We start from the raw sequence: 111,095 nt of genomic DNA on the forward strand, positions 1-111,095 counted from the left end.
TGGAACTGCATCTGGTCGGCCAGCTGCAATCCAACAAGGCGGCCGACGCCGTCGCCCTGTTCGACGTCATCCATGGCCTGGACCGCCCCTCGCTGCTGAACGCGCTGGCCAAGGCGATGGACGCGGCGGGCAAGCGCGTGCCCTGCTTCATTCAGGTCAATATCGGGGCGGAGGAGCAGAAGGGCGGCGCGCCTGTCGCCGATACGTCCGCGCTGATCGCCGCTGCGCGTGACGCCGACATCCCGATCCTGGGCCTGATGTGCGTCCCGCCCGCCGATATCGAGGCCGCGCCCTTCTTCGCCCTGCTCGCAAAAATAGCGCGGGAGGAGGGCCTACCGCGCCTGTCGATGGGCATGTCGGGCGATTATGAAACCGCCATCATGCTGGGCGCGACCGATATTCGCGTCGGCACCGCCCTGTTCGGACAAAGGCCCTCTCCCGCTCGCCCCGTTCCGGCGAGCGGGAGAGGGATGCTTAGAAACTCCCGCGCAAAGTGATGCCGTAGGTGCGCGGTTCGGCCAGATAGGCGGAGATCAGCTGGTTCGCCATCGGCGCGCCGGCCGCGAACTGGCCGGTGGTCGACGTCGCCGGGCTGCTCGACTGAAGCGGGCTGGAGAAGGCGACCTGGCTGTAATTCTGGTTGAAGATATTCTGGCCCCAGAATTCCACGGCCCAGCGCTGTTCCGGCCCGCGAATGCCGATGCGGGCATTGACCACCGCAAAACCGTCCTGCCGCTTTTCGGGGAACAGGTCCGACCCGGTGTTGAAGTCACTGGTCATGCGTCCATCGACATAGAAGAGCGCCGACAGGCCCGATGCGCCGATATCCGGCGTCCAGGCCATGCTGGCGGTCGTCACCATCTGGGGCGCATTGCTGTTGATCGATCCGGGCAACAGGAACAGCGCCGGGTCGAGCGGTACGCTGCCGTTGCCGCTGCCGACCAGCCGGTTGGCGAATTTGGCGCGGGCGTAGGTCGCGCCGCCGGACACGCGGAAATTGCGCGCCGGGCTGACGCTGGCTTCCAGTTCGATACCCTGGCTGATCAGGCCCGGCCCGACATCGCCGCTATCGCAGGTCCGCGCTGCGCTCAAAGCGCTGTCGCAACCATTGATGTTCTGCACGACGAAGCTGGTGCCGTTGAAGGTGTTCAGCTGGAAATTCTTGAACTCCTGCCGGAAGGCAGCGACGTTCACGCTCCATTTGGGCTGCACATATTTCAGGCCGATTTCGAAGCTGTCGACCTTTTCCGCGGCGAAGCGCAGGCTGGCCACGTCCGCATTGGTGCGCGGCGAGAAGACGGCAGGGACGGCATTAAGGCCGGTCGATCCCAGCTGGAACCGATCCAGATTATAGCCGCCCGCCTTATAGCCCTTCGAATAGCTGCCATAGAGCAGCAAGTCGTCGATCGGCTTCCACGACAATACCGCCGTGCCGGAAAATTCGCCGTCGCTGATCTTGTCGTTGAGGTCGAGCGCGTTGAGGCTGGTCGATCCGTTGCCCAGGCAGCCCAGTGTCAGGATGCCGCCGGCCAGCGTCGATGCGCTGCCCAGCGCGGCATTGGTGGCGATGCCGGGCAGGCCCGACGCCTGCAACGCCGCGCAGGTCGCGTTGTTATTGTTGAAATCGGCGGAGAAGCGCTTGCTTTCATGGGTGTAGCGCAGGCCCAACGTCAGATCGAGCCGATTGGTGATGTGGACGATATTATGGGTGAAGAGCGCCCAATTCTCACTCTTCTGCCGATAGAGCGATGCGACGTCGCCCGTGCCCGAAGGAATCGCCGCCAGCGCGCGCAGGCCGTTGCCCAGGCCCGTCGAGATCGCCCCGGCCTGCGCCGCGGCGATCGGCGCCGGCACGCCACGCGCGATCAGCGCGGCGGTCAGCCCGGCATTGAGGTTCGCCTGCGTCCCGGTGATCAGCGGTTGGGTAGCAAGGCCGCTACCGCAGGCCGCCAGCTGTTGTGCCGTGAAGTTGCTCGTCGCGCCCGCGCCCGCCATCAGGCGACAGGCCGCAAAGCGACCATAATCGGCACCGAAGCGGATATTGTCCTGCAATGTCAGCTTTTCGTTGGCGTAATAGCCGCCGACCAGCCAGTCGAGCTTGTCGTTGAAGGCCGACCCCTGCAACCGCAATTCCTGCGTGAAGGTCTTGAACTGGCGATAGGTGTTGGGATCGCGGTAGAGAAGGTCGGCGCGATTATAGTCATAATCGCCATAATCCTGCGATTTATAATCGCGATAGGCGGTGATGCTGGTCAGCTTCGCGCCGCCGAAATCATAGTTGATCTCGCCCGACACGCCCCAATCCTTGAGCTTGCTGACATAGTCTCGGCCCGGCGTCACATGCAGTTCCCGATCATAGGGATCGGCCGGGATCACGCTGCCCTGACCCGCCAAAATCGCAGCGATGCGGTTGAAGGGCGCGTCGGTATAGCCGCCGCCGGCCGCCGGCCGCCGCTCGCGCGCCTCGATATAGGCCGCGCCGCAGCAGCTTTCGTCACGATTGGTATAATCGCCGATCAGACGGATGGAGAGCGCGTCGTTCGGCTCGATCAGCGCCTGACCGCGCAGGAAATAGCGGTCGCGGTCGTTGGTGTCGCCGACCGTGTTGCCGGCGCCGTCGACCAGCTTGTAGAAGCCGTCCCGCTTGCTCCACACCCCGTCCAGCGACAGCGCGATGCCGTCGGCAATCGGCCCGGTGACGCGGCCCGACAGGCGCCAATAATCATAATTGCCGTAAGTGACCTCACCCTTGGCATGGAATGTCTGTTCGGGCGCCTTGCTGATGATGTTGATGAGGCCCGCCGACGCATTGCGGCCGAACAGCGTGCCCTGCGGTCCGCGCAGCACCTCCACCCGTTCGATCTCGCCCAGTTCGTTGAGGCCCGCGCCGGTGCGCGAACGATAGACGCCATCGATGAAGACCGCGACCGAGCTTTCGAGGCCCGGATTGTCGCCGACCGTGCCGATGCCGCGAATACGGGCCGACGCATTGGCTTCGGAGCCGGTGGAAGAGACGAGCAGCGACGGCGCCAGCTGGTTGAGCGTACGAATATCACTCGCGCCGCTATTCTGCATCGCCTGCGCGCCGACGGCCGACACCGCGATCGGCACATCCGACAGGGGGCTGGCCCGGCGCGTGGCCGTCACGATGATATTGGTGCCGCTATCGTCCACAACCGGTTGCGGCGCGGCCGCGTCCTGCGCCAGAGCGGCAGGGGCAAACATGCACAGCGCCAACGCACCTACGGTCGTTAGCAAGGGACTCTTATGTGTCATGATGTCGATCCTCTCCTGGCCCGCACGACTTTTCGCCGCGTCGGGGTTGGGGTGATTATGCTGCCACAGCAGGGACATGGCAAGAGTCGCGCGCTTTTCTGCGCTTTTTCTGCATCTGCGGAACAGGTGATGTGCTTGATGTTGCCAGATAGCAACAATAGCCAGGCCGATTTCCGTAGGGGAAGTTTACGATAAGGGAAAGCGCAGCAATCGATCCGCGACCGGCACCAACGCAGCCGCACCCGGCCCGACCGCCCGCCGAATCTCTCCATGGCCCGCATCCAGACCTCCCGTCAGCGCCCCCAGCGCAGGCAGGATCAGCTTGGTGGCCGATCCAACGAAACAGCGTCGCGACACATTTCTGCCACGCAGCGACAGACGCAGCTTGGGATGGAAATGGCCGGAAATTTCGGGGTGCGGATCGTCCGCCTCCGCCTCATGCCGCAACCATATCCCCTCGACCTGCGCTTGCCGAACCCGGCGTCCCCCCGGCATATCCCGAACAGCGACGTCATGATTGCCGGTAATCCAGATCCAGTCCAGCCTTTCCGTAAGGGAAAATAATCTTTCGCGTGCCAGCGAATCCAGCCGCGCCGCGCCGTCGGCATCATGGAAGCTGTCACCCAGCGACCATACCGCCTGCGCGCCGGTGCGTTCCACCAGCGTTTCGATCACGTCCAGTGTCGCCTGGCTGTCATGCGGGGGCAGGAACTGGCCGAAGCGCGCATACCAGCTCGCTTTTTCGAAATGCAGGTCGGCAACCAGCAAAGCCCGCTGCGCCGGCCAGTACAGCGCGGCCTCGGGCAGGGCCATGAAGGCCTGTCCTGCGAACGAAAGGGGAACCATCGCCTGCCTATGCGCCTGTCCGCCCCGGCTTTCAAGAGGCGGCGCAAAGCCCTATAGGCAGCCCATGTCCGCTGAACCGTCCACCTACACCGTCGCCGCCCTCTATTGCTTCACCCGCTTCGCCGATCCAGCGTCGATCGCAGCCGACCTGCGCGTGCGGTGCGCGGATCTGGATACATGCGGCACGCTGATATTGGCGGGGGAGGGGATCAACGGCACGGTCGCGGGCAGCGCAGATACGATCGCGGCGCTCATCGCGTATCTGCGCACCTTGCCGGGCTGTGCCGACATGGACGTCAAATATTCCCATGCGCACGACGCCCCCTTCGCCCGGATGAAGGTGAAGGTGAAGGCTGAAATCGTGACGCTGGGCGTGGGCGATCTCGACCCCGTCAACCAGGCTGGCACCCATCTGGACCCGGCCGACTGGAACGCCCTGATCGCCGATCCCGACACGGTCGTCATCGACACGCGCAACGCCTATGAAGTCGCGGTCGGCACGTTCGAGCGCGCGATCGACCCGGAAACCCGTTCCTTCCGCGAATTTCCCGACTGGTTCGATGCTTTCGCCGCCGACCTCAAGGCGCAGGGTCGCACGCCCAAGATCGCGATGTTCTGCACCGGCGGCATCAGATGCGAAAAATCGACCGCACTGGTGAAGGCGCGCGGCTTCGACGATGTCTATCACCTCAAGGGCGGCATATTGCGCTATCTGGAGGAAATGCCGGAAGCCGATAGCCGCTGGCAGGGTGACTGCTATGTCTTCGACGAGCGGGTGGCGGTGGGCCATGGCCTGAAAGTCGGCGATTACGCCACCTGCAAGGACTGCGGCCTGCCCTACCGGCAGGGCGCCGACCATGACTGCCCCGGCGATGCATCGGGCGCATGGCCGCATCGGGCCTGATTTTTAATCCCGTTCGTGCTGAGTAAGGGCTGAGCGAAGTCGAAGTCCTGTATCGAAGCATCCCCACCCCCTCCTTCGATACACCATTTCGACTTCGCTCAGTGGCTACTCAGGACGAACGGAAAGAGGCTCAAACCGGCTCTTCGACCAGCTCCGCTATCTCGAAGACATAGCTTTTCCAGCCGCGCATCTTCGCGCCGTCCCCGGCTGGCCCCTTGAGCTTTTTGGCCTCCGCCAGCGACCGCGTATGGCCCCAGAAAACCTCGGTCTTGCCATTGTCCAGTTGCGCCACGATTCGCCAATAATGGGTCAGCGGGTCCGCCGTCGGCCCGATCCGCTTCACATAGCCGTCCGGCATAGTGGCGGTCAGATAGCGCCTCTTCGCCCGCGCCATGCGAGTCAGGCCCGGTAGCGGTGCAGCCCCGCCCCATGCGCGCGCAGCCATTCGCGCGCCGGCCGGGGATCGGCACCATAGATGCGCTTATGTGCGGCGTGGAAGGCGGGGCTGTGATCCATATGCAGCAGATGGGCCAGTTCATGCGCCACCGTCGCCCGTCGCACCTCCGGCGGGGCCAGGATCAGCCGCCAGCTATAGCGGATCGCGCCCGAAGACGCGCAACTGCCCCAGCGGCTGCGCGTATCGCCCACGCCCACCGACGCGACGATCAGCCCATGGTCCTGCGCCATGGCGTGACTCTCCGTCTCCAGCACCGCGCGCGCCCGCGCCACCAGCCAGCGCTGCACACGCGCGCCTACCGATTCCGCCGCACCGCCCAGCAGCAACCGATCGCCCTCCAGCCTGCCAGTCTCCAGCCTAATCGTCCGTGTCGCGCCCTCCATCCACTGGACCGTCACCTCGCGCCCCTCCAACGGAAAGGTCGCGCCATGCTCCAGCAGCGTGATCGCCGGCTGCTTGGCCATCTGCGCGCGCACCCAGCCTTCATGATCCTGCGCCCAGCCGAGCGCCTTCTTCAGGTTGGCCCGCGCCGGCAACGACAGGCGCAGTGCCCCCCGCGCGCTGTCGATCGTCAGCCTGTACGCCCGTGCCCGTGCCGACCGGCGCACCAGCACCGGCATGGGCACCCCATCGATCAGGATCGCGGCGTCAGGATCAGACTTCGCGGTCGACAAGATGATTTTCCCAATCGCCGGCATCGGCCTCGCCAATCGTCCAGCCGCGTACCGACTGGCCGGCGCGATGCACCGCCTCCCGATCGCCGCAGACCAGATAATGCCAGTCGGGCAGGGGCAGGCCTTCGCCACGCAGGCGATAGGCACAGGTGCGCGGCAACCAGGCGATCTGCCGCACCTTGGCCGGGGTCAACCGCACGCAATCGGGCACGAATTTGCGCCGGTCCTTGTAATTGCTGCATTGCCCGCTGTGCCGATCGAGCAGGCGACAGGCGATATTGGTGGGATAGATGCGCCCCGTATCCTCATCCTGCGCCTTGTGCAGGCAGCATTTGCCGCAGCCGTCGCACAGCGCTTCCCATTCGGCCTTGTCGAGCTTGTCGAGGGGTTTTTCCCAGAAGTGCGTCACTTGATCCATTTGTCCAGGAAGGCGAGTATCTTGTCGGGCGCGCCTTCGTCCACTTGTCCCGTCGCGGGATCATCCACCGGCACCAGCGCCACCGGCTTGCCATCCCCATCGAACAGATAGGGCGTGCGACTATGGCTGACCAGATAGTCGGTCGTCGCGCCGCCGGCCGTCTCCGGATTGTAGATCACCACGAAATCCTTGGCGACCTTGGCGATCTGCTCCTTCGTGCCGGTGAGGCCGATCAGGCGCGGGTGGAAGGCGGCGACGTAGGTTTTCAGCACGGCCGGTGTATCGCGCTGCGGATCGACGCTGATCAGCATCGGCTGCACCTTGGCCGCCAGTGCCGGCTTTGCCTTTTCGAACTTCGCAAAGGCCTGCATGATCCGTTGCAGGTCGACCGGGCAGACGTCCGGGCAATAGGTATAGCCGAAATAGACCAGCCGATACTGACCCTTGAAATCGTCCCATTTGGTCGGCTTGCCATCCTGGTTGGTCAGGGTGAAGGGCGCACCTATGCGCGCGCCGGTCAATTCGCCCTGTTCGCTATCCCCGCTTGATGCATTGCCACCGGCCCCCATATTACAGGCAGCCAGCAGGGCAAGGAAGGGAAGTGCCAGGTAAGGCAGGGCGGCGATTGCGGCGTCTTTGTTCATGGCATGGCCAGCCATGCCCTGCTAGGACGTGATTTGCAATGCAACGGGGCGTATAATGAAGAGCAAGTTCCTTTCCGCTTTCCTGGGGTTGATCTCCATGGCGCTGCTGACGCCCGCTCCGGCGCAGGCCCAGTTTTCGGACAATTATAATTTCCTGAAGGCGGTGAAGGACAAGGATGGGCAGAAGGTCACCGACCTCATTCAGAAGCCCGGATCTACCGTCATCAACAGCCGCGACGTGTCCACCGGCGAAAATGCGCTCCACTTCATCGTCGCCCGGCGCGACGCCACCTGGCTGACCTTCCTCCTGTCGAAGGGCGCCAATCCCAACCTGACCGACAATGACGGCAACACGCCGCTGATGGACGCGGTGCAGGGCCGGTTCGAGGAAGGCGTGCGCAGCCTGCTCGCCTACAAGGCGCAGGTCGACAAGGTGAATGGCAGCGGCGAAACCCCGCTGATCCGCGCGGTACAGCTACGCGACATCGGCCTGGTCCGTGTGCTGGTGGCGCAGGGTGCCAATCCCGACAAGCGCGACACCATCGCCGGCATGTCCGCCCGCGACTATGCGCAGCGCGACGGCCGCACCCCCGGTTTGATCGAAGCGCTGGACGCCGCCAAGACGACGGCCAAGCCCGCCGGCACGGTGCAGGGTCCGGTATTCTAAAAACAAAGGCGGCGCCTGACGTCAGCGCCGCCCGGCCTTCACCTCTTCCTCGCTCCACCAGCGCAGATGATAGGCGACGCCGCTGCGTCTGATGCAGCTTTCCAGCGCGCTCGCCAGCCGATCGACCGTTTCACGCGCATCGACCCGGCCCATCCAGGTCCACAGGCGCGGCCTGGACGGGTGGATGAAGCAGAGATGCCCGTCGTCATGATCCGCCAGTGCGCCGCAACCAATCCATAGCGCGAAGTCGGGATTGTCCAACGCCACGCACCATCCCCAATCCTCGGCCACGACATTCTTGATGCGATAGCCCTGCGCGGGCAGACCGATCATCAGCTGTCGCGCCAGCAATTCGCCGCGCAATGCCGTAGCGGGCGGATCGCGTAACGCCCCGGATCGAAATTCCAGATGGGATCGCATCCCGCTCCCTACTATGTATCGCTGGCCCTACCAGCCGATCTCCGCAGCATGGTCCGGGTCGCTCAGCGCCGTCAACCGCCGTGCGGCGCGCCGGGCGAAGCGCAGCGTCTCCGCCTTGCGCCGCGCGGCCGCCAGCGGCTCGACCGGGGCAGGACGCACCAGTTCGGCATCATATTGGTCGGCGACGATCAGGCCGGTCCGTGTCGGCCACAGAGCCTCGCTTTCGAACAGGGTCAGGTCGAATCCCGCCGGCACCGCCCAATAATAGCGATCGCAATAGTCGAAATAGTCGGGCCACTTCATGTCGCCCAGCAAATCGGCCTTGCTGCACTTGATTTCCACGATGGTCAGCCGCCCGGCGCCATCGATCGCCATGATGTCCGCCCGGCGCCCGTTGGGCAGCGGCACTTCCAGGATACCGCTCATGTCATGGCGGAAGAAGAGGCGAAGCGTGCCACGCGCCACCGCCAGCGCTGTGCCATCGGTCAGGGGGGAACAGGCGTCGATCGGGGCGCTACTCATGGGGCTATCTTAGAACAAGTAGGGAACAAATGAAAAGGCCGATTCGGATGAACCGAACCGGCCTGAAAGTTTCGCCAACATGAATCAGGCGCGTCCTGCGCGCCTGATCCTCAACGATAGAAGATATGATTGTCGATCGACGCCAGACGGGCCTTGCCCCAACCCGGCGAAACGCGGCGAGCGTGGAAGAAGAGCGCGCCCTCCGCGCGGCTGTCCCAGCTATCGTTCGCCGCGATCTGGGCGATGGCGACGGCTTCGCGCCAGCTGCGGCTTTCGGTGCGAACGGGCGGAATGCCGCCACCGCGCACGAAGCTGAACTGGCTGGGCTGATACACGACGCCGCACAGGCTGTCGGCGAACCGGCCGGACTTGGCGCGGTTGATGATCACGCGCGCAACGGCCAGCTGGCCTTCCAGGCTTTCGCCCTTGGATTCGAAATAGACTGCACCGGCCAGGCACTTCATGTCGCCGTCCAGCTCCTCAGGTGCGCCTTGGGCGTCGACCAGAGCAGCGAGGCTGGTGGCCTGCGCATCGGTGTCAGTGGAAAATTCGGTAGTGGCCTTCTTGGCCGAATCCAGCGGCTGCGACACTTCGCGCGGCGTGGAAAAAACGACGGCAGACTGCGTGCCGGTCGAAACTGTAGCAGGGAAAGCCTGCGGAAGAGAAGTAACCGAAGCGACCGACTCACCGGCGATCGACATATCGGAAGCCGTGACCGCAGCGGCGGCGGACAGGGCAAAGGCTACCATCAGGGCAGCTTTCAGACGAAAACTCATTACGGCTCAAAATCATGCGGTTCTTGGCCGGAAACGTCGTTTTAACCATATTCTTTGACGTTCGGCCGCCCCCCGTCTGCGTGTTTACCGGCCCCGCCCCCCGTTGGGCGAACTCGGCAACCTGCGCGTTGGCGTCGGGGGCCTGTGCCGAAACCATGACGATGTGTCAACGATCAGCAGAGTGTTTCCACGGCAAACCGTTCCGCTTCCGGGATGTCGAGTTCAACGACCCACAGGTCGGGGTCCGACCTGCGCCGCCGCGCCAGATAGGCGTCCAGTGCCTCCGCCCCCTCTTCCAGGGTCGGACCACAGCGCATCAACGCATGACCCCCTTCAAAGTTCGAAACCCGCTCGAAAAGACCCGAAAACTGCCCCTTTTCAAGCGTCTGAACCAGAATCACGCCGCTGATCTCGTCGCCCTTGGCCATGATGGTCGCAAAGCCCCCGGCAGCCCCGACCCGGCGCCGGAGCGCCCCCACCAGCATGGCGCTGGTGAGCCGGGCGTCAGCGCTCATGGCCGGCCCCATAGCCCGGCAGCGAGGAGAGAGGGAATTGCGATCGCATGAAGGTGCCGGTGCCACGTCCGACCTCCTCGCCATCCGCGTCGATCAGACTCGCTTCGGCGACATAGACTCGGCGCTTGCCGCTGATCCAGCGACCTTCGGCGCGGATTCGGCCCGGACCGATCGGCCGGGTGAAAAGCAGGTTGAAGGCGGTGGTCAGCAGGAAGCGATCGCTGACCAGGCTGTTGGCGGCGTAGAAGGCCGCATCGTCCAGCATCTTGAAATAGACGGTGCCATGCACCGCGCCGGCGGCATGGAACTGGCTTTCATCGACGTCGAAATCGATCACCGACCGGCCCGGTTCGCTGATCGTCAATTCGGATCGGAACAACCGGTTGATCGGCGCGGAGCGATAGAGATTTTCCAGCGCGCGGAAATGCGCCGCCTCGCCACCGGGCGCATGTGGCCCTGCGTCAGGCCCACAATCAGGCAGCGTCACGCGCTCCGCCGCCCGCCAGCAGCGCATGCAGCGCCTCGGTCGACTGCGCCCCGCGCAGGCGGGCCACCTGGCCCTCGTCGCGCAGGTAACGCGACACGCGCGCCAGCGTCTTGAGATGCTCGGCGCCGCTGTCGACCGGCGACAGCAAGGCGAACACGACATCGACCGGGGCATCGTCCACCGCGTCGAACGGCACGGCCGGGTCGAGCAGCACGACCACGCCGCACATCTTGTCCAGACCCGCAATCTTGGCATGGGGAATGGCGACACCGCCGCCGAAACCGGTCGACCCCAGCCGCTCGCGTTCGAACAGGGCGTCGCCCACCTCGTCCGCATCCAGGTCGTAGGCGCAGGCGGCAAGGGTGGCGATCTTCTGGAAGAGCGCCTTCTTGCCGTTCGCCGATAGGCTCGTGGCGAGCGCATCGGCGGAAACGATGTCGTTGAAGTTAACCATGGTCAATCCGAAACGGCCGAGCCGCGCGGGCGAAATTTTCGCGCTTTTCCTCGGACTATGAAAGCCCGGCCCCATAAGCTGCCTGCACCATCAGGTCAACAGGCGGCCGGGGCCGGGCGAGGGCCGGAAAGGCGGAGCGGCGCGACCCAGCCGCTACGCCAGACCATAAGCGACAGGGCCGGGCCCCGTCGCCCCGGCCGGCGTCAACCGCGCGGTTCGACCCAACCAATGGTCCCGTCATGACGGCGATAGACCATATTATAGGCGGCCGTGCCGGCATTGAGGAACAACAGCGCATTGGTGTTGCGCAGGTCCAGCATCATCACCGCGTCCGACACGCTGGCTTCGGGAATATCGACCCGCGTTTCCGCCACGATCAGCGGCGCATCGGCGGCTTCCTCCTCTTCCTCGCCCTGGCCGGCGAAGATGGTGTAGCCCGCGCCATCGATATCATCGAGGCTGTAGCTGCTGGCCCGCTGCGCTTCGGCGGCGACCGCCTGGCTGTGGCGATCCTTCAGCCGGCGCATATAGCGCTTGAGCTGACGCTCGATCTTGGCCGCCGCCTGGTCGAAGGCGGGATGCGCCTCCTGCGCCTCTCCGGCACCCTTCAGGATCAGGCCGGTCATCACATGGCACACGATGTCGCAGTGGAAGGCTCCGTGCGGCGCCTTGCGAAAGGTCACCTGGGCGGAAAGCGTGCGGGAAAAATATTTCTCGGCCATCGCCTCCAGTCGTTCGGCGACATGCTCCTTGAGCGCCTCGCCCGTTTCGACCTGATGTCCGGAAACACGAATATCCATATGCCTTCTCCTTATTTTTGCCGGATGCTGGAAAGGCGATCCGGTGGGCATGGAGGGCATAGGCCAGTACGGTCTATGCCTCCTGGTGCCAGAGTGGCTCTTTCAGCGTCGCGACGAACGCTGCATGCCGCTCCAGCTCCGCCGCGCTGGCCGTGAAGACCCGCGCGGGACGAACAGGGCGAACCATGGCTGACGCCGTCAGTTCCGCCCCGACGATCTGTTTCGCTTCCTCCTGTGCCAGACCCAGGCCGATCTGACGGCCACCGGTCAATTCGATATAGAGTTGCGCCAGCAATTCCGCGTCGAGCAGCGCGCCATGTTTGACACGATGGCTGCGGTCGATGCCGTACCGGGTGCAAAGCGCGTCCAGGCTATGCTTGGCGCCCGGATGCAGCGTGCGCGCGATCGCGACGGTATCGATCATGCGATCCATCGATACGTCGGGCAGGCCGCACAATTTCAATTCGTGATTGAGGAATCCGAAGTCGAACCGCGCATTATGCGCGACCAGCGGGCTGTCCCCCAGAAATTCCAGCAATTCCGCCGCGCCCTTGGCAAAGACGGGATATTTGGCCAGAAAATCGGCCGACAGGCCATGCACATTATAGGCGGCGGCCGGCATGTCGCGCTCAGGATGATAATAAGCGTGGAAGGTCAGGCCGCTGGGCACGCGATTGATGAGTTCGATACAGCCGATCTCGACCAGCCTGTCGCCGGATGCCGGATCAAATCCTGTCGTTTCGGTATCGAAAATAATCTCGCGCATCGCCCTCTTCAATCGACTCTGTGGGCCAACCCTTATCCACCTGTCTTCGTGCCAAGGCAAGCGACCAGTCGGCGCACCTGTGCACGGGTATCGGTGAATGTCGTTCCCGTATGAATGATATAGTCCGCCCGGCGCCGTTTTTGCGCATCGGGAGTTTGCAGATGAACGATCTGGCGGAATTTCACCGCGCTCATGCCGGGCCGCGCCAGGACTCGCCGCCGTTGCTTCCAGGCCGGCGCGGAGACGACGATCACCCCGTCCAGCCGCTTCTGCGCACCGGTTTCGAACAGCAGGGGAATATCGAGCACCACGAACTTTCGCGACCGGTGGCGGCGCAAAAAGCGCGCGCGTGCCGCCTGCACCGCCGGATGGACGATCGCCTCCAGCGCCTTGCGCTCCTGGGGATGGCCGAACACAGCCGCGCCCAGCTTCGCCCGATCGACGCCCTTCGGCCCGGTCGTGCCGGGGAAGCGCGCCTCGATCGCCGGCAGCAAGGCGCCGCCCGGCCCCTGCAAGTGGTGGACCTCAGCATCCGCGTCGAACAGCGGCACGCCCTCTCGCCGCAGCATCGCCGCCACCGCCGACTTGCCCATGCCGATCGACCCGGTGAGGCCGTAGACCTTCATTCCTCGGCGGCAACCAACAGCGCGCGCAATTCCGCGTCCAGTTCGCGCGGCGCCTGCGCATCGAAGAAAATGTCGAAGGCCAATGCCGCCTGCCCGATCAGCATTTCCAGCCCATCGAGAGTCTTGAGGCCCCGCGCCCGTGCGGCCTTGAGCAGGCCCGTCTCCAGCGGCGCGTAGACGATATCATAGACGGTCGCGCTTTCCGGCAACGGCGTCAGGTCCAGATCCAGCAGCGGCTGGCCCACCATGCCGAGCGACGTCGAATTGACCAGCAGGTCGGCCGCCGGCAGCGCATCGCCCATGCCGATCACGCGCCCTTTGGTGCCGCCATGGTCCAGCAACGCCTGACCCCTGGCCGCATCGCGCGCCATGATCGTGATGTCCGGCACGCCCAGGCTGGTCAGCGCGAACAGGATCGCCCGCGCTGCGCCGCCGGTACCGATGATGACGGCGCTTTGCCCCTTCCACTTGTCGCGCAGCAACGGCTGAAGGAAGCCACCCGCATCGGTATTGGTGCCGATCAACGGCCCGCCCGTCTCGCTGGCGATGGTGTTGACCGCGCCGATCCGTTCGCGCACGCCGCCCGGATCGTCGACAAAGTCCAGCACCGCTATCTTGTGCGGAATGGTGACGTTGCAGCCCAGCCAGTCGGGATCGGACCGCCGCATCAGGAAATAGGCCGCCATCCCCTCCGGCGTCACATGGGTCTTCCTATATTCCGCCTCGATATCCAGCGCGTTCAGCCAGAAATTGTGAATCAGCGGGGATTTGCTGTGTTCGATCGGATCGCCGATGACTTCGGCATAAGGGAGGGCGTCGCTCATGCCGCCAAAACGCCGCGCACGCGCAGAAAGTCAAGCAGCGGCAACAAAGGCAGGCCCTGAATCGCGAACTGGCTGCCTTCGACCTTGCTGAAAATCTGCACGCCCGGACCTTCGATCCGGTAGCAGCCCACGCACCAGCGCAGCTCGTCCCAGTCCGCGTCCAAATAGGATTGGATGAAGCTGTCGGACAAAGGCCGCACCGTCATCCGCACCCGCTCGACATGGCGCCAGATCGGCTCGCCATTGAGGACGATCACCGCCGCGCTGTGCAGATGATGGACCCGGCCCGACAGCAGGCGCAATATCCGCTCCGCATCCGCCCGATCGACCGCCTTGTCGATCATCTCGCCCCGATCCTCGCCATCGGCGATGCTCCCCGCCAGACTCAGAGTCTGGTCGCATCCCAGCACCAGCGCGCCCGGCACACGGCGCGAGACTTTCAATGCCTTCAATTCCGCCAGCGCATCGGCCAGCGCGCGCGCATCCAGCCCGTCGGCACGCAGCGCATCCTTGGCCGCTTCCTCGTCCACACCCGGCGACAGCGCCTCGAACGGCACTTGCGCGGCGCTCAGCAACGCCCTGCGGCTCGCGCTTTGCGACGCCAGTACGATCATATCTCATGCCCTTCCGCCAGTTCGCGGTCGTTGAACAGGTTAATGATGGCGGCGGCCGCTTCCTCGATCGACCGGCGAGTCATGTCGATCACCGGCCAGCCATTGTCGGCGAACATGCGCCGGGCGAAGGCCAGTTCCTCCTGCACCTTCTCATTGTCGACATAGGCGGTTTCGGGCGCCTGATTGAGGGACAGCAGCCGGTTGCGGCGGATCTGGATCAACCGCTCCGGACTGACGGTCAGGCCAACGACTATCGGATGTTTCAGGCTGTAGAGGCTGCGCGGCGGCGGCGATTCCGGCACCAGCGGGATATTGGCGGTCTTGTACCCGCGATTGGCGAGGTAGATGGAGGTCGGCGTCTTGGACGCGCGCGACACGCCGGCCAGCAATATGTCCGCCTCTTCCCAATTTTCATGCCCCACGCCGTCATCATGGGCGATGGTGAACTGGATCGCCTCGATCCGGGCGAAATAGGCTTCATCGAGAATATGTTTGCGCCCCGGCCGGGTGCGGGTTTCCTGCCCCAATATGTTGGACAGGGCGTCGGCCACACTGTCGAGCGCGGCGACATGGGGCAGGCCCAGCGCGCGGCAGCGCGTCTCCAGCCGGCGGCGCAGCATGTGATTGGTGAGCGTGAACAGCACCAGCCCCGGATTGGCGCTGATCTCTTCCATGATCCGGTCCAGATGCACTTCGGATCGCACCATCGGCCAGAAATGGCGGATCGCCTCGACATTTTCGAACAGACCGATCGCCGCCTTGGCGATATTCTCCAGCGTTTCGCCGGTGGAGTCAGACAGAAGATGCAGGTGAATACGCGCCATGAGGACATCTCTGTTGGAGGGCTGTGGATAAAGCAAGGGATGAAATTGTGGATAAGTTTCGACCCTTTTCCCGTCCCCACTGACCGGAATCTTATCCACAAGCCCCCAACAGGCCCCTGATTCCATCCACAGCCTGTGGGTAACGGGGATACTGACTCTGACTCGGCACGCTTTCCGTGACTCTCCTGAGTCAACATGTTGGCAAAAGCGGGCACAGCGCATAAACCCCGCTGCCAACCGACCTACTATCTCCATCATCCCTTGAATCTAAATAATAAGAGAGAATGTGATGCGCGAAGACGCCCCGGTGAGCCTGACGGACAAGCCGCTCCTTGGCGTTCTGAAAGGCGACCGTCCCGCCGTGCCGCCCATGTGGCTGATGCGCCAGGCCGGCCGCTATTTGCCTGAATATCGGGCGCTGCGGGCGGACAAGGGCGGCTTCCTGGAACTGGTCTATGACAGCGCCGCCGCGGCCGAAGTCACGCTCCAGCCGCTCCGTCGCTTCGGCTTTGACGGCGCGATCCTCTTTTCAGACATTTTGATCGTGCCCTATGCGATGGGACAGGATCTCTGGTTCGAGGCCGGGGAAGGCCCGCGCCTGGCCCCGATCCTCGCCGAGACGGACCTGTCCGCGCTGACAGCCGATTACAGCCGCTTCGACGCGGTCTACGAGACGGTACGGCAGGTGAAGGCTGCCCTGGACCCCAGCGTCACCTTTCTGGGCTTTGCAGGCAGTCCCTGGACCGTCGCGACCTATATGGTGGCAGGGCAAGGCAGCAAGGATCATGGGCTGGCCCGCCGCATGGCCTATCAGCAGCCCGATCGCTTCGCCGCACTGATCGACGCGATCGTCGATGCGACCGTCATCTATCTGTGCGGCCAGATCAACGCCGGCGTGGAAGCGGTCCAACTGTTCGACAGCTGGGCCGGCAGCCTGTCCCCGCTGCAATTCGAGCGCTGGGTGATCGAACCCAACAAGCGGATCGTCGCGCAGATAAAGGCGCTCCATCCCGATATTCCGGTGATCGGCTTCCCCAAGGGCGCCGGCGCGAAACTGGCCGATTATGCGGCGCAGACCGGCGTGGATGCCGTGGGCGTCGACGAAACCATCGACCCCTATTGGGCCAATGAAGCGCTGCCCAAGGGGCTGCCGGTGCAGGGCAATCTCGATCCGCTGGCCCTGATCGCCGGCGGCCAGGCGGTCGAGGAGGCGGTCGATAGGATACGGGCTGCTTTCGCCGATCGGCCCCATATCATGAATCTTGGCCATGGCATTTTGCCCGACACGCCCATTGCACATGTCGAAGCGCTCATTAGCTATGTGCGTAGGGAAGGAGTCCGCGACTAATGGCCTATCTTGGTGCCGCCTATCTCTGGGTGAAGGCCGCCCATGTCATCTTCGTCATCTTCCTGATGGCGGGGCTGTTCATGATGCCGCGCTTCTTCGTCTATCATCAGGAAACCGTGCCTGGATCGCCGGAGGACAAGCGCTGGATCGAGCGGGAAGGGCGATTGCTCAAGATCATCCTCAACCCGTCGCTGCTTCTGGTCTGGCTGTTCGGCCTGATGCTGATGGTGGAGATCGGCGCCTGGAGCTTTGGCTGGTTCCACCTGAAACTGCTCTTCGTGCTGGGCCTGTCGGGCTATCATGGCTGGATCGCAGGCTATACGAAGAAGCTGGCGCGCGGCGAACGCCCGCTCAGCGACAAGCAGTTGCGCATGATGAACGAGATTCCGGGCGTGGCCGCCGCGGTCATCGTCATCGCGGTGATCGTGAAGCCCTTCTGATCCTATTGCCTGTCCTACATCGGGCATTTTCCGTAGGATTACCGCCTGCGACAGACGCACGAATAGTATCAGCGCAGCGTAATAAAATGTCCGAATTCGCGGGAAAAGTGCGAAGTTAAGCGCAATCGACCGCGATATTGTCAATCAGCCGCGTCTTGCCCAGCTTCGCCGCGCCGAGCAGCCGGGCCGGGCGGTCCAGCACCGACATCGGCTCCAGTGTCGCGGCATCGCACAGGGTGACATAGTCGATCGGGTCGAAGCCATGGGCCGCCAGCGTCGCGATCGCCTTGGCCAGCGCGCCTTCGACCGGTTCGCCCTTCTCCATCTGCCGCTTCGCTTCGCCCAGCGCGCGGGGCAGGGCCAGCGCCGCCTTGCGGTCTTCTTCGCTGAGATAGGCGTTGCGGGAGGAGAGGGCGAGGCCATCTTCGGCCCGCTGGGTCGGCAGGCCGACAATCTCTATGGCCAAATCAAGGTCCGCGACGAAGCGGCGGATCACCGCCAGCTGCTGATAATCCTTCTCGCCGAAAATCGCGACGTCGGGCTGCACCTGGTTGAACAGCTTGGTCACTACCGTCGCCACGCCATCGAAATGGCCCGGCCGTGCCGCGCCATCAAGGCCGTCGCTGATCCCCGACACGCGGATATTGGTGGCATAGCCGGCCGGGTACATGACATCGACGCTTGGCGCCCAGAGAATGTCGACGCCCGCCGCTTGCAACATCTGTGCGTCCTTGGCCTCTCGCCGCGGATAGGCGTCCAGATCCTCGTTCGGGCCGAACTGGCGGGGATTGACGAAGATCGACACGACCACATGCCGCCCATGGCGCCGGGCTTCCTCGACCAACGCCATATGCCCGTCATGCAAGGCACCCATTGTGGGCACCAGAACGACAGGCTTGCCGTCGCTTTTCAGCGTTTCGACGGCGGCACGAAGGGCGGGCAAGTCACGCAATATTTGCACGGAAGTCACGGCTCCGATAAGGGCAAAATCCTATGGCTGTCCTGCTAGGCTCGTGCCGGCGCGACCGTCAACACGCATTGCGACAATCAACGGGGTTTACTGGGGCCAATGGGCAATCCGCAGCCGCATCTTATCGTCTTCGCCAATGAAAAAGGCGGGACCGGCAAGTCGACCACGGCGGTGCATACCGCCATCGCCCTGTCAGCGCTCGGCCACAAGGTCGGCCTGATCGACCTCGATCCGCGTCAGCGCACCGTCACCCGTTACATGGAAAATCGCCAGGAAACGGCCAAGCGCCGCGGCATCGATCTGCCCATGCCGGCGTTCGACGTGTTCACCGGCGACAGCATCGCTGCGCTCGATGATCAGGTGATTTCGCTGGCGCTCGGTAACGACTATCTGGTCGTCGACACGCCCGGCCGCGACGATATCTATGCCCGCCATCTGGCGCCGCATGCCAACACGCTGGTCACGCCGATGAACGACAGTTTCGTCGATTTCGACCTGATCGGGCAGGTCGATCCGGAAACCTTCAAGGTGCGCAGCCCCTCCTTCTATTCCGAACTCATCTTCGACGCGCGCAAGGCGAGGGCGAAGGTGGATGGCGTCACTATCGATTGGGTGGTGCTGCGCAACCGCGTCCAGCATCATGACGCCCGCAACAAGAAGCGGGTCGGCGACGCGTTGATGGAACTCTCCCGCCGGGTCGGATTCCGCGTCATTCCGGGCCTTTCGGAGCGCGTCATCTTCCGCGAGCTGTTCCCGTCGGGCCTGACTTTGCTGGACAAGGGCCATCTGGGCGAACTGGGCGTCAGCCATATCGCCGCGCGGCAGGAACTGCGCGAAATGGTGTCGGGACTTGCGCTGCCGACGCTTGAGGGCACGGCGGCTCTGGACCTGCTCGGCGCCGCCTGATGGGCTTGCTGACGCTCCTGATCGCCACGCTCGCGATCTGGTTGATCTGGACGGGAAAGTTGCAACGCATGACGGCAAAGGATGGCATGGCCTTGGGCGCCGCGTTGGTAGGCGCTGTGCTGGCGGCCAAGGGAAAGCCGGTGATCGGTGCCCCGCTGCTGATCGGCGCGGCGCTCTTCTTCGCCAAGCAGGGCAATATGAAGGCCAAGGTGAAAGCCCGCAAACGGGCCACCCCGCCAATCCCACCGCGTGCCGATGATGTGGTCAAGGCCCGCGCCTTGCTGGGCCTGGCCCCCGACGCCGATGCAAAGGCGATCCGTGCCGCCCATCGCCGCCTGATCGCGTCGGTTCATCCCGACAAGGGCGGTACCGAAGCGCTGGCGGCACAGATCAACGCCGCGCGCGACCTGCTGCTCGCCGAGCAAAAGCAGCGGTGACGCATAAATTCCATCCGACCCTGTTGCGCGACTATGATCTGCGCGGCCGGGTAGGGGACACGCTGCACGAAGCCGATGCCTGGGCTTTGGGGCGCAGCTTCGGCACCATGATCGCGCGATCGGGCAGCCGGCGCATCGTAGTCGGCTGTGACGGGCGACTAAGCTCGCCGATGCTGGAATCGGCACTGGTCGAAGGCCTTGTCCAAACCGGAATCGATGTGCTGCGCATCGGCCTTGGCCCGACGCCGATGCTATATCATGCCGAAGCGACGGAGAATGTGAGCGGCGGCATCCAGATAACCGGCAGCCATAATCCCGGCGATCAGAATGGCTTCAAGCTGGTGAAGGCGCATGCGCCCTTTTTCGGGGCGGAGATTCAGGCCTTGGGCCTCATGGCGGCGGCGGGCGACTGGGACTCCAGTACGGGCCGGGTCGAGACGATCGCCATCATGGACGCTTATGCGGCGCGGCTGGTGCAGGGTTTCGATGGGCCTGCATGCCGCATCGGTTGGGACGCGGGCAATGGCGCCGCCGGTCCGGTGGTGGAAAAGCTGGCGCAATTGCTCCCCGGTGAGCATCATCTGCTCTTCACCGATGTAGACGGTCATTTTCCCAATCATCATCCCGATCCTTCCGGTGAGAAGAATCTGGCCGATCTGCGCGCGCTCGTCCGCGACAAGCAGCTCGATTTCGGTGTGGCTTTCGATGGCGATGGCGACCGGATCGGCGTGATCGACAGTCTGGGTCGCACATTGCCGGGGGACCAACTGCTCGGCCTGTTCGCGCAAGTCGTGCTGAAAACCCACCCAGGCGGCCGGATCGTGGGCGATGTAAAGTCCAGCCAGACCGTTTTCGACCGGATCGCGACGCTGGGGGGCCAGCCGGAGATGTGGAAGACCGGCCACAGCCATATCAAGTCCAGAATGAAGCAGATTGGCAGCCCATTGGGGGGCGAAACCACAGGTCATCTCTTCTTCGCCGACGATTATCCCGGCTATGACGATGGCCTTTATGCGGCCGTCCGCCTGATCCGCGCCGTCGGATCGCTGGGCCGCAGCGTTACCGGGCTGCATGACGCGATGCCTGCGACCGTCATTACGCCCGAATGGCGGTTCCCCGTATCGGAAACCCGCAAATTTGCGGTGATTGGGGAAATTCTGGATCGACTGACGGCGCAGGGTGCCGATATCTGCACTATTGACGGTGTACGGGTGCGTACAGCGCAAGGCTGGTGGCTGCTCCGGGCCTCCAATACGGAAGCTGCTCTGGTGGCACGCGCCGAATCGGCGAATCAGGCCGATCTGGATCAACTGGTGGCGGAAATGGACGCGCAGCTGGCCGAATCAGGCGTGGTCAGGCTCGCAACATCCTGAATCCCGGATTTTTTCGGCTATACTTTGGTCTAGTTTCCACCCTCGGATTGGATCCTTTCCCTTACGGAAAGCATCTGAGAAGACAACGATTGCAGAAAACGCAATCATGCTTGTCTGTTTCGCATTTGCGACAATCGTCGCTGCACCGCAAAAGGAACTCGCCTTTCAGGCATCCTCTCCTAAAACTTCAAGGCCGTCCTTCTGGGCGGCTTTTTTTTATCTTTTTTTCAAGACCCGCGACCGGGCCAAGCCGTAGCGTTTCCTTTCCGTAAACGTCAGGTTCGTGGTGCCCAATCGCATTTGGATCATTCTGCAACACTGGAAATTAACGACATCTTTGCTAAGCCCCCTGGCTCATAAGCCGGTTTCGCGCGTTGCAGGGGCGCCGATCGGCAGCAGAAGAGTCGCCACCTAGCAGAGGATTTCTCATGTCCCTTAGCCGCCATTTCAGCCGCGCCCTCCTCGTCACCGGGGTCATGGCCGCACCTTTTCCCGCCATGGCCGGCGGCTTCTATCTTCAGGAACAGTCGCCGATCGAAACCGGGCGAGCGCTGTCCGGCGGCGCCGCTGCGGGCGATGATCCTTCGACCATCTATTTCAATCCGGCCGCGATGACTCAGCTGTCGGGCATTCAGACCTCGATCGGCGGATCGGCGCTGATGGCCTCTGCCCACCAGACCAATCGCGGTTCGCGCCGCAGCATTCCGGGTGTCCCCGTGACCACGCCGATTGCCGGCAATGATGGCGGCAATCCGTTCGAAAGCGTCATCCCCATCCCCAGCTTCTACGCCAGCGCGCAGGTCAGCGACCGGCTTTGGGTTGGCCTCGGCGTCAACGCGCCCTTCGGCCTGAAGCTGGAATATGATGACGGTTTCTTCGGTCGCTATGACTCGCTCTATACCGACCTCAAAACCTATAATATCCAGCCTTCTGCGGCCTATAAGCTGACCGACAATCTGTCGATCGGCGGTGGCGTGGACGTCCAATATGTGAAGGCGACGCTGACCAACGCGCTGCCCCAGCTGTCGCCGCTTGTGACTACGGACGGCTTTGCCAGCCTGAAGGGCGACGACTGGTCGGTCGGCTGGAATGCCGGCATCTTCTACACCACCGGCGACACCAATTTCGGCGCCCATTATCGCTCCGGCATCAACCACAAGCTGGCCGGCACCCAGATCGTGTCTGGGCTGGTCGGGCCGATCGCGGCTGGCAATGGTTCATTTGCCGCCACCGCGCCGCTGGAGCTGCCCGACATCGTCACCGTGTCGATGATGCACAAGCTGACGCCACAACTGCGCGCGATGATCACCGGCAAATGGTATAATTGGTCGAAGTTCAAGGGTATCGCCGTCACCTCCGCCACCGGCACGACCAACAAGGAACTGGACTACAAGGACAGCTATTCGGTCAGCGTCGGCGGCGAATATGATGTCAGCCCGGCCTTCACCGTGCGTGCGGGCACCATGTTCGACCGTTCGCCCACCAATCCGCAGCATCTGACCACCCGCGTGCCCGATGGCGACCGCGTCTGGCTCACCGGCGGCGCGACCTGGAACATGTCGGATAACTTCGCGCTGAACGTGAGCTACGCCCACACCTTTGTGGAAAAGGCGAATATCATCCGCCCGGACAGCTATTTCCCGTCGCCCGCGACCGTCACCGCTACCACGCTGGCCCAAACCAGCGGCAATGCGGATCAGGTTGCGGCGTCCGCTACGCTCCGCTTCTAATCGGATCGGAAAATCCCTATAGGGGCTCCGTAGCTTACGGAGCCCCTTTTTCATGTCCGACCATAATCCCGGCCTGCGCCCCTGGCGCGACATTGCGCGGCGGCAGTCGCGCCAGATCATGGTCGGCAATGTCCCCGTCGGTGGCGATGCGCCGGTGACGGTGCAGACCATGACCAACACGCTGACTCATGACGTCAAGGCGACGATCGACCAGATCCGCCGTTGCGAGGAAGCGGGCGTCGACATCATCCGCGTCTCCTGCCCCGATGAAGAGTCCACCGCAGCGCTGAAGCAGATCGTCCGCGCCGTGCGTGTGCCGATCGTCGCCGACATCCATTTCCACTATAAGCGCGCTTTGGAAGCCGCCGATGCCGGTGCCGCCTGCCTGCGCATCAATCCGGGCAATATCGGGTCGGAAAAGCGGGTGAAGGAAGTGGTCGACGCGGCCAAGGCCAATGGCTGCTCAATCCGCATCGGCGTCAATGCGGGCTCCCTCGAAAAGGATCTGCTCGAAAAATATGGCGAGCCGTGCCCCGAAGCTTTGGTCGAATCCGCGCTCGACCATATCAAGCTGCTCCAGGACCAGGATTTCCACGAATATAAGGTCGCGGTGAAGGCCAGCGACGTCTTCCTGGCCGTCGCTGCCTATATGCAGCTGGCCGACGCGGTCGATTGTCCGCTCCATCTGGGCATTACAGAAGCGGGCGGCCTGATCGGTGGTACGGTGAAGAGCGCGATCGGTATCGGCAATCTGCTCTGGGCCGGGATCGGCGACACGATCCGCGTCTCCCTCTCCGCCGAACCGGAAGAGGAAGTGCGCGTCGGCTACGAAATATTGAAATCGCTGGGCATCCGCACCCGCGGCGTGAAGGTCATTTCCTGCCCCAGCTGCGCGCGGCAAGGTTTCGACGTCATCCGCACCGTGCAGGCGCTCGAAGAGCGACTCCAGCATATCAATACGCCGCTTTCGCTGTCCGTTCTGGGCTGCGTCGTCAACGGTCCCGGCGAAGCGCGCGAAACCGATATCGGCCTGACCGGCGGCGGCAATGGCAAGCATATGGTCTATCTGTCGGGCATCACCGATCACACGATTCAGGATGCCGGTATGGTCGATCATATCGTGAAGCTGGTCGAAGCCAAGGCGGCGGAGATCGAGGCGCAGAAGCTGGAGTCCGAAACCACCGACGCTGGCAAGGCGGACGGCAGCCAAGTCGAGGCAGCCGAATAAAGGCCCGGATCAGCCCGATGCCGCAAGATCAGGGTCGGTTCGCCATTCCCTTCCTCGTCTGTTGCGTCGGCGTGGCGCTCTTTTCCGTGATGGACGCGGCGATGAAGGGGCTGGGGCTGGCGATCGGCCTCTACAATGCCCTGTTCTGGCGCGCCTCGACCGGAACCGTGCTGGGCCTCGCCCTGATGCTGCTCACGCGCCAGCGCTGGCCGACGCGGGCAGTAGTGCGCATCCATCTGCTACGCGGGACGGTCGTGGCCTTCATGGCCTTGCTGTTCTTCTGGGCGATCCTGCGTCTGCCCTTGGCCGAGGCGATCGCCCTGTCCTTCATCGCGCCGCTCATCGCCCTCTATCTTGCCGCGCTGTTGCTCAAGGAACAGGTCGGGCGCCGCGCGATCGGCGCTTCGCTGCTGGGGCTGGTGGGCGTGGGGGTCATCCTGTCGGGTAAGGTGCAAGGACGTTATGAGCCCGATGCGCTGCTGGGCGTGCTGGCGGTTCTTGGTTCGGCGATCCTGTTCGCCTGGAACCTCATCATCCAGCGGCAACAGGCGCAGGTCGCCTCTCCGATAGAAGTCGCCTTCTTCCAGCATCTGGTCATGCTGGGCGTCTTCGCGACCGGTGCGCCATGGCTCGCCATCCTGCCGCCGCTCAAGGCGGTCCCGCTCGTCCTGCTCGCCGCGACGTTGGCTTTCACCTCGCTGGCCGCGCTCGCCTGGGCCTATGCGCGGGCGGAGGCGCAGCGGCTGATTCCGGTCGAATATAGCGCCTTCATCTGGGCGGCGATCGTGGGCTGGCTGGCCTTTGGCGAGCATGTGACGCTCAGCACTATGGCCGGCGCCTTGCTCATCGTGGTCGCCTGCCTTATCGCCGCGCGCTCGAAACGGGCCGATCTGGCTCATGTGGAGGCGAGCGCAGCATGAACATCCTCATCCGCGAGGCGGTGGCCGACGATATCGACACCATCCATGCCTTCATCCTGGCGCTGGCCGACTATGAACGGCTCGCCCATGAGGTGAAGGGGGATCGCGCGACGCTGGAGCGCCATTTGTTCGGCCCGCGCCCCATGGCCGAAGTGCTGATCGCGCAGCATGACGGTGCGGCGATCGGCTTTGCGCTCTTCTTCCACAATTTCTCGACCTTCGAAGCGCGGCCCGGCATCTATCTGGAGGATCTGTTTGTGCTGCCGGAGGCGCGCGGCTTGGGCGCGGGCAAGGCGCTGCTGGCGCGGCTCGCCCAATTGACCATCGAACGCGATTGCGCCCGGCTCGAATGGTCGGTGCTCGACTGGAACGAGCCGGCCATCGCCGTCTATCGCGCGATCGGCGCCAAGCCGATGGACGACTGGACGATACAGCGGCTGGACGGTGATGCGCTGGCGGGACTGGCTCAAAGCGCACAATAATGTCGTTCCCCGGCGAAGGCCGGGGTCTAGATCAATCGGTGGAACTGGACCCCGGCCTTCGCCGGGGAACATGGACCGGGCGATCTTGATATGTGCGGGACGAGCCGAAGGGCCGCGCCCTTGACGGGGACTCGCCGTCGGAGGCATTGTGCCGAAACGGAACACCAGAGCGTTCTGAAGTCGGCTGGAACAGTCGACGGCTCGCAGAACGCGGCAAACAATAGATATTTAAAGCATCATCCGAACCAATATAGTCGGATGATGCTGTAGGGGGACAACAGAGAATATGGCCGTCGGCCGCACCGTCAAACGCTCGCCGGAATGGCGCGAAATGCTCAAGCGCAGCCTCATTCGCAGCGGCGCGCTGATCGGCGCGATCACGCTCATGCTGGCGACGCTGTTCCTGGCACTGGCGCTGCTCAGCTATGCCCCCAGCGATCCGTCGATGAACACGGTTGCGGGTGATCATGTCGCCAATATCATGCAGGCGCCCGGTGCCTGGGCCGCAGATTTCCTGCTCTGGCTGCTGGGTGTGCCGGTCGCGCTGATCCTGCCGCTGATGGCCGTCACCGCCCGTCGCCTGTGGGGCGATCAGGATATGAGCGGGTGGAAGGCGCAGTTTGGCAAATGCCTGTTCGGCATCGTCCTGATCGGCATTGCGCTCGCCTTGTTTCAGGATGCGCCGCTGGTCGGCCTGCCGGCCGGCTGGGGCGGGGTGATCGGCCTGGTCGTGGCCAAGGGCACTGCCAGCCTGACCGCGCAGGCGCCGGCCGTCGCGCCCTGGATCAAGGGTCTTCTGGTCGTCGTCACGCTGATCGCGGGCCTTTTCGCCTGCTATCGCAGCCTGGCGCTGGAGAAGCCGATCATCGCGCTGCGCCGTCCTTCGCTGCCCAAACTCAATCTGCCGCGCCCGACGCTGGGCTTTGGTGGCACTGCCGCTGCGGCCGACGAAGACGAGTATGAGGATGACGAGCCGGCCGAACGGGTCATCGCCCCGCGCAAGCAGGTGTCGAACGAACCGAAACCGCCGATCACGATCCAGACGCCCAAGCCCGCGCCGGTACAGCGCACCATGGCGCCGGTCAGCCAGGACGATCTGTTCGGCCACAGCTCGCTGCCATCGCCCGATCTGCTCAATCCGATTCCCGCCAATCAGGGCGGCAAGATCGACAAGGCCGCGCTGGAGCGCAACGCTCGCCTGCTCGAATCCGTGCTGGACGACTTCCATGTGAAGGGCAACATCACCGAAGTGCGCCCCGGTCCGGTCGTGACCATGTACGAACTGGAACCCGCGCCGGGCATCAAGGCCAGCCGCGTGATCGCGCTGGCGGACGATATCGCCCGCAACATGTCGGCGCTGTCCGCCCGCGTCGCGACGATTCCGGGGCGCACCGTCATCGGCATCGAACTGCCCAATGCGAATCGTGAGGGCGTGTCCTTCCGCGAACTCATCACCAGCGAGCAATTCGCGCAGGAAGCGACCCTGCCGATCATCCTGGGCAAGAATATCTCGGGCGAACCGATCATCGCCGACCTGGCGCCGATGCCGCATCTGCTGATCGCGGGTACGACCGGTTCGGGTAAGTCGGTAGGCCTCAACGCCATGATCCTGTCGCTGCTCTATCGCATGACGCCGGACCAACTGCGCCTGATCATGATCGATCCCAAGATGCTGGAATTGTCGACCTATGACGACATTCCGCATCTGCTCTCGCCGGTCGTCACCGAACCGGCCAAGGCGATCCGCGCGCTCAAATGGGCGGTGGAGCAGATGGAGGATCGCTATCGCATGATGGCGTCCATTTCCGTCCGCAACCTCGCCAATTATAATGAGAAGGTCCGCGCGGCGAAGGCCAAGGGCAAGCCGCTCGGTCGTCGCGTCCAGACCGGCTACGATCCCGAATCCGGCAAGCCCATCTATGAAGAGGAACAGCTGGATTTCCAGCCGTTGCCGCAGATCGTGGTGGTGGTGGACGAACTGGCCGACCTCATGATGACGGCCGGCAAGGAAGTGGAATTCCTGATCCAGCGTCTGGCGCAAAAGGCCCGCGCAGCCGGCATCCACCTGATCCTTGCGACTCAGCGCCCGTCCGTCGACGTCATCACTGGCGTCATCAAGGCGAACCTGCCGACCCGCATCAGCTTCTTCGTGACGTCGAAGATCGACAGCCGCACCATCCTGGGCGAACAGGGCGCCGAACAGCTGCTGGGCAAGGGCGACATGCTTTACATGCACGGCGGCAAGGGCCTGACTCGCGTCCATGGCCCCTTCGTATCGGACGACGAAGTGCGCATGGTCGCCGACCATTGGCGCGCGCAGGGCCAGCCCGACTATATCCAGGCCGTCACCGAGGAACCCGAGGAAGGCAGCTTCGCCCTCGACGGCGTGGACCTGGGCGACGACAGCCCGGACGCCCAACTGTTCCGCAAGGCATGCCAGCTGGTGTTCGAAAATCAGAAGGCGTCGACCAGCTGGCTGCAACGGCAATTGCGCGTCGGCTACAATAGCGCCGCCCGCCTGATCGAACGGATGGAGGAAGAAGGGCTGGTCGGTCCTCCCAACCATGTCGGCCGCCGCGAAGTGCTGCGCGACGAGAATGGGAATCCCATCTGACCCGACCGGAATCGCGACGATTGCGCTTTATGCAATCGCACTGCTTTCCTTCGCATTTGCCGTCATGAACCAGTTGGAACATAGAGAGCAGGCCTTTCAGGCATCCTCTCCTAAAAACTTTTACGGGCTGGTCTTCGGATCGGCCCTTTTTTTTGTCTGCAAATGGGTCTAGGCACATCTCGCTGCTGCCGCGCCGATAACATAATTGGAGCGGTGCCGCCGGTCAGACCGGCAGGGCGAGGCGGGAGCATGGGGGATCGAGCTGGTCCCGAGTTCAAAGCGGATGCTCTCCCCCATCACTCCCTTACCAAAATGCGCTATGTCGGAACAGCCGAGTTCACGGGGGGTTCAAGCCCCATCGCCTAGCCCCACTCTCCCAAACAATCGGAGTTGAACGCCATGAAGCGCATCGTTGCGCCCCTCGCGCTTGTCCTTGCTGCCACCACCGCACTGGTCGCGCCGACCGTGCCGGCAACCGCGCAGCAGCAGGACCAGTCCGACCTTGCCAAGGTCAACGACTATATCCGCAGCGTCACCACCCTGACCGCCGATTTCAGCCAGACCGACCGCAACGGCCAGACCCTGACCGGCAAACTGACCCTGAAGCAGCCGGGCAAGATTCGCTTCCAATATCAAAAGGGCGTGCCGCTGCTGATCGTCAGCGATGGCAAGGCGCTGACCATGATCGATTATGAAGTGCGGCAGGTGCAGCGCTGGCCGATCGGCAATTCGCCGCTGGGCGCGCTGCTCGATCCGTCCAAGGATCTGTCCAAATATGGCAAGCTGGTACCGACCGGCGATCCGACGGTCCTGAGCGTAGAGGCGCGTGATCCCAAGCGGCCCGAATATGGCACCATCACCATGATCTTCAAACGCAACGCGTCCGCGCCGGCGGGGCTTCAGCTCTATGGCTGGGTCATGCTCGATTCGCAGAATAACCGCACGGCGGTGCGCTTTTCCAATCAGGTCTATGGCGCACCGGTCGCCGACTCCGCCTTCCGCTGGACCGATCCGCGACCCAGGGGCCGCTCCGCCGGCAGTTGACCCGAGCGTCCGGCAAGACGGCCCGAGCGATCGGGCCCAATCTTGCCGGCCCGTTCATCTGACGCTCATATGAGCGGCGCTAATCATACATCAACGGCGCGAGACCAAACCGGGATTTCCCCCCTGTTACCCGGTCCCCATCTCGTACCGCGAAGCGCTTCAAGGGCGCGATCGAGACCCCCGTTCCACGCCCCCGGAGCGGGGGTCTTACTTTGTCCGCCACAACGGTCTTCCGCTTGCGCAACGACGCCGGCAACCCTAGTTGCCTACCATGGCCGACACTCTCTCCATCTGTTCCTGGAACATCAACTCCGTCCGCGCCCGCATCGACATCGTCGAACAGCTGCTGCGCGATGAGGCGCCCGACATATTGTGCCTTCAGGAAACCAAGGTGGTGAACGAGATTTTCCCCACCGACATGTTCAAACGGATGGGCTATGTCCATCAGGTGCTGAACGGCCAGCGCATGCATCATGGCGTGGCGATCATGAGCAAGGTGCCGATCCATGAGGATGACCGGTTCGACTGGCAGGCCAATGGCGAAGCGCGCCATGTCGGCGTCCGGCTCGACAATGGCGTGCGGATCGAAAATGTCTATGTGCCTGCCGGGGGCGACGTTCCCGATCGCGATGTGAACCCCAAATTCGGCCAGAAGCTCGATTTCATCGAACGGATGATCCAATGGTCGTCCGGCCTTGGCGACAAATCGGCCATCCTGACCGGCGATTTCAACATCGCGCCGCTGGAATCCGATGTTTGGAGCCACAAGCAATTGCTGAACGTGGTCAGCCATACGCCGATCGAATGTGAGATTCTGGCGCGGTTGCAGGCATCGAACGACTGGGTCGATATCGGCCGCCATTTCCACCCCGCGCCCGCGCGCCTCTACACTTGGTGGAGCTATCGTGCGAAGGATTGGGCGGAATCGGATCGTGGCCGCCGCCTGGACCATATGTGGATGACGAAGGATGTGGCGGACAAGGCGGTCAGCCATCGCGTCGTCGAACCGGCGCGCAGCTGGATCAAGCCGTCCGACCATATCCCCATCATTACCGAGTTCGCTTTCTGATGAGAACCGGGATCGGACGGGATGCGGCGCGAGCGATCGACGCGCTGCGCCGTGGCTGGGCGATCCGTCTGACCGCCCCCGATGGTGCGATCCGCCTGATGGCGATCGAGGGGGCGGACGCGGTGACGCTGGCGGATTTCGACCCGCATGGTCGCGCCGACATTCTGATTTCCGCCGCCCGTGCCGAAACGCTGAAACTTGGCAATCAACTGGCCGCCGCCGACCCTGACATGCCGGTGCTGGTCGAGCGCGCGCCGTGGATCGACGCCGACGTCGCCACCGCCATTTCCGACCCGGTGCTGGACTTGGCGTCCCCGCTCAAGGGGCCATTTCGCGCGCGCACCTTGCCCGCGCCGCAGGCGGCCAAGGCGGCGCTGCGCCTCGCGCGTCTCGCCGGCATCCTGCCCGCCTATTTCCTTCTGGAAGGCGACGGCCCGGTGGAGGTTGACGTCAGCGCCGACGCTATTTCCGCCTATGACGATGCGACCAACCTTGCCATCGCCACCCGCGCGCGCCTGCCGGTATCGGCGAGCGAGAGCGCGGAAATCATCGCCTTTCGCAGTCCGGACGAACCGCGTGAGCATGTCGCGCTGATCGTGGGCAAGCGCGATGGATCGCCGCCCGTCATTCGGCTGCACAGCGAATGCCTGACCGGCGACGTGCTGGGCAGTCTGAAATGCGATTGTGGCCCGCAACTGCATGAGGCGCTGCACCGGATCGCCGATGCGCCCTGGGGCATCCTCCTCTATCTGCGGCAGGAAGGGCGCGGCATCGGCCTCGTCAACAAGCTGCGCGCCTATGCGATGCAGGATCAGGGGTTCGACACGGTCGACGCCAATGTCCGGCTGGGCTTCGCCATCGACGCGCGCGATTTTTCGGTCGCGGCGCGGATGCTCGACCTGCTCGCCGTCGATCAGGTGCGCCTGCTCACCAACAATCCCAACAAGGTGACGGGGCTGGAAGCGGCCGGCATCAAGGTGACGGAACGCCTGCCGATCATCCTGGCCGCCAATCCGCACAACGAACGTTATCTCGCCACCAAGCGCGACCGGACCGGCCACCAACTATGAGCGTCATCCGCGTCGAAAGCGGCGCGGGGCGCCTGACCTTCGGCGACGTCGCCATGGCCTGCACCATAGGCCGCAGCGGCGCCTGTGCGGCGGCGGACAAGCGCGAAGGCGATGGCTGCACCCCTCTTGGGGTCTGGCCCATTCGCGGTGTCCTGCTGCGTCCCGGCAAGGTCGATGCGACCGGCATAAACCTGCCCTGGCGCTGGATACGCACCAATGACGGCTGGTCGGACGATATCGCCGACCCGGCCTATAACCGCCCGGTCCGCCTGCCGCGTCCCTATTCCGCCGAAAGCCTGACCCGCAGTGACGACGCCTATGACGTCATCGTCGTGCTGGGTCATAATGACGCGCCGCCGGTGCCGGGCATGGGCAGCGCGATCTTCTTCCATCTGTCCGAAGGTCGACGGACGGCGGGCTGCGTCGCCGTGGACCGCGATGACATGCTACGCCTCCTGCCATTGCTGGTGCCGGGCGACGTTATGGAGATTGTGGCTTAATTCCGTTCGCTTCGAGCGAAGTCGAGAGGTGGTCAGCGCATCGCATGCGTTTCTCGACTAAGCTCGAAACTAACGGATAGCTGCACTCACGCCCGCTCCAGCGCCTCGCCCACTTCGCCACCGGCCGCTTCCAGCAGGCGCCGTTCCAGCGTCTGCAACCGTGCCTTGCTCTCGATCTTCCCGCCCAGCAGGTCGGTGACATAGAAAGTATCGACCGCGCGCTCGCCATAGGTGGCGACATGGGCGCTGTGTACCGTTACCTTCGACTGGAACAGTGCATTGGCGAGGCTGAACAACAAGGCCGGCCGGTCGCGCGCATTGACCTCCACCACCGTAAAGCGGTTCGACGCCTTGTTGTCGATCAGCACATTGGGTTCGATGCGGAAGGCTTCGGCGCGGGTGCGGGGCAGGGGGCGCGCCGCCAGCTTGGTGATCATCCGGTGCCGGTTGGACAGCGAATCCTCGATCGCGCCGCGAATCCGCTTCAACTGATCGTCGCTGTGGAATGCGCCGCCTAGCGGATCCTGCACCAGGAAATTGTCGATCGCCACCCCGTCGCGCGTCGTATGGATGCGCGCGTCGATGATGTTGCCGCCGGCCAGATGGATGGCGCCGGCGATGCGGTAGAACAGGCCCGGATGGTCGGTGGCGTAGACCGTCACCAGCGTCGCGCCGCGCTGCGGATAATATTGCGCCGCGATCGACAATTGGGCGTCGCCCGCGGCCAGGATATGCTGGGCATTGTGGAAGAGAATGTCGTCCGGTTCCGCGATCCAGTAGCTTTCGGGCAGCCGCTTGCTGAACGCCTCGAACGTCGGTTCGTCCATGCCCAACGCCTCGCGCAGCGCATGCTGCTTGGCGATGACGCGCTCGCCCCGCCCCTTTTGCTTATGGCCCAGCCGCAGCACTTCCTCGGCGGACTCATAGAGATCGCCCAGCAACTGTCGCTTCCAGCTGTTCCAGACACCCGGTCCCACCGCGCGAATATCCACCACGGTCAGGCACAGCAGCAGGCGCAACCGTTCCGGGCTTTGCACCACATCGACGAAATCGAGGATGGTCTTGTAATCGGCCAGATCGCGTTTGAAGGCGGTGGCCGACATCAGCAGATGGTATCGCACCAGCCAGGCGACCGTCTCCGTCTCCGCCGGGGTCAGGCCCAGGCGCGGGCAAAGCTGTTCGGCCACCTCTGCACCCAGCAAACTATGATCGCCGCCGCGTCCCTTGGCGATATCGTGCAGCAGCACCGCGACATAGAGGGCGCGACGCGACAGCAATTTGCCCATCAGGTCGCTTGCCAGCGGATGGTCCTGCGTCAGTTCGCCCTTTTCGATCCGCGACAGCAGGCCGACGGCGCGGATGGTATGCTCGTCGACCGTATAATGATGATACATGTCGAACTGCATCTGCGCGACGACGCGGCGGAAGTCCGGCACGAACCGGCCGAAGACGGTGGATTCGTTCATCCATCGCAGCACCGTTTCCGGATCGCGCGGTGACGTCAGCACCTCCATGAAGGCGGCGTTGGCGCGCGGATCCTTGCGCACCTTGGCGGAAATCAGGCCTGCGTCCCGGCTCGCCGCGCGCATGGCGCTGGGATGGATCTGCAACCCATGCTTGTCCGCCACGGCGAAGATATCCAGCAGCCGCACCGGGTCCGCCTTGAAGAAATCGTCGCTGGGCAGGGCGATCCGCCCGCGTTCCAGAACGAACCCGTCCAGCTTCTTGGGCCGGCGGAAGATGGACGGAATATAGCGTCGCCCCTTTTCGGCCATCTGGTCGTCCAGATGCGCCAGGAACACGGCGGTCAGGTCGCCCACCGTCTTTGCGTTCAGGAAATAATAGCGCATGAAACGCTCGACCCCGGACCGGCCCGCACGCCCGGTAAAGTGCATGCGCGTCGCGGTTTCCAGTTGCAGGTCGAAGGTCAGCCGATCCTCCGCCCGGCCGGTGATGGTGTGCAGGTGGCACCGCACCGCCCACAGAAAATCCTCGGCCTTCTGAAACTGGCGCAATTCGGCTTCGGTCAGCAGGCCGACATCGACCAGATCGGCGACCGAGCGCACCCGGTTCACATATTTGCCGATCCAGAACAATGTGTGCAGGTCGCGCAGCCCGCCCTTGCCTTCCTTGACGTTCGGCTCGACGACATAGCGGCTGTCGCCCATGCGCTTGTGCCGCTCGTCGCGCTCCTCCAGCTTTTCGGTCACGAAGGCGCGGGCATTGCCCTGCATCACTTCTGCGTCGAAGCGGACCGACGTTTCTTCATACAGCGCCCGGTCGCCCCAGACATAGCGCGCCTCCAGCAACGCGGTGCGCACCGTCAGGTCGCTCTTGGCCATGCGCATCGTTTCATCGACCGAACGGCTGCTATGCCCGACCTTCAGCCCCAGATCCCACAGAGAATAGAGCATGGATTCGATCACCTGCTCGGTCCAGCCAGTCGGCTTCCAGGGGGTGATGAAGCCGATATCGACGTCGCTGTGCGGCGCCATTTCGCCCCGGCCATAGCCGCCCACAGCCATCAGCACGATCCGCTCGCCTGTGCTGCGATTGCCGGCGGGATAGAGATGATGCGTCGTCGCGTCGTAGAGCAGGCGCAATATCTGGTCGATCAGGAAAGCGAAGGCCGTCACCGACTCCCGTCCGCGGGTCGGCTTGACGCTCAGCCGGCGGGCGACTTCGGCCCGGCCCTCGTCCAGTGCCGCCTTCAATTCCTTCACGATTCCGCCGCGCAGGCGCATGGCATCGCCCCGATGCTCCTGCGCCAGAGCGTTGATCGTATCGGAAATGGCGCGCCGGTCGATGATCGCACGCCGCGATCCCAGCGCTGGATACTGTATGCCCATGGCCATGCTCTAGTCGTGCCGCATGTCGGCGGCCAGTTGTTTCAGTCGATATATATGATCGAGTGCTTCACGCGGGGACAAAGCGTCGGCGTCGATCGCCGCGATCGCCGCCAGCAGCGGATCGGGCGCTGCCTCCTCCTGCGTCGCCACCGCCGCGAACAAGGGCAGGTCGTCCAGCCCCGCCGCGATCCCGCCGGTCTTCGCCTTGCCCGCCTCCAGCCGCGCCAGCACATCCTTGGCGCGCTTCAGCACGGCCGGTGGCAACCCCGCCAGCCGTGCGACGGCCAGGCCGTAGCTGCGATCGGCTGGCCCCTCGGCCAGTTCGTGCAGCAATATGAGGTCGCCCTTCCACTCGCGCGCGCGGACATGGTGCAGCGACAACGACAACAGCGTCTCGGCCAGCCGCGTCAACTCATGATAATGTGTGGCGAACAGGCAGCGGCAGCGATTGACCTCATGCACCGCCTCCACCACGGCCCATGCGAGCGCGAGGCCATCATAGGTGGATGTGCCACGGCCCACCTCGTCCAATATGACGAAGCTACGCTCTGTGGCTTGCGCCAGGATCGCCGCTGTCTCGACCATCTCGACCATGAAGGTCGATCGCCCCTTGGCGAGGTTGTCCGACGCGCCGACCCGGCTGAACAGCCGATCAACCAGAGTCAACGTCGCGGCCTGCGCCGGCACATAGCCGCCAGCCTGCGCCAATATGACGATCAGCGCATTTTGGCGCAGGAAGGTCGACTTACCGCCCATGTTCGGCCCGGTGACCAGCCACAGCCGGTCGCCCTCGTTCAATCGGCAATCATTGGCGACGAAAGGCTGCCCGTCCTTGCGCAGCGCATCCTCGACCACCGGATGCCGTCCGCCCACGATGTCGAGGCACTGGCCCGCGCCATCTGCCGCAACAAAATGCGGCCGCTGCCATCCGCCCTCGGCCGCCCGCTCGGCGAGCGAAGCCGCCACGTCCAGCCGTGCCAGCGCATCGGCGGCGCGGGCGATGTCGGCCTTGCGATCCAGCACCGCGCCGATCAGTTCCTCCAGATGCGCCGCCTCGGCCACCAGCGCATGGGCACCGGCCTGCGCCACGCGTCCGGCTTCCTCATGCAGGTCGATCGAGTTGAATCGCACCACGCCCGCCAACGTCTGGCGATGGGTAAAGCCGCTGTCGGGCGCCATCAGCGCATCGGCGGCACGGGCCGGCACTTCGACATGGTATCCCAGCACGCCATTATGCCGGATCTTGAGCGCGGAAATCCCGGTCTGCGCGCGATATTTGGCCTCCAGCGCCGCGATCGCCCGGCGGCCGTCACTGCTCAGCCGCCGCAATTCGTCCAGCGCCGGATCGTAACCGTCGGCGATATAGCCGCCGCTCGCCGTCTCGGTCGGCGGAGCGGGCACCAGCGCGCGCGACAGCGCATCGACCAGCGCGCCATGCCCGTCCAGCGCCGGCAATAACTGCACCAGCATCTGCGGCGCATCGCCCAGCCGCCCCAGCCGCTCGCGCAGCAACCGCGCGCCGCCAAGGCCATCGCGCAACTGACCCAGATCGCGCGGGCTGCCACGCCCCACCGCCACGCGCCCCAGCGCCCGGCCGATATCGGGCAAGGCCCGCAGCGCCCCGCGCAACTGGTCGCGCAACGTCGCATCGTCATGGAACAGCGTGACCAGCCCCAGCCGCGCTTCGATGACCGCCAGGTCCATCAGCGGCGCCGACAGATCCTGCCCCAACAGCCGGGCGCCCGCGCCCGTCACCGTCCGGTCGATCGCGCCCAGCAGGCTGCCCGCCCGCGTGCCCGCCGTGGTCGACACGATTTCCAGACTCTCGCGTGTCGCCGCGTCGATCGCGACATGGCCGCCACTGGTCTTGCGCAGCGGCGGCGCCAGGAAGGGCAGCGTGCCCTTGCCCGCATGGTCCAGATAGGCGATCAACCCGCCCATCGCCGCCAGCTCGGCCCGGCCGAACTGGCCGAATCCGTCCAGTGTCGCCACCCCGAACAGGCGTTTCAGCGCATCTTCGGCCCGGCTGCTGGAAAAGGCGGTCTTGTCGAACGGGTGCATGTCCGCCACCTCGATGCCTGATCCCTCGGCCACCACCACTTCGCTCGGCCGCAACCGCGCCAGCTCGGCGGGCAGGTCGGCAAACGGGCAGGTCATCGTTTCGAACCGGCCGGTGGAAATATCGGCGGCGGCGATACCGATCTCGCCCGATCCTTCCCCGCCGACCTGCGCCAGCGCCACCAGCATATTGTCGCGCCGGCTGTCGAGCAGAGTCTCCTCGGTCAGCGTGCCGGCGGTCACATAACGCACGATCGCGCGCGCCACCAACGTCTTGCCGCCGCGCGCCTTGGCCTGCGCCGGCGTTTCGGTCTGCTCGGCGATGGCGACGCGATGTCCGCCCTTGATCAGCCGCGCCAGATAGCCTTCTGCGCTATGCACCGGCACGCCGCACATCGGAATGGGCTGGCCGCCATGTTCGCCCCGACTGGTCAGCGCGATATCCAGCGTCGCCGCCGCCATCTTCGCATCGTCGAAGAACAGCTCGAAAAAATCGCCCATGCGGTAGAAGAGCAGGCAGTCCTGCGCCTCCGCCTTGAGCGTCAGATATTGCGCCATCATCGGCGTCGGGGCGGCGGCAGAAGCTGGATTGTCGGTCGAAGAAGCCATGGGGCAGGGCGATAGCCTGAACCTTGGGCTGAAACCAGCGCTTCCCGGAACGGCAGGAAAATTGCGCTTCTCGCACTTGCCCACACGATAATCTTGCCGCTAGGGCCACCTTATTGTTCCATTATGTGGGTGCCAGCGATGTCCGATAAATCGAATGTGGAATTTTCCGAGCGCGAGGCGCTGTTCTTCCACTCGACCGGCCGCCCCGGCAAGATCGAGATCATCGCGTCGAAACCGATGGCGACGCAGCGCGACCTCAGCCTCGCTTACTCGCCGGGCGTTGCCGTCCCGGTACGCGCCATCGCCGCCGATCCGGCGACCGCTTATGATTACACGGCCAAGGGCAATCTGGTCGCGGTCATCTCCAACGGCACGGCGATCCTGGGCCTCGGCAATCTCGGCGCGCTGGCGTCCAAGCCGGTCATGGAGGGCAAGGCCGTCCTCTTCAAGCGCTTCGCCGACGTCGATTCCATCGACATCGAACTCAAGACCGAGGATGTCGATCGTTTCATCGATGCGGTCGAGCTGATGGAGCCGACCTTCGGCGGCATCAACCTTGAAGATATCAAGGCGCCCGAATGCTTCATCATCGAACAGACGCTCAAGGAACGGATGAACATCCCGGTCTTTCATGACGATCAGCATGGCACCGCGATCATCGCGGCGGCGGGCGTCATCAATGCGGCCCTGCTCACCGGCCGCGACATGAAGGACATGAAGGTGGTGGTGAACGGCGCGGGCGCCGCTTCCATCAGCTGCACCGAACTGATCAAGGCGCTGGGCGTCCCCAATGACAATGTCATCATGTGCGACAGCAAGGGCGTGATCTATCAGGGCCGCACCGAGGGCATGAACCAGTGGAAGTCGGCCCATGCGGTCAAGACCGACGCGCGCACCCTGACGCAAGCGGTCAAGGGCGCCGACGTGTTCCTGGGCCTGTCGGTCGCCGGGGCCATGAGCCAGGAGATGGTGAAGTCCATGGCGCCCAATCCGATCATTTTCGCCATGGCCAATCCCGACCCGGAAATCCTGCCGCCCGATGCCCACGCGGTGCGCCCCGACGTGATCGTCGCGACCGGCCGGTCGGACTTCCCCAATCAGGTCAACAATGTCCTGGGCTTCCCCTTCATCTTCCGCGGAGCGCTGGACGTGCGCGCGACCGGCATCAACGAAGCGATGAAGCTGGCCGCCGCCCATGCCATCGCCGAACTGGCGCGCGAGCAGGTGCCCGAAGAAGTGGCCAAGGCCTATGGCCGTTCGCACAGCTTCGGCCCGGACTATATCATCCCCGCGCCATTCGACCCGCGCCTGATGGAAGTGGTGCCCGCCGCCGTCGCGCAGGCTGCGATGGAAACCGGCGTCGCGCAAAAACCGATCGAGGATATGGCGGCCTATCGCCAATCGTTGAAGGCACGGCTCAACCCGACCACCTCGGTCCTCACCAGCGCCTATGAGATCGCTAAGGCCAACCCCAAGCGCGTCGTCTTCGCCGAAGCCGAAGAAGAAGTGGTGCTGCGCGCCGCCATCCAGTTCCGTGAGCTGGGCTATGGCATCCCCGTCCTGGTCGGCCGCGACGATGTGATGGAAAAGCTCAAGGCATTGGGCGTGCGTGATCCCGAAAGCTTCGAACTGCACAACAGCGTCAACTCGCCGCTGGTGCCCGACATGGTCGACCTGCTTTACGCCCGGCTTCAGCGGCGCGGCTATCTGCGTCGCGATTGCGAACGGATGGTCAATCGCGATCGCCATATTTTCGGCACGCTGCTGGTCAAGATGGGCGTCGCCGATGCGATGATCACCGGCACGACCCGCCCCTATGGCCAGACGCTGCGCGAAGTGAAGCGCGTGATGGACTCCGCGCCCGGCCGTACCCCCTTCGGCATCCATGTCATGGTGGCCAAGGACAAGACCGTGTTCCTGGCCGACACCACCGTGCATGAACGGCCGTCTGCCACCGAACTGGCCGATATCGCCGAAGGGACCGTGGCCGTCGCCCGCCGCATGGGCCATGACCCGCGCGTCGCCTTCCTGTCCTATTCCAACTTCGGCAATCCGCCCGGCGCTTTCCTCGACAATGTGCGCGACGCGGTGAAGCTGCTCGATGAGCGGGCCGTCGATTTCGAATATGAAGGCGAAATGACGCCCGATGCGGCGCTCAACCCCACCGTGATGAAAAGCTATCCGTTCAGCCGCCTGTCCGGCCCGGCCAATGTGCTGGTCATGCCCGGCCTGCAATCGGCGAATATCTCGGCCAAGCTACTGCGCGAACTGGGCGGCACGACGATGATCGGCCCGTTGCTGGTCGGCATGGAAAAATCGGTGCAGATCGCCACCATGTCTTCCAACGCGTCCGAACTGCTGACTCTGGCCGTGCTGGCGGCAGGCGGCGTCGCGCTCTGATCCCGCGCGGGCCATCGGCTGAGATTTTCTCGTCGGTGGTCCGCGCTTTATCATTTGCTTATGCCGCGTTCTGGGCGAGAGGGGGACGCATGAACCGTCTCGGGAGCAAGGCATGAGCGTGGCCAGTTTCGACAATGCGACTTTTCGCCGGGTGCTGGGCCATTACCCCACCGGCGTCTGCGTCGTCACCGCGGTAGAGGCGGATGGCACGCCGATCGGCATGGTCGTCGGCTCCTTCACCTCGGTTTCGCTCGATCCGCCGCTCGTCGCCTTCTTCCCGGCCAAAAGCTCGGGCAGCTGGCCGCGCTTGCAGGCGGTCGGCAAATTCTGCGTCAATGTGCTGGCCAGCGACCAGCTGCCGCTCTGCCGCCAGATCGCCGGTCCCGGACCGGACAAGTTTGCCGGCCTGTCCCACCGCGTGTCGGCCAATGGGTCGCCGATCCTCGACGATGTCGTCGCCTGGATCGACTGCACGCTCGACGCGGTGCATGAAGCGGGCGACCATTATATCGCGCTTGGCCGCGTGGTCGCGCTGGAAGTCGACCGTCCCGGCAGCCCCTTGCTCTTTTTCCAGGGCAATTACGGGGAATTTTCGCTGCTGGAATGAAGGATTCCGACGCCGGGCGTCGCCTTCAGGGGATAGCAAGGTTCAGGGGCGCATATTTCGGTAGAATTTCGCTATCGGACATGCCGGAGACATATTACCCCTCCTTAACCCGCATCATCTAATGCGGATGTGCCGCCCCCCGGACCGGACCTTTTGATGACCGCGTTGCTGATCACCGTCGATACCGAACTCTCCTCCTCGCTGCATCAGCGTGGGGTGAGCCTCGCCGACAATGTCGATCGGTCGATCTGGGCGCGGACGCGGTCCGGCGCTTTCGGCATCGGCTGGCAGATGGAGCAGCTCGACCGCCATGGGCTGAAGGGCGTCTTCTTCGTCGACCCCATGCCAGCGCTGGTTCATGGCACCGATTTTCTGGCCCCCATCGTCCACGCCATCGTCGCGCGCGGGCATGAGGTGCAGATGCATATCCATACCGAGTGGCTGGCCTGGGCGAAGGATTCGCCGGTCGGCGGTCGGCAGGGGCGCAATATCGGGGACTTTTCGCTGGACGATCAGATCATCCTGCTCGGCCGTGCCAAACAATGGCTGGAACAGGCCGGCGCGCCCGCCATCACCGCCTTTCGTGCCGGCAATTTCGGCGCCAATGACGATACGCTGCGCGCACTTGCGACTCTGGACGTTGCTTGGGACAGCAGCGTCAATCCGGCCTATCTCGGCCGCGAATGTGGCATTTCGGCCGACCGGGCACAGATCGGCGCGACCCGTGCGCAAGGTGTCGTCGAATTGCCGGTATCGGGCATAGAGGACCGGCCCGGCGGTTTCCGCCCGGCCCAGATCTGCGCCATGTCCGCCGCCGAGATGCGCGCCGGCCTGCGCCATGCCGTGCGGGAGGGGCATGACGCCTTCAATGTCGTCACCCATAGTTTCGAAATGCTCTCGCGCGATCGTCGGCGTCCCAATGGCGCCGTCATCGCCCGGTTTCAGGCGCTCTGCCGCGACGCCGCCCGGTTGCCCGGCGTCCGGGGTGCGGGCTTCAACGACTTGTCCGTGGATCTCGCCGACCGGCCGGCCCGCACGCTCAGCCGCGCCGCGCCCAGCCGGCTGCGCACCGGCCTGCGCCTTGCGGAGCAGGCCTTGGCGACCTGGCGCTACGAACATCGGCTGGTGCCTGCGTGACCGCATTGCCCGGTGCGATCGTCCTGGGTCTGGAAAACGCCATCGGCCTTGCGGTCGTGCGCGATCTGGGCCGGCATGGCGTACCTGTACATGGCATCGCGCGCGATTGCGCCTCCATCGTCATCGCCTCGCGCTATTGCACCGACTGGACGCAGCGCCCGACCGGCCCGATCGCCGACTGGCTGCCCGGCCTGATCGCCCGCACCGGCGCCCGCGCCGTTCTGGCCATTTCCGAAACCGACCTGCTGCAACTCTCGACCCTGCCGGCGATGATCGGCGATTGTCACATCCTCGTCCCCCGGCCGCAGCAGCTCGAACGGGTGCTGGACAAGATGCAGACTTTGCAGGCGGCGACGGTGGCGGGCCTGCGCGTGCCACAGACCTGGCAGCCGCACGCTGACGAGGATTTCGCCGCCCGTGCCGCGCAGATGCGTTACCCGCTGGTCGCAAAATGGTCCAATCCGCCCGAAATCATGGGTCTGCTCGAACGAGCGGGCCTGGAATGGATCAAGACCGACTATATTCGCGACGCAGCCCAACTGCTTGCCTTGCTGGACCGCTATGCGCCGATCGGCCGCTGGCCGTTGATTCAACAATATTGCCGGGGCGTGGGCCTGGGCCAGATGCTCTATATGGCAGGCGGGCAGGCGACGCTGCGCTTCCAGCATCGTCGTCTCCACGAATGGCCGCCCGAAGGAGGCGTTTCCACCCTTTGCCGCGCCGAACCCGTGAACGCGCATGGTGCGCAAATGGCGCTGTCGGAAAAGCTGTTGCAGGCGCTCGATTGGGAAGGGCAGGCGATGGTCGAATATCGCTACGAACCCGACAGCGGCCATTATTGGTTGATGGAGGTCAACGGCCGCTTCTGGGGCAGCCTGCCGCTGGCGCTCCATTGCGGCGCCGACTTCGCGTGGGAGGCCTATCGTCGCACCGTGCTGCGCCAGACCGATCCCGCCCCCCCGGCGCGCGACAATCTGCGCGCGCGCTACATGGTGCCCGAAACCAAAAGGTTGGTCCGCATCCTCCTCGCGCCCGGCCGCATCGACGATCCTTTTTTCCGTCGCCGTCCGGTCGTCGATCTGGTCGCCTATCTGCTGGCCTTTTTCGACCCGCGTGCGCGCTATTATGTGTTCAGCCGCTCGGACCCGCGGCCCTGGCTACGCGACATGGTGCAGATCGTCAGGAAAGCCGTGCGCCGGGAAAAGCCCTGACCAATTGCGGGATCGCCCGGTCGATCCGCATCAGGCACGTCGCCATGTAGCGATCGTCAAGGCTGTAGGGATCATGCAGATGCGGCAACATCGGCTGGGTCCACTGGCCCAGCAGCATGCGCGGCATATCTTTCAGGCGCGGATCGCCTGCCAGCCGGTGCAATTGCCGCACCTCCATCGCCAGCAGCAGGTCGCCGTCCTGCGGTTCATGATCCTGCATATCGATCGCCTGGTGCGCCGACAGGTCATGGCCCAGCGCCGTCGCCGCCACGATGGCGGGCGGATGGGCACCGCGCCCGCTGGTGGTGGACAGGCCGAAGGAAGCGACGTTCAGCCCTGCCTTCTTTGCGGCCACATCGGCAAAGGCGCTGCGACAGATGTTGCCCTGACACACGAACACCAACCGCCGCACCTCCGCCACATCGGGCGCACGGCTGGCGGATCGACCCAGCAAGAGTTGCGGATAGGATAGAGCGAGCCGGACAAGCCCACGAAAGGTACCGAAGCGGGACTTGATCATCGCGCGGAACCTATTGAAAAATTGGCGGAGACGGAGGGATTCGAACCCTCGGTGGCCCCTTAAGGCCACGACGGTTTAGCAAACCGCTGGTTTCAGCCACTCACCCACGTCTCCGCACGAAATTTGTCCACCTTCACAGGGGGACAATGGCTGGGGAGGGGCTATAGCGATGGCTTTGCTGCATGGCAACGGGCTGGATCAGGAATTTTCGCCTCTTCCGCATTTTTCGTTCCGGCGCGGAATCGACTCGGGTCGCCGTTCGTTCATTGTCGTTTCAGCTTGCTGGTCGCAATGCCTGTATCTGGGTCTATATATGGCTATGACGCGCGCTTTTCGGGGAGTATCGGGCATGATCGGCATCAACGGGCAGATAGGTGCCCGCATCGCGCGAGCAAGCGTGCTGGTCGCCGCGCTGGCTGGCATGGCGCTGACGCCGCTTGCCGCCTCTGCGCAGGTGCGCACGATCGATCCCAACAGCGCGATCGATTCCGATCTCGCGCCGCCGCCGCCGACCAACAGGAACCCCACCGATCCCGGCGTCGATTCCAGCGTGGATCGGGGTGCGACGCCGTACGAACCCAATCTGGATGCCGGTGTTCCGCCCGTCGCCAATGGCGGCAACACCGCGACCGGCGCGCCCGTGACCACCAATTCGCCCCCTGCCGCAATGGCGCCGGGCGAATCCTATCAGGAAGACGATCTGATCGGGGCTGCCGAAGGCGTGTTCGGCAAGGGGGCCGAAGGGCTGGCCGGCATGATCGAGAAAATTCTGAAGGATCAGGGTCGCCCCAACGCCTATATTTCCGGGCGTGAGGCGTCGGGCGCCTTCGTCGTCGGCCTGCGCTATGGTTCGGGCACGCTCAACCACAAGGTGGAGGGCAAGCGCGAAGTCTATTGGACCGGCCCGTCGATCGGCTTCGACGTCGGCGGCAATGCGGCCAACACCTTCGTCCTGGTCTATAATCTCTACGACACGCAGGATCTCTACCATCGCTTCCCCGCGGCGGAGGGCACTGCCTATCTCGTCGGGGGCTTCACCGCCTCCTATCTGCGCTGGGGCAGCGTGGTGCTGATCCCCATCCGTCTCGGCGTTGGCTATCGGCTAGGCGTCAACGCGGGCTATATGAAATTCACGGAAAAGCGGAACTGGTTGCCTTTCTAAATCAGCACAAGCACCCCTCCCGCTTGCGGGAGGGGCATCCAGGCTTGGCGAGCCGTAGGCGAGTTTAGCCGCACCGGGGTGGGCACGGCGCTTCTATAACCCCAACGCCAGCTGCTCCCCCTGATCCGCCTCTTCCTCTCCCTCCAGATTATGCACGCCCAGCCCGAGCAGCCGCGCGCCCATGCGCAGCGGCAGTTGCGCGACCAGCAATTCCCGCCCGGCCTGCGCCAGCAACTCCGGCGACCGCACCGGCGCTGAAAAACTGCGCGAGCGGGTGATGATCCGGAAATCGGCGAACTTCACCTTCAGCACCACCGTCCGGCCCCAGGCCCCGGCTTTCTCGATCCGCGTCCACAGCGACGCGGCGATCCGCTCGATCTCCGCCACCAGCGCTTCTTCTTCGATCAGATCGTCGAAAAACGTATCCTCGACGCTCACCGACTTGCGCCCCTCGCGCTCGCGCACCGGCCGGTCGTCCTGCCCGCGCGCCGCGCGATAATAATAGTCGGCGGCACTGCCGAAATGGCTCTGGAGGAATCGCATGTCACGCTCGCGCAGGTCCGCGCCCGTCTCGATTCCCAATGCCTGCATCCGCTTCGCCGTCACCGGCCCCACGCCATGGATGCGCCGCACCGGCATCGCGGCGATGAAGGCGGGCCCCTCGTTCGGACGCACCACGCATACCCCGTCGGGCTTGTTCTGGTCGGATGCCAGTTTGGCGATCAACTTGTTGTAGGATACGCCGGCCGATGCGGTCAGCCCCGTCTCCTTGCGGATCATCCGCCGAATCTCCTGCGCCACCGCAGTTGCCGACGCTATGCCCGGCTTGTTCACCGTCACGTCCAGATAGGCTTCGTCCAGCGACAAGGGCTGGATGATGTCGGTGAAACGGCTGAAAATCTCCCGAACCTGCCCTGAAACCGCGCGATAGACATCGAATCGCGGCGGCACGAAGATCAGGTCGGGGCAGAGCCGCCGCGCCCGCGCGCCCGGCATGGCGGACCGCACGCCGAACTTGCGCGCTTCATAGCTGCACGTCGCCACCACCCCGCGCGGCCCGCCGCCGCCCACCGCGATCGGCAGGCCCCGCAGCGACGGATCGTCGCGCTGCTCCACCGACGCATAAAAGGCGTCCATGTCGATATGGATGATCTTGCGCAGCGGCGGCAGCGAGGCGTCCATGCCGGACCCTATGCCACAGCCAGGAACGAAAGGGAAACAGATCAGTCCTGCAGACGCAGATTGTCCAGCAAGGTTTCCAGATGCGCGCGGCTGATTCGGCTCCACACATTATAGGTGCAGCCCTGACCCGCGACCCGCATATAGGCCAGCGATTCGAGGCCCTTGCCCTGCGCGTTATCCGCCGGATAGGGCTGCGCGCCGACCAGCCCGTAGCCGGCAAAAGCGGGGCCGGGCAAGGCGGGCAGGTCGCGCCTGTGCGGCCATTGCTTCGTCAATCGCGCCCGTTGCGCCGCCTCCGCCTCATCATCCATGGCGATGATCCCCGGCCCGGCAAAGCCATAGGCGCTGCGCAGCCCCGGCAGGTCGAACGCCACCGCCCATCCGCCGCCGAATTGCGCCGGTCGCGCCTTGCCCTTCACCCCGCCGTCCGACAGCAGCGCGAGCGGCGCGCATGTCGCGCGATTCTCGGCCATGTCCCATTGCGCCCGCGCGACATCCTCGCCGATCATCGGGGCGGCACCGGCGGCAACCAGCATCAGCGCGACCAGCATGGGCATGCCTCCTACTTCTTGTCCGTCAGGCCAAGCAATGCGGCAAAGGGACTGGCCTGCTCCTCGCTCAGCACGCCGGCCTCCTTCAGATAGCGGTCGGCATCCGGCGCGCGGGGAAAGGGCGTCATCGCCAGCGCCATCGTTTCGGCCACCGCTTCACCCATGTCGATCACATGGCCGTCATAGCCGATCGTGTCGCAATCCTCGGCGTCCAACTCCAGCTCGTCGGCCTCCTGCGCCTCCTCCTTGTCGACCACGAAGCGCAGGACGAAATCGCTGTCGATCGTCTCGGGCACCGGCACGCCGGTCGCCACGCAGGGCTGGGCCAGCGCCGCACGCACCCGGCCGCGCGCCGTGATGGCGCCATCTTCGATCGCCAGGCCATAATCCGCCTCCAGCCGATCCAGCGCCGCCAATCCGAACCGCCTGGCCAGAGCATCCCGCTCGTCCTGCTTGGCGGCGATATGCAGCTTAGGGGCCAGCCGGCCGATCGCGTCGGCCTTGTGGGTTCGGGAAAATTCCGGTGTCGCTGTCATAGTCATCCTAAATCTCCGGTCAGCAGCGCGTCGTGCGACAGGCAGCCCAGTCGCGTCCAGCGCGCCCGCAGCGTGCCCTCGACATGCGCCAGCGCTTCCTCGCTCACCTCAGCGCCGCGATACAGGTTGCGCCGCAACGCCTCGGTCAGATCCGCGTCGTCCGTCAACGCCGCGCGATAGGCGCTGATCCGCCCGCCCAATGCGCTCATCATGCGGCCGACATGTTTGCCGACCACGACATCGCCCACGCCCTCCTGCCGCAACTGCCCGTCCATGTCATCGACGAACAATTCGGTCAGCCACACGCTGTCCTGTGCGCCCCGCTGCCCCGGCGCCTGCTGCTCCAGACGGATCAGCACCTGCGCCAGGATCGCGACGATCATGTCGAACCGCCCGTCCAGCGTGTCGGGCACCGCGCCGTCCAGATACCAGTGCGGCTGTCGCCCCTCCCGGATCACGGCGTTATAGAGCGGCCGCAGCCCCTCCTTGGGATCGGTGCGCCCGAACAGGCGCTGGAGGAAGGAGGGGGAGGCAGACATGGAATCACAGCTTTTCATTGACGGATTTTCATATACGGATCGGGCCATCATGCGCCGTCCGATATTTTGCGCCCCTTGCCGGGGCTTGCGCAATTCCATATTGATCGCTGCGTCGCCCAATGCAATGGCGGCATCAGGTTTCTTGAAGGTTCGCGGGCCCGCTCCCGCAGGAGAAGTTCATGCGTCAGTTCAGCCGTCACTCGTCACGCGGGCGCATCCTGCTCGCTGTCGGCCTCAGCGCGTTGGTGCTGGGCGCATCGGGCTGCACCCGCATCCGCACGCATCAGGGCTATTCGGTGGACAAGCTGCTGGTCGATTCGGTTCAGCCGGGCATCGACAATCGCGCTTCGGTGGAAGGGACGCTGGGCCGCCCCAGCTTCGTGTCGCAGTTCGGCGAGCAGGATTGGTATTATGTGTCGCGTGACATGCGCGCGCTGGCCTTCTCCAATCCCAAGCCGGTGGACCAGACGGTGCTGCGCGTCCGCTTCGATCCGGCGGGCAATGTGACCGCGATCGACCGCATGGGGCTGGAGCAGGTCGCCCACATCTCCCCGTCGGGCGACAAGACCCCGACGCTGGGCCGCAACCGCAGCCTGTTCGACGAGATTTTCGGCAATATCGGCGCGGTCGGCGCCGGCGGCATGGGCGGCGGCGGTGCCGGCCCCAACGGTGGCGGCCCCAACGGCAGCTGATAAGCGATCAAAAAAGGCGGAGCCTCCCAAGGCCCCGCCTTTTTTCTTGGCCCCGGATTTACTTCCAGCCGCCACCCAGCGCCAGAAACAGCGCAATCTGGTCCTGCACCAGTTGCGTCCGCGCCGTTGCGGCGCTGACCTCCGCGCTCGCCAGACTGCGCTGCGCATCCAGCAGCGACAGGAAATCGCCCCGGCCGAAACGGAACAGCTTGCCGGCTTGGCCGGCGGAGAGCGCAGCGCTATCCCGCGCCCGGTCCAGCGCCGCCGCCCGCTCTGCATCGCGGCGATAGGTTTCCAGCGCCGTCTCGGTCTGACGCAGCGCTTCCAGCACCGTCCCGTCGAACCCGGCCAGGTCGCCTTGCACCCGGGCTTCGGATTGCGCGATCCGCGCCCGCACCACCGGCCGGTTGGGGAAGCTCCAGCTGATCAGCGGCCCCAGGCTGAAGCCGAAGGCCGATCCCGATCCGAAATCCTTGAGCGGGCCGGACAGGCCGACCGATCCGCCGATGCTGACCTGCGGATACAGATCGGCCGTCGCCACGCCCAGCCGCGCCGTATCGCCGGCGATCGCTCGTTCCGCCTGCCTTATGTCGGGCCGCCGCCGGATCAGCGCCGTACCATCCCCCACCGGCAAAGGCGCGTTCAGCGTCGGTAGCGCGGCGCAACTTTCCACCTCGCGCGGATAATCGGCGGGTGGCCGCCCCATCAACGTCGCCAGCAGATACAGGCCATTCTGCCGCTGCGCCTCGAACGCGGGCAGGGCGGCCGCGCTGCTGTCCACCGCCGCCTGCGCCCGGCTGACGTCGAAGGCGGTGCCGCGCCCGCCCTTGGCCAGCCGCCGGGTGGCGTTGGCGGTATCGCGCTGCAACGCCACCACCTTGCGATTGACGCCCAGGCTGTAATTGGCCGCACACACCTGCGCATAGGCTTTGGCCGTCGCCGCCGCCACGCTGACTCGCACATAGTCGCGTGCCGCCGCGCTTGCCTCGACATCGGCATTGCTCGCTTCGATCGCCCGCTTGATCCGACCATTCAGGTCCAGCGGGTAGGAGGCCGACAGGCCGAGATCATAGGCGATCGTGCCCGGCAGATGTTGGGTCACGCCCGACGGTCGCGACAGGGTTTCGCCGCCGCTGATACTGGTGCTGATGGTGCGCCCTGCCTCCGCCTCCAGCAGCACGGCCTGCGCCTGGGCCAGATTGGCGTCCGCCTGGCGCATATCGGTATTGGCGGCCAGGGCCTGCTCGATCAGGCTGTCCAGCTGCGGATCGGCATAGAGCGTCCACCAATGATCGGGCAGGTCGGCCTGCGCAAACAGCGCATCGCGTCCCGAATGAAAGGCCCCGGTCGCGCCCGGCGCGGTCGCAACGGACTTTTCAGGCCCATGATAATCCGGCCCGGCCGTCGCACAGGCCGTCAGCGCCAGCGCCAGCAGCGGCGCGCAGGACAGATTACGCATGACGGCAATCCCCCGGCTTCCCGTCCTTGTCCTTCTGTGCCGGCTGGACCGTCACCGTCGCGGTGCGGCCCGAAATCAGCCGCAGCCCTGCCGGCACCTTCTCGATCTTCACCCGCACCGGGATGCGCTGCGCCAATCGCACCCAGCTGAAGGTCGGTTCGACTGCGGGCAGCAAATTGCCGCTATTGCTGCGGCTGTCGTCATTGATGCCGAAGGCGATGCTTTCCACCCGGCCATGCACGTCCTGCGCTTCGCCCATCAATCGGACCGTCACCGGCGCGCCGATGCAGATCAGTCCCAGCTTGGTTTCCTCGAAATAGCCTTCCACCCGTACCGAATCGCTGTCGATCAGGGCCAGCGCCTGGCTGCCCGCGCCGACATAGTCGCCCGGATGCAGGTCCAGATTGGTGACCACGCCATTGACCGACGCCACCACCTTCGTGCGCTTCAGGTTCAGTGCAGCGGCATCGCGGCTGCTCAGCGCTTCGGACAGGGCGGCCTGCGCCGTCTCCACCTTGGCCAGATTCTGCTCATGGGTTTCGGCGGCCACCAGATCGCCCAGCGCCATGTCGCGTCGCGCTTCCCGCCGGGCCTGCGCCAAGGTCGCCTGCGCGCTGGCGATGCGGGCGCTGGCCTCCTCCAGCGCCATGGAATAACGCGGCGTATCGATCACGAACAGCAGGTCGCCGGCCTTCACCGTCTGATTGTCATGCACCGCCACCGACGTCACCAGTCCGCTGATGTCGGGCGTCACCCGCACCACATCGGACCGTACCCGCCCGTCGCGGGTCCAGGGGCTGCGTTCATAATGATTCCACATCCAGATCGCGACCAGAGCCGCGGCGATGACGAGGATGATGGTGGCGGCGCTGCGGATCAGCGTCGTAGTCAGGCGGTTCATAGTCGGATTCCAAGGGTGGGGACGAGCAGGGCGAGGCCGCCCAGCAACAGGATGAAGAGGCTAAGGTCCACCGCCGCGCGATAGGCGAGGAAGCGGTAGAGGCCGAAGGCGCCGATCAGCCGGGTCAGACCCCAGCTCAGGATCAGCGCGACCAGCCCCAACAGGAGCAATGTGGGCATATAGACGCCGCCCAGGGCGATTTCGCCGGTCATGCCGCGATCCTCCGATAGGCGTCCGCGTCGGGAAACAGGTTGCGGCGCAGGCTGACCAGCCCCAGCACGCTGTCCCGGCGCACGAACAGGCGCGGGTTGGCGGACAGGTCCGCGATCGCGCTGTCGATATCGTGCAGCAGCGACGGATCGGCCGCCGCCGGCGCATCCGGGTCCAGCCCGCGATAATGGCGGCTCACCCCGCCCAGCACGGCGGCCAGCGGCGCGCCTTCCTGTGCGGGCAGGTCGAGCCTGAGTTGCCGCAACTCGCCGATCGCGACCCCGGTGCGCAGGTCGCGCAGGGCATCATAAAGCGGCTTGCCGCTGTCGGCGCGGGTCGCCGCCAAACGCGGCGCGAGCAGGGCGATACGGTCTAGCATCCGGTTGATCCATCCCCGCACATCGGGCGGGCTCATCAGTGTAGCGCGATTGGCAATATCGGCCCATCCGGCCCGCAACGTGCGACGGATCGCCCGTTCCACGCCAGCCGATTGCAACAGCCCGGCCATCAGGATCGCGAACCAGATGCCGATAATCTGCGCCACCGCGCCATTGGCGTAACTGGCAAAGGCATTGATATAATGGTCGGACAGCAGCACCGGGCTGCCCAGCCCCAGCAAGGTGGGCAGGGCAATGCCCATCCAGCGCGGCGACGCCATCATCGCGCCCAGCAAGAGCAGGGCCGGCGAATAGGCCAGCGCCAATTGCCCGAACCCGTCGAGGCGCGGCATGATCGCATAGCCATAAAGCGCGCCCAATGCCGAAGCGGCGACGGTGCCGATCATGAAGCCTTTGAGCGGCGCCAGCGGATTGTCCACCGCCGCGAACAGCGCCAGGAACACGCCGGCCAGCATCACCGCGCTGCCGCCATCCTTCCATCCGCTCAATATCCAGATGGTACAGCCCAGCGCGATCGTCACGAAGGCGCTGAACGCCGCGCGCGCCGCGCTGGCATAGTCGCGATGCAGTTCGCGGTTGCGCCGCCCCTCCAGCAATTCGGCGACGCGTGGCGTCACGGCGGCGCGGCTGTGCGTCACCATCTGATCATAAAGGTCGCGGCAATCGCGATGCACCGCGATCAGCGTGGCGAGCCGGGCATAGAGGCTGAGGCGCATCATGTCGGCCCAGCCCATATCGGGCGTCGCCGCCGGCTCCATCGCCACGCAGCGATCGATCAGCCGCTGGGCATTGTCCGCCCTTGCCAGATTGTCGCTCACCGGCGTGTCCAGCCACAGCCGCACATCGTCGATCAGCGTCTCGACCTGCGCCGGCACCGTGCCGTCATTGGCGGCCTTCAGCTGCGCCAGCCGGTCCTCCGCCGCTGCGCCCAGCGGCAACAGCATCGACAATTGATCCTGCAACGCCCGGACCGTCCGCACACGCGGCGCCAGCCGACTGATGTCGAAGGGCAGATGGATCGACATCTGGTGCAATTCCGTGACGTCCTGCGCCAGCCGGCGGCGCTCCGCGTCCAGCCCGGCGACCGGCTCGGTGGCGATCGCGTCGCGGGTCCAGCGTTCGGCATCGCGCAGCATCGATTCCACCCGCGCCAGCAGCACGCCGGTGATCGAACCGGGCAGGACGACGCCATGGATCAGGCTGCCGCAGGCGATGCCGATCAAAATCTCCTGCACGCGCAGCGCCGCGACGGTGAAGATGGTCTGGGGCGTGTCGACGTCCGGAAAGACGATCAGGCAGGCGGTATAGCCGGCCAGCACGAACATATAGCCGCGCGGCGTCCGGTCCAGCAGCGACACGAACACGCACAGCGCCAGCCATGACGCCATGGCCAGCACCAGCAATTCGGGTGCATTGACCAGCGGCGGTACGATCGCCACGGCAAAGATCGCCCCGACCAGCGTACCGATCGCGCGGAACACCGCCTTGGAAATCACCGCGCCGGCCATCGGCTGGGCGACGATATAGCTGGTCAGGAAAGCCCAATAGGGCCGCTCCAGCCCGATGCTATAGGCAACGAACAGGGCCAGCATCGCCGCCGCCAGGCATTTGAGGGAAAAGAGCGCCGCCGGCACTCCGAACCGGTCGCCGATCATGCAGCGCTCCGTCGATCGGCGATCCTCATGCTCAACAGGTCGAGCAGCCAGACCGCTGATTCTATCGCCTCTTCGGGGACGTCCTCCAGCAATTCGACGCGCAGGGAATCCAGCCTGCTTTCGATCCGGCCGACCAGTTCCTGCCCCGTCGGGGTCAGGCTGATGATGTTGGATCTCTTGTCGTCGGGGTGCGGGGTCCGTTGTACCAATCCGCCCGCCTGCACCTGATCCAGCGTCCGCACCAGCGAGGGCTGGGCGATGTCCAGCGACTCGGCCAGCTCGCTCTGCCGCACCTCGCCGCCCAGTCGATCGATATGGATCAGGCACCAGGCGGCACTGTTGGACACGCCGAATTCCGCCAGCACGTTGTCCGCCAATTGCCGCCAGGCGCGGGCGACAGGCGCCATCTTGTGCGCCAGCGCGCGTTTGGGTTCCGATAAGGGCATATTAGTTAGATAGCTAACTAATGGAATTTGTCAATGGAATGTTGCTGTCTCACTCGTTGTCGCACTTGCCTGCATCAATGCGGCCTTCTCAGATTCTCTGTGCCGAAAATACAGAGAGGCCCAAATCACGGGGATTCGGGCCTCGCCAGTTTATAATCATGTCGATCCGGCCTGTGCCGGATGCCGGGGTCAGGCCCGGCGCGTACCGTTGAAGGCCGACGCGCCGAACGCGCCCAGCTGCATCGTGCCGGTGATGGCATCGCCCGCCACTTCGGCCTCGCATTCCAGCGTCATGGGCATCGGCATGGTCATTTCCATCTTCCATGTCAGCGTGCCGCCGTCGATCTTGCCATCGACCACGTCCAGCGATCCCATCATCCCGGCAAAGGTGCCGTTGAAACGGTCGCCGCTACTGATGACGGTGAACACGCCTTTCTGGTCGCCCATCGGCGTCTTGGCCACGCAATCATAAGCGCCATCTACTGCTGCCATGTCATCTACTCCTTTACGTTCGCGTCAATCCGCGAGTGTGCCCATTTCTACCGGTAGACCGACCGCGTCAAGCTGCGGCTTCACCAGCTTCACATCGCCCACCACGACCCAGATCAACCGGTCGGGGTTGATCGCCTCACGCGCGGCCTTGTCCATGTCGGCGGCGGTCATGGCACGATAGGTTTTGGGCAGCGTTTCATAATAATCGTCCGGCCGGCCGATCAGCGCATTGCGCATCATCGCGCTCAGCAGGTCGGACGAGGTTTCGAAACTGCCGGGCAGCGACAGGATCTGGCCGTTGATCGTCTGGTTCCGCTCCGCCTCGGTCGTACCCTTCGTGGTCAGATAGTCCTTGATGTCCTGCCGCGCGGCGATGATCGACTCGCCCGTCTTGTCGGTCTGCACCGGGGCATAGACCAGCAGCGGGATCGTTTCCTTGACGCCGGGCAGGGCGGTGCCGGCGCCATAGGCCCACCCCTTCGTTTCGCGCAGGTCCATGGTCAGGCGCGACGTCGTGCTGCCGCCCAGCACTTCATTGGCGGTCGACAGCGTCACCGGATTGTCGGTGCCCGCCTTGTTGGTCAGCAGGCCGGCCAGGATCAGCGACTGCGGGCTTTGCGGCTTGTCGATCAGCACGATCTTGGCCGGGCGCATCATCCGGTCCATGCGGAACGTCTTGACACCCTTTGCGACCTTGGGCGCCTTCCAGTCGCCGAACCGCTTTTCCAGCAGCGGCAGCAACTCGGCCAGCGTCGTGTCCCCCGCGACGAAGATGGTCGCGTTGTCCGGTCGCAGCCAGGCGTCATGGAACGCCGTCAGATCCGCCCGCGTGACCGCCTTGACGCCACTTTCCGTGCCCGACCCGGTGAAGGGGATGCCATAGGGATGGGCCTGCCCATAAAGCAAAGGCGGCAGCATGCGCTGGGCGATCGCCATCGGCTCGGTTTTTTCCGCCTTGATCCGGGTTAGCACCTGGCCCCGCAACCGCTCCACCTCTGCCGGCGCGAACGCGGGATTGCGGATCACATCGGCCAACAGGCCGAGCGACGCATCCAGATTGGGCTTGAGCGCGAACAGGCCCACATTGGTGCGGTCCATGCTGTTGCCCGCGCTGATCGACGCGCCCAGCCGCTCCTGCTCCTCGGCGATCTGCACCGACGACCGGGTCGTCGTACCCTCGTCCAGCAGCGCGGCGGTCAGGCCTGCCGTGCCCAGCTTGGCGCGATCATCGGCGGCATTGCCCGCGTCGAAGGCGACCGACACCCGCACCGTCGGCACGGTCGAGCGATGCGCCAGCGCGACCTTGATGCCGTTCTTCAACGTTGCATGCTCGATATCGGGGAAGTCCAGATCCTTGACCGGCTCGATCGGCGGCTCGGCGATCCTGGTCGGGGCCGGCGGCGTCGCGGCCTTGGGCGCGGCGGCATCGGGATTGCGGAAGAAGGCCGGCTTGTGCCCAGCGCCACCCGTCTTCGTATTTTCGGCCGTCGCATTGCCCGCCAGCGCATTGTCGGCGGCCGACCGTTCGCCCGGCGCCACGGTCAGGCGCAGCACCGGCCGGCCCAGCCATTTGCGCGCCGCCGCGCTCACGCTCTGCGGCGTGGCCGAGGCATAGACGGCCAGATCCTTCTTATATTTGGCCGGATCGTTGGAATAGACTGCCCCCTCGGCCAGCGTCACCGCCTTGCCGCTAAAGCCGCCGACCTTCTCCAGCCCCGAAATCGTGCCGGCCGCCTGCGTCGTCGCGGCGCGCAGCACCTCGTCGGCGCTCGGCCCCTTGGCGAGGTAATCGGCCAGCAGCGCGTCCAGCCGCTTGCCCACCGCCACCGGGTCTGCGCCCGGCTTCACATCGACGGTGATCTCGGCGATGCTCAATTTCTCGAACGGCTGGATGCTGGCCTTCACGCCCACGGCGACCTTCTCGTCACGCACCAGCACATTGTCGAGCCGCGACGAACCCAGGCCGCCGAACACGGTCATGGCCAGATCCAGCTGCTGCAACTCGTCAGAATTGACGCCCGGCACGATCCAGTTGCGATAGAGGCGGGTCGCCGCGACATTGTCGTGCATCACCTTCTCAACATCCTGCCCCAATGTCGGGACGGTCGCGTCCACATCCTTGGGCGCGGGGCCGGCGGCGATATTGCCGAACCATTTTTCGACCTTGGCCTTGGCGGTCGCGACGTCGATATCGCCCGCCAGCACCAGCACGGCATTGTTCGGCCCATAATGGGTCTTGAACCAGCTCTGGACGTCGGCCAGGCTCGCCGCATTCAGGTCCGCCATCGATCCGATGGTGGAATGACGATAGGGATGCCCTTCCGGCAGCATCGCGTCCAGCTGGGCATATTCGACCAGGCCGTACGGCTCATTCTCGCCCATCCGCTTTTCATTCTGCACCACGCCGCGCTGCGTATCCAGCTTGGTCTCGGTGACGGCGCCCAGCAGGTGGCCCATGCGATCGGACTCCAGGAACAGCGCCCGGTCGAGCGCGCCGGTCGGCACCGTCTCGAAATAATTGGTGCGGTCGAACCAGGTCGTCCCGTTCCAATCGGTCGCGCCGATATCCTCCAGTCGGCCGAAGAAGGGGCCGTCGGCATTTTCGGAGCCATAGAACATCAGATGTTCGAACAGATGGGCAAAGCCCGTCTTGCCCGCCGGTTCGAAGCGCGATCCCACATGATACCAGACTGACACCGCCACTACCGGCGCCTTGCGGTCCGTATGCACGATGACGCGCAGCCCATTCTTCAGCGTAAATTCCTCATAGGGAATATCGACCTGCGACACGAGGCTGGCGACCGGCGCGGGCGCGGCTGCAGGTGCAGGCTTGGCGGCATGAGCTACCGGAGCCAAGGCCGGAGAAAGCGCCAGGACCGACAGGCCCAGCATCAGGGACAGGCGGCGCGACATCGGGGAAATGGCCATGAGAACCTCATGAAAACGGGGAATTTGCGCATACCGACAGGCTGCCGGCGCGATGGATGGCGCAGCATAGCGGGCCGTTTTAGCATCGCAACACGCTTATTGCTGGACAGGTGGATGGGCCGGGGGCAAATCTCGCGCCATCCCGCAATCAGTGGACCTTATCCCCGATGAAAACCCCCATGGCTCTGGCAGCGATGACCGCGCTGCTCCTTCCCGCCACCCTTTCCGCGCAGTCGGCGACCGACCCCGTCTTCACCGCCGCCGCGATGCGCGCTCATGTCGAATTTCTCGCCGACGATCTGCTTCAGGGTCGCGATACCGGCAGCGAAGGGCATGAAATCGCCGCCCGCTACGTCGCCAGCCAGTTTGACGGCCTTGGCCTCAAGCCCGCCGGCGATAAGGGGACTTGGCTCCAGCGCATCACCTTCCAGAAGACCGAGTTCGGCAAGACCCCCGCGACCCTGATCGTCACCGGCCCGGCCGGCGCGAAAAGCTTCACCCATGCCGGTGACGTCATCGTCGGCATCAATGCCGATCAGCCGCATCTTGACGTCACGGCGCCGCTCGTCTTCGTCGGTTTCGGCCTTGAAAATGCGCGGCTTGGCCTGAACGACTATGCCGGCCTGGACGTGAAGGGGAAGATCGTCGTCACCCTGCGCGGCTATCCCAAAGGGCTGCCGAGCGAAGAGGGCGCGCATCTGTCCGCCACCAAGGGCAAGATCGCCGAATCCCATGGTGCGATCGGCATGATAGCGCTCAACACGCTCCAATCGGCCAAGGCCCGCCCCTGGGCGCGCATGGTACAGTTCGCCGACGAACCCGACTTCACCTGGGTTTCGCCCGAAGGCGTCCCCTTCAACGCCGCGCCGGGCCTGCGCGCGTCCGCGATGCTGAACGATCCGGCGGCGCAGGCCGTGTTCGCCGGCGCGCCCACGACCATCGCCGCGATCCGCAAGGCCGCCGACAAGGCAGGCGGCAAGCCCAAGGGGTTCGCGCTGAAAACCAGCGTGACGATCAAGGCCGACACGGTCAGCCAGCGCGTCACCAGCCCCAATGTCGTCGCCATCCTGCCCGGCAGCGACCCCAAGCTCAGGCAAGAATATGTCGTCCTCTCCGCCCATCTCGACCATATCGGCATCAGCCCCGCCAAAGCGGGCGATGCGGCCGACGAATCTGGTAATAGGGACCGGATCAACAATGGCGCGCTGGACAATGGCGCCGGCATCGCGACCATGCTGGAGGTCGCCCGCGCCATGGCGCAATCGCCGGACAAGCCGCGCCGCTCGATCATCTTCCTCGCCTCCACCGCAGAGGAGAAGGGGCTGCTGGGCGCCGACTATTTCGCCCGCCACCCCACCGTCCCCGTCAAGCAGATCGTCGGTAATGTCGATCTCGACATGCCGTTGCTGCTCTATCCCTTCACCGACGTCATCGCCTTCGGTGCCGATCATTCGACCCTCGGCCCGATCGTGGCCAAGGCGGTCGCCCCGATGGGTGTGAAGCTCGCGCCCGACCCGATGCCGCAGGAGACGATCTTCGTGCGCTCCGACCATTATATGTTCGTGAAGCAGGGCGTGCCCGCCGTCTTCCTCGCCACCGGCTATGCCAATGGCGGTGAAAAGGCCTGGGGCGAGTTTCTGGGCGGCGCCTATCATCATCCCGGCGACGATATGATGCAGAAGATCGACTGGAATGCCGGCGCCCGTTTTGCCGACGCCAATTACCGCATTACCCGCGCCATGGCCGATGGCGATGCGCCGCCGCGCTGGTTCGCCAAGGATTTCTTCGGCGACCTCTTCGCGCCGCAGGCGGAGAAGGCGACCAGATAAGGAAATTATAGATCGCCCCTTGTGTGGTTTTTGAGCAACACTACATCGCCAGCATCTAATGTGAGTGGATGCACATGAACCTCGAAAAATTCACCGACCGCGCCAAGGGCTTTCTTCAGTCGGCGCAAACCGTGGCGATCCGCATGAGCCATCAGCGGATCGGCCCGGAACATCTGCTAAAGGCCCTGCTGGAGGATCAGCAGGGTATGGCGTCCGGCCTGATCAAGGCGGCGGGCGGTTCCGCCGAAGTCGCGCTGCGCGACACGGACGCGGCGCTGGCCAAAGTGCCCGCCGTTTCCGGCAGCGGCGCGCAACAGACGCCCGGCCTCGACAATGATGCCGTGCGCGTACTCGACGGTGCCGAGCAGGTCGCGACCAAGGCGGGCGACAGTTTCGTCACCGTCGAACGGCTGCTGCTCGCCCTGACGCTCGCCACCACCACGACGGCGGGCAAGGCGCTGGCCGCCGCCGGCGTAAAGCCCGAAGCGCTCAACGCTGCGATCAATGCCTTGCGCGGCGGCCGCACCGCCGACACGGCGGGCGCGGAGGATCGCTACGACGCGCTCAAGAAATTCGCCCGCGACCTGACCGAAGCGGCGCGCGCGGGCAAGCTCGACCCGGTCATCGGCCGCGACGAGGAAATCCGCCGCACCATTCAGATTCTCGCCCGCCGAACCAAGAACAACCCGGTCCTGATCGGCGACCCCGGCGTCGGCAAGACCGCGATCGCCGAAGGCATGGCGCTGCGTATCGCCAATGGCGACGTGCCCGATACGCTCAAGGATCGCACGCTGATGGCGCTCGACATGGGATCGCTGATCGCCGGCGCCAAATATCGCGGCGAGTTCGAGGAGCGCTTGAAGGGCGTCCTCGACGAAGTGAAGGGCGCCGACGGCCAGGTCATCCTCTTCATCGATGAAATGCACACGCTCATCGGCGCGGGCAAATCCGAGGGCGCGATGGACGCCGGCAATCTGCTGAAACCCGCCCTGGCGCGCGGCGAACTCCATTGCATCGGCGCGACGACGCTCGACGAATATCGCAAATATGTGGAAAAAGACCCCGCGCTCCAACGGCGGTTCCAACCGGTCTTCGTCGGCGAACCGACGGTGGAGGATACCATCTCCATCCTGCGCGGCCTGAAGGAGAAATACGAACTCCATCACGGCGTGCGTATCACCGACGGCGCGCTGGTCAGCGCGGCGACGCTCAGCAACCGCTACATCACCGACCGCTTCCTGCCCGACAAGGCGATCGACCTGATGGACGAGGCCGCCAGCCGCCTGCGCATGGAGGTGGAGTCCAAGCCCGAAGAGATCGAGACTCTCGACCGTCGCATCATCCAGCTCAAGATCGAGCGGGAGGCGCTGAAGAAGGAGACCGACAAGGCCTCGGCCGATCGGCTCGACGCCTTGCAGGAAGATCTCGCCAATCTGGAGGAGCAATCCGCCGCGCTCACCACCCGCTGGCAGTCGGAAAAGGACAAGATCGCCGGCGAAGCCAAGGTCAAGGAGCAACTCGACGCCGCCCGGCTGGAGCTGGAACAGGCCCAGCGCGCCGGCGACCTCGCGAAGATGAGCGAACTCTCCTACGGCACGATCCCCGCGCTCGAAAAGCGCCTCGCGCAAGCAGCAACCGCCTCGGAAGGCGCGATGCTGCGGGAGGAAGTGACGGCGGAGGACATCGCCGGCGTCGTCGCTCGCTGGACCGGCATCCCGGTCGAGCGGATGCTGACCGGCGAGCGCGAAAAGCTGCTGGCGATGGAAGAAACGCTGGGTAAGCGCGTCATCGGGCAGGCCGATGCGGTCAAGGCCGTATCGACCGCCGTGCGCCGCAGCCGCGCCGGCCTGCAAGATCCCAACCGTCCGCTCGGTTCCTTCCTGTTCCTCGGCCCCACGGGTGTCGGCAAGACCGAACTGACCAAGGCGCTGGCCGGATTCCTGTTCGACGATGACTCAGCAATGGTGCGCATCGACATGAGCGAATTCATGGAGAAGCACAGCGTCGCGCGCCTGATCGGCGCACCGCCGGGCTATGTCGGCTATGAGGAAGGCGGCGTCCTGACCGAAGCCGTCCGCCGCCGCCCCTATCAGGTGGTCCTGTTCGATGAAGTAGAAAAGGCGCATGGTGACGTGTTCAACATCCTGCTTCAGGTGCTGGACGACGGCCGCCTGACCGACGGGCAAGGGCGCACGGTCGACTTCACCAACACGATCATCGTGCTGACGTCGAATCTGGGCAGCCAATATCTGACCGGCCTGGCCGACGACGAACCGGTGGAGAAGGTCGAGGATCAGGTGATGGACATCGTGCGGGGCCATTTCCGCCCGGAATTCCTGAACCGCCTGGACGAGGTGATCCTGTTCCACCGTCTGGGCGCGGCCCATATGGCGCCGATCGTGGACATCCAGGTCGCCCGCATCGGCAAGCTGCTCAAGGATCGCAAGATCGTCCTCGACCTGACCGAAGGCGCGCGCGCATGGCTCGGCCGGGTCGGCTATGACCCTGTCTATGGCGCCCGCCCGCTGAAGCGCGCCGTGCAACGCTATCTGCAAGACCCGCTCGCCGACCTCATCCTGCGCGGCGACGTGCCGGACGGATCGACGGTGAAGGTGGAAGATGGCGACGGCGCGCTGGCGCTCAGCATCGCCTGATAACAAAAAGGCTCGCTGATAGGATCAGCGAGCCTTTTTCATGGTCGGGTGGGCGCGCGCCCTCAGCCGTTGGGATTCATCCCCGCGCGGCTGCGCGTGATCATGTCATCCGCATCGCGATTCTGCTGTTCGCTGATGGCCCGCCATTCTGCGTTGGTCTTGCACACGCGTTCCTTGCGCACCAGCGAGCCTGTCACATCCAGACGGCGGCATCGAATCGCACCCGGATCATTCCTGTCCAGCTTGGCCGCCGGCTGCGGCGTCTGCGCTGGCAGATATGCCGGAGCGGACAGGATCGAGAGGCCAATCATGATCTGGCCAATACGCAGTTTCATTCAACGACTCCCAATGGATCAAAGCCATCTTTACGGACCTTCAGCGTTCCGTTCCCCCAAGAGAGCGGCCTGATCGGCGGGCTATCGTGCAATTGTGATATAAATATCGTTTCCGGGCAATGGCCAATCATGGTCCCGGCTCAAGATTCCGGCCGATGTGCACTTTCGTCGGCAAACTGGAAATAGCGCCGAAGAAGTTCCTGTTCCCGTTCCGTAAGATATGGATTCCAAACGTCGAAGATCAGTACGGCCCGCATTGCATCGCTATTGTTCCAGGCTTCATGCTCGATCGTGTCGTCAAACACGAAGGCACGGCCCTCTTCCCAAGCTCTGGTTTCGCCGCCGACGCGAAACCCGCAGTCAGGCGGCACAATCAGCGGCAAATGGACGATCGCGCGCATGTTGCTCACCCCGCTATGGGGCGGAATATGCGCCTTGGGCTTCAGCAGCGAGAAGAAGGCCGACGGCGCCCGACCGTTGATATCGCTGCGCGGCAGTTTCTCCAGCGTGGCGACGGTTTCGGGGCACAGATCGCAAACCGGATCGTTGCGCACGCCATATTCCCATAGAAAACAGGCGCCCCAGTCGAGCGATTGGTCCAGTCCGCTCCACACATTATCCGGCGTTCCGGCGTCCAGCCGAACATAGGGCCGCAGCAGGTCCGGCCCTTGCTTCAACAGGTTGAGCAATTCGCCCCGAATGACATCGGTCCTGGCCTCCAGTTCCGCGATCCAGGGAAAATGCCCGCGATCGAAAAACTCGTCCGCCGGCAGAAACGGATAATGCATGCCCGAACATTCGTTGCGATATATGCGGCGGCGCCCCAGCAGATGATCGATGCTCGCCTGAAAACGGCGAACGTCCGGCGGCGGCGCCCCGGCGAAATCGGCCTTGAAATGACCGTCCACCTCGTCAGCGAAATCCGCCATGCGGGTGCGCACGAACCGGCGTGCTTCGTCCAGCCGGTCACGCAATGCGGCCGGTTGGTCCTTCAGCCCATCGGCCAGTGCCAGCACCTGGCTCCAATTCTTCGTGGCCTGTGCCAACTGGCCATTGCGCTCCAGCCATTCGGCGGTGCGCAACTGCGCCATGAAATGCACCTGGTCCAGTTCCAGGACATGGTCGAGCGCGGCCTTTTCTCCCGGCTCGTCGCCGGATGCCCGCCGCGCCGTGGCCAGGTTCATCCACAAGGCCGGCTGCCTGGGATCGGCGTCCGCCGCCCGCGCGAAAAAATATGCGGCGTCATCCGGCCGCTCCAGCGTCAGCGCCAGCATCCCGCGGCTGTTCAACAACTGCGGGCTGTTCGCCGCGATGACCAGCGCGCGATCCATCAATGCGGCTTCCTGCGTTCGATCCCCCCTCGAACGAGCCTCATCCGCAGCACGCAGCAAGCTTTCTATATTGTCCATATCTATCCCCCGACGCGAAGGTGCCGAAACGCCGAAACGCGTGCAATAGCAAATCATGGCCGATGCTTGCCGCCCGACCGCCAAACATGCGAAGGACCATCGCCATGACTGGTTTCGATCCCGCGCTCCGCCAGCTACTGTCCGATCCGTCCTGGCTACCGCATCGCTATGACGAACGACGGGATGCTTTCCACCTGTTGCAGGTCGACCGTGCCGGCCGGGCGGGCATTCCATTCCTGACCGATGAGCATTTGCAGGGTCGCGCGCCGCGCGTCGTTGACCGGGCGCAGGTGGTTGCGGCGGCGCCTGCTGCCGCGCCCGTGCATTTCATCTTCCATTCGGCCTATTGCTGCTCGACCCTGCTGGCGCGGCTGCTCGACATGCCGGGCGTTGCGTCGACGCTCAAGGAACCGGTGTTCCTCAACGACATGGTGGGATGGCGGCATCGCGGTGGGGAGGGGCGACGCATCGCCATGGTGCTGGATCAAGGCCTGGGATTGCTCGCGCGGCCTTTCGATGCGGGGGAGGCGGTGATCATCAAGCCGTCCAATGTCGTGAATGCACTTATCCCGGCGATGATGGCAATGAAGCCGGATGCCAAAGCGCTGCTGCTTTACGCCCCTCTGGAACAATATCTGTCGTCGATCGCGCGTAAGGGCATGTGGAGCCGGCTGTGGGTCCGCGAATTGCTGGTGAAGCAGTTACGCGACGGGATGGTCCAGCTCGGCTTGGATGACACTGCACTGTTGCAACTGACGGATCTGCAAGCTGCGGCCGCTGGCTGGCTGGCGCAGCAACAGCAATTTGCGGGCCTGCTGCGAACCCTGGGATCTGTGCGGGTGCGATCGTTGGACAGCGAGCATCTGATGGCGGATATTTCCGGACATCTGGACGTGCTGGTCCGCCATTTCGGCGTCGATGCCAACCAGGATGCGATCGCAACGGCGCTGGCCGGTCCCGCGCTCGGAACTGACAGCAAGACTGGCAACGCTTTCACCAATGACCAGCGTGCGCAGCAAAAGCGAGAATCGCTGAACCTGCATGGTGAAGAGGTCGCGATGGTGTTGCGCTGGGCAGCAGAAATCGCCGCGCGCTTCGACATTCCTATGGCGCTGGACCATCCGATCACTGCTTAGACGGCGATAGAGTGACAAGGCCCGAATAGGGTTCACTTCCCCGTTCCGTGCCAGTGACCGGGCCGATTAACGGCAACTGTCTTTCCTGTTTCGAACATAAAAAAAGAGGCGGACCAAATGGTCCGCCTCCCTTTTTTCATCATGTCGTGATGACGATCAGAACTTCAACTTCGCGCTGACGGCGAACTTGCGACCCAGTGCGTCGTAGGTAGACGGATAGGTGTTACCGCTGTTGTAGCTGGTCGAACCGGCCGAACCACCGACGATCGGGGGCTTTTTGTTGAACATGTTCATGACCGTGAAGGTCAGGGTCACGTTATCAGCAACCTGCGCACGGGTCGTCAGGTCGAAATAGTCGTAAGCCTTGATCTTGCGGAACTGCGGATCGATGGTGCAGCCGTCCGGATCGGCACCGGCCGGATCCGTGCAACCGGCGTCGATACCGGCACCGATATCGTCGGCCAGCTGCTGCGGTTCGAACCGCACGCTGTCGATGTGGCGCCACAGCAGCGAGAGGTCGACATCACCGAAGGTCAGCGTGGTGCGCTGGCTCCACTGGAACTTCGGCTGGATCGATGCGCAGTTGACCGAATAATAGCCAACGCATTCACGATTCAGCGAAGTCGGCGTCGCCTGGAACTTCGAGCTGTTGGTCCAGTTGCCGTTCAAGCCAAGGCTCAGCGTCGCGAAGTTGAACTCATGCTTGTAGTTCAGCGACAGATCGATGCCGTCGGTCTTCAGGGTGCCCAGGTTGGACAGCGGCAGGAACAGGCCGGTGGCCGTACCGTTGAGGCTGCCGTCTTCGCTACGACCGATCGACGTACAGGCAGCGTTGGTGGCGCTGGATGCGGTGATGTTGTCGAAGCAGGCCGCAATCGCATCGCCCGGCGTCGGGGTCGTGATCGCGTTCTTCACCTTGATGTTGTAATAATCGACGCTGGCGCTGAAACCACGCAGGAAGGTCGGGGTGATGGTCGCACCGACGCCCCAACTGTCCGACGTTTCCGGCTTCACGTTCAGGTTGCCGCCGCTCGTGGCATTGGCCTGAGCGGCCGAAGGCTGATCGATGAAGCCGATCTGCGCTGCGGTCGCACCCTGAGCGATACAGACGGCGGTCAGGTTGGCGTTACCAACCGGAGCGCTGCCGGCGCAGGGATCGGTCGCCAGATTGGTCAGACCGGTGTTAAGCGGCGAGAACAGCTCCGAGATGTTCGGCGCACGAACGGCGCGCGAATAGTTACCACGGAACTTGATGTCGTCGACGGGAGCCCAGCTACCTTCGAACTTGTAGGTCCATGTGTCGAAGCTCGGGCTGGTCGGTGCATCGACCGAATAGCTCGAATAACGAACGCCGGCACCAACCGTCAGCAGCTTGGCGAACGGACGGTCTTCGATCAGCGGAGCGATCAATTCGCCGAAGGCTTCGTACACGTCGAAGCCACCGCTCACGTTCGGCTGCGCGCCGCCCGCACCGCCCAGATCGTTCGCCTGCGACAGCAGATCGGATTCGATCGATGCGGTATATTTGCGATATTCGCCGCCGACGGCGAAGCCGATCGGGTTCGATGCCAGGGGCGAGGTTACGCCGAAGTCACCGCTCACGGTCGCATGCGCCTGGGCCAGCGTGGTCTTGGTCGTGATGACGCTGCTGGCGGTCAGGTAATCGACCATGTTCTGCGTGATCGAGCCTTCAGGGCCGAAGACGTTGACGGGGACGCAACCATTGGTGTCGGTCAGGCAGGTCGTGGTGTTGGTCGCGAGCAGAGCCTGGCGGAAACGCGAGTTGAGCGTGTAGCCCTTCTGCGTCTGGATATTTTCCGATTCACCGTAGGAACCGCCGACGTCCCAGCTCAGATGCGAGCCGATGTCGCCCTGGAAGCCCAGCGCGTAATCGAAGAAGGTGGTCTTGAATTCCGAAACGCGCGGACCGGCCTCGACTGCGCGACGCGACAGCGACGTGGTGAAGGTGCGATAGTTCGGATCGGTCGTGCTGGTTGCGCCCGCAGCGGCGGAGCACTGTGCGGTGGTCAGGCCATTCGCGTTACAGAACTGGTTGCGGATGCCGGAGGTCAGGTACGGATTGCTGTAGGGGATCACCACCGACAGAGCGAAGGCGCCCGAAGGAGCAATGATCGTGTTGACCTGGTTCTTCGAGAAGATGCCGCGAGTATAGGCCTTAACCGAGTCGCTGATCTCGTAATTGGCCTGCCCGAACATATTGAAACGCTTAAACGGCGTCTGGAAGATGTTGTACGGGTTGAAGTTGTAGGTCTGGTAGGTCGGAACGAGCGAATTGCCGTCCGCGCTGATTTGGCGCGTACCGACGCCCGGCACTGAGAAGCGCGACGGAACCGAGGTACCCGAACCCTGGCACGATACGCATTCGGCCAGATAAGATTCCAGATAGGTGTCGGAGAAGGAACGAGCGCCCTGATAGACGGGATCGACTTCCTGATAGCCGATGCTGAACACGGCGTTACCGCGGCCGTCATCGAAATTGGCACCCATGGTGACGTCGGCACGGAAGGCGTTGCCGTCGCCAGCTTCGGTCAGCTGGTTCGAAACATTCGCTTCGAAGCCTGCGAAATCCTTCTTCAGGATGAAGTTGGCCACGCCGGCGATCGCGTCGGCGCCGTAGGTGGTGGAAGCACCGCCGGTCAGAACGTCGACACGTTCCACCAGAGCGAGCGGAATGTTGTTAAGATCGAAAACGCCGCCCAGACCGTAGGGGACCATGCGACGGCCGTCCACCAGGACGAGGTTGCGGTTGCTGCCCAGGCCACGCAGGTTGAGGGTCGATGCACCGCCGTTACCGTTGTTCACGGCCGAACCGATGCTGGGAACGACGCCCGGAATTTCACGGAGCAGCTGTTCCGCGTTGTTGCTCTGACGCAGATCGATTTCGTCCGACGTCGTCGCCAGAACCGGCGTCGACTGCACCAGGTTCGGGTTACGGATCAGCGAACCCGTAACGATGATGGTATCACCGGCATCGGCTTCCGCCGTCTGCGGCGCGTCCTGCGCGAACGCAGCCGTCGCGATCAGCGACGCGCTCAGGATCGCCGGAGCGGCGCTGGCACGCAGAAGTGCCCTCTTCGAAAATGTTTTCACAGTCCAGTCCCTTGCTCTGGAGTTTGGCAGATGATCTGCCACATCAGTGCCCGTACGGAGGGATAAGGTGCCCGACAGCGATCCCCCCATATGGATCGCAGGAAACTGCGCGGGCTACAGGGCGCTGTAAAGCGGGGGAAAAGGAAGAAAGCCGCTTTTGAAGGCGGCTGTATCATAAATGCAACAAGCGCGGGAAGCGCCTGTTTTACGGTTGTATTGCAAGATAATTACATGAAGCTACAGCAAGGTGAAGCAATCATGCACCGTCGCGCGTGAAGATCGACCGATTATGGCGGCCGGACCTGCCAAAATTGCGCAGGGCTGTCATATTGACGTCATCTCAGACGGGTGCATGCTAACGGGCATCGGACGGTTCGGGAAGGGAAGAGCGGAAATGAACGGCAAACGCAGTTGGTTATGGATGCTGTCCCTTGGCGTGTTGGCGGGGCCGGCGCAGGCTGCGCCAAAACAGCAACAGCCCCGTCCGGAAATTTTCACCAACCTGCTCCAATGCCGTGCGATTACGGACAATGTGGCGCGTCTGGCCTGTTTCGATCGGCAGGTCGGCGCCATGGACGCGGCGGCGCAGCGTGACGAGGTGGTGGTGCTCGACAAGAGCGAACTGAGCAAGACGCGCAAGACCCTCTTCGGCTTCTCCTTCCCCAAACTGCCTTTCCTGGGCGGTGGAGACGATGATGACGGCGACAAGCCGCAGGAAGAAGGCTTCAGCCAGATCGATGCCGTGATCGCCTCCGCGCGCAGCCTTGGCTATGGCAAGTGGCAGATCGGTCTGGAAGACGGTGCGCAGTGGATGACGACCGAGCCGGTCACCGGGCGCGACCCCAAGGTGGGGCAGAAGATCGAATTGAAACGTGCCTCAATGGGTAGTTTCATTGGCAAGGTCGAAGGGGGCCGCGCGGTCCGCATGAAACGGGTCAGCTGACGGCGGCAGCCCTCTTTACAACCCGTTCGGCATCGGCCCGGCGATCAGCAGCGGGTCGATCCGGGCGTCGTTCCACTTCATGGCCCAGTGCAGATGCGGCCCGGTCGCGCGCCCGGTGGCACCGATCGCGCCGATTTTCTGGCCCTGGGTCACATGGTCGCCCGGCTTCACGTCGATCCGCGACAGATGCAGGAAGGCGCTGTTGAGGCCGTGGCCATGGTCGATCATCAGCAAATGCCCTTCCAGCGTGAAGGGCTTGTCCGCGGCTGCCAATATCACCACCCCATCGGCCGGCGCCACCACCGGCACACCGGTCGCGCCCGCCACATCCACGCCGCCATGATAGGCGCCGGCCGTGCCCTGATAGATGCGCTGCGATCCGAACAGGCCGGATATCCGCCCGATCCGTGGCCAGATGAAGCGTTGCCGCCAGCCCTGCGCGTCGGTCACCACATCGCGCGCGGCTGCAAACGCGTCGAGTTCGGGCTTGCGCAGCGCCAGAAAGGCTTCCGTGCTCTTGGTCGGCCGCATCGGCGCGTCGATTCGCTCGATCCGCCAGGCGCGCGAGGCGACGGTCAGGCTGCGCTCGACCGTCCGTGCATCGGGCAGCCGGGCGGTAAGCCGCGCGGTCGGCGCGGCATCCCGGTCGAAGGCGATCAGGAATCGGCCGTCGGCATCGACCGGCACCAGTTGATCGTCCAGCTTCAGTGCGACCGTCCCGACCGGCGCAATGCCCGTCATCATGCCGCCCTGCGTCGCCGTTCCGTTCAACTGGAAGTCCGCGCCCGCCGCCGCCGGACGCGCGACCGGCTGGGCCACGGCCGTTCCGGCGCAGGCCAGCAGCAGCGCGATGCCGATCCGCCTCATCGCGGTCCGCGCGCCTTCAATTCCGCCTGCACCGACGCGTCGGCGCTGGCATAGGGTTCCTGTCGCGCGATGCTCCAGTAGCGCAGATCCTGCAGCGCGACCTTCTCCCCGGTCACGGCGCAGACGACATGGTCGCCCGCCTGCAACACACGGAAACTGTAGGGCATATAATGGAGCCGGGCGATCCGGTCGTGATTGGACATCAACATCAGTCAGGCCTCTTTGCGCAGCATCAGGAAAACAGATCCTGCTGCTGTTTGTCGCCGGCCTCGCGCGCCTTGCGAGCGGGCCGGGGTGGGGAGGATAGAGCGGCCGGGGCCTGCGACTCAAGTTGCGCATCGCCGATCGCGGCGTTCACCGTACCGTCCTTGAAATGCAGCGTCACGGCGCCGGCCGCCTGTGCCGCCGTGACCGATTGCACCAACCGGCCCTGCGCCATCACGCGGGCATAGCCCTTCTGCAACGGCCGGTCGGGATCGAGCGAAGCGAAATGGCGCGACACCCGGTCGAAGGCGACGGCCCGTTCCGACAAGGCGCGTTGCAGATAGTCCGGCCGCAACTGCAACCGGTCCAACCGTTCGCCCGCGCGCACCACATATTGCTGCAACAAAGCCGGCCGCAGCGCGCCGCCCGCCTGCCCCAGATACGCCCGTGCATCGGCCAGCCGGTGGCGCAGCCCGCTCACCAGCCCGTCGGACAATTGATCCAGCTTCTGCCGCTGCGGCGCCAGCAACGTGTCCGGCGTCGGCATCAGCCGCACCTGCATGTCCAGCCGTTCGCGCGCCTGACCCGCCCCGCGCCGGACAGCGCGCCCGGCCCGCAGGCCCATTTCCGCCAGCCCAGCCAGTAATTCCGCCCGCACCGGCACGGCCATTTCGGCGGCGGCGGTGGGCGTGGGGGCACGCCGGTCGGCGGCATAGTCGCACAGCGTCGTATCGGTTTCATGCCCCACGGCGGAGATGGTCGGAATCGTGCAGTCGGCCACCGCCCGCACCACGATCTCCTCGTTGAAGCTCCACAGATCCTCGATCGACCCGCCGCCGCGCGCCACGATCACCAGGTCCGGCCGAGGCACCGGCCCGCTGCCGTCCATCGCACTGAACCCGCGCACGGCGCGCGCCACCTGCTCGGCCGCGCCCTGACCCTGCACCAATACCGGCCAGACCAGCACATTGGTCGGGCAGCGATCGGCCAGCCGATGGAGAATGTCGCGGATCACCGCGCCCGTGGGCGACGTCACGACGCCGATCGTGCGCGGCAGGAAGGGCAGGGGCTTCTTGCGTTCCGCCGCGAACAAGCCTTCGCCCGCCAGCTTGGCCTTCAATTTCTCCAGCAACGCCATCAGCGCGCCTTCGCCGGCCAGCTCCATCTTCTCGATGACGATCTGATATTTGGATCGGCCCGGATAGGTGGTCAGCTTGCCGGTCGCGATCACCTCCACGCCGTCCTGTGGCGAAAAGGCCAGCCGCTGCGCGCCGCCCTTCCACATCACCCCGTCCAGCACGGCATTCTCGTCCTTCAGCGCCAGATAGAGGTGCCCCGACGCCGCCCGCTTGAACCCGGAAATCTCACCGCGCAGCCGCACATGGCCGAACCGGTCCTCGACCGTGCGCTTCAACAGGCCCGACAATTCGCTGACCGACAGCGGCGGCGCGTTGTCCCCCGCGCGTTCCTCCGCTAACAGGCGGCCCGAACTGTCATAGGCATCAAATTCCGGGGACATGGGCGACATGAACATCCTTCTGCTTGGCGGCGGCGGCCGCGAACATGCGCTGGCATGGAAACTGGCGCAATCGCCCCGGCTCGATACGCTCTTCGCCGCGCCGGGCAATCCGGGCATAGCCGAGCATGCCACATTGGTCGACCTCGACGCGACGGATCATCGTACCGTGCTGGATTTCTGCATCCGCCATTCGATCGCCCTGGTGGTGATCGGGCCGGAAGCGCCGCTCGTCGACGGCCTGGCCGACAATCTGCGCACCATGGGCGTGCCGGTCTTCGGCCCCAACAAGAAAGCGGCGCAACTGGAAGGGTCGAAGGGCTTTACCAAGGATCTGTGCCAGCGCGCCAACATCCCCACCGCTGCCTATCTGCGCGTCACCAGCAAGGACGGCGCCCTCGCCGCGCTCGATGATTTCGCGCTGCCGGTCGTCATCAAGGCGGATGGGCTTGCCGCTGGCAAGGGCGTCATCATCGCCGAAACGCGCGACGAAGCGGTCGAGGCGCTCGACACCATGTTCTCCGGCGCGTTCGGCGCAGCCGGCGAGGAAGTCGTCCTCGAAGAATATATGACCGGCGAGGAAGCCAGCTTCTTCGCGCTGACGGACGGCAGCGCGATCCTGCCTTTCGGCTCTGCGCAGGATCACAAGCGTGTGGGCGATGGCGACACCGGCCCCAATACCGGCGGCATGGGCGCCTACAGCCCGGCCCGCGTGCTGACGCCCGAACTGGAGGCCCAGGTGATCGAAACAATCATCAGGCCGACCGTCGATACCATGGCGGCCGAAGGCATGCCCTATAGCGGCGTGCTTTATGCGGGCCTCATGCTGACCGCCGAAGGGCCCAAGCTGATCGAATATAATGCCCGGTTCGGCGACCCCGAATGTCAGGTGCTGATGACCCGCTTCGACGGCGATCTGGTCGATCTGCTGCTCGCCGTGGCGCAGGGCAAGCTCGCCGATCAGGGGCCGGTCCAGCTGGCCGACCGTGCCGCACTCACCATCGTCATGGCCGCCAACAACTATCCGGGCACGCCCGAAAAGGGCGGCGCAATCGCCGGAATCGATGCGGCGCAGCAGACAGGGGCCAAGGTTTTCCACGCCGGCACCGCGGACAAGGACGGCGTGCTGGTCGCCAATGGCGGGCGCGTGCTGAACGTCACCGCCACCGGCGACACGGTCGGCGCGGCGCAGGCCGCCGCCTATGCGGCGGTGGACGCGATCGACTTCCCGACCGGCTTCTGCCGCCGCGATATCGGCTGGCGTGAGGTCGCGCGCGAAGCGGAAAAAGGCTGAAACCCTTGCGGCGCGAGGGAAACCGTCCTTAAATAGCGTATAGCATTTTTGCAGGGGAGAGACGCGCGATGCAGGAATTCTTCATGGACTATGGACTGTGGCTGCTGGTCGGCCTGCTGGTCGTCATCGCGCTCGTCTTCCTTCTGTCGGGCCGGCGCAAGGCGGAGCAGCCGATCGAGCCGGAGGCTACCGCAGAGCCGGCGACGTCGCCGGTCACGCCGCCCACGCCGTTGCCCTATGTCGATCCGATCATCGCCGCACCGGTCGCGTCGGCCCCGCCCCCGGCTCCGATCGTGGTCGAACCGGCCGCGGCGGTGGATCCTGTCGTTCAGCCCGTTGTCGAAACGGCGCCCGAACCCGCGCCTGCTCCGGTCGCACCAACGCCGGAGCCGGCCCCAAAACCCGAACCGACTTCCGCTTCCCCGGCCGTCGCCGCCGTTGAGGAGGACGGACAGGACGACCTGCTGCGCCTCAAGGGCGTCGGGCCCAAGCTCAAGACGCTGCTGATCGACCTTGGCGTGACCCGCTATGCGCAGATCGCCGGCTGGACAGATGTGGACATCGCCGCGATCGATACGAAGCTCGGCACTTTCAAGGGCCGCCCGGTCCGCGACCAGTGGGTCGATCAGGCGAAATATCTCGCCGCCGGCGACATTGCCGGGTTCGAAGCGAAATACGGCAAGATTTAAGCGGGCTGCGGCTCGGGTTCCAGCGGCGCGTCCTCGCTACGCCGGCGGATCGGCGGCACGCTGCCGATCCAGCGCCGCACCCCCTTATGGGCGGCCGACAGCCGGCCCAGCCCGAACAGAAGCGGCACGGACAGCGCCAGCGTCGATGCCGGACCGATGCCGGTGGCCATGATCAGCCCCATCACCAGCGGATGCCATAGATAGAAGAACAGGCTGTCCCGCCCGATATGGTTGATCGGGGCGAAGGACAGGCGCAGCGCCGCAAAGCGCGGCAGCAACGCGATGAGGCTGAGGCACATCAGCAGCCGCGCGGGGACGAAGGCGAAGATATTGGGGTCATGCTCCAGCTCCGACCACCATCCCATGCCCAGCCCCGCCGTCAGCAGCGCGACGCCCAGATAGCGGGTCGGCAACCCCCGTTCAGCCATCAGCATGCCGAAGAAGAAATAGACCGAATAGCGGAGATAGCGGCCGTCGGGCGACAGCAGGGTCGACCCGATCGGGCCAAGATTCGGGCCGAAACTGTACATGATCGACAGGCTGAACGGCACGCCGATCCATACCAGCCAAATCGGTCGCAACGGTACCGCGCGCGCAACCAGAATCAGGAAGAAGAGCACCGGTATATACCAGAGGTGAAAGGGCGGTCGCAGCAGCAGGTCGATGGGCGTGCGCCACGACAAAGGCCAGCCGCTCACCAGCATATAGACGATCGCCGCCACCAGCCAGGGCAACAGCATGCGCTCGCCATAGCGGCCGAAGAAATGATCCCGTGTCTCGCTGCGCAGCCGCTCGATATTGAGCAGATAGCCCGATATGCCGATCATCAACGGCATGCGGAATCCCGACCCGATCCACAGCGCCAGATGCTGCGCATGGGCCAGTTCCATGGCATGTCCCACCATCACGAGCAGGATCAAGACCCCCTTCAAGAGGTCGATCGACGGATTCTTCCCCAAGATACCCCCCAGTCCCACCGGGTTTTTGGCACAATTCCCCTTTAGGAAGCTTTAAAAAATCTTGGTTAAGCGCCTAATGTCCTGAATCGCGGACCGACATGAGCCAGGGAATTGCTGTATTGAGCCGTATCGACGCTTCGCCTTTGGCCAAATTGCTCATGGCCCTGCTTGTCTTCGCGGTCATCATCGTCGGCTGGCGCCTCTATGGCCGCTATCGCGAATCCCACGCGGCCCTGCCCGAAGCGGGCGTGGCAAAGGGCGATTGTGCGCTCTGGTTCGTGGGCAGCTCGTCCATCCATCGCTGGACCAGTCTGGAAAAGGACATGGCGCCATGGGCGACGGAAAATCGGGGCATCAACGGCGCGGTGCTGACCGACATCCTGCCCCGTTTCGCCAATATCAAACCCGGTGAAGGGCGTCCGCGTGCGCTGATCCTCTATGTGGGTGAAAATGACATCGCCAGCGGCGTGCCGGTGCGCACCGTGATGCGGCAAATGGCCCAGCTGTTCGACCTGCGCGACCGGTTGCTGCCCGATGTGCCGGTGCTGCTGCTGTCGGCCAAGCCCAGCCCCGGCCGCGCCGCCTTTCTGGGCGAACAACGGCTGTTCAACGCGGCGGCGCAGCATTTCCTGCCCCATATGCGCAGCGCCTATTATGGCGACATCACCACGCCGCTCTTCGCCGACGGCAAGCTGGGCGACAATTATCAGCCCGACGGCGTCCATATGAATGCCCATGGCTACGCCATATGGTCCGATGTGGTGCGCCAGCGTCTGCGCGCTATCCTGCCGCCCGACGTGACGCGCCATTGCGCGCCCTGACGCTCAGCCCACAGCGCCGCGCAGCAGGATGACGTGCAGGAATCGCGGCCCATGGGCGCCGCGCACATAGGTGCCCTCGATATCCGTGGTCCCCGACACGCCGGTGATCCAATAATGGGCGCGGGGTTGCGCGCCGACTAATGGGGCATCCTCCAGATGCGCGGCGATATCCTCCACCGCCAGCAGCACGATATGATGCAGCGCCAGGAAATTGGGCAGCATCGGCGCCTGCGGTGCCGTCTCGAACACCAGTGAACCGGTTTCGGCGATCCCCAGCCTTGCGATCGCCAGCGTGGCAACCTCGTCCGGCGCGGCAGCCTCATGCAGGGTGAAACCGCTCCAGTCGCATGCGCTCAGGCGCGGATCGCGCGGCAGGCACAGGGTATGCGGCTCGCCCTGCGCCGCCAGATAGCGCGCGACCGCGGCCGGCAGGTCGGCGACCGTGTCGATCGCATCATGGCTGGCGCTGACGCTGGGGAGCGCCAGCCGGGCCAGAAATTCCGCCTCCAGCGCGCCTGTATCCACCGCCGGCCGCTCCGGCGCGATCAGCAGCGCGTCGGCCGCCGCCTTGTCCGGCGCCGCGCCCTTCAGCTTGGCCAGAATGGCGTCCCGCGCGCTCATGTGCGGCGCCCCTTCTTATATTGGTTCATGAAGGTCTGCGGCGCAGGCTTGGGCATGTCGCGATAGCGGGTCCATCCGCCCGCCAGCGGCAGACGGCTGATCCAGCCCTTTTTCCCCAAAATCTGCATCACCCGCACCGCAACGCCGGTGCCGAATCGATACAGTGCCGGCCGCCGCGCCACCCAGGCCCAAATCCCCAGCCCCCAGCGCATCGACGTCGGCTCCAGCCCCTCGCGCCAGCTCTTCTCGCGCCACCCGCGCAGCAGCGTGGGCAGGGGGATGCGCACCGGGCACACTTCCTGACACTTGCCGTTCAATGTACAGGCGCTCGCCAGTTCGCGGCTTTGCTTCAGCCCGTCGAACACGGGCGTCAGCACCGCGCCCATCGGCCCCGGATAGGTACCGCCATAGGCATGGCCGCCAATCTGCCGAAACACGACGCAATGATTCATGCACGCGCCGCAACGGATGCAGCGCAGCATCTCCGCCAGCCCCTCTTCGCGCATCTTCGTGCGGCCATTGTCGACCAGCACGATGTGCATCTCCTCCGGCCCGTCGCGATCATCCGCCCGCTTCGGCCCGGTATAGAAGGTCGTATATTGGGTCAGCGTCGCCCCGGTGGCCGATCGCGCCAGCATCCGCAGCATATGGATGGCGTGCGGCATGCTCGGCACGATCTTCTCGATCCCCGCCGTCACGATATGGACGCGGGGCGGCACCAGCGACAATTCGGCATTGCCCTCATTGGTGACGGTGCAGACCGCGCCTGTATCCGCGATCAGGAAATTGGCGCCCGATATGCCGACGTCGGCGCCCAGCATCTGCGTGCGCAATTCCCGCCGCGCGCTTTCCGCCATGGCGGCGATCGTCTCTTCCTCATGCGGGCTGCGATGCTTCGCCTTGAACAGCGCCGACACCTGCTCGCGCGTCTTGTGCATGGCGGGCCAGATGATGTGCGAGGGCCGTTCGTCGGCCAGCTGGATGATATGTTCGGCCAGATCCGTCTCGACCCGCCCGATCCCCGCTTCGGCCAGCGCATGGGGCAGGCCGATCTCTTCGCCCAGCATCGATTTGGACCGCGCCACGCTCTTGGCGCCCGCCGCCTTGCAGATGTCGATGACGATTCGGCACGCCTCGTCCGCCGTGCTGGCCCAATGCACCTTGGCCCCGGCCGCGATGGCCTTGGCCTCGAACTGCTCCAAATAGGCGCCCAGATGCGCGACGACATGGTCCTTGATCGCCGCCGCCCGGTCCCGCGCCGCCTCGAAATCGGGAAAGGCGTCCACCGCCACCGCGCGCTTGGCCTCGGCCGTGCCGGCGGTCCGCTCGACCGCGACCTTCAATATCCGATCGGCCAACGCCAGATCGACGCGATCGGTAAAGCCGCTCATGCCTCTTCCCCGATCGCCGGGCCGTCGCCCATGCCGGCGATCAGCTCGATCGCGTGGAAAGCGCGCACCTTGCTGCCCTTTCGGTTCAGCTTCCCCGCCATGTTCATCAAACAGCCCAGATCGGCCGCCAGCAGCAGGTCCGCCCCCGTCGCGTCGATGGCATCGGCTTTTTCGCCGACGATCGCATTGGAAATGGACGGATATTTGACGCAAAATGTGCCGCCAAAGCCGCAACATGTCTCCTCGCCCTGCAATGGCGCGAGACGCAGCCCCTCCACGCTTTTCAGCAACCGGCGCGGCTGTGCCTTGATCCCCAGTTCGCGCAGGCCCGAACAGCTGTCATGATAGGTCGCCTTGGCGTCCAGACTCACGCCCTCAGGCCGCCAGCCGCAGACTTCGTCCAGATAGGCCATGATCTCGAACGTCTTGCCCGCCACCGCGTGCGCGCGCGGCAGCCATGCCGCATCATGTTCGAACAATTCGGGATAATGGCAGCGGATCGTCCCCGCGCACGACCCCGACGGCACCACGACCGCCTCATAGGGTTCCAGCGCCGCGATCGTCTGCTTGGCCAGCGCCACCGCATGGTCCCGGTCGCCGCTGTTCAGCGCAGGCTGACCGCAGCAGGTCTGCCCTTCCGGCACCACCACCTCGCACCCCGCCGCCTCCAGCGCGCGGATCGCGGCAAAGCCGATGCGCGGCCGCATCAGGTCGACAAGGCAGGTGACGAACAGGGCGACTTTACGTGTCATAATCCATGGCGTTTCGCGAAATCGAGGAACAGGTCCGGCCAGGGGGCCGGTGCGGCGGGCGGGGCGACCAGGCCAAAGCCATGACCGCCATTTTCGAACAGATGGCATTCGACCGCTATGCCCCGCGCGCGCAGCGACGCCAGCATCGCCAGGCTGTTGTCCACCGGCACGGCGGGGTCGTCTATCGCATGCGCCAGGAAGACCGGCGGCGTCTCCGCGCTGACATCCTGATCCAGCGAATAGTCGCGCATGCGCTCGGGCGACGGCGTCTCGCCCAGCAATTGCGTGCGCGACCCGGCATGGACGAACGGTCCCTCCATCTGGATCACCGGATAGATATAGGCGGCAACGGCGGCCTTGATCGGTTCCCGATCGGCGGAATCGACCGGCTTGTAACTTTCGACCGGCATACGGCTGGTGAGCCAGGCGGCCAGATGCCCGCCCGCCGAAAAGCCCATCACGCCCACCCTGTTCGCATCATATCGCTCGCGTGGCGCCAGCGCCCGAACCAGCCGCAAGGCGCGCTGCGCATCCTGCAACGGCGCCTCCGCGCCTGCCGCCCAACCGTCGGCGGGCAGGCGATAGAGCAGCGAGAAACAGGCATAGCCCGCCGCCGCCAGCCGCCGTGCCACATTATAGCCCTCATGGCCGATGGCGACCCGGCTGTAACCGCCGCCGGGGATCAGCAATATCGCCGCGCCATTGGGCTTTGCGGGCCGCAGCAACGTCAGGGTCGGCGTCACCACATGGGCGAAGACGCCATCGTCCGGTCCGCTATCGGGCCGGCGCAGCGTCTCCACCTCCTGCACGGTCACCTGCTCGCCGCCCGGCGCCTTGCCCGGCCAGATCGGAAAGCGCTCGAACCCCTGGGGCAGGGGGAAGGGGCCGGTCTTGACCGTCTGGCCCAGCGCCGGCCCGGCCATGGCCGCGCTCGCTATGGTGCCGGCCAGCAAGGTGCGGCGATCGATCGAAGTCATCGGCGATGGGTTCCTCTCCGGTTGTCGTGTCGCCCTTATTGCAGGTTCACATACATGCCGCCATCGACCAGCAGCGCGGCGCCGGTGACATAGGCGGCCATATCCGACGCCAGAAACACGATCGGCCCGGCCAGATCCTCCGGCTGGCCCAGACGGCCGAGCGGCGTGCGCGCCTCCATATATTGGCGCTTCTCGACATCGGCCAGATCATCCTTGTTGATCTCGGTCAGGATGGTGCCGGGCAGCACGCTGTTGCAGCGGATGCCATATTTGCCCAGAGCAATGGCCGTGGACTGCATCAGCGAATGCACGCCCGCCTTGGTCGGGGTATAATGGGTCTGATATTCCCCGCCGACCAGCGCGGAGATGGACGACACGGCCACGATCGACCCGCCATGGCCTTGCTTGACCATCTGCTGCGCGGCGGCCTGCACCATGAAATAGGCGCCGTGCAGGTTCACCTTGAAGGTCCGCTCCACCACATCGACCGGCATGTCGAGGAAGGCGTGGAAGGGGCAGATGCCCGCATTGCTCACCATGACGTCGACCTTGCCGAAGGCGTCCACCGCCTTGGCCACGAAATCCTGCGCCGTCTGCGGATCGGCGACATCGCCCTTCACCGCGATGGCGCGCTGGCCCAGCGCCTCGATCTCCGCGACGCAGCTGGCCGCCGGCCCATCGCTGTTCGCATAGTTGATGACGACGTCGGCGCCATGCTGGGCGGCGCCGATCGCGGCGGCGCGGCCGATGCCGGTCGATGCGCCGGTGACGAGGACGGTCTTGCCTTCAAGCAGCTTCATGGGATCGCTCTTCCTTCAGATGATATCTATCGCCGCACCGGGCGGCGGGGGGATTTGACGCCGGGGGTCCAGCCCAGGTCGCCGCTGATCTTCTGCGCCGTCTCGCGAACGGCGGTGCTCAAATCCTGCATCCGCTCGTCGTCCATATATTGGGCGGCGCTCGACAGGCTGATCGCGGCGACGATCGCGCCGGACGCATCGCGGATGGGCGCGGCGACGCAGCGTATCTGGTCCTCATTCTCCTCCAGGTCGAAGGCGCGGCCTTCGCCGACATAGCTGCGCATCCGCTCCAGCCACACGCCATAATCGGCGGCATGGGTGCCAGCTTCATATTCCGCGTCGAACATCCGGCGCCACACCGGCTCGGGGTCGTCCAGCAACAACGCCTTGCCAAGGCCGGTGGAGGTCAGCGGATGGCGGTCGCCGATCCGGCTGGAAATTTCCACGCGACGGCGGCCGGGTATCTTGTCGAGATAAAGGGCTTGTTCGCCATCCAGCCGCCCCAGATGCACCACATCCTCGCTGGCGGCGGCCAGCATTTCCAGATGCGGCCGGGCGATCTGCACCACGTCCGCCTGACTCTGCGCCAGAAATCCCAGCTGCAACAGTTTCGGCCCCAACTGATAGCCTTCGCGCGGCAGGAAGGTCAGGAAACCCCGCTCCACCATCGCATTGGCCAGCCGATGGGTGGTCGACCGGGTCAGGCCCATCCGTTCGGACAGGTCGGCCAGCTTGATCGGCCCGTCGATCACCTGGTCGAGCAGGTCCAGCCCACGGTGCAGCGTCTGCGACCCGCCCGCTTTCGCGGCAGCCTTATCCTCTCGCGCCAAATTTTCCGACCCATCCGATTCTGGGTTTGACGTTTTCTGTCTCATCTAATAACACTCTATCCCACAAAATGAGAAAAACAAGGGTGAAGGAGAGGCCGACCTGATTCTTCCGGTCCTGCCAAACTGACACTCTGGTCCCGCTCCCCGCGGCACCTATCATATTGTGAAGGTTTTTGCCTGCCGTTCCCACATGTTGAACGCGGGCTGGGTTGAGGGAGTTTTCGCGTGCCGATCGTGACGTTGCCGAAGATCAAGCATGTCCGCGCTTTCACCGTGCGCGGCGGTGGTGCCGACTATCATGACCAGGGCGAAGGCCACTGGATCGACGACCATATCGCGACGCCTATGTCGAAATATCCCGAATATCGCCAGTCGCGCCAAAGCTTCGGCATCAACGTGCTCGGCACGCTGGTGGTGGAGATCGAGGCGGAGGACGGCACCGTCGGTTTCGCCGTGACCACCGGCGGCGAACCGGCCGCCTATATCGTGGAAAAGCATCTCGCCCGCTTCCTCGAAGGGCGCGCGCCGACGGATTATGAGAAAATCTGGGACCAGATGTATTTCTCGACCCAATATTATGGGCGCAAGGGGCTGGTCATCAACGCCATTTCCGGCGTCGATCTGGCGCTCTGGGACTTGCTGGGCAAGCTGCGGCAGGAACCGGTCTATCATCTGCTGGGCGGCGCGGTGCGCGACGAACTGCAATTCTACGCCACCGGCGCGCGGCCCGACAAGGCGAAGGAATTCGGCTTCATCGGCGGCAAGATGGCGCTGCATCACGGCCCGGCCGAAGGCGTCGAGGGCCTGAAGAAGAATATCGCCGAACTGGCCGACATGCGCGCGAAGGTGGGCGAGGATTTCTGGCTGATGTGGGATTGCTGGATGGCGCTCGACGTCGATTATGCCACTCGCCTCGCCATCGCCGCGCATGAGCTTGGCCTCAAATGGATCGAGGAGGCGATCAGCCCCGACGATTATTGGGGCTATCAACAGCTCAAGCGCAACGTGCCCAAGGGCATGCTGGTTACCACCGGCGAGCATGAGGCGACCCGCTGGGGCTTCCGCATGCTGCTGGAAATGGACTGCTGCGACATCATCCAGCCCGATGTCGGCTGGTGCGGGGGCGTGACCGAATTGCTCAAGATCAGCGCGCTGGCCGACGCCCATGGCAAGATGGTCGTGCCGCATGGCTCGTCCGTCTACAGCTATCATTTCGTCATCACCCGCCACAATTCGCCCTTCGCCGAATTCCTGATGATGCATCCCGGACCAACGGAAGTGGTGCCTATGTTCCATCCGCAATTGCTGGGTGAGCCGGTGCCGGAAAATGGCCGGATGAAGGTGAGCGCGCTCGACAAGCCGGGCTTCGGTGTCGACCTCAACCCCGACATCGCGATGCACCGCCCTTACACCCACTGATTGCCTGAAGAGAGAAACCTCCCATGAAATTCGTTCGTTTCGGCCAGCGTGGCCAGGAAAAGCCCGGCGTCATCGACAGCGACGGTAACATCCGCGACCTGTCCGGCATTGTCCCCGAACTGACCGTCGCCACTATCGCCACTGCGCAGGCCGCCGACATCGCCTCGCTGCCGATCGTCGAAGGCGAACCGCGCTATGGCGTGCCGGTCAAGGGCATCGGCAAGATCGTCGCCATCGGCCTCAATTATGAAGATCATGCGATCGAATCGAATCTGCCGATCCCGACCGAACCGATGATGTTCATGAAGGCGCTGTCTTCGCTGAACGGTCCCAATGACGAAGTCGTGCTGCCCAAGAACAGCACCCATGGCGACTGGGAAGTCGAACTGGGCGTCATCATCGGGCAAACCTGCCGCTTCGTCAGCGAAGAAGATGCCCTGTCGAAGGTCGCGGGCTACACCCTCGTCAATGACGTGTCGGAACGCTTCAACCAGAAGCAGCGCGGCACCCAATGGTCCAAGGGCAAGGGCCATGACACTTTCTGCCCGGTCGGTCCCTGGCTGGTGACGCCCGATGAAGTCGGCGATCCGCAGAATCTCGACATGTATCTCAACATCAATGGCGAACGGATGCAGACCGGCAACACGAAGACGATGATCTTCAACGTCGCCCAGCTCATTTCTTATGTCAGCGAATATATCACTCTCTACCCCGGCGACCTGATGATCACCGGCACGCCGCCGGGCGTGGGGGAAGGCAAGAAGCCAGAAGCCATTTACCTGAAGGCCGGCGACGTCATGGAACTGGGCATCGAAAAGCTGGGCGTCCAGACGCAGGCCGTGGCGGAATGGCGTCACCTAGGTGACGAGGTGTTGGGATGAGCGTCTATGCCGGCCGTTTCGCGGGCCGCAACGCGATCATCACCGGCGGCGCGTCGGGCCTTGGCAAGCAGGTCGCCGCGCGCATCGTCGCCGAAGGCGGGCAGGTGGCGCTCTGGGATCTCAATCCCGAAGCGCTCGCCGTCACGAAGGAAGAGGTCGGCGCCGCCCATGTCGTGGCGCTGGACGTCAGCGACTATGCCGCCGTCGCCGCCGCCGCGAAGGAAACGGCCGCGGCGCTGGGCAAGGTCGATATCCTGATCTGCTCGGCCGGTATCACCGGTGCCACGGCCACGGTGTGGGACTATCCGGTGGACAGCTTCCAGCGGGTGATCGACATCAACCTCAACGGCCTCTTCTACTGCAACCGCGAAGTCGCGCCCTTCCTGCTCGACAATGGCTATGGCCGGATCGTCAATCTCGCCTCGGTCGCAGGCAAGGAAGGCAATCCCAACGCCAGCGCCTATAGCGCCAGCAAGGCAGGCGTGATCGGCTTCACCAAGAGCCTAGGCAAGGAACTGGCCGGCAAGGGCGTCATCGCCAACGCGCTGACCCCCGCGACCTTCGAAAGCCCGATCCTGGCGCAACTTCCGCAGAGCCAGGTCGATTATATGCGTTCGAAAATCCCGATGGGCCGCCTTGGCCTGATCGAAGAATCGGCCGCCATGGTCTGCTTCATGGCCAGCGAGGAATGCAGCTTCACCACCGCGTCCACCTTCGACACGTCGGGCGGCCGCACGACCTTCTAATGCGCAACAACCGTTCGTCCTGAGTAGTCATTGAGCGAAGTCGAAATGGCGTATCGAAGGATCGCTCAGACAGTCCGTCGATACGGGGCTTCGACAAGCTCAGCCCCTACTCGGGACGAACGGCATGTTTTTGAAAAGCGGTATATCCGGCCGAAGACCGGGCTGTCCGCAGGGGAGATTTGATGGCTGACCTGCCCTTTGTCGATGCCCATATCCATCTGTGGGACTTGCACCATATCCGCTACGACTGGCTCAGCCCGCCCTTCTCGGACGAAGGGCCGAACGGCAGCGTCGAACCCATCGCCCATGACTATGGCGTACCGGAATATCGCGCCGACCTCGCCCGCTGGAACGTCGTAGGCGCCGTCCATGTCGATGCCGGCGCCGCTGCGGACAGCGCGTTGCGCGAAACCCAGTGGCTCGATGGCCTTGCCCAGATCGAGGGCCTCCCCACCGGCCTCGTCGCCTTCGCCGCGCTGAACGACCCCGATGTAGACGCGCTTCTGGCCGCGCAGGCGGCGCACCATCGCGTCAAGGGCATCCGCCATATCGTCAACTGGCATCCCGATCCAAAGCGCACCTATGGCCCGGTCGACCTGACCGTCGATCCGATATGGCAGGCCGGCTATGCGCTTCTCGCCAAACATGGCCTCTCCTTCGACCTGCAATGCTATCCGGGCCAGATGCCGGGCCTTACCCCGCTGATCGAACGCCATCCCGACATTCCGGTCATCATCAACCATATGGGCATGCCGGTCCTGACCGACGCCGATGGCCTCGATGACTGGCGCCGGGGCATGAAGGCGCTCGCCGCGCTCCCCCATGTCGCGGTGAAACTGTCCGGCATGGGCTTCATCCGCCGCGACTGGACTCGTGAGACGATCGAACCGCTGGTCCGCGAAACCATCGACCTGTTCGGCATCGACCGCTGCGCCTTCGCCAGCGACACGCCGACCGACAAGCTGTTCGGCCCGATCGACCGCTATATGGAATCCTATCACGCCATCGTCGCGGATTTCCCGGAAGCCGACCGCCTCGCCCTCTTCGCCGGCAACGCCAACCGCCTCTATCGTCTGGGACTGGACCTATGATCGGAAATCCCCTGCTCGGCGTCCTCTTCCACTGGCTGGGCGGCTTCGCCTCGGCCAGCTTCTATGTCCCCTTTCGCGGCGTCAAACGCTGGAATTGGGAGATTTTCTGGATCACCGGCGGCCTCTTCTCCTGGGTCGCCGCCCCCTGGTTCTTCGCCTCGGTCCAGACCAACGACCTGATGGGCGTGATGGCCCAGCTGCCGTCCTCGGTAGTCGGCTGGTGCGTCTTCTTCGGCATCCTCTGGGGCTTTGGCGGCCTGACCTATGGCCTGACGATGCGCTATCTCGGCCTCTCGCTCGGCATGGCGGTAGTGCTGGGCCTTTGTACCGTCTTCGGAACCCTGATCCCGCCCATATTCGACGGCAGCTTCATGACGGAAATCGCCGGCACGCTGCACGGCCAGATCGTCCTCCTCGGCCTCGCCGTCACGGTGCTGGGCATCGTCGTCGTCGCCCGCGCCGGCGCCCGCAAGGATGAAGCGCTGTCGTCAGCGCAAAAAGCCGCCGCCGTCGCCGAATTCGATTTCAGGAAGGGCATCGCCGTCGCCATCTTCTCCGGCATCATGTCCAGCTGCTTCGCCTTCGGTCTGGCGGCGGGCGAGCCGGTCAAGGCGCTGTCCGCCGCCGCGGGCACCGGCCCGCTCTGGACCGGCCTGCCGACCCTCTGCCTCGTCATGTTCGGCGGCCTCATCACCAATTCGCTCTGGTGCGGCTGGCTGATCGTGAAGAACAAATCGGCGGGCCAATGGGTCGGCGCCCCCGACGCATCGGGTCAGCGCCCCAAGCTGCTCCCCAATTTCCTGCTCTGCGCGCTCGCCGGCACCGCCTGGTATTTCCAATTCTTCTTCTACACCATGGGCGAAAGCCAGATGGGCCGCTTCGGCTTTTCCAGCTGGACGCTGCACATGGCCTCGATCATCATATTCGGCACATTATGGGGCTTCGCCTTCCGCGAATGGAAGGACGCCGCCCCCGCCATTCGCCGCATGGTATGGAGCGGGGTCGGCCTGCTGATCCTGGCCACCATCATCATCGGCTACGGCAACCGGCTCGCCTGATGCTGGGGGCTGATCTGGTCTGGCCGCTGCACGGTGCGGCCACGGGCGCCTTCATGCTGGCGGATGAAGCGGCGATGCCCGAACAGGCCCCCGAAAAGGCCGTCGTGACCGCCGTCGATCGCCCGGTCCTGCTCGGCTATGCGCCCGAAACGCCCAACGGCCGCGCGATGCTGATCCTGGGCGGCGGCGGCTATACCGCGCTGATGGCGGGGCGGGAGGGGGTGCAGGTCGCGCGCTGGCTGACCGCGCTCGGCTATCACGCCTTCGTCCTCATCCACCGCTTCCCGCATGCAGGCACCAGCCCCTCCGCGCCGCTGGATGACGCACTGGCGGCGATGCGGATGATACGCGCCAGCGCCCTCGCGCCGGAAGGACTGGGCGTCGTCGGCCTCTCCTCGGGCGGTCATCTCGCCGCCTGCCTGATCGCCGACTATCCGGCCGAATGGGGTAAGGCGGCCCCACAACGGCCCGACATAGTCGTGATCGGCTACGCCCCCATCTCCACCAATGCGAAGGGGCGCACGATCATCGCGGACAAGCCGCCCTTGCCGCCGCTGGAGAAACAGGCGCTCTACGACGCGCTTCAGCCCGACGCGCAGCTTCTGCCCGACCCACCGCCGACCTTCATCGTCTATGCCGGCAACGATCCGGTCGTGCCGGTCGCCAACGCCCACCGCTTGCACGACGCGCTCACGGCAGCGGGCGCCAGTCCGGAACTCCACATCTTTGCCGACGCCCCGCACGGCTTCGCGCTCGATACGCCGGACCTGCCGGTATCGCTCTGGCCCCGCCTGTGCGAAGCCTGGCTGCGGCAGATGGGGTTTCTCTAATCCATCAATGCCGCGCCGGCACCGCATCCGACTGGCGACGGATCAGCTGATAATCCAGCTTCACCTTGCCGATCACTCCGTCCGCGCCCTCATCCTGGCTGCGGAACCGCATCGCCAGCAGGCCGATCGCTTCCCGGCTCATGTCGCGGATCGGCTGGCGAATGGTGGTCAGCGCCGGCCAGATCGCGCTGGCCAGCGGCGTATCGTCGAACCCGCAAATGCTGATCTCGGCCGGCACATTGACCTTGCGCTGATGCGCCACCGTGATCGCGGCGGCCGCCATATCGTCGTTGCAGGCGAAGATCGCCGTCGGCCGCTCGTCCAGCGCCATCAACCGCTCCGCCGCATCCAGCCCCGACCGGTAACTGAAATCCCCCGGCACGATCAGCGCCTCGTCCAGGTCCAGCGCATGATGCACCAGCGCATCCTTATAGCCCTGCAATCGCCGCGCGCTCGACCGGTGGCGCGGATTGCCCTCGATAAAGCCGATCCTCTTATGCCCCAGTTCGATCAGGTGCCGGGTCAGGTCATAGGCGGCATGGCGGTCGTCGGTGCTCACGCTCAGCATGTCGGGCACATCCTGATCGGTGGCGATGGCCACGATGGCGATGTCGCGCGCACGCAGCCCCTCGACCAGTTCCGCCCAGTCGCACAGCGGCGGCGGCAGGATCACGCCCGCGACATGGGCCTGTGCCACCTGCTCGACGATTTCGGCGGCAAAGGCGCCCGGCGCGCATTGCTCGACCACCAGATGCAGGTGCCGCTGCGGCGCTTCGCTCATCGCGCCGAGCAGCAATTCGCCCAGATAGGCGGACGTGGTCGAATGGCTGTGGAGCAGGGCGACCCGCCGGTCCGCACTTCCCGCCAATGCCCGCGCCGACGCATTGGGGACATAGCCCAGCGCCTTAACCGCCAGATCCACCGCCCGCCTCGCCTTGGCGCTGACCAGCGCCTTGCCGTTGACCGCGCGTGATGCGGTCATGATCGACACGCCCGCATGGGCGGCGACTTCCTTGATCGTGGGCGGTTTCTTCTTCGGCTCGCTCTTCTGCATCGGCCATGCCTAGCCGCTTTTACAGCGGGTTAAAATCATGGGATGGGATTAGATCGTCGATGATCTGTCCTATCTGCGATCGCCCATGATAGAATGCCGGAAACAGGGACGCGCGATTGATAGATTATGTCCAACTGCGCTTCTAATATTTCAACCTTGGGGGGAACTGTGCGAAGTTAAGCGCCGCCCGTTCCTTTGCCGGCCGTCCACCGCCAAGAAAAAGGCCCGCCGGTCGCGCGAACCGGCGGGCCTTTTCTATGCCTCGATCAAACGATCAATATTGGATGGTGACGGTCACCGCGCGGCGATTCTGCGCCCAGCTGGCTTCGTCCGACCCCAGCGCCGCCGGCCGTTCCTTGCCGTAGCTGACGGTGGTCAGCCGGCCCGGATCGATCCCCAGCGAGGCGAGATAGTTCTTGGCCGCATTGGCGCGGCGCTCGCCCAGAGCGATATTATAATCGCGGGTGCCGCGTTCGTCGGCATGCCCCTCGATCGTCACGCGCACCGACGGATTCTGGCGCAGCCAGGCCGCCTGGCTCTGCAAGGTCGCCTGATCCTCGGCATCGACATCATATTGGTCCAGGCCAAAGAAGATGCGGTCGGCCGCGACCGACGCCAGGAAATCTTCCTGGCTGCCCTTGACCGGACCACCCGAACCGACCGGGCCGGTGGGGGCCGTCGTGCCGCCGGTGCCGCCGGGGGCGGGGGGCAGTTCGGCCGGCGGCTTCTTCGAACAGGCGGCCAATGCGATGATCGCCGTGGCCATCACCAAGGTCCGGGACAGTTTCATGGGTGTCTCCTTCGATATTTTTTTATGCCGCCCGCTAAGACGTCATCAGGGTCCGTGAAGTTCGTTACGCTGTCAAGACGACTAGGTTCCCCATGAACATCGCCGCCTGAACGCAGGATTACGGCAACAACGGTCCCCAGGCCGGGTCGGAACCGCTGAGCGGCGTCGGAATCCGGCGCTCGTTCACCCCCGTCAGGTCGACCTGCCACACCTGGCTGCTGCCCTGCTTGCCTGGCGTCGTGCGGAAAAATTGCAACACGCGGCCATTGGGCGACCAGGTCGGCTGTTCGTCCTGCCAGCCATTGGTCAGAATGCGCTCATTGTCGCCGCTCGGCGTCATCACCGCGACCTTGAAGTCGCCCGACAGCTTGGTGAACGCGATCAGGTCGCCGCGCGGCGACCATTCGGGCGTCGCATAGCGGCCGCCGCCATGGCTGATCCGGCGCTGGTTGGAGCCGTCTGCGTTCATGACATAGATTTGCTGCCCGCCCGACCGGTCGCTTTCGAACACGATCTGGCTGCCGTCGGGCGAATAGCTGCCGCCCACGTCGATGCCCGGCGATGTGGTCAGCCGCACCGGCGTGCCGCCATTGGCCGACACGCGATAGATGTCGGTATTGCCGGCCACCGCCATCGAAAACAGGATATTGCGGCCATCGGGCGACCAGCGCGGCGCGAAGGTCGCGTTGCTGCTTTCCGTCACCAGCTTCTGCTGCCCGGCGCCGATGTCGTAGATGAACAGCCGTACCCGGCTGCCCAGATAGCTGACATAGAGGATCGATTTGTAATCGGGCGAGAAACGCGGCGTCAGCGCCATCGACTGGCCATTGGTGATGAAGCGATGGTTGGCGCCATCGCTATCCATGATGGCCAGCCGCTTGACGCGATTCCCCTTGGGACCGCTCTCGGCGATATAGGCGATGCGGCTGTCGAAGAAGGGGCTTTCGCCCGACAGGCGGGCATAGATGGCGTCTGCGCATTTATGCGCGGCCCGGCGCCAGTCTCGCGGTGCAACGACATAGCCCTGCCGTGTCAATTCCTGCTTCAGCGCGACGTCGTAGAGATAGCAGCCCACGGTAATGTCCGCCTCGCCGCCGGTCGTGCGCACGAAGCCCTGCACCAGCGCCTGATAGGCGCCCCATTTGGCATAGACCGGGTTCGTCACCTCGGGAAAGGCGATCCCCGGCAGGCCGCCCGGCCCGGAAGGATCGAACAGGCCGGAGCCTTTGAGGTCGGACGCGATCACTTCGGCGATCTTGCGGCCCAGTTCGCTGGCCGTTCCGGCGGGCGTGGCCACATCCTGCTGCGCGGGCAGGGATGGCACGGCGACCTTGACATTGCTGTCGATCTCGCCGGTCACATCGACCGACAGCTGTGCCATGGCGGGCGCTGACAATATGGCGGTCAGCGCGACGGTGGCCATCGCCAGGCGGCGTAAAATGCTGGTCTTCATCGGTTCAGCCTCGCGTCAAAGCGGAGTGGCCGGAGCCATTTCCATTGGTCGTAAAATTCGGGCGGCATGTTGCGGAAGGGGGATGCCAGCTTCACCGCCTGGATCGCCCGCTCCGCATGCAGCTTGGCTTGCGGTCGGTTGCTGGCGGTCACGCCCTGCTGGTCGATGACCTCGGGCGTGCCGATGACTGCGCCGCTCTTGTCCAGTCGGACTTCCAGCAGTGTCACCAGCTGATCGGCATCCGCGCCCGAAGGCGGGCGCCAGTGCGGCTTCAATTGACGGCGCAATTCCGCGTCCAGCGCCGACTTCTGCGCCGGCCCCATGGCGGCAGCCGGCGGCGGCGCGGGGGTGCGTGGCGCATCCTCCTTGCTGTCGATGCCTTTCAGGAAATCCTTGCCCAGCAACGATCCCTTGGGCTTGTCGGCCTTGCCGGCGCCAGACGCCTTGGCCGGCGCATCGCTCTTGCCCTTGGCATCGCTCTTCGCCTTGGATGGCGCGGCGGCGGCCGCCTTGGGCTTTTCAGGCGCAGGCTTCGCCCTGGCGGCGGGCTTTTCCGGGGCGGGCTTCGCCTTGGGCGCGGGTTTTTCCGGCGCCGGCTTGGGCTTGGCCGGCGTCTTGGCGACCTCTTTCTTGGGCGGCGCGGGCTTGGGGGCGGGTTTCGGCACCTCCTTCACCACCGGCTTGGGCGGCGTCGGCTTGGGCAGGGGCTTGGGCACCGGCTTGGGCTCTGGCGGCGCAGGCGTCGGTTCGGGCGCCGGGGCCGGTTCGGGCGCAGGCTTGGCGTCCTCGGTCGGTCCCTGCTCCGGCGCGACGCTGGGGGGCGGGGGCTGGGTCGAAATCTGCGGCGCGGTCGATTGCAGCGCGACCTCGTCCACCAAGCTGATGTCCATCGGCGGGGACTTCAGCTTCAACGGGTTGGGGGTGGACAGGAAACCGGCAGACAGTAGCCCGAACAGCAGGACATGTCCTGCCGTCGCGACGCCAAGGCCGATCTTTTCCGTACGCTCCATATTGCTGACCTATGGCCCCTATTCTGAACTGCCGCTGTCCGAACCGGCGCTATCCGCACCGCCGGCGTCGGTGCTGACCAGCGATACCTTGTTCAGGCCGGCGCGGTTAAGCTCACCCATCACCCGCATCACCCGGCCATAATCCAGCGCCGTGTCGGCGCGCAGGAAGATTTGCGGCGGTTCGGGCTGGCCGGCATGGGCCGATGCGATCTCGGCCAGCCGATCGGGCAGGTCTGCGTCGCCGATCTGGTCGTCGTTGATGAACAGTCCGCCGTCGCGGTCGATCGACACGATCGTCGGCTTGGCGTCCGCATCCAGTCCCTTGGCCCGCGTTTCCGGCAGGTTCACCGGCACGCCCGTCACCAGCAGCGGCGCGGTCACCATGAAGATGATCAGCAACACCAGCATGACGTCGACCAGCGGCGTCACGTTGATGTCGGCCATCGGCGCACGCCCGCGTCCGCGCCGGGCGGAGGGAGGACCGGACATCGCCATTACCGTTGCGCCTCCAGCTCACGGCTCAACGTCGCATAGAAACTGTCGGCAAAGCGGGTCAGTCCCGCTTCCAGCCGGTTGATGCCATGGCTGAACCGGTTGTAGGCGATCAGCGCCGGGATCGCCGCGAACAGGCCGATGGCGGTCGCGAACAGCGCTTCTGCAATGCCCGGCGCCACGACCGCCAGCGAACTATCCTGCTCCGCCGCGATGCTGGTGAAGGCGCGCATGATGCCCCACACCGTACCGAACAGGCCGATGAAAGGCGCGGCCGACGCGACCGTCGCCAAAATGTTCAGCCGATCCGACAGCCGATCCACTTCCGACGCGATCGTGCTCGACATGGACGTCGCCAGCCGGTCGCGCGTGCCGTCGCGGTCGATCACCTTCTGCGCGGTGGACCGGCGCCATTCGGTGACGCCTGCCGCCATCACCTTGGCCGCCGGAAATTCCGTCTTGCCGCGCGATTCATAAAAGCGGTCGATATCCTCCGCCTTCCAGAAATCCGCCTCGAACTTGCGGCTTTCCTTGCTCGCCTTGCGCAGGCTGAAGCTGAAGCTGATGATGATCGCCCAGGTCCAGATGCTGGCCAGCAACAGGCCCAGCATCACGCCTTTCACGACGATGTCGGCCTGAAGGAACAGGGCCAGCGGGGAAATGGTCGCGGCGTCGGTAATGGCGCCGGCAGGCAGGTTGAGCGTCATGGGTGAAGGTCTTCCCCTTGCAACAGGCGGGTGAAAATGTCGGTCCAGGCCTTGGGCTGGCGCTGCGGGCGACCCTGCGGCGTCAGCCAGGCGACGGAAATGCTGGCGTTCGTCAACTCTTCCGCGCCGCACCTGACTGACTGATGAATGACACAGCTGGCGGCGCGCACCGCCGTCACATGGCTCACCACCATCAGGTCGTCGTCCAGCCGGGCGGGGCGGCGATATTTGATCTGAAGGTCGGTGACGGCATAGACGCCCGCACCCCCTTCATGATTGGCACGCTGGTCGATGCCCGCGACGCGCAGCATGTCGGACCGGGCGCGCTCCATATAGCGCAGATAATTGGCGTGGTAGACGAGGCCCGACAGGTCGGTATCCTCGAAATAGACGCGCACGGGGAAATGATGCACGGCGGCAATGAAGCGTCCGGTGGCCGGCGCAGGCATCATTTCGGAAACAGACATGCCGGGCTTTTAACCATGGCCGCCGCGCAGCGCAAAGCCGGAAATAGCGGCCTTATGCAATCCGTCCGCCATGACGGCACATTCCATCGCCCGATGTAATGTGCGGTAGCCCAGATGCGGCAGTGCAGCTAAAGACGTGTGCAGTCATAATGGAGAGACAGGCATGACGGATATTCGGACGGTAGGCGTGATCGGCGCGGGTCAGATGGGCGCAGGCATCGCGCAGGTCGCGGCGCAGGCGGGCTATGAAGTCATACTGTCGGACATCGACCTGCCCCGCGCGGAAAAGGGGCTGGCCGGCATCGCCAAGCTGCTCGCCCGCGCCGTGGAAAAGGAAAAGATCAGCCAGGCCGACGCCGACGCCGCGCTCGCCCGCATCACGCCCGCCGGCGACATCGCGCCGCTGGCCGGCGCGCAACTGGTGATCGAGGCCGCGACCGAGCGGGAAGAGGTGAAGCGCGCCATCTTCGCCAATGTCGGCAAGATACTGGCCCCCGACGCCATCCTCGCCACCAACACCTCGTCCATCCCCATCACCCGCCTTGCGCAGGCCGCGCCGGATGCCGGCCGCTTCGTCGGCGTCCATTTCTTCAACCCCGTGCCGGTGATGGTGTTGGTGGAGGTCATTCGCGGCCTTGCCACCTCGCCCGAGACGGTCGCCGCTGTGGAGGGTTTCGCCGCAAAGATCGGCAAGACCACGGTCCACGCCTTCGACGCGCCGGGCTTCGTGGTGAACCGCATCCTGCTGCCGATGCTCAATGAAGCCGTGTTTGTGCTGGGCGAAGGTGTGGGCAGCGTCACCGACATCGATCAGGGCTGCAAACTGGGCCTCAATCACCCGATGGGGCCGCTGACCCTTCTGGATTTCGTCGGCCTCGACACCGCGCTCGAAATCCTCAACGTCTTCCTCACCACCACCGGCGACCCCAAATATCGCCCGGCGCCGCTGCTGGTCAAATATGTCGAAGCCGGCTGGTACGGCCGCAAGACCGGCAAGGGCTTCTACGACTATTCGGGACCGGAGCCTGTGCCTACGCGTTAACCCCCGTCTTTACGCTCGTCATTCCCGCGAAGGCGGGAATCCATCTCCGGCCTTCCCGCCATCATGTGACGTTGAGAGATGGGTTCCCGCGTTGACCTACGGTCGCCCTTCGGGTCGCGGGGGTGACGGCGTTTTTTGGCGCTTCGCTGGTCTTCAGCCCGCGCTCAACCCATGTTTCTTCATACAATGGCGCAACTGGTCGTAGGTCAGCCCCAGCCCCTTGGCCGTCGCCCGCTGATTATAGCGGAACCGGTCCAGCGCCGCGCGGATGATGGCCGCCTCATGCCCGTCCACCGCCGCACGCAGATCGCTGATATCCTCGAACGCGATCGCTGGCGCCGCGACGGCCGCCGGGGCAGGGGCATCGCCTGCCGGTGCGGCACTGGCCCGCGGCATCATCGGCTTGGGCTTCCAGGGTGAAGCGAAGGGATCGAAGGTGATGCGGCTGATCGGCCGCCCAGGCTCATCCCAGCGATAGACGGCGCGCTCCACCACATTGCGCAATTCGCGCACATTGCCCGGCCAGCCATAGCCTTCCAGTTCGGCCGCGCAGGCTGCGGTGAAGCCCGGCCATTGCGGCCAGTCCCGCTCGGCCGCCATGCGCCGCCCGAAATGGTCCGCGAGCACCGTGATATCCCCCTCCCGCGCGCGCAGAGGAGGCAGGGTGATGACCTCGAAACTCAGCCGGTCGAGCAGGTCCGGCCGAAACCGCCCGGCTTCGGCGGCGGCGGGCAGATCCTCGTTGGTCGCCGCGACGATGCGCACGTCCACCTGCACCGCGCGCGACGCGCCGATCCGCGTGACCTCGCCATATTCCACGACGCGCAGCAGCCGTTCCTGCGCCGCCATCGACAGCGTACCCAGTTCGTCCAGGAACAATGTCCCGCCATCGGCATCCTCGAACCGGCCGGGCCGCGCCTTGGTCGCGCCGGTGAAGGCGCCCTGTTCATGGCCGAACAATTCCGCCTCGATCAGCGTTTCGGGCAAGGCCGCGCAGTTCATGACGATCAGCGGCTCGCCCCAGCGCGGCGACAGGTGATGCAGCCGCTCGGCGATCAGCTCCTTGCCGGTACCGCGTTCGCCGATCACCAGCACCGGCCGATTGAGTTCGGCCGCGCGGCCCGCCTGCTCGACCGCGTCGAGAAAGGCGAGGCTCTGGCCGACAAACTGCGTATTTTTCTCCATGCGCCAACTTATGGTGAAATTTCCCACTCCTTGGCAAGTGGCCTATTGCGTCCGTCATGCCAAAAACCGTTCAAAGCCGCACAAATCCGCCATTTTTTTGAAACTGGCACGGCCTCTGCAAAGCTGGGGACAATCCGCAATCAATCGCGGAACCTATGAAGGCCAAGTTTCAGGGAGTATGACCATGACCAATCAGAGCAACAGCGTTCGCGAAATCGGCCAGCTGATGTCGGTCGCCATTGCCGCCGTGCTGTTCGGATCCACCATGATCCTTTCGGCGGTCGGCCCGGCGCGCGCCAGCGAAGTCACTATTCTCGCGACGCAACAGACCCCCGCGACCCTGCGCTATCTGGCGTAAGGCCGCACACCCGGCCGGGGCGGGACTTGCCCCCTCTCGCCCGCCCCGGCACTTGAACCAAATACGACCAGGAGTGACGTTAAAATGGGTATTTTCTCCCGCACCCGCGACATCATCGCTGCCAATGTGACCGACCTTCTCGACAAGGCGGAAGACCCCGCGAAGATGATCCGCATGATCATCCTCGAAATGGAGGAAACGCTGGTCGAGGTACGCGCGTCCGCCGCCCGCACCATCGCCGATCAAAAGGAAATGCGTCGCCACATCGCCAAGCTGAACGGCTTGCAGGACAGCTGGACCGAAAAGGCGCAGCTTGCCCTGTCGAAGGATCGCGAAGACCTGGCCAAGGCCGCTTTGGTCGAACGCCAGAAGGCCGCCGACATGGCCGATCACCTCAATCATGAGATCGAGACGCTGGACGAAGCGCTGCGCGCCTCGGAAGAGGATATCGCCAAGTTGCAGGGCAAGCTGCGCGAAGCCCGCGCCCGCCAGAACAGCCTGGTCACGCGCATGCAGAGCGCCGAAAACCGCCTGCGCGTCCGCGAAGCCTATGCCGGCGAAAAGGTCAACGACGCCTTTGCCCGTTTCGACATGCTGGAACGCCGCGTCGATATGGCCGAAGGCCGCGCCGACGCGATGAGCCTTGGCGCGCAGCCCAAGACGCTGGAAGAAGAGATTGCGGAATTGAAGTCGGCCGACAAGGTCGATGCCGATCTCGCCGCGCTCAAGGCCAGCATGAACAGGGAAGGCTGATCCGATGGAAGAGGTTTTCCTGCCCGTCATCGTCTGCGGCATGCTGTTCATCGGCATGCCCTGGCTGATCTTCCACTATGTCACCAAGTGGAAGCAGGCGCCCAAGATCACCGACGAGGATGAGAAGCTGCTGGACGACCTCCACCTTCTCGCCCGTCGTCTCGAAGAACGGCTCCAGACGGTCGAACGGATCGTCGCGGCCGACAATCCCGAATTTCGCCCGCAACGCCCATCGAGTGACGATGGCTTCGATTTCGACCGGAGGAGCTGACATGACCGCCCGCCGCACCAAATTCTACCTCGACAAGGCCAATGGCAAATGGATGGGCGTATGCTCCGGCATCGCCGACTATAGCGGGATCGACGTGACCTGGGTTCGCGTCGGGGCGGTGCTCGTCACCCTGATGGGCGCTTTCCCCTGGACCCTGATCGCCTATGTCGTCGTCGCCTATTTCGCCGAAAACAAGCCGAGCGGCCTCTATGCGGACCGCGATGACGAGAAATTCTGGCAGGGGGTGCGCACCAACCCGACGCGCTCCACCCGCGACGTCCGGTCCAAATTCCGCGACATCGACCGCCGCCTGGCCGACATCGAAATCTATTATACCAGCCGCAACACCCGCCTCGCCGACGAGATCGACAGCCTGCGCTGAACCGTCGGTCGGGATGTATAACAGGGAGACACAGTCATGAATTTCGGTGGTCCCTTCTTCGTCCTCGCCATCATCGCCATGTCGACGCTGGGCTGGATGTTCACCACCTGGGTCCGTGCCCGCCACGGCTATCCGGTGGAAAATGAGTGGACTGGTACCGTTCATCGAACGGAACCTGACGCCGGTCGAAAAATCGACCTTTTATCAAGCGAAAACGAAAAGCTGGTTGGCCGCATCAGCCGTCTCGAAGAGCGCATCGCGGTGCTGGAGAGGATCGCCACCGATCCCGCCACCCGCACCGCGCGCGACATCGACGCACTGCGCTGACCGACCAGGCAAGGGGAGTAATCATCATGTTTCCATTCGAAGCCTTTGCGCCCGTGGCGGTCATCGTCGGATCGCTGGCGGTCGGCGGCTGGATCTTCACCACATGGCTGCGCATCAAGAACGGCTACCCGCTGGAAAATAGCTGGGGCAAGGCGGTCTATCCGCAGAAGAATGAGGAAATGGTCGAGCGCATCAAGCTCCTGAGCCAGGAAAATGCCCAGCTGCGCGCGGAGATCGGATCGATGAAGGATCGCCTGATCGTGGTCGAACGCATCGTCACCGACAGCAGCCACCAGCTCAATCGCGAGATCGAACAGCTGCGCGGCCCCGCCAACTGATCGCACGACATCATCAAGGGACAAGACAGATGATCGACAATCCTTTTTCCATGGTCGTCCTTATCGTGGCGATCATCGCAATTTCGCGGGTATTGCAGGCCAAATATGGCGTCGTGCGCCACGGCAAGGGCGAAACGCTGATCCAGCGCGGCCCCGACCCCGAAACGGAACGGCTGCGCGCGGAAGTGAAGGCGCTCAAGGATCGCGTCGCCGTGCTGGAACGGCTGGCGACCGACGGCTCCTCCGCGCTGGAGCGGGAATTCGAAAAACTCCGGGACCGCGACTGATTGTCGGTTGACCGGGCAGGGAGGCTTATATGCAAGACCCCTATCTCTACATCACCCTGGCGGCGGCCAGCCTGGCCGGCCTTTCCATCCTCACGGCCGCCGGCCTGCGCGGCTGGAACGGCTGGCTGGAGCTGAAGCGCGCCGAACTGATCCGCTACGGCCAGAGCGAAGACAGCGGTCCCCCCACCGCCGCCGCCCGGATCGAGGTCGCCGACCTCAAGGAACGCATCCGCAAGCTGGAAGCGATCGCGGCGGGCGTGGATCTGTAAGCAGCACCCCATCCGCCCGGGCTGAGCGATGCCCTTCACCGAGCGGAGCTTTTATACTGCTGCGTTCCCCGGCGTAGGCCGGGGTCCAGTCCCACGCTCTGAACTGGACCCCGGCCTACGCCGGGGAAGATTACATGATTTGGCTGTATGGCGTTCTCATATCGGCTCCCGCACACGCTGACGGCCAGCGGATGAAAAAAAGGGCGCGGTGACTGCTCACCACGCCCTTTATCTTGTCCCTCGATAACCGGGTCAGCCGCGCAGGCTACCGCCCAGCTTCTGCGCAGCCTTGACCACCGCAGCGCTGATCGCTTCCAGCTCTTCCTGGCTGAAACTCTTTTCGCCCGGCTGCAACGTCACCTCGATGGCGAGCGACTTGAAACCGTCTTCCACGCCCGGCCCGACGAAGACGTCGAACAGGCGCACGTCGACGATGCTCTTCTTGTCCGCGCCCTTCACGCCGCGCACCAGCGCGTCAGCCTCGACCGTCTCCGGCACCACGAAGGCGAAGTCGCGCTTCACCGCCTGCAAGGCCGGCGGGGCATAGGGCGCGCGCATGAAGCCGCTCTTGCGCTTGCCCGGAATGGCGTCGAGGAAGATTTCGCCCGCGACGACGGTGCCAGTCAGCCCGAAATGCTTGGCCAGCGACGGGTGCAGCACGCCATATTCGGCCAGCACTGCCTTAGGCCCCAGCCGCAACGTACCCGACTGACCCGGATGATAAGCGGCGGACGCTTCACCGAAATTCTGGAGATTGCCCACCGGTGCGCCGGCGGCGGCCAGCAGCGCGATCACTTCACCTTTGGCGTCGAACGCATCGAACGCCTGCGCTTTGCCCGACTGCCAACCGCGCGCGGTCTTTTCACCCGCCAGCACGAAGCCGAGGGTCGCCCGCTCGCCCTGCTTGAAATAGCGACGGCCCAGTTCGAACAGCCGCACGCTCGTCGCGCTGCGATCGACATTGCGCTTCGTCGCCGACAACAGGCCGGGCAGCAGCGAAGGCCGCATGACCTTCAGATCTTCGGAGATCGGATTGGCCAGCGTCCAGTCGCCCCCACCTACGGCAGCGGCTTCCTTTTCGGAAATGAAAGACCAGTTGATCGCTTCGGCCAGCCCGCGCGCAGCCGCCGTGCGGCGCACGCGACGCTCGACCAGTTGCTCGGGCGTGGCGGTCGGGCGAGCGACGCCCGGCACGCGCGGTAGCGGGGTGGAGGGCACATGGTCCAGGCCCACGATGCGCACCACTTCCTCGACGATATCGGGCCAGCCATCGACGTCCCGGCGCCAGGTCGGGACCGTGATGGTCCAGCTGGCCGGCACGCTGACGGGCATGCCGTCCTGATATTCGACGCCGCCACCGGTGGCGCTGACGACAAAGCCCAGGCTTTCCAGGATGCGCTGCTGCTCGTCGGCGGGCACATCCACGCCGGCCAGCGCCAGGCACTGGTCGGGGCTGAAGGCGACGGTCTTGGGCGTAGCAGGCGGGGTGCCGGCGCGGGTCGCCTCGCTCGGGCTTCCGCCGCACAGCTTCACCACCAGATCGGTCGCGATCGACAGGCCATCGTCCAGAAACGCCGGATCGACTCCGCGCTCGAACCGCCCGCGTGCGTCAGACGTCAGCGTCAGCTTCTGCCCCGTCACCGCGATCCGCTCCGGCGTGAAATAGGCGCATTCGATCAGCACGTCGGTCGTGCCGTCCTGCGCGCCCGAATGTTCGCCGCCCATGATACCGCCAATGTCGTGCACGGCTTCATCGTCGGCGATGACCGTCATCGTCTCGTCGACGCTGTAGGTCTTGCCATTGAGCGCCAGCACCTGCTCGCCGGCCTTGCCCTTGCGCGCGACCAGCCCGCCCTTCAGACTCGCCATGTCATAGACATGCAGCGGCCGGCCGAGGTCGATCATGATGTAGTTGGTGATGTCGACCAAAGTGCTGATCGGCTTCTGCCCGATCGCCTTCAACCGCTTGGCCATCCATTCGGGCGAAGCGCCATTGCGCACGCCGCGCACGGTCCGCGCGAAGAAGGCCGGGCAGCCATCCACATCGTCCGTCCGCACATCCGGTCCAGGACCGGCGCCCTCGATCGTCGGCACGATGATCGCGTTCAACGTGCCGAGGCCCGCCGCCGCCAGATCGCGCGCGATGCCGCGCACGCCCATGCAATCCTGCCGGTTCGGCGTGATGGAAACTTCGATGACCGGATCGTTCAACCCTGCCCAGTCGGCATAGACCTGACCCACCGGCGCATCGGCCGCCAGTTCGATGATGCCGTCATGATCCTCGCCCAGCTCCAGTTCGCGGAAGCTGCACATCATGCCGTTGGATTCGACGCCACGGATCGCGGTCTTCTTCAGCACCATGCCGTTGACCGGCACTACCGCGCCCTCGACCCCGAACACGCCGATCAGGCCCGCGCGCGCATTGGGCGCGCCGCACACGACCTGCAACGGATTGCCGTCGCCATGGTCGACGGTCAGTATCTGCAACTTGTCGGCCTGCGGGTGACGCTCGGCGGTCAGCACCTTGGCGATCTTGAACGCGCCCAGCTTGTCCGCCGGATTCTCCACGCCCTCGACCTCCAGCCCGATGGCGTTCAGCGTCTTGAGGATCGTCGTCAGGTCGGCATCGGTCTTCAGATGCGTCTTGAGCCAGCTCAGGGTGAACTTCATGCGCCGACTCCTCCGCTCAGCGTGGGCACATCCAGCGCCGAGAATCCATAATGTTTGAGCCAGCGCAGATCGCCGTCGAAGAAGGCGCGCAAATCATTCATCCCATATTTGAGCATGGCCAGCCGATCGACCCCGGTGCCGAAGGCAAAGCCCTGCCATTCGTCGGGATCGAGCCCGCACGCCTCGATCACGCGGCGATTGACCATGCCGCTGCCCAGCACTTCCAGCCAGCCGCCATCGGCCGCATCGCCGTCGCCGCCGATCACGCGCTGGCCATTGGTCAGCGTGTAGCCGACATCGACCTCGACCGACGGTTCGGTGAAGGGGAAATAGCTGGGGCGCAGGCGCAGGACGATATCCTCGCGCTCGAAAAACGCCTTCAGGAAAGTCTCCAGCGTCCATTTCAGGTGACCGAGCGTAATGCCCTTGTCGATCACTAGCCCCTCGATCTGGTGGAACATCGGCGTGTGCGTGGCGTCGCTGTCGCTGCGATAGACGCGGCCCGGCGCGATGATGCGGATCGGCGGCGGCGTCCCGTTCATCATCGTGCGGATCTGCACCGGCGACGTATGGGTGCGCAGCAGCATCCGCTTCTGCCCCTCTTCGTCCGGGAAGTAGAAAGTGTCGTGCATCGCGCGCGCCGGGTGCGTCTCGGGGATGTTGAGCGCGGTGAAATTATGCCAGTCGTCCTCGATCTCCGGCCCGGTGGCGACCGAAAAGCCCAAGTCCGCGAAAATCTCAGCCAGTTCGTCCATCACCTGACTGACGGCATGGACCGAACCCTGCGTACCCAGATCGGCCGGCAGGGTCATGTCGACCTTCTCCGACGCGAGCTTGGCGTCGAGCGCAGCCTGCTCCAGCGCGGCCTTCTTGTCCGCCAGCGCGGCGGTCACGCTCTCACGCAGATCCTGGATCGGCGGGCCTTTTTCCATGCGCTCGTCCGGCGACATGCCGCCCAGCGTCTTGAGCAGGCCGGTCACGACCCCGCTCTTGCCCAACGCCCCAACCCGCAGCGCCTCCAGCGCGTCGAGCGTGCCGGCGGCGGCGATGTCGGCGATCAGGCCGGCTTTCAATGCGCTAATTTCGGTCATAATTTTCAAACCTTCGTCATTCCCGCGAAAGCGGGAACCCATCTCCTGACCTGCCGGTCATTCGCTACGTACAGAGGACAAAGGCTCAAAGCCAAAGCCCAGCGCCAGATCGTCCCAATCGGGATTGCCGGCTTCGATCAGCTCAATCTTCCACTGCCTGTTCCATTTCTTGATCCGCTTTTCCCGCAGGATGGCGCTGTCCATGCTGTCATGCGTTTCGAACCAGACCAGGCGCTTGACGCCGTAGTCTTTCGTGAAGCCTTCGATCAAGCCGTTTCGATGCTCATAGAGGCGCTTTATGAGGTCGGCGGTGACGCCCGTATAGAGCGTGCCATTGCGACGGCTCGCAAGGATGTACACGGTTGGACTGATCTCGCGTTTCATCGCAACCTCGGGAGATAGGTTCCCGCTTGCGCGGGAATGACGACGTTGGCGATATTAAGCCCGCGCCCCCAGCAACGCCCCGCCAAAACCGATGAACATCAACCCCGTGCCGCGATTGAACAGCTTCTGCCGGTTGGCCGGCGCCAGCCAGCGGGCCAGCCGCAAGCCGCCCAGCGCATAGACGCTATACCAGAAGCTTTCGATCACCACGAAGCTGACGATCAGGATCGCAAGCTGCAACCAGAACGGCCGCGCCAGATCGATGAACTGCGGGAAAAGCGCTGCGGCAAAGATGATCAGCTTGGGATTGGCCAGCCCGGTCAACAGGCCGGTGCCATAAAGCGCGCGGGCCGAACGGGCGTTGGTCGCCTGCGCCTCGCCACCGCCGACGGGCGCGCGCCACGCCTTGATTCCCAGCCACACCAGATAGGCGACGCCGGCATAGCGCAGCACGTCGAACAGACGCGGCGACGCCTTCAGCAACGCGCCAAGGCCCAGCGCGGAGGCGACCAGGCACAGCAGCACCGCGCTCATCAGCCCCGCCATCGTGGCCAGCGCCTTGCGCGGGCCATGGGCGATGCTCTGCGTCATCACATGCAGCATGTTCGGCCCCGGCGTGGCCGAAATCAGGAAAACCGCCGTAACGTACAACCACCAGAGATGCAGCGACATGGGATGGTTCCTCGGTGCTGAGGCTCAACCAAGCTCCGTTCGCCCTGTTCAAGCGAGCCACCTGTCTCGCTTGAATGTCGAAGGGCGCGTGCCTGCCTCGAAAGGCGCAGCACGAACGAAGGTCGAGTAAAAACAAAAAGGGCACCGAAGCATCCGCCCCGGCGCCCTTTTTAAGACGATCTTGCGATCAGTCCGCTCAGGCTGCGGGCAGCGCAGCCTTCGCCTGGGCGATGATGGCGCTAAACGCCTCGCCTTCGTGCATCGCGATGTCGGCCAGGACCTTCCGGTCCAGTTCGACGCCCGCCAGCTTCAGACCATGCATGAACTGCGAATAGGTCAGGCCTTCGGCGCGAACGCCGGCGTTGATGCGCTGAATCCACAGACCACGGAACGAACGCTTCTTGACCTTACGGTCGCGATAAGCGTACTGGCCGGCCTTTTCGACAGCTTGGCGAGCGACACGGATCGTATTCTTGCGACGGCCATAATAGCCCTTCGCCTGATCCAAAATCCGCTTATGCTTCGCCTTGGTGGTAACACCACGTTTTACGCGTGCCATGTGCCTCTACTCCTTACTTCAGGCCGTAGGGCGCCCACAGGCGCACATGGGCAACATCGGAATCCGACAGGACGGACGTGCCGCGGTTCTGACGGATATACTTGGCGTTATGGCTGATCAGGCGGTGACGCTTGCCAGCGACGCCATGCTTCACCTTGCCGGTGGCGGTGAACTTGAAGCGCTTCTTCACACCGCTCTTGGTCTTCATCTTGGGCATTTTCGTCTCCTTTGTTGGCGCGACGATTACAGACAGCCCCGGCAGCCCTAGTTAGCCGGGCGGTCCCACTGAATATCGCGAACGGCGCGCATAGGGGCCTATGCTGCAAAAGGCAAGCGATTCGCCGCCTTTTTACGGCAGCATCTCAATGCCAAGCTTTAATGACCGTGATGATGGCCATGATCATGCCCGGCCGCATGCAGCGCTTCCAGCACATCTTCCAGCCGCGCCGGATCGCCCAGCGCCAGCACATGGCCCTCGCTGTCCGCCGTCAGCGGCTCGCCATTCCAATCGCACATCAGGCCGCCCGCGCCCTCGACCACCGGCACCAGCGCGGCGAAGTCATAGCTTTGCAGGCCGGATTCGATGACGATGTCGAGGAAGCCTGACGCCAGCAGCCCGTAATTATAGCAATCCCCGCCATAGACCGGCCCCTGTCGCGGCGATCCGCCCGACACGGCGGCGACCAGCGCCATATAATGGGGCACGTCCCCTTCGGCGAAGAGGTGCGGGCTGGTGGTGGCGATGCCTGCCCCCTCCAGCGCCTTGCAGGCCCGTGTGCGCACCGGCCTGCCGTTGAAGGTCGTGGGTTGTCCGCTCATCCCGGCCCAGCGTTCCTGCGCGATCGGCTGGTCGATGATGCCGATGGTCGGCCAGCCGCCCTGCGTCAGCGCGATCAGCGTGCCGAAAATCGGCCGCCCCGCGATGAAGCTGCGCGTCCCGTCGATTGGATCGAGTATCCACACCCGCTCCGCATCCTCGCGGACCGATCCATATTCCTCGCCGATGATGCCGTCATCCGGGCGTTCCTTCTCCAGGATCGCGCGGATCGCGGCTTCGGCGGCGCGGTCGGCCTCCGTCACCGGCGATTTGTCCGCCTTGATCTCCATATCGTAGCGGGCGCGGAAAAAGGGGCGGATGGCGGCGCCGGCGGCGTCGGCAAGGCGGTTGGCAAGGGCCAGGTCGTCGCGGGTGGTCATGCCTCTCGCCTAGCGGTTGCGCCGGCTTTGCGCTAGACTGAACGGCGCAAGAGAGAAGGAGAGGAACATGCCCGGTTCGCCCGTCATCCCATGCCTGCGCTATGCCGATGCCCCTGCCGCGATCGACTTTCTGTGGGCCGCCTTCGGCTTTGCCCGCCACGCCGTCCATCCCGACGAAGCTGACCCCATGATCATCCACCATGCCCAGCTGACCCTGGGCGACGGCATGATCATGCTGGGCAGCGTCAAGGATATGGAGGGCGAATCGCTCTACACCTGGTCCACCGCCCGCGATCTCGGCGGCATCACGGCCTGCGTCTATATCGTCGTGCCGGATCCCGACGCCCACTGCCTCCATGCCCGCAACGAAGGCGCGGTGGTGGTGGACGAACCGCATGACAATCCGGGTTATCCGGGGCGCGGCTACACCGCGCTCGATCCCGAAGGCAATGTGTGGAGTTTCGGCAGCTACGATCCCTGGACCGATTAAGTCTTCGGCAACCCCGCCGTTCTACCTTCCGATCGGAAAAGGGGCACGTCTATGGCCATGGTCGGCTGGATATTGAGCTTCATCGCTCTGTTTGCGGGACTCGCGCTGCGGCAGGACATGCCGATCGGCGGCTCGGCGATGTTGTCCGATATGCTGATCGGCCTCGCCATTCTGACCTGCCCCATGGTCTGGCAGGGCAAGCCGCTCGGCATATCGCGCGGCCAGCGCATCGTCGTCGCGCTGATTCTCTTTTGTGCGACGCCGCTGGTCTTGTTCCCAGCGGCGTAACGCCGTCCTCAGTCGAACAGGCTGGACACCGACGCAGTTCGGTCGAACGATCCCCCGGATCGTTCGCTAGCCCATTCTCCTTTTAGTCGAACAGGCTGGACACCGAACTCTCGTCCGCGATGCGCTTGATCGCTTCGCCCAGCAGCGGGGCGATGGGCAGGTGGCGGATCCGCTTGGACGTGTTCACCGCCTCGGTCCCCTGGATCGAATCGGTGATGACCAGTTCCAGCAGCTCCGACGCATCGACGCGCGCAACCGCGCCGCCCGACAACACGCCATGGCTGACATAGGCGATCACGTCTTCGGCGCCCTGGGCCTTGAGCGCCGCGGCGGCGTTGCACAGCGTACCGGCCGAATCGACGATATCGTCGATCAGGATGCAGAAACGGCCCTTCACGTCGCCGATGATGTTCATCACTTCGGATTCGCCGGCGCGCTCGCGGCGCTTGTCGACGATGGCGAGCGGGGCGTTGTCCAGCCGCTTGGCCAGCGCACGGGCGCGCACCACGCCGCCGACGTCGGGCGACACGACCATGATATTCTTGTCGCCGAAGCGCGCCTGGATATCGGCTGACATCACCGGCGCACCGAACAGATTATCGGTCGGAATGTCGAAAAAGCCCTGGATCTGCCCGGCATGCAGGTCGACCGACAGCACGCGGTCGGCGCCCGCCGTGGTGATCAGGTTGGCGACCAGCTTGGCGCTGATGGGCGTGCGCGGGCCGGGCTTGCGGTCCTGCCGGGCATAGCCGAAATAAGGGACGACAGCGGTGATTCGCTTGGCCGACGCGCGCTTGAGCGCATCGATCATGATCAGCAATTCCATCAGATTGTCGTTGGTCGGATAGGCCGTCGACTGGATGACGAACACGTCTTCGCCGCGGACATTCTCATGAATTTCCACGAAAACTTCCTCGTCCGCGAAACGGCGGACGCTGGCGTCGGTCAGGGGGATTTCGATATAGTCGGCGATGGCGGCCGCAAGCGGCTTGTTCGAGTTGCCGGTCATGAGTTTCATGGCGAAAATCCCCAGGCTAATTGGCGTGACGAATTGATGACGATGCGCGAAACGCGGCCCCTTTAGCGGCGCATGGCGCATGTGGAAAGGCGCTTTTGCGCCGTAGGGCAAAATGGACCAGCCATTTTGAGAAGGTGTGCGAAGCGGGCCTTGGGTTCGAAAATGCGGCATCGAAAGACAGAGCATTTTCGCTGTAACGAAAAATGCTCTAGGGCGCGGACATGACCGAAAAACTCGTGATCGCGCTCGCGCAGATGACCCAATATATGGGCGACCCCAAAGCCAATGCCGACGCCATGCTGGAATGGCGCGCGCGGGCGCAGGGCGCGGACCTGATCGTCTATCCCGAACTGCAACTGATCGGCTATCCGCCCGAGGATCTGGTGCTCAAGCCCGCTCTGCTCGATCAGGCCAATTATCATCTGGACCGCATGGCGCAGGAAACCGCCGACGGCGGCCCGGCCATGCTGGTCGGCACCGTCGTCGCCTCGCAAGGCGTGCTGTTCAACGTCGTCGCGCTGCTGGAAAATGGCGCCGTCACGGCCATCCGCCAAAAGCGCGAACTGCCCAATTACGGTACCTTCGACGAAAAGCGGCTGTTCGCCCCCGGTCCCCTTCCTGCCCCGATCATCTTCAAGGGCGTGAAGATCGGCATCCCCATTTGCGAGGATATCTGGTTCCCCTTCGTCACCGCGCATCTGCGCAGCGAGGGCGCGGAAATCCTGATCAGCCCCAATGGCAGCCCGTTCGAAGTGGACAAGGACGATCGCCGTCTCAACGCCGTCGCGGGCACCCGCGTCCGCGAAACCGGCCTGCCGCTCGTCTATCTTAACCGCGTGGGCGGACAGGACGAACTGGTGTTCGACGGTGCCTCCTTCGTCATGAACGGCGACCTCAGCGTCGCGCAGCAGCTTCCCGATTGGGAGGAAGCGCTGGTGCTCACGACCTGGGAGAAATGGGACGGCCAGTGGGTCTGCCTGCCCGGCGAGCAGCACGCACTCGATCCGCGCCCGGCCGATATCTACAACGCCATGGTGCTGGGCCTGCGCGATTATGTGAACCGCAACCGCTTCCCCGGCGTGGTGCTGGGCCTGTCGGGCGGCATCGATTCCGCCCTTTCCGCTGCCGTCGCGGTCGATGCGCTGGGCGCCGACCGGGTCTGGTGCGTGATGATGCCCTCGCGCTTCACCAGTCAGGAAAGCCTGGATGACGCGGTCGAATGCGCACGCCTGCTCGGCGTCCGCTACGACACCATCCCCATCGAGCCGGCCGTCGCCGCCTTCGACACGATGCTCGGCCCCGTCTTCGAAGGGCGCAGCCGCGATCTGGCCGAAGAGAATATCCAGTCGCGCATCCGTGGCGTCACCCTGATGGGCCTCTCCAACAAATATGGCCATATGCTGCTGACTACCGGCAACAAGAGCGAGATGTCGGTCGGCTATGCCACCATCTATGGCGACATGGCGGGCGGCTATTCGGTGCTGAAGGACGCGTACAAGACCACCGTCTTCGACCTCTGCCGCTGGCGCAACGACAATATGCCGTCGCTGGGCGAAGGGTTCGGCCCGTCCGGCCCGGTGATGCCCGAACGCGTCATCACCAAGCCGCCCAGCGCCGAACTGCGCGACAATCAGCGCGACGACGACAGCCTGCCGCCTTATGAAATACTGGACCCGATCCTTTATGGCCTGGTCGAGGAGGAATTGTCGGTCGACAAGCTGGTCGAGCGCGGCTTCGAGAAGGAGACGGTCGCCCGTATCGAGCGCCTGCTCTACATCGCCGAATATAAGCGCCGCCAGTCGCCCCCCGGCGTAAAGCTGGGCATCCGCAATTTCGGCCGCGATCGCCGCTATCCGATCACCAACGGCTTCCGCAGCATCTAACCAACCCCAACCCGTTCGGTTCGAGCTTGTCGAGAACCGAACGGGTTTAGGATCAGATAATGACCGTCATCACCCGCTTCGCCCCATCGCCGACCGGCAACCTCCATGTCGGCAATATCCGCGCCGCGCTCCACAACTGGCTGTGGGCGCGCAAGTCCGGTGGCCAATTCCTGCTGCGCCTGGACGATACCGACCTCGAACGCTCCCGCCCCGAATATGCGGATTCGATCAAAGCCGACCTGCAATGGCTCGGCCTCCATTGGGACGGCGAGGAAAAACAGTCCGACCGCTTCGCCCTCTACGAAACGCGGTTCGAAGCGCTCAAGGCATCCGGCCATGTCTACCCCGCCTATGAAACGAGCCAGGAACTGGACCTGCGCCGCAAGATCCTGCTCGGGCGCGGCCTGCCGCCGGTCTATGACCGCGCCGCCCTGGCGCTGACCCCGGACCAGATCGCCGCCTATGAAGCCGAAGGCCGCACGCCGCACTGGCGCTTCAAGCTGGACCATGACCAGCCGATCGTCTGGACCGACCTGATCCGCGGCGACCAGCGCTTCGACCCGAAATTGCTGTCCGACCCGGTCATCCGCCGCGCCGATGGCTCATGGCTCTACATGCTCCCCTCGGTCATCGACGATATCGCCATGGGCGTCACCCACGTCCTGCGCGGCGAAGACCATGTCTCCAACACCGCGACCCAGATCCAGATGTTCATCGCGCTCGGCGCGCAACTCCCGGCCTTCGCCCATGAAGCGCTGCTGACCGGCAGCGAGGGCAAGCTGTCCAAGCGCCTCGGCTCGCTCGGCGTCGCCCATTTCCGCGATATTGGCCTTGAAGCCATGAGCGTCGCCTCCCTGCTCGCGCGTCTCGGCAGTTCACAGCCCATCGAACCCTTCGCCGATATGCAGCCCCTGATCGACAGTTTCGACTTCGCCCATTTCGGCCGCGCCCCCGCGCGCTTCGACGAAGCCGAACTGGCGACCCTCAACCAGAAGATCGTTCATCTGCTTCCCCATGAAGCGGTGGCCGATCGCCTGCCCGACGGCGTGGACGCGGTGGCATGGGCGGCAATCCGCCCCAATCTGGAAACGGTGGCAGGCGCAGCCGACTGGTGGCGCATCGTGACCGGCCCGATCACCGCCCCACAAGTGGCGGAAGAGGATCGCGATTTCCTCGCCAGCGCGCATCGCATCCTCTCCGACACTGCCTTCGATGCCGACATCTGGCGCACGCTGACCAACGCGCTGAAGGAAGAGACGGGTCGCAAGGGCAAGGCCCTCTTTCTCCCCCTGCGCCGCGCCCTGACCGGGCTGGACCACGGCCCGGACATGGCGCAGCTTTTGCCCCTGATCGGCAGGGATGAGGCGTTGCAACGGCTCCAAGCCTAAACGCGACTGCCGATCAGGCAAGGCCCCTTCGTCATCGTCATCCCGGGCTTGACCCGGGATCCCGCTTATCTTCGTCCGTCACAATTGATGCCGGGTCAGGCCCGGCGTGACAAATGAAGCTATGGCATCAACGAGCAAAAGCGGACATTCGCTGACGCGGCGCCGCAGGCCAAAATGTTCACGCGGAGGCGCAGAGACGCGGAGACTGGGCATGACTCCTCCGCGTCTCTGCGCCTCCGCGCGAACAAATATAGGCGCTTCCAGCGCGAAACCGGGCCGTCTGCTTCCCACCCAATTCAGCCATTCCCCAACTATCCTCCCCCTTCCGCACCAATCGCGGTTGAGAAAGCCTCGCCCCTCCTATTTCCCTTCCAAAATAGGATTCCGCCTGATCTGTCCTGAAGGATGGACCAGTCTGCCTATCACCGCCGCCCGTCCCCGCATGCAACCCAACAACAGGAACGCACCTGTGACCTATCCGGCGCGTCCCCGCCGCGTGGCCGTCGCGTCCCCATGACCCAACAGGCGCAGCCCCGGCGCGTCGGCGGCGCACGGTCGTCGCGATTCCGGCTCGAAGGCGCAAAAACACGCCCGCATCGACGGTGTGAACTTTGGTGCAATGACCCTGTCGGTCGAATCCGTGACCTTTTCAGGCCCCCAGCGCGTCCAGCGCTTTGCCCACGGCCGCAATGCCTTCGGGCGACGCGGCAAAGCCCATATGGGTGCAATCCACCTCGATCGCCTTGTCGCGCTCGCCCGCCCGGCCGCGCGAACATTCCGGCAGTATCACGCCGTCCCGCTTCGACCACAGGGCCACGGTCGGGACCGGCGGCTTGGCTTCGCGGGTGCAGGGGAAGGGCGGGCGATCAACCGGCGAACCCGATACCAGCTGATACAGCCGCCAGGCATGATTGGCGCGCGGATCGCCGGAAAAGGGCGTGCCCATCGTCACCACGCCACCGACCTTGAGCGCGGCGAACTTGGCATATTCGCGCGCGTAAAGCCCGCCCAGGCTCCAGCCCACCAGCGTCACCGGCGCGCCGGTCTGCTTGCGGATCGCGTCCACGCGCCGGTCGATCTTGTCCAGGCTATCAGGCTTCGGTCCGAAATTGCGGCCCATGCCCCAGTCATGCGCGGCATAGCCGGCCGCGTTCAAAATATCGCGCAGCCAGCCCATACGCTGTTCCGACGCCATCAGGCCGGGGATCAACAATATGTTACGTCCATCGCCCTGCATTTGCCCGGCCAGCAGGGCAGCCTGCGCCCGCGTCCGTTTCAGGTCGAATGGCACGCTCAGATTGCCCAGCAATTGCTGCACAGGCGGAAGCTGCGCCGCGCGCGGTCCGGGCGCGAGGCGATCTTTCCAGAAACTGCTGACAGCTTGAGCGTAAGGCGGCACGACGATGATGATCCCTGAACCCCGCCGCAGGTTTCGCGGCGGGAAACGATGACATTATCGTGACAACGCAGGACGCGTCTATGGGTTTCGCCTCATGCGATCAACGGTTCGTCGTTTGTGACAGGAAATTAAGGGGGGAGAGGCGACGTCTGATTTACCGCCGCACCCTCGGTCCCGCGCAATTCCCGCGGTTCCAGGATCGCCGCCGTCTCGATCAGGTCCAGCGCGCGCCGCGCTTCCAGATAGCGGCGGGTATATTGCATCCATCGGTCCGCCACGGCCCGGCCCGGCATCCGCTCCACTTCGGCCAGCGCGGCACTGACCCGGCCGCCGTCGATATAGCGCAGCGCCCGGTCCATCGCCACCTGCGGCCGGGGGGAGGGGGTGGATGCCTTGCGGATGGTGATCAGCTCGCGCGCCTCATGCTCCAGCGCGTCCCACCATCCGGCATCGGCCGGGGGCGTCGTCAACTGGGTGGACACGTCCATCAGCCCGCCGCGCAAATCGGCGAGCGTGATCGGCTCGCGCGCGGCGTTGATGATGGCGGCGACGGCGCGCGGCTGGGCCTGGCCGAAGCGCAGCCGCAACTGCCCCTCGATATAGCCGAGCGGCGTCCCGTTATCGAGCGCACGGCGCGCGGCGAAGGCGACAAGCAGCCCTTCGGCCCGCGCGGCATTGCCCGACGCGGCCTGCGCTTCGACGGTAATACGGTTCAGCCGTTCCTCCAGCTGGATGACGCGCCCGTCCAGCATCTGCGCGGCATCGGTGGTCAGGGGGCGGGCGGCCACGGCCGGATTGCCTGCCCCGATCAGGCCCTGCACCGGCGCAGGCGTGGCCGGCTGAGGCTGTTGGTCGCCCCAGCGGCGCTGGATCTGCGGCCAGGCCCAGACGGTCAGCACGACGCCCAGCGCAAAGGCCAGCAGGGTCAGGATCAGCAGTGGCAACAGGCTGCGCCGACGCGCGGGCGGCGGTCCGGCGCCGATCGTGCCGACCCCATCCTCGTCGTTCATGCGGACCCTTTCGTCTGTCATTGCCCCGTCATTCGCACAATCGAAGGGCGAGGGCCAGCATCTCGTCATCGCGCGGCAGGGCAGGGGCCTGCCCGGTGGCCCAGCCAGGGCCGCACGCGGCCAATGTCGTCGCGCTGATCGCCACGATATGCAGGCTTTTCCGCCCTTCCCGCCCGATCTGTTCGGCCAGCCGCACGGCGGCGCGCGGCGAATGGACCATCAGGATCGACCCCGGCACCGCGTCGGCGATCAGCGCCGGATCGGGCGGCAGGGCGGTCATGCCGTACACCGCGATCCGCGTCAGTTCGAGCGGCCCTATCTCCATCGGCGCGACCGTCGTGCCGGCCAGATGCAGCACCCGACCATGTCCGTCGCCCGCGATCCGCGCCGCGATCGCGCTGCCGTCGCTATCGCCGGCAATGACCGTAGGAAAGCCGGCCTCGGTGAGTGCCTGCGCCGTGGTGGCACCCACCGCATAGGTTGGCAGGCCGCGATAATGCAGCAGCGCCGG

Annotated in this window: 114 protein-coding genes and 1 tRNA gene (2 of these 115 only partly in view); 49 read left to right on the top strand and 66 right to left on the bottom strand. The window is 64.6% G+C overall.

Annotated elements, in window-relative coordinates; all coding sequences use genetic code 11:
• A protein-coding gene (locus F4U94_RS07990; protein ID WP_120251358.1) for a YggS family pyridoxal phosphate-dependent enzyme crosses the window boundary here: on the top strand, window positions 1-497 show its 3' portion. Its footprint begins 241 nt before the window's first position; only the last 497 of its 738 coding nucleotides appear in the window; its start codon lies beyond the left edge, outside the window; it ends in the stop codon at window positions 495-497.
• Here the strand turns inward: F4U94_RS07990 and F4U94_RS07995 are convergent.
• Together F4U94_RS07995 and pdeM are read right to left on the bottom strand one after the other, a co-directional pair.
• Window positions 475-3,276 (bottom strand): TonB-dependent receptor, encoded by a 2,802-nt coding sequence (locus F4U94_RS07995; protein WP_120252244.1) that lies wholly within the window; start codon window positions 3,274-3,276, stop codon window positions 475-477. The two genes, F4U94_RS07990 and F4U94_RS07995, sit on opposite strands and share 23 nt — an antisense overlap.
• A 186-nt stretch (window positions 3,277-3,462) precedes the next feature.
• Window positions 3,463-4,122 (bottom strand): ligase-associated DNA damage response endonuclease PdeM, encoded by a 660-nt coding sequence (gene pdeM / locus F4U94_RS08000; RefSeq protein ID WP_120251357.1) that lies wholly within the window; start codon window positions 4,120-4,122, stop codon window positions 3,463-3,465.
• Between the two features lie 64 nt (window positions 4,123-4,186).
• On the opposite strand from pdeM, the gene trhO reads away from it, so the two are divergent.
• Window positions 4,187-5,026 (top strand): oxygen-dependent tRNA uridine(34) hydroxylase TrhO, encoded by an 840-nt coding sequence (gene trhO, locus F4U94_RS08005; protein ID WP_120251356.1) that lies wholly within the window; start codon window positions 4,187-4,189, stop codon window positions 5,024-5,026.
• Between the two features lie 130 nt (window positions 5,027-5,156).
• On the opposite strand, the gene F4U94_RS08010 is transcribed toward trhO, so the two are convergent.
• From F4U94_RS08010 to F4U94_RS08025, 4 genes are read right to left on the bottom strand one after another with little or no spacing between them, the layout of a single operon-like run.
• Entirely contained in the window at window positions 5,157-5,420 is a 264-nt protein-coding gene (locus F4U94_RS08010) for a hypothetical protein (protein ID WP_120251355.1), read from the bottom strand.
• Between the two features lie 5 nt (window positions 5,421-5,425).
• Window positions 5,426-6,181, bottom strand: coding sequence for a M48 family metallopeptidase (locus F4U94_RS08015; protein WP_172598795.1), 756 nt, complete (start codon window positions 6,179-6,181; stop codon window positions 5,426-5,428).
• Complete coding sequence (locus tag F4U94_RS08020) at window positions 6,138-6,575, bottom strand: YcgN family cysteine cluster protein (RefSeq protein ID WP_120251353.1); 438 nt, start codon at window positions 6,573-6,575, stop codon at window positions 6,138-6,140. The genes F4U94_RS08015 and F4U94_RS08020 overlap by 44 nt, the downstream gene beginning before the upstream one ends.
• A complete protein-coding gene (locus tag F4U94_RS08025) occupies window positions 6,563-7,234 on the bottom strand; it encodes an SCO family protein (RefSeq protein WP_172598794.1) in 672 nt (223 codons plus the stop codon). The genes F4U94_RS08020 and F4U94_RS08025 overlap by 13 nt, the downstream gene beginning before the upstream one ends.
• Before the next feature lie 40 nt (window positions 7,235-7,274).
• Between F4U94_RS08025 and F4U94_RS08030 the strand changes: the two genes are divergently transcribed.
• The gene (locus tag F4U94_RS08030) at window positions 7,275-7,886 is read left to right on the top strand and encodes an ankyrin repeat domain-containing protein (RefSeq protein ID WP_120251352.1); all 612 of its coding nucleotides are present in this window, start codon (window positions 7,275-7,277) and stop codon (window positions 7,884-7,886) included.
• A gap of 21 nt (window positions 7,887-7,907) precedes the next feature.
• On the opposite strand, the gene F4U94_RS08035 is transcribed toward F4U94_RS08030, so the two are convergent.
• The 12 genes from F4U94_RS08035 to F4U94_RS08090 all read right to left on the bottom strand — a co-directional run bounded on the left by F4U94_RS08035 (window position 7,908) and on the right by F4U94_RS08090 (window position 15,514).
• Window positions 7,908-8,306, bottom strand: coding sequence for a hypothetical protein (locus tag F4U94_RS08035; RefSeq protein WP_145986240.1), 399 nt, complete (start codon window positions 8,304-8,306; stop codon window positions 7,908-7,910).
• Between the two features lie 27 nt (window positions 8,307-8,333).
• Entirely contained in the window at window positions 8,334-8,828 is a 495-nt protein-coding gene (locus F4U94_RS08040; protein WP_120251350.1) for an MmcB family DNA repair protein, read from the bottom strand.
• Window positions 8,829-8,938: 110 nt separating this feature from the next.
• A complete protein-coding gene (locus tag F4U94_RS08045) occupies window positions 8,939-9,604 on the bottom strand; it encodes a cell wall hydrolase (RefSeq protein WP_120251349.1) in 666 nt (221 codons plus the stop codon).
• Between the two features lie 173 nt (window positions 9,605-9,777).
• A complete protein-coding gene (locus tag F4U94_RS08050; protein ID WP_120252242.1) occupies window positions 9,778-10,119 on the bottom strand; it encodes a DUF1491 family protein in 342 nt (113 codons plus the stop codon).
• On the bottom strand, window positions 10,109-10,633 hold the full coding sequence (locus F4U94_RS08055; protein ID WP_120252241.1) for a PaaI family thioesterase: 525 nt from the start codon (window positions 10,631-10,633) through the stop codon (window positions 10,109-10,111). The genes F4U94_RS08050 and F4U94_RS08055 overlap by 11 nt, the downstream gene beginning before the upstream one ends.
• Complete coding sequence (locus F4U94_RS08060; RefSeq protein WP_120251348.1) at window positions 10,593-11,060, bottom strand: PTS sugar transporter subunit IIA; 468 nt, start codon at window positions 11,058-11,060, stop codon at window positions 10,593-10,595. The genes F4U94_RS08055 and F4U94_RS08060 overlap by 41 nt, the downstream gene beginning before the upstream one ends.
• 203 nt (window positions 11,061-11,263) lie before the next feature.
• The gene (gene hpf, locus F4U94_RS08065; protein ID WP_120251347.1) at window positions 11,264-11,860 is read right to left on the bottom strand and encodes a ribosome hibernation-promoting factor, HPF/YfiA family; all 597 of its coding nucleotides are present in this window, start codon (window positions 11,858-11,860) and stop codon (window positions 11,264-11,266) included.
• Window positions 11,861-11,933: 73 nt separating this feature from the next.
• Entirely contained in the window at window positions 11,934-12,626 is a 693-nt protein-coding gene (gene dnaQ / locus F4U94_RS08070; protein WP_120251346.1) for a DNA polymerase III subunit epsilon, read from the bottom strand.
• Window positions 12,627-12,658: 32 nt separating this feature from the next.
• Entirely contained in the window at window positions 12,659-13,252 is a 594-nt protein-coding gene (gene coaE / locus F4U94_RS08075) for a dephospho-CoA kinase (RefSeq protein ID WP_120251345.1), read from the bottom strand.
• Window positions 13,249-14,076, bottom strand: a complete 828-nt coding sequence (gene aroE, locus F4U94_RS08080) for a shikimate dehydrogenase (RefSeq protein WP_120251344.1) — start codon at window positions 14,074-14,076, stop codon at window positions 13,249-13,251. The genes coaE and aroE overlap by 4 nt, the downstream gene beginning before the upstream one ends.
• The gene (locus F4U94_RS08085) at window positions 14,073-14,690 is read right to left on the bottom strand and encodes a Maf family protein (protein WP_120251343.1); all 618 of its coding nucleotides are present in this window, start codon (window positions 14,688-14,690) and stop codon (window positions 14,073-14,075) included. The genes aroE and F4U94_RS08085 overlap by 4 nt, the downstream gene beginning before the upstream one ends.
• The gene (locus tag F4U94_RS08090) at window positions 14,687-15,514 is read right to left on the bottom strand and encodes a pyruvate, water dikinase regulatory protein (RefSeq protein WP_120251342.1); all 828 of its coding nucleotides are present in this window, start codon (window positions 15,512-15,514) and stop codon (window positions 14,687-14,689) included. Before F4U94_RS08090 ends, F4U94_RS08085 begins: the two co-directional genes overlap by 4 nt.
• A 289-nt stretch (window positions 15,515-15,803) precedes the next feature.
• On the opposite strand from F4U94_RS08090, the gene hemE reads away from it, so the two are divergent.
• Together hemE and F4U94_RS08100 are read left to right on the top strand one after the other, a co-directional pair.
• A complete protein-coding gene (gene hemE / locus F4U94_RS08095; protein WP_120251341.1) occupies window positions 15,804-16,862 on the top strand; it encodes a uroporphyrinogen decarboxylase in 1,059 nt (352 codons plus the stop codon).
• Window positions 16,862-17,302, top strand: coding sequence for a CopD family protein (locus F4U94_RS08100; RefSeq protein WP_120251340.1), 441 nt, complete (start codon window positions 16,862-16,864; stop codon window positions 17,300-17,302). Before hemE ends, F4U94_RS08100 begins: the two co-directional genes overlap by 1 nt.
• A gap of 115 nt (window positions 17,303-17,417) precedes the next feature.
• Here F4U94_RS08100 and panC read toward each other — a convergent pair whose 3' ends face one another.
• Window positions 17,418-18,263: a pantoate--beta-alanine ligase gene (gene panC, locus F4U94_RS08105; RefSeq protein ID WP_120251339.1), complete on the bottom strand. Its 846-nt coding sequence runs from the start codon at window positions 18,261-18,263 to the stop codon at window positions 17,418-17,420.
• A gap of 108 nt (window positions 18,264-18,371) precedes the next feature.
• Here panC and F4U94_RS08110 point away from each other — a divergent pair, with 108 nt between their 5' ends.
• The 12 genes from F4U94_RS08110 to F4U94_RS08165 all read left to right on the top strand — a co-directional run bounded on the left by F4U94_RS08110 (window position 18,372) and on the right by F4U94_RS08165 (window position 31,645).
• A complete protein-coding gene (locus tag F4U94_RS08110) occupies window positions 18,372-19,178 on the top strand; it encodes a division plane positioning ATPase MipZ (RefSeq protein ID WP_120251338.1) in 807 nt (268 codons plus the stop codon).
• On the top strand, window positions 19,178-19,615 hold the full coding sequence (locus F4U94_RS08115; RefSeq protein WP_120251337.1) for a J domain-containing protein: 438 nt from the start codon (window positions 19,178-19,180) through the stop codon (window positions 19,613-19,615). The genes F4U94_RS08110 and F4U94_RS08115 overlap by 1 nt, the downstream gene beginning before the upstream one ends.
• A complete protein-coding gene (pgmG, locus tag F4U94_RS08120) occupies window positions 19,612-20,988 on the top strand; it encodes a phosphoglucomutase/phosphomannomutase PgmG (protein ID WP_120251336.1) in 1,377 nt (458 codons plus the stop codon). The genes F4U94_RS08115 and pgmG overlap by 4 nt, the downstream gene beginning before the upstream one ends.
• A 428-nt stretch (window positions 20,989-21,416) precedes the next feature.
• A complete protein-coding gene (locus tag F4U94_RS08125; protein ID WP_120251335.1) occupies window positions 21,417-22,718 on the top strand; it encodes an OmpP1/FadL family transporter in 1,302 nt (433 codons plus the stop codon).
• Between the two features lie 52 nt (window positions 22,719-22,770).
• Window positions 22,771-23,946 carry a flavodoxin-dependent (E)-4-hydroxy-3-methylbut-2-enyl-diphosphate synthase gene (ispG, locus tag F4U94_RS08130; protein ID WP_120251334.1) on the top strand — a complete coding sequence of 392 codons (1,176 nt, stop codon included), beginning with the start codon at window positions 22,771-22,773 and terminating at the stop codon, window positions 23,944-23,946.
• 17 nt (window positions 23,947-23,963) lie between these two features.
• Window positions 23,964-24,866: a DMT family transporter gene (locus F4U94_RS08135; protein WP_150411888.1), complete on the top strand. Its 903-nt coding sequence runs from the start codon at window positions 23,964-23,966 to the stop codon at window positions 24,864-24,866.
• Entirely contained in the window at window positions 24,863-25,348 is a 486-nt protein-coding gene (locus F4U94_RS08140) for a GNAT family N-acetyltransferase (protein WP_120251332.1), read from the top strand. Before F4U94_RS08135 ends, F4U94_RS08140 begins: the two co-directional genes overlap by 4 nt.
• 286 nt (window positions 25,349-25,634) lie before the next feature.
• Window positions 25,635-27,962, top strand: a complete 2,328-nt coding sequence (locus F4U94_RS08145; RefSeq protein ID WP_120251331.1) for an FtsK/SpoIIIE family DNA translocase — start codon at window positions 25,635-25,637, stop codon at window positions 27,960-27,962.
• 399 nt (window positions 27,963-28,361) lie between these two features.
• On the top strand, window positions 28,362-29,006 hold the full coding sequence (locus F4U94_RS08150) for a LolA family protein (protein ID WP_120251330.1): 645 nt from the start codon (window positions 28,362-28,364) through the stop codon (window positions 29,004-29,006).
• 271 nt (window positions 29,007-29,277) lie between these two features.
• Window positions 29,278-30,075, top strand: coding sequence for an exodeoxyribonuclease III (locus F4U94_RS08155; RefSeq protein ID WP_120251329.1), 798 nt, complete (start codon window positions 29,278-29,280; stop codon window positions 30,073-30,075).
• Window positions 30,075-31,145: a GTP cyclohydrolase II gene (gene ribA / locus F4U94_RS08160; RefSeq protein WP_120251328.1), complete on the top strand. Its 1,071-nt coding sequence runs from the start codon at window positions 30,075-30,077 to the stop codon at window positions 31,143-31,145. The genes F4U94_RS08155 and ribA overlap by 1 nt, the downstream gene beginning before the upstream one ends.
• Entirely contained in the window at window positions 31,142-31,645 is a 504-nt protein-coding gene (locus tag F4U94_RS08165; RefSeq protein ID WP_120251327.1) for a L,D-transpeptidase family protein, read from the top strand. Before ribA ends, F4U94_RS08165 begins: the two co-directional genes overlap by 4 nt.
• 86 nt (window positions 31,646-31,731) lie before the next feature.
• Here the strand turns inward: F4U94_RS08165 and F4U94_RS08170 are convergent, their stop codons facing one another.
• Window positions 31,732-34,494, bottom strand: a complete 2,763-nt coding sequence (locus F4U94_RS08170) for a [protein-PII] uridylyltransferase (protein WP_120252240.1) — start codon at window positions 34,492-34,494, stop codon at window positions 31,732-31,734.
• Window positions 34,495-34,503: 9 nt separating this feature from the next.
• Window positions 34,504-37,161 (bottom strand): DNA mismatch repair protein MutS, encoded by a 2,658-nt coding sequence (mutS, locus tag F4U94_RS08175; RefSeq protein ID WP_120251326.1) that lies wholly within the window; start codon window positions 37,159-37,161, stop codon window positions 34,504-34,506.
• 138 nt (window positions 37,162-37,299) lie between these two features.
• On the opposite strand from mutS, the gene F4U94_RS08180 reads away from it, so the two are divergent.
• From F4U94_RS08180 to F4U94_RS08195, 4 genes are all read left to right on the top strand, one after another.
• The gene (locus F4U94_RS08180; RefSeq protein ID WP_120252239.1) at window positions 37,300-39,561 is read left to right on the top strand and encodes an NADP-dependent malic enzyme; all 2,262 of its coding nucleotides are present in this window, start codon (window positions 37,300-37,302) and stop codon (window positions 39,559-39,561) included.
• A gap of 112 nt (window positions 39,562-39,673) precedes the next feature.
• Window positions 39,674-40,168, top strand: coding sequence for a flavin reductase family protein (locus tag F4U94_RS08185; RefSeq protein ID WP_120251325.1), 495 nt, complete (start codon window positions 39,674-39,676; stop codon window positions 40,166-40,168).
• A 156-nt stretch (window positions 40,169-40,324) separates the two neighbouring features.
• On the top strand, window positions 40,325-41,305 hold the full coding sequence (locus F4U94_RS08190) for a polysaccharide deacetylase family protein (RefSeq protein ID WP_120251324.1): 981 nt from the start codon (window positions 40,325-40,327) through the stop codon (window positions 41,303-41,305).
• Window positions 41,302-42,516 carry a carboxylate--amine ligase gene (locus F4U94_RS08195; RefSeq protein WP_150411889.1) on the top strand — a complete coding sequence of 405 codons (1,215 nt, stop codon included), beginning with the start codon at window positions 41,302-41,304 and terminating at the stop codon, window positions 42,514-42,516. The genes F4U94_RS08190 and F4U94_RS08195 overlap by 4 nt, the downstream gene beginning before the upstream one ends.
• Here F4U94_RS08195 and F4U94_RS08200 read toward each other — a convergent pair.
• Window positions 42,485-43,036 (bottom strand): arsenate reductase/protein-tyrosine-phosphatase family protein, encoded by a 552-nt coding sequence (locus F4U94_RS08200; RefSeq protein WP_120251323.1) that lies wholly within the window; start codon window positions 43,034-43,036, stop codon window positions 42,485-42,487. The genes F4U94_RS08195 and F4U94_RS08200 overlap by 32 nt on opposite strands.
• A gap of 22 nt (window positions 43,037-43,058) precedes the next feature.
• Window positions 43,059-43,150: transfer RNA gene (locus F4U94_RS08205), tRNA-Ser, on the bottom strand.
• A 235-nt stretch (window positions 43,151-43,385) separates the two neighbouring features.
• On the opposite strand from F4U94_RS08205, the gene F4U94_RS08210 reads away from it, so the two are divergent.
• On the top strand, window positions 43,386-44,198 hold the full coding sequence (locus F4U94_RS08210) for a DUF1134 domain-containing protein (RefSeq protein ID WP_120252238.1): 813 nt from the start codon (window positions 43,386-43,388) through the stop codon (window positions 44,196-44,198).
• 93 nt (window positions 44,199-44,291) lie between these two features.
• On the opposite strand, the gene dinB is transcribed toward F4U94_RS08210, so the two are convergent.
• The 4 genes from dinB to F4U94_RS08230 are packed head-to-tail and all read right to left on the bottom strand — an operon-like array spanning window position 44,292 to window position 47,006.
• Window positions 44,292-45,380, bottom strand: a complete 1,089-nt coding sequence (dinB, locus tag F4U94_RS08215; protein ID WP_120251322.1) for a DNA polymerase IV — start codon at window positions 45,378-45,380, stop codon at window positions 44,292-44,294.
• Between the two features lie 41 nt (window positions 45,381-45,421).
• Window positions 45,422-45,937 carry a hypothetical protein gene (locus F4U94_RS08220; RefSeq protein WP_120251321.1) on the bottom strand — a complete coding sequence of 172 codons (516 nt, stop codon included), beginning with the start codon at window positions 45,935-45,937 and terminating at the stop codon, window positions 45,422-45,424.
• Window positions 45,938-45,942: 5 nt separating this feature from the next.
• Window positions 45,943-46,467, bottom strand: a complete 525-nt coding sequence (locus F4U94_RS08225; RefSeq protein WP_120251320.1) for a DUF177 domain-containing protein — start codon at window positions 46,465-46,467, stop codon at window positions 45,943-45,945.
• 2 nt (window positions 46,468-46,469) lie between these two features.
• Window positions 46,470-47,006 (bottom strand): ubiquinol-cytochrome C chaperone family protein, encoded by a 537-nt coding sequence (locus F4U94_RS08230; RefSeq protein WP_120252237.1) that lies wholly within the window; start codon window positions 47,004-47,006, stop codon window positions 46,470-46,472.
• Window positions 47,007-47,185: 179 nt separating this feature from the next.
• Between F4U94_RS08230 and F4U94_RS08235 the strand changes: the two genes are divergently transcribed.
• A complete protein-coding gene (locus F4U94_RS08235; protein WP_120251319.1) occupies window positions 47,186-47,698 on the top strand; it encodes an outer membrane protein assembly factor BamE in 513 nt (170 codons plus the stop codon).
• Window positions 47,699-47,756: 58 nt separating this feature from the next.
• Here the strand turns inward: F4U94_RS08235 and F4U94_RS08240 are convergent, their stop codons facing one another.
• The 7 genes from F4U94_RS08240 to F4U94_RS08270 form a co-directional block, all read right to left on the bottom strand.
• Complete coding sequence (locus F4U94_RS08240) at window positions 47,757-49,157, bottom strand: efflux transporter outer membrane subunit (RefSeq protein WP_120251318.1); 1,401 nt, start codon at window positions 49,155-49,157, stop codon at window positions 47,757-47,759.
• Window positions 49,150-50,058, bottom strand: coding sequence for an efflux RND transporter periplasmic adaptor subunit (locus F4U94_RS08245; RefSeq protein ID WP_120251317.1), 909 nt, complete (start codon window positions 50,056-50,058; stop codon window positions 49,150-49,152). Before F4U94_RS08245 ends, F4U94_RS08240 begins: the two co-directional genes overlap by 8 nt.
• Window positions 50,055-50,270: a DUF1656 domain-containing protein gene (locus F4U94_RS08250; protein WP_120251316.1), complete on the bottom strand. Its 216-nt coding sequence runs from the start codon at window positions 50,268-50,270 to the stop codon at window positions 50,055-50,057. Before F4U94_RS08250 ends, F4U94_RS08245 begins: the two co-directional genes overlap by 4 nt.
• A complete protein-coding gene (locus F4U94_RS08255; RefSeq protein ID WP_120251315.1) occupies window positions 50,267-52,321 on the bottom strand; it encodes an FUSC family protein in 2,055 nt (684 codons plus the stop codon). Before F4U94_RS08255 ends, F4U94_RS08250 begins: the two co-directional genes overlap by 4 nt.
• Window positions 52,318-52,767 (bottom strand): MarR family winged helix-turn-helix transcriptional regulator, encoded by a 450-nt coding sequence (locus F4U94_RS08260; protein ID WP_120251314.1) that lies wholly within the window; start codon window positions 52,765-52,767, stop codon window positions 52,318-52,320. The genes F4U94_RS08255 and F4U94_RS08260 overlap by 4 nt, the downstream gene beginning before the upstream one ends.
• Before the next feature lie 189 nt (window positions 52,768-52,956).
• Window positions 52,957-53,259: a hypothetical protein gene (locus F4U94_RS08265; protein WP_120251313.1), complete on the bottom strand. Its 303-nt coding sequence runs from the start codon at window positions 53,257-53,259 to the stop codon at window positions 52,957-52,959.
• Window positions 53,260-53,283: 24 nt separating this feature from the next.
• Window positions 53,284-56,187 carry a M16 family metallopeptidase gene (locus tag F4U94_RS08270; protein ID WP_120251312.1) on the bottom strand — a complete coding sequence of 968 codons (2,904 nt, stop codon included), beginning with the start codon at window positions 56,185-56,187 and terminating at the stop codon, window positions 53,284-53,286.
• A gap of 167 nt (window positions 56,188-56,354) precedes the next feature.
• Between F4U94_RS08270 and F4U94_RS08275 the strand changes: the two genes are divergently transcribed.
• Both F4U94_RS08275 and clpB read left to right on the top strand, forming a co-directional pair.
• On the top strand, window positions 56,355-58,016 hold the full coding sequence (locus tag F4U94_RS08275) for a M28 family metallopeptidase (RefSeq protein ID WP_120251311.1): 1,662 nt from the start codon (window positions 56,355-56,357) through the stop codon (window positions 58,014-58,016).
• A gap of 74 nt (window positions 58,017-58,090) precedes the next feature.
• Window positions 58,091-60,670, top strand: coding sequence for an ATP-dependent chaperone ClpB (gene clpB / locus F4U94_RS08280; protein ID WP_120251310.1), 2,580 nt, complete (start codon window positions 58,091-58,093; stop codon window positions 60,668-60,670).
• Window positions 60,671-60,732: 62 nt separating this feature from the next.
• Here the strand turns inward: clpB and F4U94_RS08285 are convergent, their stop codons facing one another.
• Together F4U94_RS08285 and F4U94_RS08290 are read right to left on the bottom strand one after the other, a co-directional pair.
• Complete coding sequence (locus tag F4U94_RS08285) at window positions 60,733-60,981, bottom strand: hypothetical protein (protein WP_427772585.1); 249 nt, start codon at window positions 60,979-60,981, stop codon at window positions 60,733-60,735.
• A gap of 164 nt (window positions 60,982-61,145) precedes the next feature.
• Window positions 61,146-62,414 (bottom strand): aspartyl/asparaginyl beta-hydroxylase domain-containing protein, encoded by a 1,269-nt coding sequence (locus tag F4U94_RS08290; RefSeq protein WP_120251308.1) that lies wholly within the window; start codon window positions 62,412-62,414, stop codon window positions 61,146-61,148.
• A 104-nt stretch (window positions 62,415-62,518) separates the two neighbouring features.
• Between F4U94_RS08290 and F4U94_RS08295 the strand changes: the two genes are divergently transcribed.
• Window positions 62,519-63,550 (top strand): hypothetical protein, encoded by a 1,032-nt coding sequence (locus F4U94_RS08295; RefSeq protein ID WP_120251307.1) that lies wholly within the window; start codon window positions 62,519-62,521, stop codon window positions 63,548-63,550.
• Between the two features lie 156 nt (window positions 63,551-63,706).
• Here F4U94_RS08295 and F4U94_RS08300 read toward each other — a convergent pair whose 3' ends face one another.
• Window positions 63,707-66,661, bottom strand: a complete 2,955-nt coding sequence (locus F4U94_RS08300) for a TonB-dependent receptor domain-containing protein (RefSeq protein WP_120251306.1) — start codon at window positions 66,659-66,661, stop codon at window positions 63,707-63,709.
• Between the two features lie 394 nt (window positions 66,662-67,055).
• On the opposite strand from F4U94_RS08300, the gene F4U94_RS08305 reads away from it, so the two are divergent.
• Window positions 67,056-67,604: a hypothetical protein gene (locus F4U94_RS08305; RefSeq protein ID WP_120251305.1), complete on the top strand. Its 549-nt coding sequence runs from the start codon at window positions 67,056-67,058 to the stop codon at window positions 67,602-67,604.
• Window positions 67,605-67,619: 15 nt separating this feature from the next.
• On the opposite strand, the gene F4U94_RS08310 is transcribed toward F4U94_RS08305, so the two are convergent.
• Genes F4U94_RS08310 through xseA form a run of 3 tightly spaced genes read right to left on the bottom strand, consistent with a single transcriptional unit; the run spans window position 67,620 to window position 70,194 of the window.
• Window positions 67,620-68,471: a M23 family metallopeptidase gene (locus tag F4U94_RS08310; protein ID WP_120251304.1), complete on the bottom strand. Its 852-nt coding sequence runs from the start codon at window positions 68,469-68,471 to the stop codon at window positions 67,620-67,622.
• Window positions 68,468-68,680: a DUF2093 domain-containing protein gene (locus tag F4U94_RS08315; RefSeq protein WP_120251303.1), complete on the bottom strand. Its 213-nt coding sequence runs from the start codon at window positions 68,678-68,680 to the stop codon at window positions 68,468-68,470. Before F4U94_RS08315 ends, F4U94_RS08310 begins: the two co-directional genes overlap by 4 nt.
• 23 nt (window positions 68,681-68,703) lie before the next feature.
• On the bottom strand, window positions 68,704-70,194 hold the full coding sequence (gene xseA / locus F4U94_RS08320) for an exodeoxyribonuclease VII large subunit (protein WP_120251302.1): 1,491 nt from the start codon (window positions 70,192-70,194) through the stop codon (window positions 68,704-68,706).
• A gap of 7 nt (window positions 70,195-70,201) precedes the next feature.
• Here xseA and purD point away from each other — a divergent pair, with 7 nt between their 5' ends.
• Window positions 70,202-71,485, top strand: coding sequence for a phosphoribosylamine--glycine ligase (gene purD, locus F4U94_RS08325; protein WP_120252236.1), 1,284 nt, complete (start codon window positions 70,202-70,204; stop codon window positions 71,483-71,485).
• Between the two features lie 68 nt (window positions 71,486-71,553).
• The gene (locus tag F4U94_RS08330; RefSeq protein ID WP_120251301.1) at window positions 71,554-72,174 is read left to right on the top strand and encodes a hypothetical protein; all 621 of its coding nucleotides are present in this window, start codon (window positions 71,554-71,556) and stop codon (window positions 72,172-72,174) included.
• On the opposite strand, the gene F4U94_RS08335 is transcribed toward F4U94_RS08330, so the two are convergent.
• Window positions 72,171-73,151, bottom strand: coding sequence for an acyltransferase family protein (locus F4U94_RS08335; protein ID WP_427772543.1), 981 nt, complete (start codon window positions 73,149-73,151; stop codon window positions 72,171-72,173). The genes F4U94_RS08330 and F4U94_RS08335 overlap by 4 nt on opposite strands.
• Before the next feature lie 140 nt (window positions 73,152-73,291).
• Between F4U94_RS08335 and F4U94_RS08340 the strand changes: the two genes are divergently transcribed.
• Window positions 73,292-73,954: a GDSL-type esterase/lipase family protein gene (locus F4U94_RS08340; RefSeq protein ID WP_249042035.1), complete on the top strand. Its 663-nt coding sequence runs from the start codon at window positions 73,292-73,294 to the stop codon at window positions 73,952-73,954.
• 3 nt (window positions 73,955-73,957) lie between these two features.
• Here the strand turns inward: F4U94_RS08340 and F4U94_RS08345 are convergent, their stop codons facing one another.
• The 6 genes from F4U94_RS08345 to F4U94_RS08370 are packed head-to-tail and all read right to left on the bottom strand — an operon-like array spanning window position 73,958 to window position 79,370.
• Window positions 73,958-74,575: a LutC/YkgG family protein gene (locus tag F4U94_RS08345; RefSeq protein ID WP_120251299.1), complete on the bottom strand. Its 618-nt coding sequence runs from the start codon at window positions 74,573-74,575 to the stop codon at window positions 73,958-73,960.
• Window positions 74,572-75,966: a lactate utilization protein B gene (locus tag F4U94_RS08350; protein WP_120251298.1), complete on the bottom strand. Its 1,395-nt coding sequence runs from the start codon at window positions 75,964-75,966 to the stop codon at window positions 74,572-74,574. Before F4U94_RS08350 ends, F4U94_RS08345 begins: the two co-directional genes overlap by 4 nt.
• Window positions 75,963-76,721: a (Fe-S)-binding protein gene (locus tag F4U94_RS08355; RefSeq protein ID WP_120252234.1), complete on the bottom strand. Its 759-nt coding sequence runs from the start codon at window positions 76,719-76,721 to the stop codon at window positions 75,963-75,965. Before F4U94_RS08355 ends, F4U94_RS08350 begins: the two co-directional genes overlap by 4 nt.
• Window positions 76,715-77,695, bottom strand: coding sequence for an alpha/beta hydrolase (locus tag F4U94_RS08360; RefSeq protein WP_120251297.1), 981 nt, complete (start codon window positions 77,693-77,695; stop codon window positions 76,715-76,717). The genes F4U94_RS08355 and F4U94_RS08360 overlap by 7 nt, the downstream gene beginning before the upstream one ends.
• A gap of 35 nt (window positions 77,696-77,730) precedes the next feature.
• Window positions 77,731-78,495, bottom strand: coding sequence for an L-rhamnose 1-dehydrogenase Lra1 (gene lra1 / locus F4U94_RS08365; RefSeq protein ID WP_120251296.1), 765 nt, complete (start codon window positions 78,493-78,495; stop codon window positions 77,731-77,733).
• Between the two features lie 26 nt (window positions 78,496-78,521).
• Window positions 78,522-79,370, bottom strand: a complete 849-nt coding sequence (locus tag F4U94_RS08370; protein ID WP_120251295.1) for an IclR family transcriptional regulator — start codon at window positions 79,368-79,370, stop codon at window positions 78,522-78,524.
• 189 nt (window positions 79,371-79,559) lie between these two features.
• Here F4U94_RS08370 and rhmD point away from each other — a divergent pair, with 189 nt between their 5' ends.
• The 6 genes from rhmD to F4U94_RS08400 all read left to right on the top strand — a co-directional run bounded on the left by rhmD (window position 79,560) and on the right by F4U94_RS08400 (window position 85,350).
• Window positions 79,560-80,744 (top strand): L-rhamnonate dehydratase, encoded by a 1,185-nt coding sequence (rhmD, locus tag F4U94_RS08375; RefSeq protein WP_120252233.1) that lies wholly within the window; start codon window positions 79,560-79,562, stop codon window positions 80,742-80,744.
• Window positions 80,745-80,767: 23 nt separating this feature from the next.
• Window positions 80,768-81,625: a 2,4-didehydro-3-deoxy-L-rhamnonate hydrolase gene (locus F4U94_RS08380; protein ID WP_120251294.1), complete on the top strand. Its 858-nt coding sequence runs from the start codon at window positions 80,768-80,770 to the stop codon at window positions 81,623-81,625.
• A complete protein-coding gene (locus F4U94_RS08385) occupies window positions 81,622-82,371 on the top strand; it encodes an SDR family NAD(P)-dependent oxidoreductase (RefSeq protein WP_120251293.1) in 750 nt (249 codons plus the stop codon). The genes F4U94_RS08380 and F4U94_RS08385 overlap by 4 nt, the downstream gene beginning before the upstream one ends.
• Window positions 82,372-82,553: 182 nt before the next feature.
• Window positions 82,554-83,462: an amidohydrolase family protein gene (locus F4U94_RS08390; protein ID WP_120251292.1), complete on the top strand. Its 909-nt coding sequence runs from the start codon at window positions 82,554-82,556 to the stop codon at window positions 83,460-83,462.
• A complete protein-coding gene (gene rhaT, locus F4U94_RS08395; RefSeq protein WP_120251291.1) occupies window positions 83,459-84,520 on the top strand; it encodes an L-rhamnose/proton symporter RhaT in 1,062 nt (353 codons plus the stop codon). Before F4U94_RS08390 ends, rhaT begins: the two co-directional genes overlap by 4 nt.
• Window positions 84,520-85,350, top strand: a complete 831-nt coding sequence (locus tag F4U94_RS08400; protein WP_120251290.1) for an alpha/beta hydrolase — start codon at window positions 84,520-84,522, stop codon at window positions 85,348-85,350. Before rhaT ends, F4U94_RS08400 begins: the two co-directional genes overlap by 1 nt.
• A 4-nt stretch (window positions 85,351-85,354) precedes the next feature.
• On the opposite strand, the gene F4U94_RS08405 is transcribed toward F4U94_RS08400, so the two are convergent.
• The 7 genes from F4U94_RS08405 to F4U94_RS08435 all read right to left on the bottom strand — a co-directional run bounded on the left by F4U94_RS08405 (window position 85,355) and on the right by F4U94_RS08435 (window position 91,323).
• Window positions 85,355-86,404 (bottom strand): LacI family DNA-binding transcriptional regulator, encoded by a 1,050-nt coding sequence (locus F4U94_RS08405; protein ID WP_120251289.1) that lies wholly within the window; start codon window positions 86,402-86,404, stop codon window positions 85,355-85,357.
• 274 nt (window positions 86,405-86,678) lie between these two features.
• Window positions 86,679-87,194 (bottom strand): peptidoglycan-associated lipoprotein Pal, encoded by a 516-nt coding sequence (gene pal, locus F4U94_RS08410; RefSeq protein WP_120251288.1) that lies wholly within the window; start codon window positions 87,192-87,194, stop codon window positions 86,679-86,681.
• Between the two features lie 118 nt (window positions 87,195-87,312).
• Complete coding sequence (tolB, locus tag F4U94_RS08415) at window positions 87,313-88,647, bottom strand: Tol-Pal system beta propeller repeat protein TolB (protein ID WP_120251287.1); 1,335 nt, start codon at window positions 88,645-88,647, stop codon at window positions 87,313-87,315.
• The gene (locus F4U94_RS08420; protein ID WP_120251286.1) at window positions 88,644-89,657 is read right to left on the bottom strand and encodes a cell envelope biogenesis protein TolA; all 1,014 of its coding nucleotides are present in this window, start codon (window positions 89,655-89,657) and stop codon (window positions 88,644-88,646) included. Before F4U94_RS08420 ends, tolB begins: the two co-directional genes overlap by 4 nt.
• Before the next feature lie 18 nt (window positions 89,658-89,675).
• Entirely contained in the window at window positions 89,676-90,152 is a 477-nt protein-coding gene (locus tag F4U94_RS08425; protein ID WP_120251285.1) for an ExbD/TolR family protein, read from the bottom strand.
• The gene (tolQ, locus tag F4U94_RS08430) at window positions 90,152-90,856 is read right to left on the bottom strand and encodes a protein TolQ (protein ID WP_120251284.1); all 705 of its coding nucleotides are present in this window, start codon (window positions 90,854-90,856) and stop codon (window positions 90,152-90,154) included. Before tolQ ends, F4U94_RS08425 begins: the two co-directional genes overlap by 1 nt.
• Entirely contained in the window at window positions 90,853-91,323 is a 471-nt protein-coding gene (locus F4U94_RS08435; RefSeq protein ID WP_120251283.1) for a YbgC/FadM family acyl-CoA thioesterase, read from the bottom strand. The genes tolQ and F4U94_RS08435 overlap by 4 nt, the downstream gene beginning before the upstream one ends.
• Before the next feature lie 163 nt (window positions 91,324-91,486).
• On the opposite strand from F4U94_RS08435, the gene F4U94_RS08440 reads away from it, so the two are divergent.
• The gene (locus F4U94_RS08440) at window positions 91,487-92,365 is read left to right on the top strand and encodes a 3-hydroxybutyryl-CoA dehydrogenase (RefSeq protein WP_120251282.1); all 879 of its coding nucleotides are present in this window, start codon (window positions 91,487-91,489) and stop codon (window positions 92,363-92,365) included.
• A gap of 153 nt (window positions 92,366-92,518) precedes the next feature.
• Here the strand turns inward: F4U94_RS08440 and pspF are convergent, their stop codons facing one another.
• Complete coding sequence (gene pspF, locus F4U94_RS08445; protein WP_120251281.1) at window positions 92,519-93,550, bottom strand: phage shock protein operon transcriptional activator; 1,032 nt, start codon at window positions 93,548-93,550, stop codon at window positions 92,519-92,521.
• 184 nt (window positions 93,551-93,734) lie between these two features.
• Here pspF and F4U94_RS24330 point away from each other — a divergent pair, with 184 nt between their 5' ends.
• The 8 genes from F4U94_RS24330 (at window position 93,735) to F4U94_RS08480 (ending at window position 96,535) form a co-directional block, all read left to right on the top strand.
• Window positions 93,735-93,908: a hypothetical protein gene (locus tag F4U94_RS24330; protein WP_170267498.1), complete on the top strand. Its 174-nt coding sequence runs from the start codon at window positions 93,735-93,737 to the stop codon at window positions 93,906-93,908.
• Between the two features lie 84 nt (window positions 93,909-93,992).
• A complete protein-coding gene (pspA, locus tag F4U94_RS08450) occupies window positions 93,993-94,661 on the top strand; it encodes a phage shock protein PspA (protein WP_120251279.1) in 669 nt (222 codons plus the stop codon).
• A gap of 4 nt (window positions 94,662-94,665) precedes the next feature.
• On the top strand, window positions 94,666-94,932 hold the full coding sequence (gene pspB / locus F4U94_RS08455) for an envelope stress response membrane protein PspB (RefSeq protein ID WP_120251278.1): 267 nt from the start codon (window positions 94,666-94,668) through the stop codon (window positions 94,930-94,932).
• A 1-nt stretch (window position 94,933) separates the two neighbouring features.
• Window positions 94,934-95,314, top strand: a complete 381-nt coding sequence (gene pspC, locus F4U94_RS08460; RefSeq protein WP_120251277.1) for an envelope stress response membrane protein PspC — start codon at window positions 94,934-94,936, stop codon at window positions 95,312-95,314.
• 36 nt (window positions 95,315-95,350) lie between these two features.
• The gene (locus F4U94_RS08465) at window positions 95,351-95,641 is read left to right on the top strand and encodes a hypothetical protein (RefSeq protein WP_120251276.1); all 291 of its coding nucleotides are present in this window, start codon (window positions 95,351-95,353) and stop codon (window positions 95,639-95,641) included.
• 26 nt (window positions 95,642-95,667) lie between these two features.
• Complete coding sequence (locus tag F4U94_RS08470) at window positions 95,668-95,979, top strand: hypothetical protein (protein ID WP_120251275.1); 312 nt, start codon at window positions 95,668-95,670, stop codon at window positions 95,977-95,979.
• Between the two features lie 29 nt (window positions 95,980-96,008).
• Window positions 96,009-96,266, top strand: a complete 258-nt coding sequence (locus F4U94_RS08475; RefSeq protein WP_120251274.1) for a hypothetical protein — start codon at window positions 96,009-96,011, stop codon at window positions 96,264-96,266.
• A gap of 29 nt (window positions 96,267-96,295) precedes the next feature.
• Window positions 96,296-96,535 carry a hypothetical protein gene (locus F4U94_RS08480; RefSeq protein ID WP_120251273.1) on the top strand — a complete coding sequence of 80 codons (240 nt, stop codon included), beginning with the start codon at window positions 96,296-96,298 and terminating at the stop codon, window positions 96,533-96,535.
• A 252-nt stretch (window positions 96,536-96,787) separates the two neighbouring features.
• On the opposite strand, the gene pheT is transcribed toward F4U94_RS08480, so the two are convergent.
• The 7 genes from pheT to hisN all read right to left on the bottom strand — a co-directional run bounded on the left by pheT (window position 96,788) and on the right by hisN (window position 103,108).
• Window positions 96,788-99,205, bottom strand: a complete 2,418-nt coding sequence (gene pheT / locus F4U94_RS08485; RefSeq protein ID WP_120251272.1) for a phenylalanine--tRNA ligase subunit beta — start codon at window positions 99,203-99,205, stop codon at window positions 96,788-96,790.
• Window positions 99,202-100,296, bottom strand: coding sequence for a phenylalanine--tRNA ligase subunit alpha (gene pheS, locus F4U94_RS08490; RefSeq protein ID WP_120251271.1), 1,095 nt, complete (start codon window positions 100,294-100,296; stop codon window positions 99,202-99,204). The genes pheT and pheS overlap by 4 nt, the downstream gene beginning before the upstream one ends.
• Before the next feature lie 57 nt (window positions 100,297-100,353).
• Window positions 100,354-100,680 (bottom strand): GIY-YIG nuclease family protein, encoded by a 327-nt coding sequence (locus F4U94_RS08495; protein ID WP_120251270.1) that lies wholly within the window; start codon window positions 100,678-100,680, stop codon window positions 100,354-100,356.
• 54 nt (window positions 100,681-100,734) lie between these two features.
• Complete coding sequence (locus F4U94_RS08500) at window positions 100,735-101,352, bottom strand: LysE family translocator (RefSeq protein WP_120251269.1); 618 nt, start codon at window positions 101,350-101,352, stop codon at window positions 100,735-100,737.
• Window positions 101,353-101,548: 196 nt separating this feature from the next.
• Window positions 101,549-101,911 carry a 50S ribosomal protein L20 gene (rplT, locus tag F4U94_RS08505; RefSeq protein WP_120251268.1) on the bottom strand — a complete coding sequence of 121 codons (363 nt, stop codon included), beginning with the start codon at window positions 101,909-101,911 and terminating at the stop codon, window positions 101,549-101,551.
• Between the two features lie 13 nt (window positions 101,912-101,924).
• Window positions 101,925-102,128, bottom strand: coding sequence for a 50S ribosomal protein L35 (rpmI, locus tag F4U94_RS08510; protein WP_056690492.1), 204 nt, complete (start codon window positions 102,126-102,128; stop codon window positions 101,925-101,927).
• A 158-nt stretch (window positions 102,129-102,286) separates the two neighbouring features.
• On the bottom strand, window positions 102,287-103,108 hold the full coding sequence (gene hisN, locus F4U94_RS08515; protein WP_120251267.1) for a histidinol-phosphatase: 822 nt from the start codon (window positions 103,106-103,108) through the stop codon (window positions 102,287-102,289).
• Window positions 103,109-103,175: 67 nt separating this feature from the next.
• Between hisN and F4U94_RS08520 the strand changes: the two genes are divergently transcribed.
• Both F4U94_RS08520 and F4U94_RS08525 read left to right on the top strand, forming a co-directional pair.
• Window positions 103,176-103,598: a VOC family protein gene (locus F4U94_RS08520; RefSeq protein ID WP_120251266.1), complete on the top strand. Its 423-nt coding sequence runs from the start codon at window positions 103,176-103,178 to the stop codon at window positions 103,596-103,598.
• A 51-nt stretch (window positions 103,599-103,649) separates the two neighbouring features.
• Window positions 103,650-103,886 (top strand): hypothetical protein, encoded by a 237-nt coding sequence (locus F4U94_RS08525; protein ID WP_120251265.1) that lies wholly within the window; start codon window positions 103,650-103,652, stop codon window positions 103,884-103,886.
• Between the two features lie 82 nt (window positions 103,887-103,968).
• On the opposite strand, the gene F4U94_RS08530 is transcribed toward F4U94_RS08525, so the two are convergent.
• Entirely contained in the window at window positions 103,969-104,904 is a 936-nt protein-coding gene (locus tag F4U94_RS08530) for a ribose-phosphate pyrophosphokinase (RefSeq protein ID WP_120252232.1), read from the bottom strand.
• Between the two features lie 221 nt (window positions 104,905-105,125).
• On the opposite strand from F4U94_RS08530, the gene F4U94_RS08535 reads away from it, so the two are divergent.
• Both F4U94_RS08535 and gltX read left to right on the top strand, forming a co-directional pair.
• The gene (locus F4U94_RS08535; RefSeq protein ID WP_120251264.1) at window positions 105,126-106,787 is read left to right on the top strand and encodes an NAD+ synthase; all 1,662 of its coding nucleotides are present in this window, start codon (window positions 105,126-105,128) and stop codon (window positions 106,785-106,787) included.
• Between the two features lie 59 nt (window positions 106,788-106,846).
• On the top strand, window positions 106,847-108,175 hold the full coding sequence (gene gltX / locus F4U94_RS08540) for a glutamate--tRNA ligase (RefSeq protein WP_120251263.1): 1,329 nt from the start codon (window positions 106,847-106,849) through the stop codon (window positions 108,173-108,175).
• Window positions 108,176-108,824: 649 nt separating this feature from the next.
• On the opposite strand, the gene F4U94_RS08545 is transcribed toward gltX, so the two are convergent.
• From F4U94_RS08545 to F4U94_RS08555, 3 genes are all read right to left on the bottom strand, one after another.
• Window positions 108,825-109,574: an esterase/lipase family protein gene (locus F4U94_RS08545; RefSeq protein WP_150411890.1), complete on the bottom strand. Its 750-nt coding sequence runs from the start codon at window positions 109,572-109,574 to the stop codon at window positions 108,825-108,827.
• Window positions 109,575-109,702: 128 nt separating this feature from the next.
• Window positions 109,703-110,605 carry a hypothetical protein gene (locus F4U94_RS08550; RefSeq protein ID WP_232015754.1) on the bottom strand — a complete coding sequence of 301 codons (903 nt, stop codon included), beginning with the start codon at window positions 110,603-110,605 and terminating at the stop codon, window positions 109,703-109,705.
• Between the two features lie 7 nt (window positions 110,606-110,612).
• On the bottom strand, window positions 110,613-111,095 hold the 3' portion of the coding sequence (locus F4U94_RS08555) for a uroporphyrinogen-III synthase (protein WP_120251260.1). 189 nt of this gene lie beyond the right edge of the window; only the last 483 of its 672 coding nucleotides appear in the window; its start codon lies beyond the right edge, outside the window; the stop codon is at window positions 110,613-110,615.

It is taken from the genome of Sphingobium limneticum, assembly GCF_008710155.1.
GTDB classification, from domain to species: domain Bacteria; phylum Pseudomonadota; class Alphaproteobacteria; order Sphingomonadales; family Sphingomonadaceae; genus Sphingobium; species Sphingobium limneticum.

Excerpts from the sequence above, each read along its gene's own strand:
- pal (WP_120251288.1), bottom strand. The coding sequence starts at position 87,194 with ATGAAACTGTCCCGGACCTTGGTGATGGCCACGGCGATCATCGCATTG.
- tolQ (WP_120251284.1), bottom strand. The coding sequence starts at position 90,856 with ATGACGCTCAACCTGCCTGCCGGCGCCATTACCGACGCCGCGACCATT.
- F4U94_RS08040 (WP_120251350.1), bottom strand. The coding sequence starts at position 8,828 with ATGAGTAGCGCCCCGATCGACGCCTGTTCCCCCCTGACCGATGGCACA.
- coaE (WP_120251345.1), bottom strand. The coding sequence starts at position 13,252 with ATGAAGGTCTACGGCCTCACCGGGTCGATCGGCATGGGCAAGTCGGCG.
- F4U94_RS08350 (WP_120251298.1), bottom strand. The coding sequence starts at position 75,966 with ATGAGCGGCTTTACCGATCGCGTCGATCTGGCGTTGGCCGATCGGATA.
- ribA (WP_120251328.1), top strand. The coding sequence starts at position 30,075 with ATGAGAACCGGGATCGGACGGGATGCGGCGCGAGCGATCGACGCGCTG.
- F4U94_RS08255 (WP_120251315.1), bottom strand. The coding sequence starts at position 52,321 with ATGATCGGCGACCGGTTCGGAGTGCCGGCGGCGCTCTTTTCCCTCAAA.
- F4U94_RS08245 (WP_120251317.1), bottom strand. The coding sequence starts at position 50,058 with ATGAACCGCCTGACTACGACGCTGATCCGCAGCGCCGCCACCATCATC.
- F4U94_RS07995 (WP_120252244.1), bottom strand. The coding sequence starts at position 3,276 with ATGACACATAAGAGTCCCTTGCTAACGACCGTAGGTGCGTTGGCGCTG.
- F4U94_RS08425 (WP_120251285.1), bottom strand. The coding sequence starts at position 90,152 with ATGGCGATGTCCGGTCCTCCCTCCGCCCGGCGCGGACGCGGGCGTGCG.
- F4U94_RS08235 (WP_120251319.1), top strand. The coding sequence starts at position 47,186 with ATGCGTCAGTTCAGCCGTCACTCGTCACGCGGGCGCATCCTGCTCGCT.
- aroE (WP_120251344.1), bottom strand. The coding sequence starts at position 14,076 with ATGAGCGACGCCCTCCCTTATGCCGAAGTCATCGGCGATCCGATCGAA.
- F4U94_RS08135 (WP_150411888.1), top strand. The coding sequence starts at position 23,964 with ATGCCGCAAGATCAGGGTCGGTTCGCCATTCCCTTCCTCGTCTGTTGC.
- F4U94_RS08035 (WP_145986240.1), bottom strand. The coding sequence starts at position 8,306 with ATGCGATCCCATCTGGAATTTCGATCCGGGGCGTTACGCGATCCGCCC.
- F4U94_RS08225 (WP_120251320.1), bottom strand. The coding sequence starts at position 46,467 with ATGACAGCGACACCGGAATTTTCCCGAACCCACAAGGCCGACGCGATC.
- F4U94_RS08390 (WP_120251292.1), top strand. The coding sequence starts at position 82,554 with ATGGCTGACCTGCCCTTTGTCGATGCCCATATCCATCTGTGGGACTTG.
- dinB (WP_120251322.1), bottom strand. The coding sequence starts at position 45,380 with ATGGACGCCTCGCTGCCGCCGCTGCGCAAGATCATCCATATCGACATG.
- F4U94_RS08305 (WP_120251305.1), top strand. The coding sequence starts at position 67,056 with ATGAACGGCAAACGCAGTTGGTTATGGATGCTGTCCCTTGGCGTGTTG.
- F4U94_RS08315 (WP_120251303.1), bottom strand. The coding sequence starts at position 68,680 with ATGTTGATGTCCAATCACGACCGGATCGCCCGGCTCCATTATATGCCC.
- F4U94_RS08180 (WP_120252239.1), top strand. The coding sequence starts at position 37,300 with ATGTCCGATAAATCGAATGTGGAATTTTCCGAGCGCGAGGCGCTGTTC.
- F4U94_RS08440 (WP_120251282.1), top strand. The coding sequence starts at position 91,487 with ATGACGGATATTCGGACGGTAGGCGTGATCGGCGCGGGTCAGATGGGC.
- F4U94_RS08010 (WP_120251355.1), bottom strand. The coding sequence starts at position 5,420 with ATGGCGCGGGCGAAGAGGCGCTATCTGACCGCCACTATGCCGGACGGC.
- F4U94_RS08435 (WP_120251283.1), bottom strand. The coding sequence starts at position 91,323 with ATGTCTGTTTCCGAAATGATGCCTGCGCCGGCCACCGGACGCTTCATT.
- F4U94_RS08470 (WP_120251275.1), top strand. The coding sequence starts at position 95,668 with ATGTTTCCATTCGAAGCCTTTGCGCCCGTGGCGGTCATCGTCGGATCG.
- tolB (WP_120251287.1), bottom strand. The coding sequence starts at position 88,647 with ATGAAGACCAGCATTTTACGCCGCCTGGCGATGGCCACCGTCGCGCTG.
- F4U94_RS08170 (WP_120252240.1), bottom strand. The coding sequence starts at position 34,494 with ATGGGCATACAGTATCCAGCGCTGGGATCGCGGCGTGCGATCATCGAC.
- F4U94_RS08025 (WP_172598794.1), bottom strand. The coding sequence starts at position 7,234 with ATGGCTGGCCATGCCATGAACAAAGACGCCGCAATCGCCGCCCTGCCT.
- F4U94_RS08310 (WP_120251304.1), bottom strand. The coding sequence starts at position 68,471 with ATGAGGCGGATCGGCATCGCGCTGCTGCTGGCCTGCGCCGGAACGGCC.
- F4U94_RS08265 (WP_120251313.1), bottom strand. The coding sequence starts at position 53,259 with ATGGCAGCAGTAGATGGCGCTTATGATTGCGTGGCCAAGACGCCGATG.
- rpmI (WP_056690492.1), bottom strand. The coding sequence starts at position 102,128 with ATGCCCAAGATGAAGACCAAGAGCGGTGTGAAGAAGCGCTTCAAGTTC.
- F4U94_RS08340 (WP_249042035.1), top strand. The coding sequence starts at position 73,292 with ATGGCCCTGCTTGTCTTCGCGGTCATCATCGTCGGCTGGCGCCTCTAT.
- pdeM (WP_120251357.1), bottom strand. The coding sequence starts at position 4,122 with ATGGTTCCCCTTTCGTTCGCAGGACAGGCCTTCATGGCCCTGCCCGAG.
- F4U94_RS08100 (WP_120251340.1), top strand. The coding sequence starts at position 16,862 with ATGGCCTATCTTGGTGCCGCCTATCTCTGGGTGAAGGCCGCCCATGTC.
- F4U94_RS08190 (WP_120251324.1), top strand. The coding sequence starts at position 40,325 with ATGACCGCGTTGCTGATCACCGTCGATACCGAACTCTCCTCCTCGCTG.
- F4U94_RS08345 (WP_120251299.1), bottom strand. The coding sequence starts at position 74,575 with ATGAGCGCGCGGGACGCCATTCTGGCCAAGCTGAAGGGCGCGGCGCCG.
- gltX (WP_120251263.1), top strand. The coding sequence starts at position 106,847 with ATGACCGTCATCACCCGCTTCGCCCCATCGCCGACCGGCAACCTCCAT.
- rplT (WP_120251268.1), bottom strand. The coding sequence starts at position 101,911 with ATGGCACGCGTAAAACGTGGTGTTACCACCAAGGCGAAGCATAAGCGG.
- F4U94_RS08020 (WP_120251353.1), bottom strand. The coding sequence starts at position 6,575 with ATGGATCAAGTGACGCACTTCTGGGAAAAACCCCTCGACAAGCTCGAC.
- F4U94_RS08060 (WP_120251348.1), bottom strand. The coding sequence starts at position 11,060 with ATGGTTAACTTCAACGACATCGTTTCCGCCGATGCGCTCGCCACGAGC.
- F4U94_RS08475 (WP_120251274.1), top strand. The coding sequence starts at position 96,009 with ATGATCGACAATCCTTTTTCCATGGTCGTCCTTATCGTGGCGATCATC.
- F4U94_RS08275 (WP_120251311.1), top strand. The coding sequence starts at position 56,355 with ATGAAAACCCCCATGGCTCTGGCAGCGATGACCGCGCTGCTCCTTCCC.
- F4U94_RS08155 (WP_120251329.1), top strand. The coding sequence starts at position 29,278 with ATGGCCGACACTCTCTCCATCTGTTCCTGGAACATCAACTCCGTCCGC.
- pheS (WP_120251271.1), bottom strand. The coding sequence starts at position 100,296 with ATGACCGAAATTAGCGCATTGAAAGCCGGCCTGATCGCCGACATCGCC.
- F4U94_RS08295 (WP_120251307.1), top strand. The coding sequence starts at position 62,519 with ATGACTGGTTTCGATCCCGCGCTCCGCCAGCTACTGTCCGATCCGTCC.
- F4U94_RS08285 (WP_427772585.1), bottom strand. The coding sequence starts at position 60,981 with ATGATTGGCCTCTCGATCCTGTCCGCTCCGGCATATCTGCCAGCGCAG.
- F4U94_RS08220 (WP_120251321.1), bottom strand. The coding sequence starts at position 45,937 with ATGCCCATGCTGGTCGCGCTGATGCTGGTTGCCGCCGGTGCCGCCCCG.
- F4U94_RS08270 (WP_120251312.1), bottom strand. The coding sequence starts at position 56,187 with ATGGCCATTTCCCCGATGTCGCGCCGCCTGTCCCTGATGCTGGGCCTG.
- F4U94_RS08530 (WP_120252232.1), bottom strand. The coding sequence starts at position 104,904 with ATGAAACTCATGACCGGCAACTCGAACAAGCCGCTTGCGGCCGCCATC.
- F4U94_RS08045 (WP_120251349.1), bottom strand. The coding sequence starts at position 9,604 with ATGAGTTTTCGTCTGAAAGCTGCCCTGATGGTAGCCTTTGCCCTGTCC.
- F4U94_RS08360 (WP_120251297.1), bottom strand. The coding sequence starts at position 77,695 with ATGACTTCGATCGATCGCCGCACCTTGCTGGCCGGCACCATAGCGAGC.
- F4U94_RS08230 (WP_120252237.1), bottom strand. The coding sequence starts at position 47,006 with ATGTCTGCCTCCCCCTCCTTCCTCCAGCGCCTGTTCGGGCGCACCGAT.
- F4U94_RS08085 (WP_120251343.1), bottom strand. The coding sequence starts at position 14,690 with ATGATCGTACTGGCGTCGCAAAGCGCGAGCCGCAGGGCGTTGCTGAGC.
- F4U94_RS08165 (WP_120251327.1), top strand. The coding sequence starts at position 31,142 with ATGAGCGTCATCCGCGTCGAAAGCGGCGCGGGGCGCCTGACCTTCGGC.
- F4U94_RS24330 (WP_170267498.1), top strand. The coding sequence starts at position 93,735 with ATGACCAATCAGAGCAACAGCGTTCGCGAAATCGGCCAGCTGATGTCG.
- F4U94_RS08290 (WP_120251308.1), bottom strand. The coding sequence starts at position 62,414 with ATGGACAATATAGAAAGCTTGCTGCGTGCTGCGGATGAGGCTCGTTCG.
- F4U94_RS08030 (WP_120251352.1), top strand. The coding sequence starts at position 7,275 with ATGAAGAGCAAGTTCCTTTCCGCTTTCCTGGGGTTGATCTCCATGGCG.
- F4U94_RS08535 (WP_120251264.1), top strand. The coding sequence starts at position 105,126 with ATGACCGAAAAACTCGTGATCGCGCTCGCGCAGATGACCCAATATATG.
- purD (WP_120252236.1), top strand. The coding sequence starts at position 70,202 with ATGAACATCCTTCTGCTTGGCGGCGGCGGCCGCGAACATGCGCTGGCA.
- pspB (WP_120251278.1), top strand. The coding sequence starts at position 94,666 with ATGGAAGAGGTTTTCCTGCCCGTCATCGTCTGCGGCATGCTGTTCATC.
- rhaT (WP_120251291.1), top strand. The coding sequence starts at position 83,459 with ATGATCGGAAATCCCCTGCTCGGCGTCCTCTTCCACTGGCTGGGCGGC.
- F4U94_RS08465 (WP_120251276.1), top strand. The coding sequence starts at position 95,351 with ATGAATTTCGGTGGTCCCTTCTTCGTCCTCGCCATCATCGCCATGTCG.
- F4U94_RS08050 (WP_120252242.1), bottom strand. The coding sequence starts at position 10,119 with ATGAGCGCTGACGCCCGGCTCACCAGCGCCATGCTGGTGGGGGCGCTC.
- F4U94_RS08420 (WP_120251286.1), bottom strand. The coding sequence starts at position 89,657 with ATGGAGCGTACGGAAAAGATCGGCCTTGGCGTCGCGACGGCAGGACAT.
- F4U94_RS08330 (WP_120251301.1), top strand. The coding sequence starts at position 71,554 with ATGCAGGAATTCTTCATGGACTATGGACTGTGGCTGCTGGTCGGCCTG.
- F4U94_RS08525 (WP_120251265.1), top strand. The coding sequence starts at position 103,650 with ATGGCCATGGTCGGCTGGATATTGAGCTTCATCGCTCTGTTTGCGGGA.
- F4U94_RS08185 (WP_120251325.1), top strand. The coding sequence starts at position 39,674 with ATGAGCGTGGCCAGTTTCGACAATGCGACTTTTCGCCGGGTGCTGGGC.
- pspF (WP_120251281.1), bottom strand. The coding sequence starts at position 93,550 with ATGGAGAAAAATACGCAGTTTGTCGGCCAGAGCCTCGCCTTTCTCGAC.
- mutS (WP_120251326.1), bottom strand. The coding sequence starts at position 37,161 with ATGGCTTCTTCGACCGACAATCCAGCTTCTGCCGCCGCCCCGACGCCG.
- F4U94_RS08210 (WP_120252238.1), top strand. The coding sequence starts at position 43,386 with ATGATCGGCATCAACGGGCAGATAGGTGCCCGCATCGCGCGAGCAAGC.
- xseA (WP_120251302.1), bottom strand. The coding sequence starts at position 70,194 with ATGTCCCCGGAATTTGATGCCTATGACAGTTCGGGCCGCCTGTTAGCG.
- pheT (WP_120251272.1), bottom strand. The coding sequence starts at position 99,205 with ATGAAGTTCACCCTGAGCTGGCTCAAGACGCATCTGAAGACCGATGCC.
- F4U94_RS08090 (WP_120251342.1), bottom strand. The coding sequence starts at position 15,514 with ATGGCGCGTATTCACCTGCATCTTCTGTCTGACTCCACCGGCGAAACG.
- F4U94_RS08550 (WP_232015754.1), bottom strand. The coding sequence starts at position 110,605 with ATGACAGACGAAAGGGTCCGCATGAACGACGAGGATGGGGTCGGCACG.
- F4U94_RS08015 (WP_172598795.1), bottom strand. The coding sequence starts at position 6,181 with ATGCCGGCGATTGGGAAAATCATCTTGTCGACCGCGAAGTCTGATCCT.
- F4U94_RS08260 (WP_120251314.1), bottom strand. The coding sequence starts at position 52,767 with ATGCCCTTATCGGAACCCAAACGCGCGCTGGCGCACAAGATGGCGCCT.
- F4U94_RS08370 (WP_120251295.1), bottom strand. The coding sequence starts at position 79,370 with ATGAGACAGAAAACGTCAAACCCAGAATCGGATGGGTCGGAAAATTTG.
- pspA (WP_120251279.1), top strand. The coding sequence starts at position 93,993 with ATGGGTATTTTCTCCCGCACCCGCGACATCATCGCTGCCAATGTGACC.
- pspC (WP_120251277.1), top strand. The coding sequence starts at position 94,934 with ATGACCGCCCGCCGCACCAAATTCTACCTCGACAAGGCCAATGGCAAA.
- F4U94_RS08495 (WP_120251270.1), bottom strand. The coding sequence starts at position 100,680 with ATGAAACGCGAGATCAGTCCAACCGTGTACATCCTTGCGAGCCGTCGC.
- clpB (WP_120251310.1), top strand. The coding sequence starts at position 58,091 with ATGAACCTCGAAAAATTCACCGACCGCGCCAAGGGCTTTCTTCAGTCG.
- F4U94_RS08150 (WP_120251330.1), top strand. The coding sequence starts at position 28,362 with ATGAAGCGCATCGTTGCGCCCCTCGCGCTTGTCCTTGCTGCCACCACC.
- hpf (WP_120251347.1), bottom strand. The coding sequence starts at position 11,860 with ATGGATATTCGTGTTTCCGGACATCAGGTCGAAACGGGCGAGGCGCTC.
- F4U94_RS08500 (WP_120251269.1), bottom strand. The coding sequence starts at position 101,352 with ATGTCGCTGCATCTCTGGTGGTTGTACGTTACGGCGGTTTTCCTGATT.
- F4U94_RS08520 (WP_120251266.1), top strand. The coding sequence starts at position 103,176 with ATGCCCGGTTCGCCCGTCATCCCATGCCTGCGCTATGCCGATGCCCCT.
- F4U94_RS08380 (WP_120251294.1), top strand. The coding sequence starts at position 80,768 with ATGAAATTCGTTCGTTTCGGCCAGCGTGGCCAGGAAAAGCCCGGCGTC.
- F4U94_RS08240 (WP_120251318.1), bottom strand. The coding sequence starts at position 49,157 with ATGCGTAATCTGTCCTGCGCGCCGCTGCTGGCGCTGGCGCTGACGGCC.
- ispG (WP_120251334.1), top strand. The coding sequence starts at position 22,771 with ATGTCCGACCATAATCCCGGCCTGCGCCCCTGGCGCGACATTGCGCGG.
- trhO (WP_120251356.1), top strand. The coding sequence starts at position 4,187 with ATGTCCGCTGAACCGTCCACCTACACCGTCGCCGCCCTCTATTGCTTC.
- F4U94_RS08200 (WP_120251323.1), bottom strand. The coding sequence starts at position 43,036 with ATGATCAAGTCCCGCTTCGGTACCTTTCGTGGGCTTGTCCGGCTCGCT.
- F4U94_RS08140 (WP_120251332.1), top strand. The coding sequence starts at position 24,863 with ATGAACATCCTCATCCGCGAGGCGGTGGCCGACGATATCGACACCATC.
- F4U94_RS08145 (WP_120251331.1), top strand. The coding sequence starts at position 25,635 with ATGGCCGTCGGCCGCACCGTCAAACGCTCGCCGGAATGGCGCGAAATG.
- F4U94_RS08125 (WP_120251335.1), top strand. The coding sequence starts at position 21,417 with ATGTCCCTTAGCCGCCATTTCAGCCGCGCCCTCCTCGTCACCGGGGTC.
- F4U94_RS08055 (WP_120252241.1), bottom strand. The coding sequence starts at position 10,633 with ATGCGCTGCTGGCGGGCGGCGGAGCGCGTGACGCTGCCTGATTGTGGG.
- F4U94_RS08110 (WP_120251338.1), top strand. The coding sequence starts at position 18,372 with ATGGGCAATCCGCAGCCGCATCTTATCGTCTTCGCCAATGAAAAAGGC.
- F4U94_RS08385 (WP_120251293.1), top strand. The coding sequence starts at position 81,622 with ATGAGCGTCTATGCCGGCCGTTTCGCGGGCCGCAACGCGATCATCACC.
- lra1 (WP_120251296.1), bottom strand. The coding sequence starts at position 78,495 with ATGAAGCTGCTTGAAGGCAAGACCGTCCTCGTCACCGGCGCATCGACC.
- hemE (WP_120251341.1), top strand. The coding sequence starts at position 15,804 with ATGCGCGAAGACGCCCCGGTGAGCCTGACGGACAAGCCGCTCCTTGGC.
- F4U94_RS08405 (WP_120251289.1), bottom strand. The coding sequence starts at position 86,404 with ATGCAGAAGAGCGAGCCGAAGAAGAAACCGCCCACGATCAAGGAAGTC.
- dnaQ (WP_120251346.1), bottom strand. The coding sequence starts at position 12,626 with ATGCGCGAGATTATTTTCGATACCGAAACGACAGGATTTGATCCGGCA.
- hisN (WP_120251267.1), bottom strand. The coding sequence starts at position 103,108 with ATGACCACCCGCGACGACCTGGCCCTTGCCAACCGCCTTGCCGACGCC.
- F4U94_RS08250 (WP_120251316.1), bottom strand. The coding sequence starts at position 50,270 with ATGACCGGCGAAATCGCCCTGGGCGGCGTCTATATGCCCACATTGCTC.
- F4U94_RS08480 (WP_120251273.1), top strand. The coding sequence starts at position 96,296 with ATGCAAGACCCCTATCTCTACATCACCCTGGCGGCGGCCAGCCTGGCC.
- F4U94_RS08400 (WP_120251290.1), top strand. The coding sequence starts at position 84,520 with ATGCTGGGGGCTGATCTGGTCTGGCCGCTGCACGGTGCGGCCACGGGC.
- F4U94_RS08115 (WP_120251337.1), top strand. The coding sequence starts at position 19,178 with ATGGGCTTGCTGACGCTCCTGATCGCCACGCTCGCGATCTGGTTGATC.